Raw genomic sequence first — 101229 nt, forward strand, 5'->3', positions numbered from 1 at the left:
TTTTCTCCTCGTATTCTTTTTGAAATCTGTACAAATTATAAAGTTCCCATTTAACTTTCTCGTCTTGCGGAATCGTAAAGTTGTCTTTTCCTTCTTTGGAAGAAAAATAAACATATCCCCATTTTTCCGGTTCGTGCATATTGATGACTCCCATTGGTGACCAAACCCAATTGTATTCTGGCAGAAATTTTCCATCAGAATCTTTCTTACGTTCGTATTTGCCGTCAACAAGAGAATGTTGCCAATTTACTCTGGAAAAATTGACTCTCCAGAATTTATCTACTGGAACATTTTTGTCAAAATAAGATGTTTTGTAAGATGCCCACGGAATTGCCATTTCCAGAACCCAACCCTGATCAATATCGTTTGGATTATTTAATGTTCCGTTGATTTTTACTGCCGATTTTAATCCCGGAATATTCCAATCGTTCAAAACAACATTGTCATTTTCTCGGTAAGGTTTTGATAAAAATAGATCCCAAGCAGTGTTCAAGGCGTTTATTTCTAATTCATAATAGTTAAAAGTGTCGCTGTCGGGATCTATAAAAACTTCAAAATCGTTATTGTAAAAAATAATGGTATCACGTTGTTTCAAATTTGCCCAAACATGTGGTTCTTCAATTTTCGCTAAAATGTAAAAATTGGTTTCATCCCAAAGCATTTTAACCTTTGTTGCATATTTTGGTTTTACATTATTTTCTATGTCTTCAAAAAGTTCTGTCCATTCGACTTTGTTCCATGAGGGATCATTTTCTTCTCCATCAATTACAACTGGAACCATTGTTTTTGACGCCACATAAGTTTTAGGAATAATGGTCTTTTTCTTCGATTGTGAAAAACCCACAACCGAAAGAAAACTTAGAACCATCGTAAAACATTGAAATTTTAAACGCATATTTTTTCTATAAACTATTATCTTTTGTAAACTGAATTACCTCACTTAATTTACCAAATGCAATGGCAACAACTGTATCTGCAGCACCATAATATACCGCCAGTTTATCCTCTTTTTCATCGTGTAAAGCAGCGCATGGGAAAACCACATTTGGCACATCTCCAACCATTTCATAAAGTTCTGCAGGTCCTAATAAATAAGGTTGTGTTCTGTATTTTACTTTATCCGGCGAGTCAACATCAAGAAGTGCTGATCCCATTGCATAACGAAAACCGTTGCAGGTATTAATTACACCGTGATAAATCATTAACCAGCCTTCTTCAGTAAGAATCGGGATTGGTCCCGCTCCTACTTTGGTACATTGCCAGGCGCTGTCTTCAAAAGGCGTTGGTTTCATTACTAAACGGTGTTCTCCCCAATATTTCATATCCGGACTATAACTAATCCAGATGTCTCCAAAAGGCGTATGTCCGTTATCACTTGGGCGGCTTAACATGGCATATTTTCCGTTTATTTTTTGTGGAAATAAAACACCATTTCTGTTAAAAGGCAAAAAGGCATTTTCGCATTGAAAGAATTCTTTAAAATCAAAAGTATATCCAATACCAATTGTGGGTCCGTTGTAACCGTTACACCAAGTAATCCAGTAACGATCTTCGATAAATACCACACGCGGATCGTATTTATATGCCGATTCGATCATGTCTGTATTTCCTGCCTGCATTACAATTGGTTCGTGGTTGATATCCCAATCTATTCCGTTTTTACTAAAACCGGCAAAAATATTCATTTGAACCGCTTTGTTATCACATCTGAAAACTCCCGCAAAACCATCTCCAAAAGGAACTACAGCACTATTAAAAATACTGTTTGATGATGGAATCGCATATCTGTTGATAATTGGATTTTCAGAATATCTCCACATTACGTCGTTACTGTTTTCTGGTCTGTCTTGCCAAGGAATACTGCTCATTATTATTTTGTTTTTTTGTTTTTTGTTTTTGTCTTTTACTTCTAAAGAATTGTCTTTTTTAAACACATAGAATCATAGTTTTTGGAATCGCTTAAAAAAGGCGTTTCACTTGCATTAACAATCATAGCTATGTGTTAGAAACTAGTTTCTTTTTATATTCTTTTATACACATTTGAAACCTATGTTTCTATGTGTTTAAATAGTACTCTCAATTTTGTCCTTCTGACGGAGGAAGGATCACACTAGAAACTTAGTAATCTTCATCTTCAATCTTTATCGAGTTTCTCGCGGAGATTCCTCGTTCCTCGGAATGACAAACTATGCGTGGAACTTTCTCAATCTTTGTCAATCTTTGCCGAGTTACGTGTGTGATTCCTCGTTCCTCGGAATGACAAACTTTGGCTTGAAGCTTTGTCAATCTTTGTCAATCTTTGTAGAGTTACTCGCGGAGATTCCTCGTTCCTCGGAATGACAAACTATGCGTGGAACTTTCTCAATCTTTGTCAATCTTTGTAGAGTTTCTCGCGGAGATTCCTCGTTCCTCGGAATGACAAACTATACGTGGAACTTTCTCAATCTTTGCCGAGTTACGTGTGTGATTCCTCGTTCCTCGGAATGACAAACTATGCGTGGAACTTTCTCAATCTTTGTCAATCTTTGTAGAGTTTCTCGCGGAGATTCCTCGTTCCTCGGAATGACAAACTATGCGTGTAAAATTTTCTAATTGACTAATTTTCTAATTGACTAATCTTCTATTTTTCTAACCTTATCCAACCACGTGAACTTTAATATTGTTGTTGTCACTAAAAACACAATTAATGCTGTAATTGCTTTTGGATAATCTCTGATAATAAAAAATATCGGAAGCAAAATCATACTCGACTGCCACACAATTCCGATGGCACAATTCAGCATATCTTTCCAGAAATCATTATTTTTTTCGAAAGTTAAATCCTCTGCTTTTAATAATTTATAAACCGGACTCCAAAATCCCCAAGGTCTTACGTTTGAATAGAATGATTTTAAAACTTCGATGTCTGTTGGTTTACTTAAAAACGTTCCCAGAATACAACCTAAAATAGAAAAGCCAAATATTATTGGAAACAGATAAATTGCCTGTACTTGTGCTAAATTGTATAAAAATGAACCTTCGGATAAACTTCCTTTGGCCTGGCCTAAAGCAAATTGTAAAGAAGCAACAACCAATCCGGCGAACATTCCCCAGAAATAACCCCAGCCATTAAAGCGCCACCAAATCCATTTTAAGAAATTGGCTGCAACGTAACCTCCGTACAAAGCACTTGTAATCCAGAGCGTTAATGAATTGATTGAGTCTGCAAAAAATCCCATGAAAACTCCTAAACCAACCACCAGGAAAGACGAAATCTGACTTACTTTGATGTAATGTTCGTTTGTTGCAACAGGTTTAAAGTATTTTTTATAAATATCATTTACAATATATGCCGGTCCTGCATTTACAAAAGCGGAAAATCCGGACATGAATGCGGCTAATAATCCGGCTAATAAAATTCCTTTGATTCCAACGGGAATGTATAAATTGACCACTTTTGGCATTAATAATTCCAGATCGGCTCCGGTTAAATGTACGTTTGCATTTAATTCCGGCGCCATATTTACAAGGGCAATTACCACGATTCCGGTAATTAATAAATATCTCGGAATAAATAAAATCAAGTTGGTGAAACCACTCATGTATGCTGCTTCTTTTACCGATTTGGTAGACAGCACTCTTTGTAAATCGTAACTTGGCGTTGGACCTGCAATACTGGCAAAAAATCCTTTGAACAAGGTCATTCCGATAAAAGCGCCAAACATTTTATACCCTTCAGAATCGATCAAATGATTGAACGTTTGAAACTTATCACTCCACTGAGTTTCAAATTGCCATCCAAAGAAAACATTTTTCCACTCTTCGGTAATAACCGAATTAATCTGAATATCTGTATAATTAATAAAAGCATAACCGGCAATTAAAACTCCGGCCACAATCATGATTAAATATTGTACAACTTCTGTGGCTACAACCGAAAACATTCCGCCTTTTACGGTGTAAATTGTAGTTAGAAAAATGATTATCAAGGCATAAGAACGCTCTGAAGTCAATAGAATTAAATCGCCGTAATGAAGCGTTAAATCCCACGGAAGAATAATGGTCACAAATTTTCCGATTCCTTCAAAAAAGTAAGCAATAAAACCAATGGTCGAAATAATGGCAAAAATGGCCACAATAATATGGGATGCTTTTCCGGCTCTGTCGCTTCCAAAACGGGTTAAAATCCATTCAGATCCTGTCATTACTTTTGATCTCCTGATCCAGACGGCGAGAAACATCATAACAAAAATCTGATTCCATATTGGCCAAAGCCACATAAACATAAAACTTTTTACGCCGTATAAAAAAAGTACTCCAATCATCCAGGAAGTTCCTGAAACATCAAACATTCCTGATCCGTTGCTTAGACCTAAAAAATACCATTTGATTGTTTTCCCGCCAAGAAAATAATCATCTAATCCTTTTTTTGCTTTTCTTGAAATCCAAATTCCTATACTCACAGAGAGCAGAATATAAGCTACGATTATCGATACGTCAATTACATCCATTCAATTATTTGTTTGTTGGTTAGTTACGTTTTGTTTATTTTTTTATTCCCCAGTTTTTATTTGGTTGTGGTCCCATTATAAAATGAAGAGTTCCTCCTTTTAAAATCTGTTGATGTGTAATTGTTGTTTGATTGAATTCGGCTCCGTTTAATGTTGCCGACTGGATATAAAAGTTTTTGTCTGAAACATTTTCTGCTTCGATTACAAAAGATTTTCCTCCCTCGAGATTGATTTTTGCTTTTTTGAAAATCGGACTTCCAATTTCGTATTCTCCAGAAGCCGGATTCATTGGATAGAATCCCATTGAACTAAAGATATACCAAGCCGACATTTGTCCGCAATCTTCGTTTCCGCTTAAGCCGTTTGGTGTTGTATTGTATTGTGTATCTAAGATATGACGTACCCAATATTGTGTTCTCCAAGGCTGATTGGCATGATTGAACATGTATGCAATATGATGACTTGGTTCGTTTCCGTGTGCATATTGCCCAATTAATCCAGAAATATCTGCCGAAACATTATTTCCGGTAATCTCAGAACTTTCGGTAAATAATTGCTCTAATCGTTTGGTAAAGTTTTCGTTACTTCCGTGAAGTGTAATTAAATTATCAACATTTTGAGGTACAAACCAGCTGTGCTGCCAGGCATTTCCTTCGGTATAATCTGTGTGTTCTCTATGGTTGGAATGTTTTGGGTCGAAAGGTTCATTCCATGATTTTCCGTCTTCAGATTTTCCTCTCATAAATCCTGTTTTCGGATCAAATAAATATTGATAAGCCTGAGATCTTTTTAAGAAAAATTGATAATCGTCGTTTTTACCCAACGCTTTTGCCATTTGCGCCACACACCAATCGTCATAAGCGTATTCTAAAGTTATGGTAACCGATTCGTCTAATAAATTATACGGAATGTAACCGAATTTTTTGTAGAAATTCAATCCGCGTTCATCCTGCATCATAGTCGTTTTCATGGCTTGATACGCTTTTTCGGCATCAAAACCTTTTATTCCTTTTAAGTACGCATCGACGATTACAGGAATCGAATGATATCCTGTCATGGTATTGGTTTCATTGGCGTATAAAGTCCAGACCGGTAGTATTCTTTTTGTGTCGTAATACGATAACATTGAGTTTACAATGTCTGATGTTTTATCCGGAGCCAACAAAGTCAATAATGGATTTTCGGCTCTAAAAGTATCCCATAGTGATAAGGTCGAGTAAGCGGTATAATCTATTGTAGTAGCAATTTGATCATCCTCTTTTCTAAACTGACCGTTTTTATCACTATAGGCTACAGGGGCAACTAGGGCGTGGAACATCGCGGTATAGAAAATGGTCTTCAATGAATCTATTGGGGTTTCGACTTCTATTTTACTTAAAGCAGTATTCCATATCGTAGAAGCTGCAGATTTTGTGCTGTCGAAAGTTGATTTTTCATCGTCTAAATTGTCTTTGGCATTAGCCACACTTACAGATGAAAGTGCCACTTTTATAAACAATTCATTTGTATTATTAGCTTCAAAAAATAATTGTGCAACTGTGTTTTCTCCTTCGGCTTTATTTCCGGTAATTACTTGTTTATTCGGTAATAAAACAGATTCTGAAATGGGCTTTGAAAACTTAGCCACAAAAAATACTTTCTGATTTTTTGCCCATCCGGTACTAAAACGATAACCACTTATCGTGTATTGATCTTCTATTGTAAGTCCGGTTTTTACTGCTTTATCCCAATTTATAGCAAAACCAAGATCAATCACGACAGATTGTTTGTCGTTTTTGGTAAAGGTATATTTATGGAAGGCTGTGCGTTGTGAAGAAGTTAATTCTACATTGATTTTAGGATCCTCAAGAAAAACCTGGTAAGAGCCCGGTGTTGCTTTTTCGTTAACATGACTGTATTTTGATTTATAAGTTAATTGATCGCGTGAAGTTGTTTTTGTTGTTAAATCCAGTTTTTTGTTGGTCGGCATAAATAAAATATCTGCTAAGTCACCAATTCCGGTTCCGCTTAAATGTAAATGACTGAATCCGGCCACAATTGAATCTGAATGATGATATCCAGAACACCAATCCCAACTCGAAATACCATTGTCCGGACTTACCTGAAGCATCCCAAACGGAACTGTTGCGCCCGGATATGTATGTCCGTGACCGCCTGTACCTATAAAAGGATCAACATGGTTAACAAAAAGTGTTTTTTGATAGTTATTTTTATTTACATTTATTTTGCAACTTGCAGTCAAAATGACAAAAAGAACCATCAGGGGAAAATTCTTCATATAAAACAATCTTAATTTAACCTTAAATTTATATAAACTGGGTTTTTATTAAAACTAATTTAGACGGACGACGTATAAACTAAGATAAACATCATAAAAAGTCATAAAACACATCATTATTATGAATTTAAATTCCAGCAAATTTTATCGGCTACCATTGCATTACCATATCTTTTTTTGGCTTACTTACTTTTTATTTAACACATTTCGATGGGGAAGCTATTTCAATGATTACGTATATTCTTTCAAAACAAACTTATTAGGCTTTCCAATTCACATGACTTTGTGTTATCTGAATATTTTGATCTTTATGCCTTATTTGGTATATCGAAAAAGATATCTTCTCTATGTGCTTGCGGTTTTATCTTCGATATTTATAATGGTGTTTATAAAATTCAATCTTACCTATCTATTAATAACGCATAACGTTTGGCCGGAAGGACCTGAAGTTATCAATAAATTAACGCTCAATTATACGATAGATATGATGATGGGCGAACTTTATGTGATCACTTTTGTAACAGCAATTAAGATTACGCTAGACTTTTTGAAGGAACAAAAAAGAGTTACAGATCTTGAAAAATCTCAATTAGAAACTGAATTGCTTTTCCTGAAATCTCAAATTTCTCCGCATTTTTTCTTTAACACACTCAATAATATTTATTCGTTATCTGTAGAGAAATCAAACAAAACGCCAAAAGTTGTTCTTAAACTTTCTGAACTAATGCGCTACATGTTATATGACACAAAAAGCAAAAGACAGACTTTAGAAAATGAGATACTTTGTATACAAAACTATCTTGATTTGGAAAGAATTAGAAATGATGATCGATTAGAGATAAATATGTCTATTTCAGGCGATATTCATGATAAGGAAATAGCTCCAATAATATTATTGACCTTTATCGAGAATGCTTTTAAACATGGTGTAAACAAAAACACAGGAAAAGTAGTAATCAATATTGATTTTAAGATAAAGGAGGACTATCTTCATTTTACAATATCAAATCCAATGGCAGAAATTACGCACCATCAGGACAATTTTAACAAGTCAAGTGGCATAGGGATCGAGAACGTTAAAAAAAGATTAGAATTAGGTTATAATAAAAATGACTATAAGCTTTCTTTTAAAAATAAAAAGAATATTTTTGTCGTAAAGCTCGTAATTAAAGTCACTTAGAGCAATCTACCTTATTTTAATTTGCCCCTGAATTATTCGTACCAAATATAATAATAATATATAAATGAAGATAAGTTGCCTGATTATAGATGATGAGCCATTAGCAATCAATGTTATTAAAAATTATTTAGAGCCAATTGAAAATTTTGAGGTAATAAATACTTTTAGTAATCCTATTGAAGGTTTAAATTTTTTAAAAAATAATACTGTTGATGTCATTTTTCTTGATATTAATATGCCTGTTCTTGATGGCATTAATTTTATAAAAAGTCTTGAAAATGTACCAATTTTTATTATTACAAGTGCATACAGTCAGTTTGCAATAGAAACTTATGAATTAGATGTCTTAGATTATTTAGTAAAACCCATTGAGTTTCCCAGGTTAATGAAAACACTAAATAAGATTACTAAAAGACTTGAAAGTAAAAATAATTCTCCTCACGAAAAAAGCACAGAAAGCCCTTTTATATTCATTAAAATTGATAAAAAGCGAATGAAAAAAATTTTCTTTAATGAAATTTTGGTCATTGAAAGTCTTAAGGATTATTTAAAAATAAGTACCTTAACAGGTAAATACATAATACACAGTACCTTATCTGATTTTACCGATTTATTACCCGAAAGAAATTTTTTAAGAATACATAGATCTTATACGATTGCGATTGACAAAATTGATGCCGTTGAAGGAAACAGCATTGAGATTGAAGGCTTAAGATATGTTATTGGCAGATCTTACATCGATCATGTAAAGCAGAGAATTTTGAATTCTTCTATTTAGAAGTTTTTTAATCTAAGTAAACCTGAAAACCTTCTTACTAAGAAAAACCTTTGTCAAAGGTTTTTTTGATTTAACACACAGTTTGTCATTTCGAGGCATGAGAAATCACACCAGAAACTCCGCCAAGAATGTCGCCAATCTTTGTCAATAAACTAGTGTGATTTCTCCTTCGTCGAAATGACAAGATTGCGATGAAAATTACATTATTGAGCTACTTTGCGCCCTTCGACTTCGCTCAGGGTGACAAAAATGAGAAAAAAACTTTTCATCCCGATACAATGTTCATTAAGTTAAGCTTCTTTATTTTAAAGCCACTCCCGATAGCTATCGGGATAAAGGATTAAAAAGATTAAAAAAAATCTGCTAAATCTGCTAAATCTGCGTGAAAATTTTTTTTTTTGCTTCTTCTGTAAGAGATTATTTCACCGTAGCATTATAGATTTCCCTTAACTTAACGACATTGCCCGATAGCTATCGGGATTGTGAAATCTTTGCGGTAAATTTTTTTCGGTTAAACCTAAAATATAAAACAAAAAAAAATGCAGCCTAACCAGGGCTGCATTTTCAACGTTGGTAACTAACCAAAATAAACCACATGAAATAGTTTATTATATTTTTAAGTAACTATTTTCTAAAAGAAATATCGCTTAAATGCTTCGATAGCAGAGTAATCTGCTAATCCTAAAGCGTGATATTTTTCAGCCGTTAATCTGTTTCTATCTTCGACTCTCACCCAGAATTCCCTGCTGTCATCTCCCTGAAACATTACGCCATCTTTTTGCGATTGGTGATAGAAAATGGCATGACGTTTTTTCAGAACCTGATCAGGGCTCATTGGAACCGCCATCTCAATTTGATAGGATTCCCATTCATGCCAAGCTCCTCTATACAACCAAACCCAGCAATCATCCATAAAACTTTTGTGTTTCAACCGTTTTAAGGCTTCAAACAAACTATCCAGACAAACTTTGTGAGTTCCGTGTGGGTCTGCTAAATCTCCTGCTGCATAAATTTGATGTGGTTTTATCCTTTCGATAATATCACACATAATTTGAATATCAGCTTCTCCAAGGTTATTTTTCTTAACTGTTCCAGTTTCATAAAATGGTAAATCTAAAAAGTTAACATTAGAATCCGGTACGTCCAAATATCTTGTCGCTGCAACAGATTCGCTTCTTCTAATCACTCCTTTTAATTTTCTAACTTCTAATGAATCGATATCATTTGCTTTTTTATTCTTCAAAAAGTTGATGATATTTTCTGACTCACTTGAATTTTTATTTAATGCCCTCGAAATTTCGGCAAATTTTAGAGCTTCTTCATTCGAAACGGCAATATTTCCAGACGTTTGGTATGCAATATGCACATCATGCCCTTGCTCAACTAATCTGTCAAATGTTCCTCCCATCGAAATAACATCATCATCCGGATGCGGACTAAAAATGATTATTCTCTTTTTCTCCGGAGTCGCGCGTTCTGGTCTGTAGGTATCATCTGCATTTGGTTTTCCTCCCGGCCAACCTGTAATAGTTTGCTGCATTTTGTTAAACATTTTGATGTTTAAGTCATATGCAGTTCCTTCTTCGGTTAACAAACTTGACATTCCGTTATCGTTATAATCTTTATCTGTCAGTTTAAGAAAAGGTTTTTTGGTTAATTCGCTCAACCAGGCAACGGCTTTTAATTTTAATTCTTCTGTCCAGATTACAGATTTAACCAGCCAGGGCGTTTTTACTCTCGTTAATTCTGATGAAGCTTCGGTATCTAAAACAAATGTTGTGTTGTTGTGCTGTTGTAAATACGTAGCCGGAACGCGAGATGAAATTTCTCCTTCGATAGTATCCTTAATAATTTCAGCTTTGCTTATTCCCCATCCCAGAAGTACAATTCTTTTGGCATTTTTTACAGTGCCAATTCCCATTGTAATCGCTTTTCTGGGTACATTATCAATCCCTAAAAATGACGATGCTGCATCCTGACGTGTTAAATGATCTAGTGTAATACTTCTTGTTCCGGAATTTACGTGAGATCCTGGTTCGTTAAATCCGATATGTCCTGTTCTTCCAATACCTAAAAGCTGAAAATCTAATCCACCATAAGCTTTAATCTTCATTTCATAATCTATACAATATTGCTGCAGTTCTTCAATATTGACATTTCCATCAGGAATATTAACATTTTGTGGTAAAATATCAACATGATCAAAAAGATGCTGATGCATAAAGTACCAATAACTCTGAATATTATTTTTATCCATCGGATAATATTCATCTAAATTGAAAGTTACTACGTTTGCAAAACTCAAACCTTCTTCTGTATGAAGCCTTACTAACTCTTCGTATACTTTTATTGGAGATGAACCTGTTGCTAATCCTAAAACGCAAGGTTCATTTAATTCTTCTTTTCTTTGAATTATATTAGCTATTTCCTGAGCGACTAAAACCGAAGCTTCCTGAGATGAATCAAAAATCACATTATGAATTTTCTCAAAACGGGTTTCTTCGAACTTTCCAGCTTCTTTGAAATTTATACTTTCTTTAATCATTTGCCTATTGTTGTAATTATTTAATATAAAATTAAATATTACACTGTGCAAATAATCAAAAATTCGACTAATGACTTGTTAACTTCGCTAGAAAACATAATTGGAAACTTTAAGAAAAAAGAGCACAAATTAAATGTCCTTTATAACGTTTCAATTACATTTATTTCTGCAATCGAAACTGTAGATCCTTTCGATACTGCCTGTTTTGCGATGAAACGAATATATCTGGCCTTTTCTTTTTTAAACGTTTTTACCTGTTCGATCGGGTTGTTTTTTATATTTGAGAATTCGCCTTCCGACTGCAATATCCAATTTACATTATCAAGACTAGTGTAAAATTCATAATTAGAAATTAAATTGAGATTATTACCCACTTGCTGCGGCATATAACTAAAACCGTTAATGTTTAAAATACTTCCCAAATCGATTATTATTTCTTGCGGAAGTCTATTTGAATCGTTTCCAAAACTCCAGTCTGTATCTGGATTTCCGTCTATGATTCGGTTTGCTGATTTCAAATCTCCGCTTGACGCCGAAACTATTTTCCAGTTTTCTTTTGAAGCTCCATATTTTGCTGTTTTTACGGCGCTGCTACTATTTTCAGAAGCATCGATTGCAACGGCTTTAATTTCTACTGCTTTATTGTATTGAAATACTCCTTTATATAAAGTACTTTTTTGAGTTGGATTTTTTCCGTCAAGCGAATAATAAATAGGATAACCTTCCTCGGATTTTATGGTAACATTTCCGTTTTTATCACGTTGAATTTCTGGCATACGCACAAAAGTTGGCGCATTAAACGCCTGAATATTCGAAATAACGATACTCGCTTTTGAATCGGTAATATTAATTTTTAGTGCCGATGCTGTAACGCTGTCAATTCTAAGGATTCTTTTATAGCCAATGGTGGTTTCATTTGCAACGGTTTTCCAAATTCCATTTACTTTAACTTCAACATTAAAAGCTTTAACACGTTGCCCTAACGGAATATATTCCTGAAGTACAATGCGGTTTAAAGCCTTTGGCTTATTAAATTCAAAAACTATCGAAGCCGTTTTTATATTATCATCTGTCGCCCAATAGGTGTTTTTATTTCTGTCGACTAGATTTTTTGTTTCGAATTCAGCGCTGTTTCCTCTAACATTATCTCCCGTAATTTTTGTTCCGGCTAATAATTCTGTCTTAAAATCAGCTTTTATAGTCGAAACTAATTCTTTTAATCTGGCTTCGTCATTTTCATGAACCAAACCTCTTTTATCCACCGGAAGATTCAATAACAAAGTGGCATTACGTCCAATCGATTCATAATAAATATCGACCATTTCATCCAGAGAACGTACTTTATCATCTTCAACAGCATGATAAAACCATCCGGGTCTAATAGATACATCCGCTTCTCCCGGAACCCACTTTTCGCCATCTTCATGACCTGACATAAATTCTGTGTAATGCACTTTTCCGGCAAGTTCATCTTTCTGGCGCAAAAGACTCCAATTTGTTTTTCCGGCACGTCCCTCTTCATTCCCAATCCATCTTGCTTCTGACGGTCCAACTCCCCAAACTAAGGTTTTTGGGGCCATTTTATATATTAATTTATAGGTTTCGTCCCAGTTATAATATTCAAGCGTATTTATTTTTCGGGTTTCATTTGCACCACCATAATAGCCGTCTCCACCATTTGCACCATCAAACCACATTTCGAAAACATCTCCATAATTCGTCAGTAATTCTTTGAGCTGATTTCTAAAATAAGCAACATATTCAGGTTTGCCATAATCTGCGCGGCTTCTGTCCCAGGGCGAAAGGTATAATCCTAGTTTTAAACCGTATTCTTTGCAAGCGGCAGCCAGTTCTTTTACAAGATCTCCTTTACCATTTTTCCAAGGAGAATTTTTTACCGAACGTTCTGTATAGGCAGATGGCCATAAACAAAATCCGTCATGATGTTTGGCTACCAAAATAATTCCTTTCATACCGGATTCCTTAACCACTCTTGCCCATTGGCGCACATCAAGATTTGAAGGATTAAATAATTCCGGAGATTCATCGCCATACCCCCATTCTTTATTGGTAAATGTATTTAATGAAAAGTGTACAAAAGCATAAAACTCCATTTCCTGCCAGTCAATTTGTTTTTGTGTTGGCAAAGGACCAAATGGCTCAGGAGATTTTACTTTTTCCTGACCTCTAACAGGTGCTATCATACATAAAAAACAGAATAATAGAAAAGCTTTTTTCATTGCGCTGTGATTAATAACTTATTATTAAAATAGTACTAACACAATATTAATCTAAATTATAATCTGAACTATAAAATTTCGACCAACAACAATTTTAGAAGAGGTTTGGTCTGATAAAAATATGCCATTGATTGCCAAACTTTTTTTTCCTATTTTATCATGTTTGGAATGTCATCAACACCTCTTTAACAACTGGTCTGGTTTAAGTCTATTTTTTCCCGATTTAAGACATTATAAAATAAAAATCCGAAGGTTGTTTTTTATTTTACTTAACCCGTTGGGTGTAATTAAAAAAACATATGTTTCGACGCGGATTTGACGAATTCGTTATCACGAAGACACAGATTTACACGGATCTTTTTTAAATTCTATATAAAAATCTGCGAAAATCTGCATTTTTGCAAAGCAAATCTGTTTTATCTGCGTTCTAATTTATATCGTTTGTATTTTTAACTTAATTGCACCCAACTGGTTTTACTTACTGTATTACGATAAATCTCTGATTATGTGCAAATATTGCATTGTATAATTGCAAATTACTTATTATTAATGCATCGACATTTTGTTTTCTATGGCGCTTATTAATTTAATGCAGTTTTTTTGTCTTTTTAAGTAATGCAAAACCATAAATACTTATTAAAAAAGCTGTGGTAAGATTATCTTTATTGATAATAACCAAACTTGTTTGTTATTAGTTTACAAACAAGTTTGGTGTTTTTACTTGCTTATAGAGGTTGTTGTGGAATGATATTCCTCTACACCTCTATCAAATTTCAATTTTACTTAGTATAGGCTACCGCAACTTGACTACTGCTTCCTAAACCTTCAATTCCAAGCGCTACAACATCACCGGCTTTAAGATAAATTGGCTCAGGTTTAATTCCCAAACCAACACCTGGAGGCGTTCCTGTACTGATAACATCACCAGGAAGCAACGTCATGAACTGGCTTAAGTAATGTACTAAAAATGGAATTTTGAAAACTAAATTTAGCGTATTACTGTTCTGATATTTTTTACCATTTACAGTAAGCCACATTGATAAATTATCAACATCTTTCACTTCATCTTTAGTAGCCAAAAAGGGTCCGAGTGGTGCAAATGTGTCGCTTCCTTTTCCTTTTGCCCATTGACCGCCACGTTCTAGTTGAAAGGCTCTTTCGCTATAATCGTTAAGCAAAGCGTATCCTGCAACATAATCCAATGCTTCAGACTCTTCTACATAACTTGCTTTTTTACCAATAACAAATGCCAATTCTACTTCCCAATCGGTTTTTTCACTGTTTTTTGGAATTATCAAATTATCATTTGGCCCACATAAAGAAGTAGTTGATTTAAAAAAGATAATGGGCTCTGTAGGAATTGGCGCATTGGTTTCTAAACAATGATCTACATAATTTAATCCAATACATATTATTTTTGAAGGCCTCGTTATTGGAGAACCCAAACGAATTGAAGCGTCAACTTCGGGCAATACAGGATTACTTTCTAATGCTTTTTTTAATTTTTCTAATCCATTTTCTTCAAAAAAGGCCTCATTGTAATCCGTTACTATTGAAGATACATCAAATCTTTTTTCTCCTATTAAGATACCTGGTTTTTCTTTACCAACTTCTCCAAATCGTATTAGTTTCATTTTATCACTTTTATTATATTATACTTCGTCTAATTTATTCTAAAATTATGGTGTTTCGTCAAACACAATACTATACTCGCTTATTATGCAATGACATAAATAGTTGCACTTCTTGCACCGTGCGCTCCTATTACCAAAGACTGTTCTATATCGGCAGTTTTTGATGGCCCCGCTATAAATACACCAAAACCTTCTTTTGAAACATCAATTTTTTCGTATGCCTGATGTAAATTGTCTACAATATTTTTTTTCTCAATTACCAAAATCAAATGCTGACATATAAAAGGAACGAGCCTGTTTATCATCTGGCTTTCATAAATCCATACAGCACCATTTTCTGCCACTCCAACTGTACCTTTAACATACCCTTTTTCAACTTTTTCTAACTCAAATGCCGACAAAAAAGCTGCTTTTTCATCAACATCTCCAAGTGTTTCTATAGTATTTACTACAAATTTTCCGTTTAATCTATCCGAAATTAACTGCTCTTTCAGTACCGTTAAATCTGAAATTAATTCCACTTTTCCGCCAATACTTTCCAATACCGTTTTAAACTGGGTATATGAATCTTCATAACGAATCGTCGAGGCAATATCAATGACAGGAAGTTCAGCCAATTCTGGCTGATTCATCGCTATGGCTTTTAATATATTTTCTCTTGCACTCATACACTATTGCTGTCAAATGTTTATTTTTAGTTTTTTCTGTTTTTTAAATACCAATCACGAAATGAATCTTTTGGAGCTTCTGGCATTTCTCTTTGTTTATACCATGTATTTAATTTATTATTGATTATAAAAGGAAATACGTGCATAATGCCTCTTGCTGTTTTCCCCATCAAACGATAAATTTTGGGACTAGAGAATACAAAACTCATTCCCAACATGCTTATTTTTTTACTTGTAGCCACATATCCCTCAGCAACGATTACTTGTCTCCATTTCCATAATTGTTCATGAATATTGATTTTCACAGGACACACATTAGTACAACTACCACATAAAGTGGATGCAAAAGGTAAATCTGCATTAGCTTTCATATCCAAATTTGGATTTAATATAGATCCTATTGGGCCTGCTACAGCAGTATGATAACTGTGTCCACCACTTCTACGATATACTGGGCAAGTGTTAAAACAAGCAGCACAACGAATACATTTTAATGAATTTCTAAAATCTTCTCTTCCTAATTGTTTACTACGTCCATTATCTACAATTACCAGATGCATCTCCTGATTGGATCTTGGTTTATTAAAATGACTCGAGTAGGTCGTAATAGGCTGACCTGTGGCACTTCTGGCTAATAATCTCAAAAAAACAGACAGATGCGCTGCTTTTGGAATCAATTTTTCAAACCCCATGCAAGCAATGTGTACAGGTGCTGTGTGAGCTCCCATATCAGCATTGCCTTCATTGGTACACACAACAAAACCTCCTGTCTCGGCAATGGCAAAATTGACTCCGGTAATTGCTAATTGTGATTCTACAAACTTATTGCGCAAATGTTGTCTGGCTGCTTCAGTTAAATACTGTGGATCATTATTTCCTTTTTCAGTTTGCAAATGCTCATGAAAAGTAGCACTTACATCTTCCTTTTTTAAATGAATTGCAGGCAGAACAATATGACTTGGAGGTTCTTTTCGAAATTGAACAATACGCTCACCAAGATCAGTATCAACTACTTCTATGCCTCTATGCTGCAAAAATTCATTCAACTGACATTCTTCGGTTAGCATACTTTTGCTCTTCACAATTTTCTGAATACCGTGTTTCTGAATAATTTTATGAACGATCTCATTGTGTTCTTGAGCATCCGAAGCCCAATGTACTTTTATACCATTTGCTGTGGCTTTTTCTTCAAATTCTTTTAAATAATTGGATAGGTTCGAAAGCGTGTTGTTTTTAATCTGTGAACCCCATTCTCTTAATTGCTCCCATTCCGGTAAACCATGAGCTGCCTTATCCCGTTTTTCACGAACAAACCATAAGGTTTCATCGTGCCAATTGGTTCTGGGCTCGTCAGCTATAAACTTTTCCGCTAAATCAGCGTGTTTTACCGCCATAGTTTTAAATTTTTAATCTTTAATTAAAGACTATTTTTTTATAATACACTATTCAATATCTCAGCAATATGAATGGTTTTTACTTTACTTCCCTTCCTTCTTAATATACCTTCCAGATGCATTAGACAACTGGTATCTCCTCCGGTAATATAATCGACGTCGTTATCTTCATGTTCTTTTATTCTGTCTTTTCCCATTTTAACACTTACAGCTTCCTCAGAAACACAAAATGTTCCACCAAAACCACAACATTCATCATTTCTTTTTGGTTTTCTCAATTCAATACCTTTTACCATCTTTAACAATTGCTCAGGTTTAGAAAATTCAGGCAGCATCTTTTCGGTCATTGAAGAAAGATTTAATCCTCTTTGTCCGTGACAGCTGTTATGCCATCCTACTTTATAAGGAAAAGAGGCATTAATATTTTCTACCTTTAAAACATCGGTCAAAAACTCCGTAAGTTCATAAATAGTATTCCGCAGCAAGAATGCTTCATCTGGATGTTTGTCACTGTGCAAATGTTCTTTTACATGCAAAACACAACTTCCGGAAGGGGCAACTATATAATTAAACCCTGAAAAATTTTTCATAAAATTCAGATCACAACCTTTACTCATACTAGCAAAACCGCTATTAGCCATAGGTTGACCGCAACAGGTTTGCTGCAACGGAAAACTTACATCACAACCCAGCTTTTCTAATAATTGCAGCGTAGCAATGCCTACATTGGGATAAAACTGATCGATATAACATGGTATGAATAAGGCAACCTTCATTTGTAAATTAATTATTTAATTTAATAAATCCTCCATCAATTGGATAATCGGAACCGGTTATAAAACCAGCTTCTTCACTGCATAAATATAAGGCCAAAGCTGCAATTTCATCTGGTTTTCCCATTCGTCCAATAGGTTGTGACTGCGATAATTTCTCGAACATTTCTGCTTCTTTTCCGGCATAATTTTTCGAAATAAAACCATCAACAAAAGGCGTATGAACTCTTGCAGGTGAAATAGAGTTACAACGAATATTTTCTTTTATATAATCTTTTGCAACAGATAAAGTCATTGCCATAACTGCTCCTTTTGCAGTTGAATACGCAAATCGATCCGGAATTCCGACCCACGCCGCAATTGAAGCCATGTTGATAATGACACCGCCATTGGAAAGTCGAAATTGCGGAATTGCAGCAAATAAACAGTTGTAAACTCCTTTTACATTGACATCCATCACGCGATCAAAATCAGATGCCGGCGTAGTATCTACTTTACCAACATGCGCTATTCCGGCGTTATTGATTAAAATATGAATGTTACCTATCTTTTCAAATGTTAGCAATACTTCTTCCTGATTGGCGACATTACAAGCGTGAGAAAATACTTTTCCGCCATTTGCCTTTATTTCATCAACCGCAGATTTGGCACTTTCTTCTGTTAATTCAATAATATGTACTTCAGCTCCCTGTTTTGCAAATAAAACCGAAATAGCTTTTCCAATTCCACTGCCACCACCTGTAACTACTGCTTTTTTGTTTTGTAATGAAAACATATATTTAGATTTTTAGACTTTTAGATCTTTAGATTATTAGACTTTTAGAGTTACTATTTACAACTCATAACCCGTTGGTTGTAATTATTTTAACACATAGAAACATAGTCCCGAAGCGTCGGGATGAACTCAAAAAAGGCGTTTCACTTACATTAACACATCTCGATGCTTCGGGACTATGTGTGAGAAACAAGTTTCTTTTTAATTTACTTTTTTCACAAACATAAAATCTATGTTTCTATGTGTTTCATTTATTTTTATGCATTCCGCCCAACAGGTAATTCATAATTTATAACTCATAATTACTACAATGACACTCCTCGTTTCCACGGAATAAAATCGTCCTGGTTTAATAACACCGCTTTGGGAATAATTTCGCCACTGGCTGCTTTAATACAATATTCCAAAATATCTTCACCCATTTCTTCGATGGTTTTTTCGCCACTAATTATGGGCCCACAATCAATATCAATAATATCACTCATCTTTTTTGCCAGAACAGAATTTGTAGCCACCTTAATAACAGGACAAACAGGATTACCTGTTGGAGTTCCCAATCCTGTGGTAAACAAAATTAATGTTGCTCCGGAGGCCGCTTTACCCGTTGTTGCCTCTACATCATTTCCGGGTGTGCAAACCAAACTCAAACCTGGTTTTGTTGCCGGTTCTGTATAATCTAATACATCAACGACTGGAGCTGTTCCACCTTTTTTTGCTGCTCCGGCACTTTTTATTGCATCCGTTATTAATCCGTCTTTGATGTTTCCAGGCGATGGATTCATGTGAAATCCCGAACCCACCTTATGTGCTAATGCATCATATGACTGCATCAAATCAATGAATTTTTTTGCTGCTGTTTCTGATGTACAGCGGTCAATCAAATTTTGCTCTGCTCCGCATAATTCAGGAAACTCGGCCAATAAAACCTTAGCACCCAAAGCCACTAATAAATCTGATGTATAGCCTACGGCAGGATTTGCAGAAACCCCACTAAAACCATCACTCCCACCACATTTTACGCCAACACACAATTCGCTTAACGGAGCCAAAACTCTTTCTTGTTTGTTTATTTCAATTAATCCTTCAAATGTTTTTTTTATAGCATCTGCAACCAATTGTTCTTCACTTTTAGATTGCTGTTGTTCAAAAATAAAGAGCGGTTTATCAAAAGACGGGTTTTGTTTTTTGACATCATTTGTAAAATCCTGCACTTGTAAATGCTGGCATCCCAAACTCAGTAGTGTTATACCTGCCACATTGGGATGATTTGCATAAGAAGCCAGTAAAGCACTTAAAGTTGATGCATCCTGGCGCGTTCCTCCGCAACCTCCCTGATGATTTAGAAATTTTATTCCATCTACGTTTTTAAAAACACGATTGACACTATTATTGGGCGTTAGCTCCATATTGACCGAATCAATATTTTCTCCATTTTGATAAGCCTCCAATAATTGATGGGTATATTGTGTATATTTATCACTAACCGAATATCCTAATTCGTTATGCAAGGCTTCTTTAATTACATCTAAATTTCGGTTTTCGCAAAATACAGTTGGTACAAATAACCAGTAATTGGCGGTACCAAAACGACCATCATTTCTTTTATATCCTTTAAAAGTCCTGTCTTTATACTTTGAAATATCTGGTGCCTGCCAGACGAAATTAACATCACGATATCCATAAGGTTCTGCTGCGTGTTTGAGATTATCTGTTGTCATAAGACTTCCTTTGGCGATATCACATTGCACTTTTCCAACCAAAACACCATACATAATTATCTCAGCCCCTTCGCTTAAATCACTTGTGTAAAATTTATGCTTTGCCTTAATTGTGTCTTGAAGGATATAAGTCTGTTCTTCAAAAGTCACGCTTTGTCCTTTTACCAAATCGGTTAAAGCTACCAGAACATTGTCTTCCGGATGCATTTTTATCACTAATCTTTTAACTTCGTTTTCTAACATTATAATATAGAATTTATGCTTTATTTGTTTTATATCCGTTAAATGCAAATAATAGTATTACTGAAAAACAAATTAGCGGAACTACATAACCATTTTGAATATTTCCTGTAACATCTGAAATGAATCCTAAAACCGGAGGAAGTAAAGCTCCTCCAACTATTGACATTACTATCAATGAAGATCCAATTTTGGTATTATGTCCAAGTCCATCAATCCCCATTGAAAAAATAGTAGGAAACATGATACTCATAAAAAATGCAATCGCTATTAACGTGTAAACCACTAGTATTCCTGTGCCGATCATGGCTGTTATTGATAGCAGAATAGTGATGATCGAATAAATAATTAATAATTTCCCTGGCTTTATATATTGCATAAAAAATGTTCCTGCAAAGCGTCCTAACATAAATGTTAATCCGAAAAAGCCCAGATATTTTGCAGCAGTACCTTCATCCAAACCTGCTGAAGTAGTTGCCATTTTGATAAAAAAACTAGCCACACAAACCTGTGCGCCCACATAAAAAAATTGTGCCAAAATTCCCCATCTTAAACGTTTTGATTTCAATGCTCCGGCAAAACTTGCACCATCTGCCCCTTCTTTATCTTCGTCTTTTACATCTGGCATATTGGTAAAATAAAAAACTACCGCCACTGCCAAAATAATCAGTCCCAAAATAAGGTAAGGCATTTTTACACTTGCTGCTTCTTCTAAAACATAAGCATGCAATTCTGCAGGTGCCATTACATCCATTTGAGTTTGAGTTAAATTTTTTCCGGATAAAATCATGGGTCCAATATATGCAGGAGCAATAAAAGCAGCCAGTCCATTAAATGATTGAGAAAAATTTAATCTTTTGGTTGCCGTTTCAGATGGTCCCAATATTGTTACATACGGGTTTGCCGCCGTTTCCAGAAAAGTAAGTCCGCAGGCTATAATAAACAAAGCACCTAAAAAATAAATATATTGCAATGAATTGGCGGCAGGCACAAACAAAATTGAGCCAATACCAAACAAAATTAATCCTATCATAATACCCGATTTATAACCGTATTTTCTCATGATATAACCCGCTGGCAAAGCCATGATAAAATAGGCTATAAAGACTGACGAATCAATTAAAGAAGATTCTAAATCTGTAAGATTAAATGCTTTTCTTAAATGAGGAATAAGTATTGGATCTAAATTGTGTACAAATCCCCAGAAAAAAAACAAACTGGTTACCAATATAAAAGGAAACAGCAATTTTTTACTCTCTTTAGAACTCACTTTCTTCTCAATGTTCAACTGAGTTATTAATGCCATATCTTTTTTGTTAAATTAATGGATTTTTATTAATGTAAAAATACAATGTATGCTTTATGCTAATTAATTCAATATTGTCATTGTTTAATTGATAATTATCTTTTTTTTATCTAAAAACTCTTCCAATAATAATTATCAAAGATTTATTTCGTTGACGAACTTCAATAACATAAATTCTATTGAATGGTTTTCTTCTGATAAAACAAGATTTTAGCAGAAATAAAGATTTTAACTATACAATTATAATGAACGGTCTAAATGAGTATAACCTCCATCTACATAGATTAACTGACCTGTGGTGTGACTTGATTTATCTGACAATAAAAAAACGGTCATATTTGCAATTTCTTCTGCAGTTGTCATTCTGTTTTCAAACGGAATTTTAGCAGTGATTTCTTTTAATTTTTCTTCTGGATTTTCAAGTGTTTTAATCCAGGTATCATATAAGGGCGTATAGCATTCGGCCACAATAACCGAATTTACCCGAATCCCATATTTTAATAATTCGACCGCCCACTCTCGGGTTAATGCATTTCGCCCGCCATTTGACGCCGCATAAGCTGACGTTTTTCCCTGTCCTGTATCGGCAATTTTTGAACCTATATTTACAATTGCTCCTTTTGTTTTTTTCAATTCCGGCAAAGCATATTGCGCCATCAAATAATAGTGTACCAGATTTTTATGAATCGACGCCATAAACTTTTCGTAATCTCCGCTTTCTAACCCTACACCATCATTTACACCGGCATTATTAATTAAGCCATCAATGCGTCCACATAATGCAATTACCTGATCAACGGCGCTTTTACAAGCTTCCGGATTCGTTAATTCGGCCACGAAAGACAACGCTTTCCCGCCTTCGGCTTCTATTTCTTTAATCGCAATTTGGTTGTCGGCATCTGCTCTTCCTATAATTACAGGAATTGCTCCCTCAGCAGCCAAAACTTTACAGATCCCAAGTCCTATTCCTTTTGCTCCACCGGTTACGATAATTATTTTATCATTAAGATTAAGATTCATTTTGTTCTCTAAATTAAGTTCGACAGTTTTTTATTTATAAAATTCAGGTGATTTTATTCTAAACGATAAAAATCAATTGCATTTTTTCTCCAGAATTTATCTTGTTCCTCCTTCGGAAATTCCGAAAAATAGTGCTCTGCAATGTCACATGATTCGGCATAAGACGCAGCAAGTAAACTTACCGGCCAATCACTGCCAAACATTAGACGATCCATTCCAAATACCTCAGTAACCACATTTAGGCAATAGATAAAGTCTGTTTCTCTCCAATTATTCCAGTCAGCTTCTGTTACCAAACTTGAAACTTTACACATCACATTAGGAAATTTTGCAATCGCTTTAATTCCTGTTTCCCAATTGCTGAATTCCTTATTTTTGAAATCTGGTTTTGCCAAATGATCAATAACAAATCTTTGTTCGGGAAATTTGGCAACCAGTTTTACCACATTTTCCAGATGTTTTGGAAAAATCAAAAGGTCATAGGTAAAATTGTATTTTCCTAATTTGGAAATTCCATTTTGAAAACTTTCCAACAACATGAAATCAATATCTGCTTCTGCCTGAACGATATGTCTGAATCCTTTTAGTTTTTCATATTTGCAAAAATATTCTAAACGCTCTTCAATATTTTCAGCACATAAATCGACCCAGCCTACCACGCCTTTGATAAAATCATTGTTTTTTGCCAATTCCAAAAGAAAATGTGTTTCTTCTTCACTCTGATCTGCCTGAACAGCCACAAAACCATCAAATTGATTATCTGTCAATAAAGATTCTAAATCAGAAGGCAAAAAATCTCTTTTTATTACCTCCATTTCTTCCTTGATCCAAGCTTCTTTTACAGGGTGAAATTTCCAAAAATGTTGGTGGCTATCTATTCTCATGTACGTCAAATATTTTTTCCATCAGCATCCATTTTTCGCCTTCTTTTGCCCAAGGCAATGCTTTTTGATATTTCCACATCAATTCTTCCCATTTCTGAACCACGGGATTATTTGCATCATTCTTTTCTTTTTTCTCAAAAGTAAAAGTTTCGTTGGCCTCAATAATCATAAACAGTCTGTTGCCAACACAATAAATATCGAGGTTTTCAATCCCTGAATTAACGATGCTTTCTGTGATTTCCGGCCAAATTTTTTCATGATATTTCTTGTATTCGGTTATTAAAGAGGAGTCTTCATTCAAATCTAATGCAAGGCAATATTTTTGAGTTATCATATTATTTTATTTAAAATCTGAGACTTAAAAAACTGAAAACATTGGTTTGGAGATTGAACAACTTTTTAGATCCAAATCAATAGAAACAGGTTATTTATTAAAACGTTTTAAATTTCCGGAAGCCGTATTTTTGATACAATTTCAAAAAAATAAATTTATTACATTCTAAAATTTAATTTTAGCTCAAAATTATCATTAATTAAGCATTTATTATCTTAACAAATTATTCGTTAAAAAAACACGAAATAAACACAAAATTTAAGGATAATTTATCAAATAAGCATCGGGGAAATGCCGCTAATTTTTAAAAATAAAATTCAGTGTGGAATATTGTCCGGTAGAAAAAAAATTAAACAGCAAAGAAAAGTAGTCTGAAAATCCTAAACTAAAGCTTTTTTTCGATATTCTTTAGGAGTTGTTCCAATTAATTTTTTGAACAGTTTATTGAAGTTTGAAGCTGTTTTATATCCGCATTGATAAGCAATTTCCGAAATACCCAAATCAGTTTCTATCAGATATTTACATGCGTTTGCCACTCTTATTTCGTTCAAATATTCTACAAACGGTTTTTTAGTTTTAGCTTTGAACATTCGACAAAAAGAAGTAGGTGTAAGATTGGCGATTTTAGAAATTTCATCAAGGGATATTTCTTCTTTATAATTTGATTTCACATATTGAAAAACCTCTGAAAGCCGGTCATTTTTATTATCATCGCTGACAGAAACATAAGAGTTATCATTGATATATCTAAGATCTTTGCTTTTTGATAAAAGAAACAAAATTTCAATCAGTCCCATGATAACTTCAAAGCCTTTCTTTTTCAGTAATTTTTTCATTTTTTTAGCCACCAGCGCATTTGTAGGTCCTGCGATGGATACTCCTTTTATGGCCTGAGAAAAAAACTTTTTGACTTCCTGAGCCTCCGGTAATTCATAAAAAGAATTCCCAAAAAGATCTCTGCTAAAATAAATCACAATAGCTTTGGCTTTCAAACTATTAATTCCTTTATAAAAAATTTCATCGTTGAGCCAGACATGTGGAATATCGTCTCCAAGAAAAACCATGTCTCCAGATTCAAATGCTTCTACAGAGTTTCCAATGATGCGTTTTCCGTGACTTTCTAAGATATAAACCAACTCAAATTCCGGATGTGAATGAAAAGACGACTGAAAAAAAGACTCTTCACGTGAAAATACAGAAAGAGATGTATTGGTATATGAAGCTATTTTTGTTTTTACAATTTTCATTTCCGGGAATAATGATAATTAAATTAAGGATAAAATTGAATTAATTACTTAAAAAAATAGATATAATTTGAGATTTCATAAAAACAAAAATAACAAAAAAACCTTACTACAAATCTAAATCGTTTTACCAAAACAAAATTTAAAAATAATATCCAAAATCAATTAAATTAAGATAGTTGACTTTCTCAATTAAATTGGCATATAGATTTTACTGATTAGCTAATTATAAACGTTTTTTATATATTATAATTCACTTCAATTGTCAGATTGGGCAATCCGCGGCTCCGGGAGAAGTTCCGCAAAATACATCTATAAAAATCCATTATGTGACTTTCATATTGGTTTTTTTGTATATTTTTTTACTCAATATTTTCTTAATAAAAGAATAGTAAGTCTGATATTTATAATTTAGCTATCGTTAAAAAATTAAGATATCTATAAACAAACCAAATGAAAAAAAACTCATTTTATTCTTTATTACCTTTATTAATATCGCATTTTCTCAAATTAGAAAAGTATATTTAAAAGACTCGAAATTTAACATTGGAAAGGAAAATACTTATATTTATGAACGGTTCTGTCGCATCTGTCAGAATCGAATATAAGAATTTAAATCATTCATAAAAACAACTTACACCTTAATCTATTAATCCTCAATATTAAGTCGATAATAGACTACTTTTACGTTACCGGTAAAATAAAGGATATGAAAATAAAGAGTCAGGATATTCTAAGAATAGATCATGCTATGCCTACCGCAGTATATAAGGAACAATTTCATATCGTTCATCACCCTGACAAATATCCTGTTACGGATGTGCCTCATCGTCATAATTACTATGAAATACTATGGTTTCCCAAAGCAGAGGGAATGCATTATATAGACGATGGCTCCTTTGAAATGACTGGAAATGATCTTTATTTGATTTCTGAAGGACAAGTGCATTATTATCAGAATGTAGGCGAAATCACAGGATATATGCTGATGTTTAAAGATGTTTTTTGGGAAGATGCACTGCAAAGCATTCGCAATTTTAAAACCTCGCTTTTTAACCACTTGCTTATCAATGTACATTTGAAATTATGTGATGAAGCAGCCTCTGATATTACCGATTTACTGAATACGATCGTAAAAGAATATAAACGCCCTGATTATATGGGCAAAGCCGAATTAATGACTTCTTATCTAAAGATATTGTTGATTCGCATCAGTAATTTTCAGCAAGATGTTGCGATGCCTTCCTCGCATACAAACAGCAATGATTATGTTTTATTTCAGCGTTTTATTGATCTTTTAGAACAGCATTTTGCAAACCATCATGAAGTTACTTTTTATGCAAATGAACTTCATATCAGCAGCCGTAAATTGGCAGACATTTGCCGTTTATACAATAGCCGCACACCCAAAGAACTTATAGACAACCGCATACTTATTGCAGCCAAGCGTCAGCTGCAATTTGATTCTACCCTGATAAAAGAAATCTCGGCTTCGCTAAATTTTTCAGATCAATATCAGTTTAGTAAATTTTTTAAAAAACTTGCAGGCATTTCCCCTGTCGAATATCGAGTACAATTTGCAAAAATTGACATCTAAAACGCCTATTTTACCATTTCTTAAACTTCCTATTCTCCTCAACTTTGCTATATAAAAAATAGCTAAAGATGAAGACAATAAATTATACTGTAAAATTACCGGTTTCCAAAAAAATCTAAATAAAAGATACTATGGAAACTCAAACTTCAGGTAATCCCGAAACTGCCTTTGCAAGTATTGCAAAAGACAGATACAAAATTCTTATTCATTCTCAAGGGCACACTATTATATGCGACGAAGCCGAAGAATCAGGTGGGCAGGATTTAGGAATGAATCCCTTTTCACTTTTACTTTCCTCATTAGCGGGCAGCACAGTTGCTACAATAAGAAGATATGCAGACAATCGCAATTGGCATCTTGATGGCGCAGAAGTCAAAATTGCTTTCAAAAAAGTAGTCCATAGTGAAACCGTTACACTTTCGAAAGAAATTACACTGCATGGAAAACTATCCCGGGAACAAAAAACAAAACTACTTCTAATAGCTTCACAATGTACTGTACATCAAATATTAACAAATGATGTATTCATTGACACCTCATTATCGGAATAATACATTTTTTAAAATTTTAATATCTATATCATGGATAATCAAACATACTTAACTGGAGGAAATGCAGATTATATTGGTCTTCTCTATGAAAAATACAAAGAAGGAGCATCAAATGTTGACTCCGGATGGCAAAAATTCTTTCAGGGTCTTGATCTTGGAATATCTATTAAAGTAAAAGATAATCCTTCGTCATTTTCAGAAGAAGATTTGTCTTCGACACTTGCAAACGAACTGAAGGTTATTAATTTAATAGATGCCTATAGAAGACGCGGGCATTTATTTGCCAAAACAAATCCCGTGCGAGAACGCAGACAGCATTTTCCAGGCATCGGCATACAGGATTTTGGACTTGAAAACCATAATCTTGATGAATCATTTATTTCAGGAAATGAAGTTGGTCTTCCCAATGGTACTTTAAGAGCTATTATTGCTGTATTGGAACAAACCTATTGTCAGTCAATTGGCGTTGAATACAAATACATTAGAGACCCTGAAAAACTAACATGGCTGCAAACCAAAATGGAAAACAGCAGAAATAAAACGGAATTCAGTCCTGATGAAAAAAAACAAATTCTTAGAAAATTAAATCAGGCTGTGGTGTTTGAAAATTTCCTGCATACCAAATTTGTAGGTCAGAAACGTTTTTCCCTTGAAGGAACAGAAAGCCTTATCCCCGCTCTTGATCTTATGATAGAAAAAAGTGCCGGGCTTGGCGCAGAAGAAATTATAATTGGCATGGGACACAGAGGCCGATTAAACGTTTTATCAAATGTAATCCGTAAAGGTTACGACGAAATATTTAACGAATTTCTAGGAAAAAGCTATGATCCTGACGGTCGTTTTTCCGGTGATGTAAAATATCATTTGGGTTACAGTAATAATATTACAACGACAACCGGAAAAAAAATAGAACTTAACCTTTGCCCTAATCCTTCTCATCTCGAAACTGTTGATGCTGTGGTTCAGGGTCAGGTTCGCGCAAAGATTGATCATAAATATAAAGGTGACAGCAAAAAAATCATTCCGTTAACCATACATGGTGATGCTGCACTTGCAGGACAAGGAATCGTTTATGAATTACAGCAAATGTCATTGCTTGAAGGGTATAAAACTGGTGGAACAATACATTTGGTACTCAACAATCAGGTTGGCTTTACTACGGATTACAAAGACGCCCGATCCAGTACGTATTGTACTGATTTGGCCAAAATCGTTTTGGCACCGGTTTTCCATGTAAATGGAGATGATGCCGAAGCTGTTGCTCACGTGTTTTTGATCGCATTGGAATACAGACAGACTTTTGGTGAAGATGTTTTTATTGATATTCTTTCGTACAGAAAATATGGTCACAACGAAGGTGATGAACCAAAATTCACACAACCATTATTGTACAAAGCGATTGATACACACCCAAATCCGAGAGATGTTTATATTGAAAAACTCTTATCCGAAAAAAATATAACAGCAACTTATCCGGCTGAAATTGAAAATCTTTTTAAAGAAGAACTTCAAACATTATTGGATGAATCAAAAGCAATGGAAGGTTTCTCTGAACCAAAATCATTATTTACCGGAGCTTGGGAAGGATTGAACTATGCTAATAATGATCCTGATTCTAACACTGCTACTGCCATATCAGAAGAAGAATTATTAGATATCGCTGCCAAAATTACAATATTGCCGGCACAGGGAAAATTTCTTAAAAAAGTAGAAAAATTATTCGATTCCAGAAGAAAAACAGTAGAAAACAAAACCTTTGACTGGGCTATGGGTGAACTTCTTGCTTATGGTTCGCTGCTGAAAGAAAATTTTAATGTCCGAATCAGTGGTGAAGATGTCGAACGCGGTACCTTTTCGCACCGACATGCTGTTCTTGCAATGGAGGAATCCGGTGAAGAATATGTACCGCTGACCAATTTAGGTTCCGGCGGAAGATTTGAAATTTATAATTCTCTGCTTTCAGAATATGCTGTTCTTGGTTTTGAGTACGGATATGCAATGGCAGATCCAAAAGCTCTCGTCGTTTGGGAAGCACAGTTTGGAGATTTTGTAAATACAGCTCAGGTTATAATCGATCAATATATTGCAAGTGCCGAAACCAAATGGCGCGTTCCAAATGGTTTAGTATTGCTGTTGCCACACGGTCTTGAAGGTCAAGGGCCTGAGCATTCTTCTGCAAGGATTGAACGCTTTCTGGAACTTTGTGCTGATGAAAATATCCAGGTAGTAAACTGTACAACTCCTGCAAATCTATTTCATGCCATCCGTCGTCAACAACACCGCAATTTTAGAAAACCTTTGGTGGTTTTTACGCCAAAAAGCCTTCTACGTCACCCAAAATGTGTTTCTGCAATCGAAGCTTTTACAAAAGGTCATTTCATGGAAATGATTGACGATTCATTTGTCAAACCTGAAAATGTAAAAAAAGTATTGTTTTGTAGTGGGAAAATCTACTATGATTTGCTGGAAAAACAACAGGAAGATGACAGAAATGATGTTGCTATAGTACGAATAGAACAGCTTTATCCAACTCCGTTAACTCAAATCGAAAAACTGCAATCAAAATATCCTAATAGTACCGAATTTATCTGGGTTCAGGAAGAAGCAGAAAACATGGGCGCATGGCCTTATCTCTACCGAAAATTGCGTAAAAGCAGTTTAAAACTAGATCTTATATCACGAAAAGAAAGCAGCAGCACAGCAACCGGATATGCAAAAATGCACGAAAAACAACAATTAGCGATTGTTGAAGCTGCTTTTTCAATGAATCAAATATATAATTAATTTAATACAAACATGTTAACAGATATCATCAGCAAAAACCTCAAAGTCATTTTCTGCGGGATTAATCCCGGATTAAAATCCGCTTGGGATGGACATCACTTTTCAGGAAAGAGTAATCGTTTTTGGAAAGTTTTGCACCAATCCGGTTTTACTCCAAATCAAATTGAAGCCACAAACGATACTTCTATATTAGAGTTTGGATATGGACTAACTACAGCCGTCGACCGCGCAACAGCTAGAGCTGACCAATTGTCAAAAGAAGAATTTGCTAATTCAATTGAAGTTTTTAGAAATAAAATGACCGAATTTCAGCCAAAATACATTGCCTTTTTAGGTAAAGCAGCTTACATGGCTTTTTCAGGAAAAAAGAAAGTTTTGTGGGGAAAACAAGAGGAAGATTTTTGTGGAGCAAAGGTTTGGATATTGCCCAATCCGAGTGGTTTGAATCGTGGCTTTACGATTGATCAGCTTGTCAGTGCCTATTCTGAATTGTATTTGTTTATTTCACGAAATACCAATTAAAAAAAACCATAAAAAAGTTTAACGAAGACAAAAAAGAGGAAAATTAAAAAAAGGTTGCCACGAATTGCACGAATTAACACGAATTAATTTTTAAAATTTGTGTTCGATAGAGACTAAAAATTAGTGATCATTTGTGAAATTCGTGGCAGAAAAAATAAGAAATAATGACAATTCAAAAAAAAATAAACAGCAAAAAGGTAATCCCGATAATGGCTATTGCAGCCGGAATCATGATCGCCAATTTATATTATAATCAGCCAATTCTTAAAGATATGGCATTGGCAGCACATGTAAGTGATGCCAAAATTGGAAAAATAGCAATGCTCACACAGTTAGGCTACGGCTTGGGAATGTTTTTCGTAATACCGTTGGGCGATAAACTTCGCAGAAAAAATTTAATTTTAGGTATTTCAGGCATTTTGTGTCTTGCTTTAATTCTAATGTCCCTCAGTAGTTCTTACATCGTGCTTTGCATACTCAGTTTTTTAATAGGTATTTTATCAACACCTGTACAAATCATTCTTCCTATGACTGCAACTTTAAGTACAGAAAACAGAGGAAAAACGGTGGGTAAAGTTTTTGCCGGAATATTGGTCGGAATGCTGGGCGCGAGAATATTCAGTGGTTTGATTGCCGATGCTTTTGGATGGCGTTATGTTTTTGGATTTTCAGCAGTATTTGTGTTGATTGCTATGCTATTACTCAAAATTTTTCTTCCGGATATCTCTTCGTCATTTAAAGGAAATTATGTAAGCTTATTAAAATCAACGCTGTCGATGATTCCAAAATATGCATTGTTACGTCAAACGGCATTATTAGGCGGTTTTACTTTTGGAATTTTCTGCTCGTTCTAGACAACATTGACTTTCTATCTGACTGGTGCCCCTTTTCATTATAGCCCGGGAACAATAGGTCTTTTTGGTTTAGTTGCAATTGTGGGGGCTTTGATTGCACCTTATTTTGGTAAAATCGCTGATAATGGCGGTGCTTTTAAATCTCTCGTCTTAACCGTTGGACTGATTAGCTTCAGCATTCTTTTAATTAAGATTTTTCCATATTCACCATATATTTTGGCCTTTAGCATACTGCTATTGGATATTGGCGTACAAGCTACTCAAATTACCAATTTTGCAAAGATATACAGTCTGCGTCAAGATGAACATAACCGAATCAATACCGTTTACATGACGACTTATTTTGTTGGCGGAGCAGTTGGAACCTTCTTTGGCCTTTTGTGCTGGCGACTTGGCGGTTGGGAATTGGCAACTTCACAGCTATTGCTTTGGGGAATAATTGCAATGAGTATCGTATTAATATCTGAATATACAAACAATAAAAAATTAAAATCTCAAAATAAATAACCCCAATAATTTAACCTTTTAACATTCAATAATAATAATAATAATAATAATAATAATAATAATAATAACCCGTTGGGTGAAATGTCTAAATGTTTTAATTAAACAAATAGAAACATAGAATTTATAATTGTGAAAAAGTAAAATAAAAAGAAACTCGTTTCTCACACGTAGTCCCGAAGCGCAATGTCATTAAGTTAAGCTTTTTTTAGATAATTAAGACTGAAAAAAAAATCGCGCAAAGTCGCAAAGCCGCCAAGTTTACATACATTTTCTTTGCGACTCTGCGACTTTGCGAGATTTATTCGGCAATATTCCCTTAACTTAATGACATTGCCCGAAGCGTCGGGATGTGTTAATGCTAGTGAAACGCCTTTTTTAAGTTCATCCCGACGCTTCGGGACTATGTTTCTATGTGTTAAAAACAATTACACCCAACGGGTTAATAATAATAATAATAAAGAATATCATGTCTAAAGCTGCAAAATTTATAGTTATAATTAATGATAATATTTCCCGAATGGAAGATAAAGCAATCCTTTTCTATTCGAATTTATTTGGGGAATTGGGCGAAAAGTATGTATCAGAAAATCTTTCGAGTGCGAGTTTTAAAAAAATACAAAATGATTTTTTAATTGAAATTTTAGCCATAGGCGAAGATAAAAATCCTTTATCTTTTTTGAAAGTAGATTCAAGAAGGCTTTCTAATCAAAATCTGGGGGCAAACAAAGCAATTCGTGTGAGCGATCTTGTTTATTTTGGTTCAGAAGATTTAACTTTACTTTTGAATCGCGCTGAAGAAGTAGCGGTTCAAAGAAAACACGATTTGATATGGATTGAAGCATTTGAAATAGATTATACTTTAATAGAAACATTGCAGTTCAATCACTATCAGAAATTCGATTTTGAACAAGAAACTGCCAACAATATATATCCAAACCGAATTTATTTTAGAAAACAGGTTAATCAAACGAATTCATAAATTGTTTTGTACTTATTCTAATGATAAAATCTATTTTTTAATTGTCGTTTTATTAAAATATTAAAATTAATAACCTTGAAATTACAATCCTCTTATTATCTTAATCAAGATGTACTTTTTCTAGCGAAAGATTTGCTGGGAAAAGTACTTTTTACTCAAATAGACGGGCAAATAACTGCGGGCGTGATCGTAGAAACAGAAGCATATTATGGCGAAATGGACAAAGCCTCGCATGCTTACGGAGGACGACGCACCAACCGAACCGAAATAATGTATAGTCAAGGCGGCGTTTCGTATGTCTATTTATGCTACGGAATTCATCATTTGTTCAATATTGTGACTTCTGTAAAAGGAGAACCTCATGCTGTATTAATCAGGGCAATTGAACCTATGATTGGGAAAGAAATCATGGAAGAAAGACGCAACATGCCGGTAACTAAAAGTGCTATTTCAGCTGGTCCGGGTTCGGCTGCCAAAGCTTTGGGAATTGATAATTACTTTAATGGAAAAGAGTTGGATGCAGAAGAAATTTGGCTGGAAGATCATGGCATAAAATATAAAGATGATGAAATTGTAGCCTCACCCAGAGTTGGTGTCGCATACGCACAGGAAGATGCTTTCTTGCCTTGGCGATTCTTTGTGAAAGGCAATAAATATGTTAGTAAACCTAATAAATTTTAAAAATTATATTATAAAATACAACAATTTACTTCCAATATTACTTACTAAAAAAGGCTTATTATCTTGCTGATAATAAGCCTTTTTCTTTAGAATTATTTTAATTCCGTTATATTTTCAATAGAAAAAAATCACATCATTGCAGGATCTAAAACCTTCTTATTCTTATTATAATAATAAAGCTTCGCTACTGCCGGAATAAAAATAAGCAGTAATGCCAGCCCAATCAATACAACAGCAAACAGCGTAAATATAGCTCTGTTTGTTAACAATTGGCTCTGCAAATTAACTGCCTGCGACAAAGCCGAGTTTGCTAAAGAAGAAGCTTGATCTGCTGTAAATCCTTTGGAACTGAAGTTTGCTTTAGTTGCATTTAACCATTCTGTGGTATTTGGATTTTCTGAAGTAACATAACCCAGAAATCCTTCTTTAAAATATTGATTGAAATACAATTGCAAATTATAAAACCCTGCAAACGAATTTAAAGTCGCCGTAAAACGTGTATAAGCCGCAATGATCAAACCACTGCTTCCTGTATGCCCCGGAGCCGAAGAAAGCACATAAATCATTATTGGAACAAACAATAGTCCGGATGCAGCGCCTTGCATAAATACGGGAACAATTAAATCTGTGAAAGATAAATTTGGTGTCAGCAAAAACGACATCCATAAATTAAATAAACCCAACAATGCAAATCCCGGTGCGAAAAAGACTGTAACGGAAACCTTTTTAACCACGATTAATCGGATAGAAAGTATGAGGAAAAGTACCATTCCAATCATATTGCAGGCAGCAAGAATAATCACCTGAAATGTACTCCACTTAAGCACACCTCCCGCATAATTGTAAATGAGGTTCATACTGTCCTTTCCACCGTAATAAATTGCCAAAAGGCAAAGTCCGATAAGAAAATTGCGCGATCTGAATACGCCAAGATTTACAACGGGTCTTTTTGCAATATGCTGTCTGTATAAAAACAACGCAACGCCAATAACAGCAATAAAACTGCTCCAACATATTCGGGGATCAGTAAACCAGTAATATTTGGAACCGTACAAAATCGTATAAGCTACCGCAAGGGCTGTAACTCCAAACACGATCATTCCGGCAAAGTCAATTTGATACAATGGATAACGTCTAAATTCTGCCTTGCGTTTTAGCATCACTAAAACGACAACCAGCATTAACAACTGAAAAAATATAAGACAATAATAGGTAAATTTCCAATCTGATGATTCAACAATTACTCCGGATACCATCGCAATCAGAACGGTATTGCTAAGCATAGTTCCATAAAACACAGCTGACCCAATTGATCTGGCGCGTTCAGGATGCAAACGTGAAAAAATAAGCGTCAAAGTACAAACGATTACATTGCCCGCAAAAATACCCTGCAAAAATCGGATACATAAAAACAGGAAAATATCCTGAGCATGCATGCAAAGAACGTTAAGTACAATCGCAATCATGATATTAAACAGCAAATAACTTCTGGTTTCAAAATATCTCAAAAAGCGAAACTGAACGGGTAAAATAGTAATAATACCGGCGTATGTTGCCATGACAGCAAACCAAATATCTTCGGGCTGTGCGCCTAAATAAGACACCATATAATTTTGAGTCAGCACGAACATACCCAACTGAACCAAGGCAGACAAAAGCAGTAAAAATAATCCAATACGAGACACCCACTCCCAGCCTGCAACCCAGTCTTTAAAATAAATAGATTTCATGATTACGATCTTTTTTTAACGGCCACAGTTACATTCATTCCTGCAACAACCCGCTCCGCTTGTTTGTCCAAAAACTCAATTTTTACAGGCACTCGCTGAATAATCTTAACAAAGTTTCCTGTTGAATTATCTGGCGGTAAAAGTGAAAAACGAGATCCTGTAGAACCTGCAATTGCAACAATTTTTCCTTTAAATACTTTCCCATCTATAGCATCTACACGAATTTCGGCAGGTTGTCCCAGATACATATCTTCGACTTGTGTCTCTTTGTAGTTTGCCATAATCCATTTTTCTTTTTCATTGATAATGCTTACCAATGGCTGCCCTAGCTGAATTTGTTGCCCTTCTAATATATTTTTACGTCCCAATCTTCCCGAATAAGGAGCAGTAATTACGGTATAAGATAAATTAAGTCTTGCCAGTTTCAACCCTGCTGCTTTTCTTTTGATATCGGCTTCTAATAAAGCAAAATGAGTTTTTAATTCCGTTATTCGGACCTCGCTTGTTTTTAGCACATTTTGCGAAGCACTATAATCACTTTTTGCTACATCATAATGTGTTTTTACCTGTTCAAACTCCGCTCCCGTTACCGCTTCTTCTTTTACCAGATTCTCATAACGTTTAATGTCTTGTTGTTGCTCTACATATCTGGCGTGAGATGCTTTAATCTGATCCCGATTAACTCCTGTACCCGTTTGAGCAGAGTTAATACTTGCTTTCAATACGATTAATTGTGCCTGAGCATCTTCAAAAGTTGCTTCTGCTGCTTCAAGTTGGGCGACATATTCTCTGTCGTCTAATATTACCAACGTATCTCCCTGTTTAACAAGCTGATGTTCATTAAATCGCACATATCGAATATATCCTGCAGCTCTTGCTGAAACAGGATTAATATACGATTCTACTTGTGCATCATTCGTTTCTTCATATTCTGAACTGTACTTCAAATAATGGAAAAAATATACCGTACCTATCACGATCAAAACTGCTGCAATTGCTGTAATAGCAATATTTCCAGGATGGAGCTTATGATTCTTTGTTTTCATTTTTTTTATTGTTAGTTTATAAATTGCCGCTTGTAAATAAAATGTGGTAATAGATAGCCAATGCATCCGTTTGTGCTTTAACCACATTCAGCCTGGATTCCTGATACAGGTTATCTGCGTCCAGCAAATCTGTTAATAATGAAAGCTGATTCAGATATTTTGTATTTACAATCCCATAATTTACTCTTGCTTGCTCAACAGATCTTTCATTTACTGAAATTCTATGAAGTGCCTCGGCATATTTGATGTAATAAGATTTAATTTCTATACGCACATTATCTGTATAAGCCTCCTGTTGTATTTCTGATTCTTTTATACGAAGTTTTCCTGCCGCCATCTTATTTTTATTCTGATAAATGGAAGAAATACTGTATTGCATTTTTAATCCAACAAAACCAATTGAATAGGCTTGATTTACAGGTGGAAAAAACAAATAATTAGGATAATTCATTCCGTAATTGCCGTAAAAACTAAGACTTGGCATATTATTGCTCTTCACACCACTGAGTTTTGCGCGCTGTACTTCAACGTTTTCAGCAGCTTTTTGAACTGCAAAAGAAGTAACTGCGGCACTCTCAATAAGATTTTTTAAGGAACTGATATCCGGTTTTGGCATTCCGGCCGAATCACTTGGCACAATCATGACAGAATCCGGAACATTAATTAGATTATCCAGTTTTTGATTGGTAATTGCAACATCATTTTCGTTTTGCTGTAGCGAAAGCTCAACATTAGACAATGCCACTTCTGCGCGAAGAACATCGCTTTTGGTAACCTTTTGGTTTTTATAAAGTGAATTAATGTTTTTTAACCTGAGTTGCGCCCTTTTTAGCTGATCCTGAATAAACTTTTGCTGTTCCTGAAGCCTTACCAAATCAAGATACTGATCAGCGGTTTGCAAAGCAATGTTTCCTGATGTTTCTCGTGTATTTAACTTTGCAATCTTAAAACGCGAAGTCTGTTCTTTTTGTATCGATCGCAGTTTTCCGCCACTGTAAATAGTAAACAAAACATCAATGCCTAAAGCAGCACTGTTTGGTGTTGGTTTTCTGGGTCCACTTGTGGAATGATTCAATCCATCGGTAAACAATGTCAGATCAGAAAAACGCTGATAAGAACTTCCTACATTAATAAAAGGCAATGCAGCTGTAAAAGCATCTTTATGATCTTCGTCAGCAGCCATTTCCTCAATATTTGCTGTCTGTACCCATTTGTTCTGGCTCTTGGCAAACTCGATTGTTTCTGCTATCGAAAGCTTATAATTCTCTCTCTGAATATCTTGAGCATTCACACGAATGGGATAAAGCAAAAAGATTATCAACGCCAAAAGAATACTAAATAAAAATTTCGTTTTTTCGTTCAAAACGAACGCTGTCATATCGAGCGATAGACAATAATTTTCTGAATTTTTCATAACTCAAACTCTTTAAAGTTTTAATTAGACAAAATTCCCGTAAATCGAGGGGTAATAATGGGCTAAATACCGTCAATATTCGTCGAAATGGCGTATTTATAAATAATTAGCTTGAAGCTTAATCAAGTTTTTTACGGTATTCAATTGGAGATAAATTAGTATTTGCTTTGAAAAACTTACCAAATACAGACTGATCTGAAAAATTAAGGATCTCACTAATTTGCGATACCGTAAGCGTATTATTCTGAAGTAAAACTTTAGCTTCTAAAGCAATAGCATCATCAATCCATTTTCCTGCAGGTCTTCCTGTAATTTTTTTAATGGCTGCCGATAAAGATTTCGGAGTTAAATAAAGATGACTGGCATAAAACTCCAGCTGATGTTCCTGCATATAATTTGCATTTAATAATTGTCTGAATTTTGCAAATAAAGGATGAACATTTAAAGAAGAAGAAACCTCTGAAGCAAGTTCGCGGTAATAAGAATCAATTTCATAAACAAGAGAAAAAATGTAATTCCGCACGAGCTCATCTTCATAATGACTTCCGGCAAGTTTTGTCAATTGAATCAGTTCAAAGATTTTGTTGATTTTAGTAAAATAAGATTCTTTCAGCGGTAAAACGTGAAGTCCGTTATTTCCGAAAAAGTCATATTTGAAAAGAAAAAAAAGATCAGCATACCGTTCCAGCAGAAAAGTATCTTTAAAAAAAATAACTTCCATTTTGAGATGATCACTGCTTTTGGTAAAATATCGAATAACGGTTGGCCCTAAGGTAACTATAGAAGGTCCGTTTACTTCCCAAGTTGATAAACCTGCCGTAAGTTTTACAGCTCCTTCTTTTATATAAGCAATGGCATAACTTTCGGCACGATAAGGCTCTTCATAATATGGAAGACTTCCCGATCCTACAAATAGGTAATCCTTCGTACTCTCAGGTACTGAAAAAAGTTTACTGTGTCTCGAAAGTGAAAAAGTTTTCATGCGATCTGATTAATATTATCTTGTAAGACAAACATTTAAAGCTGGTTTTCTGTCTTAAATATATCTCATAAGACTATTTATAAGTCGACTGTGCAACTCCTCTATAAATGTAGTGAAGTTTGCTAAGTTAAGTATTGGCTTTGTAAAATTCTCATTCATTCCTACGAATGTGATCCAGATCACGTAACTAATTTTTCCAGTGAGCGTTCCTTTGTATGGTTGTTTTTAAATACAATATAACTAAGTATCAAAGAAGGTAATTTCAACTTGAATGCTGAAATAAATTTGCCATTGATATTAAAAAAAAGCCAAATGGATATTATAGAAATTAATAAGGTTTTGTCCAATCAAGTTCGAATAGATATTCTTAAATGGTTAAAAAAACCTGAAGAAAATTTTCCAGCTCCCTTGACATTTCACGATTTTGGTATTTCTGTTGGACTTATACACAAAAAAACAGGTTTATCACAATCGACAGTATCAGAATATTTGAATATGCTACTGCGAACTAAACTTTTAATCTGTACCAGAAATGGGAAATGGACTTACTACAAAAGAAATGAAAGTGAGATTTTAAAATACTTGACGACATTATCAGATGAACTTTAATTTTATGCCTTAAAAAAGTCGGAGGAATACTTTTTTTGCCACAAAAGTTAAGTTTTTTTTTTAGCAATACTCAACAATCTAAAGTTTTGTGGCAAAAAAGAACTTTAAGAAGCTTAGGTTCGAAACTTTATTAAGCTAAAACTTCTTTCAATAATTTATTTTACAAAATGTAAAAAAGGAACTCATGCTGCTATTTCTGTCCCTTATGCATAAAAAGTGCGCCTTCATGCCTTTTTTTTAATTTAACCATTTTCATCGTAGTAATTTTATGAATAAATAAAATCCTAGCCAGATCTATTAAACATTGGTAGTTTACAACTGCTTATAAAAATTTAAAACAATATAGATCACAAAATAAACCTATTCCCCAAAAAAATAACTACATGAAAACAAAAAAACTTTTTACATTTTCGGATACGGTAACAAAAGAGAATATCAAAGAAGTAATGCAGCAGGCAATTGCGCTTGAACTTGCTACTATTCCAACGTATTTATCTACCTATTATTCGATAAACAGAGCACAGGATCAGGACGCACTGTACGCTAAAATTCATGCTCAGCTTTCTCAATCAGGCAAAACTCCAGCAGAAATTGATGAATTGGCACAAGAACTGAAAGTAGACGTATTGGTTTATTCCAATAAAGCAGCAGCTTTAATCATGAGTGTTGTTATCGAAGAAATGTTACACCTTGCTCTCGCATGCAATGTCAAACAAGCTGTTTGTCAAACCGCACCGGATCTTATGGCAATTGGAAAAATATTATCATTTCCAACACAATTAGACGGACATATTCCAGAGTTTCAAATTAATGCTGCAAAATTATCATTAAATCAATTGACTACTTTCCTGCAGATAGAAAGCCCTGAACCGTTTGAAGATCCTCACAAAAACAAACAATTATTAAGTACCGTTAAATATCATACTATTGGTAAATTGTACGAATTAATTATTGCCTGCGTAAAAGAAGATTTCCCCGGCCCATATGATTACAGACCACAATTGCTTCCTCCGGATGATTCAGGACGTGCGAGACCATTCTATTCTCAAAATTCCATGAATACTGTACATTATGACAGAGAGCACAATCCTCAGTTCGCAAATGGTGATGACAGTGGCGGACTTGTGGGAGTATATGATGCTAATTCGGCAGTTGAAGCTTTACATCGTATTATTGAACAGGGAGAAGGAAAAAGTAATGACGAACAACATGTCTTAAAATGGGGCGAAAATAAAATGCCCGTACCAATGGAAATTATTGATGGAAAAGCTGTTTTTTGGAAGGGTGATTATGATGATACAGGAAAAGAACTTGCCCATTTTGCCAAATTTCTGGAAGTCTACACTTTTGGTGGTCACTATCAGGAAAAGTTTCGTAACATTCAGGGCTTAGACGATTTCTTCAGCTATTTTGTATATAATACTGATGCTAATCCTAAAACAGCTGATTATAGTGCTTCAGGTAATCAGGCGCTGGCATTGTGTTCAGAATTGGGTAATGCCGTTTTTGCTTATATTCTTTTAATGATTGAAGCCTGTTATTACAAAGACGAAAGTACCCAATACGATTTATTCATGTACGGTATTCATAAATCGATGATCTGGCTTTTGAGCGAAGTTGGAAACAAAATCAATAAATACACTTATACTAAAGGCAATGCAATCTACCAAGGTGCCCTGACATTTGAACCTTTTTCGTTTGAGCAAAGTTCCCTAAGACCCAAAGCACAAATTATGAATATAGTCGATCGATTGGCTAATGCAGATAAAAATTGGAAATGGGCAATAGATCCCAAAAACGACAATTATTTTCCGTCTCTGCCAGATGTAGGACTAGATTATAGCATTGCAGCCGATGTGCCTAAAGTACCAAGTACACCTTATACTCACCATTCTTAAAAAATATATTATGTCAGAATTAGTAAATAGAGAGCTTCATGTATGTATGGGGCTTAATTCATGCAAAAATGCAGGATATTCAGGAAATAATGATTGTGCAGGAAAGGGAGATTGTTCAACAGCAGTTGGTCATCCTTGCCACACTTTAAACGAGTGCAAAGGACAAGGAGGCTGCGGTATTTTTGGAACTACCGAAGAATTTTGTCATCCGGGTCAAAACGAATGCCGCTATCAAGGTAGCTGTGGTGTACCCATTTTATCTTCTCGTTTTATGGCTCAGGGTCCCAATAAAGGACTTAGCGTTTGGCAATTAGCCAGAATACGTTTCGAAGAAAAAAGAAAAGAAAATGGTGAGGAATTTGGCGAAGCTCCTGAACAATACGGACCAAATGAGGCCTACGTAAACACCCTTCGCGGTACAATAAATCAGGATTATGCTTCTTGCGGACAAAGTGGCTCAAGATCTTGCTCTTACATAAACAATCCTGCCGAAAGAAAGGCTGCTGCTGATCTAAGAGTTTCGAAAATGGAACAGGAAAGTGCAGAAAAACTACCGGAGAGTCTTTCTAATTGCAAACCAAAAAAGTAATGGCCACCAGACTCGGATTACCCAATTTAGGACTGGGTTTAGGACTTAGAAGCCAGCATTTTGAGCATATTCTGAAAAAGAATCCTGCCGTAGATTGGTTTGAGGTAATTTCTGAGAATTTTATGGACTCGCATGGACGGCCAAGATACATCTTACATCAAATAGCAGAACGCTATCCCGTGGTCATGCACGGGGTATCGTTGTCTATTGGAAGTACTGATCCGCTAAATTTGGATTACCTCAAGAGTTTAAAACAATTGGCAACCGAGGTGCAACCAGCCTGGATTAGCGACCATTTGTGCTGGACAGGAGTTTTAACAACCAATTCGCACGATTTACTCCCGCTTCCGCTAAATGACGAATCATTAAAACACGTCTGTAATCGAATCATTCAGGTGCAGGACTATTTAGAACGACCACTAATTATCGAGAATCCAAGCACTTATGCATCCTTTAATAATTCTACCCTTCCGGAATGGGAATTTTTACGAATAATGACTGAAGAAACAGGCTGCGGATTACTTCTGGACGTAAACAATGTTTATGTGTCTTCTTTCAATAATGATTTTGATCCCGTAGAATATATCAAAGGAATTCCGCATGATAAGATTGTACAAATGCACTTGGCTGGTCATCAAAATTGTGGCAATTATATTATTGATACACACGATAGAGAAGTGAACTCCCAGGTATGGAAATTGTTTCAACTGGCGTATCAACTGGCAAATGAAGCATCTGTTTTATTAGAATGGGATGGTAATATTCCGTCCTTCGATGTGTATCATTCCGAATTACTTAAATCAAAACAATATATGGATGCAACATTTATTGGAGTTGAAAATGAAGTCCGGTTTATGGATAAAGAACAGGTTTCAAACCCATTGAATCTTTTTGAAATGAATAAATTTTTATAAGCACAAAAAATGCAGAAAACGGTCAAAATACCATTAAAAAATTTCCAACAATGGATGCAGCAACTTTTACTGGATCCTTACCAGCAAACGGGATTTAATCCCGGTGATTTACTTTCGGATCAATTAAATGCTGCTTCAATTGAAGATGTGATTTGTCATTCTGAAAAACTTACTGCACAGGAACATTTGGGTATTTACCAAAGAAGTTATATCGCACGTTTGCGAAATTGTATGTCACAGCAATTTAGTGCTTTAGAATATGCCTTAGGCGAAACTATTTTTTGCGCTTTCGCCGATGATTATCTCGCTTCGAAACCATCGCAGAACTATAACTTAGCGTATTTAGGAGCCGATTTTGCAGACTATCTTGAAAACAACAGACCCGACGCTCCCGAAAACATCAAAGAAGATTGGATTGATTTCATGATTGAACTCGCCCGATTTGAATATGCCATCGGCGTTATTTTCGAAATGAAAGCCGAAGAAGATTACCAATTAGCCACGATCGATACGCATGAAAACAAGCTAAAACTTGTACCTATATGTGCGTTGTTTAAGTTTAGTTTTCCTGTTCGAAAATATTATTCCGAATTTAAAAATGAAAAACAACCCAATTTGCCTTCTGAAAGCGAAAGTTATTGTGTAGTCCTGCGACACCAATTTAAATTAGCTATTTATGATTTGCATAAAGAACAATTTGAGTTTTTGAGCTATTTGAAAGAACAAAACAATATTGCTGAAGCCAAAGAACTGATTAAAGTTCAATATAAAGAAAACACGCTTTTATCTGAGGACGTTTGGAACAGTTGGAAAGAATCCTGGATAGCGGCTAATTTTTTTCAAGTTTAAGCAAACATATTCAAAATCAGATATTTTACAATATAAAAACAGGTAGAATTACGCTTAAAAATCAAGATTTTAGTGAGTTAATTTATAAATAATTTCATTCCCAAAAACAAAAACCCAATAACTAAACTAACCAATCATGGAAAACTATTTACACGGCTTACTCGACGAAGACAACGACGCTATTATCCAACAATACTTAAAGTACATTGACGAGGGAATCCCGCGTACGGATAAACCAAAAGACGTATTAATCATTGGTGCCGGAATGGCCGGGATGGTAGCCGCAGCTCTGTTAAAAGAGGCCGGACATAATGTTACAATAGTCGAATCAAACACGCGTGTTGGCGGCAGGATCAAGACTTTCAGGAATTCTGAAAACAAAAAATATTTTGAAGACGACACTGTTTATGGCGAAGCGGGTGCGATGCGTATCCCGACCATACACAAAATGGTGCTCAAATACATTGATAAACTCGGACTCAAAACCGAACCTTTTTATTATCTATCTGTCGATAAGGAACAAGCAATCGCATATCAGGCAGACCCAACTAAAAAGGAGCCGGATACTACTAGAAATTCCCTTTTTTATGTTAACCGCAAGCGTGTTGTACAGAATGAATATATCAAAAAAGATGTTAATGTAAACGAACTACTGGGCTTTGATCTTGGCGAAAGCGAAAACAAGCGTGCCAGCGATTTAATGGACATTCTCATTAAACCGCTTAAGGCTTTTATTGCAGAAGATCCAAAGAAAAACTGGCCTTTGCTGATCGAGCGCTATGGAGAATATTCGATGCGTCGTTTCTTAAAAGAACATTCGATGTATTCAGAAAATGCTATCGAGATGATTGGAGTTATGCAAAATCTGGAGTCCAGAATGGCCTATGATTTTATCCAGAGTTTTATTGAGCAAAATATCATAAAGGATTCTACCACTTTTATGGAAATTGTGGGCGGAAGCGACTTGCTGCCAAATGCATTCTTTAAAGCTCATAGTCTCGAAGAAAATACCTATTTTGATTGCAGAATGACCAAAATGATGCTCGTTAACAACAAGGTAAAAATAGAAGTAGATATTGAAGTACAGCGTGACTTTCAGTTTTATGAAGACGCAGGATTCAAAGCATTAAAAACACCTGTAGGTGATCTGGAATTTGATGAAATAATTGTCACCATACCTTTTTCCGCATTAAGACATGTGTACGTAACACCTCAATTCGATCAGCGCAAACGAAAAGCAATCCGGGAACTACACTACGATTCTGCTACTAAAATATTGTTGGAATTTCGTGAAAAATGGTGGCAGGAAGCACCTTATAATATTGTGGGCGGCGGTACGATTACTGATTTTTCGAACCGTTTTACCTATTATCCGAGTAATGATTTGGGAGCTAAAGGGCATGGTGTCGTGCTGGCATCTTATTGCTGGTCTGATGAAGCAAGCCGCTGGGATTCTATGGATGACGACGACAGGTATTTTTATGCACTTAAAAACTTGGCAATCATGCACTCTGATGACGAGAAAGAACAGCAGCGCATTATTGGCCTTGCAGTAATTACCTCGAGCATCAAGGACTATAAAAACAAAGGCGGGAAATTAATTGGTGCTGCAACACAAAGCTGGATGCGCGACCCGTATGCTTATGGTGAAGCGGCAATATTTAATCCGGGACAGTTACAATTATTACAGCGTCATATTATCTCAACCGAATGGAAGGGAAAAGCACATTTTGCCGGAGAACATACTTCTCTGAAACATGCCTGGATTGAAGGCGCAATTGAGTCCGGAATCCGTACGGCACTCGAAGTCAACGAAAATACCGGTAACCTGAATAATCCAATTTAAGATGTCACAGAAAAAAATCTCCGTTGCAAAATACCTGCAAATACGCCTGGAACAATTAGGACTTACCCATTTATTTGGAATTGCTGGCAATTATACCGCGCCGTTTTTGAATACGATTCACGAAGACAAAAATGCAAAAATTAAAATCGTTAACGACACGAATGAAATAAACGCCGGACATTGTACTGATGCCTACGCACGTCAAAACGGTTTCGCTGCAGTAGCGGTAACCTATGGTGTGGGAGCATTTACTCTGCTCAATTCGGTTGCAGGTTCTTATGTAGAGCATTGTCCCGTGCTTGTCATTAATGGAGCTCCAACCAATAAAGACCAGCAAAGAAGCCTCGTTCAGGGCATGCTGGCATCACATATGACAGGTGATATGTACAGTAACATCAATGTGTACCGAAACGTTACTGTTGCGGCAGAACAAGTTACAGGTTCGTCAGATGCTCCTTATAAAATTGATGCAGTGCTAAATGCCTGTATTTTATATGGAAGACCGGTTTATCTTGAAGTTTTTGAAGATGTATGGCGAATGGAATGCAATCCGCCTGCCACTCCATTGGTGGAAAGAGAATCATCTAAATGTCAAACAAGTGCACGCAAAGCTGCTCAAAAAGTTGCGGCAATGGCACGAGGAAAAGAAATTATTTTTTGGGGCGGCATTGAGATCCAGCGCTACGGTATTCAAAAGGAATTTCTGGATCTGATCGAAACTACCAATACAGAATTTGTGACCTCTATACTCGGGAAATCAATCGTATCCGAAAACCATCCGAAGTTCAAAGGTGTTTTTAATGGCAAGGCATCGCCAAAAGATGTCAAGGAACAATTCGAAAAAGCCCAGTTAAAAATTGGCCTTGGCGTATGGACCACCGGCAAAAACCTGGGTGGTTTTGATGTCTGGAAAGAAGATACTGTACTTGCCAATCACAGTGGTGTAAGGATTGGTGCTTCTTATATAGCCAATGTATCGCTAAGAGATTTTATGATATTCCTGAAAGAAGAACTTACCAAAGTTACTTTTAGTGCTTACGAAATGTATGATGCAAAGAAGCTGCCTGAATCATTTTTCCTGGCTGATAACCGAATGCTGAAAAAAGGGAAACCAGCGCTTACTTATGATACATTTTTCAAGCGAATTAATAATTTTATAGACGAAAAGCATATAGTGGTTGCCGATGCGGGTTTTCCTTTATTGGGTGCACAGGGTATCCGTATTGCAGAACCTAACGGATTCGTAGCACAGGCATCATGGCTTTCGATAGGCTATTCTGTTCCTGCTGCAACCGGAATAAAATGTGCCAGACCTGATAAAAGGGCGGTAGTATTTGTTGGGGACGGTGCTTTTCAGGAAACATGTCAAGCCATATCTACACAGAATAAACTGAAACACGACACCATTGTTTTTGTTTTGGATAATGGTATTTATGGTATTGAACAAATGCTTGTTAATCCAAATCCGTTTCGTGGTGCAGACAAGGTAGAATATAGCGTTCCCGATTTAAACGACGTTTATGATTACAACGAAATGCACCGTTGGAAATATGCGAAACTCGTTGATGTATTTGGAGGTAAAGGTTTTGAAGTCAGCAGTCTAGACGAACTCGAGGAGGTTTTGAAACAACTTGAAACCATTAAGGAAAATACCATTGTACACGTAAACATACCTAAGACGTCTATTCCTGAAGCAATTGCTTATAAGACAGAAGAGCCCGGAGAGGATGAATTTCTGGATAAAAACTGGAGTTTATGTTAAGTTTAAAATGGGTTAATTTTTAAAACATTCCATCAGAATAAACAAAAAAACCATCTCAGTTCTAATTCCTGAGATGGTTTTTTTAATGAATATGTATTTTGGAATTGCCTTCAATCTTGCCACAAAAAGCTAAGGCAGTTTGTTCTGCATATAACAATAGAAAGAATTTATTTTTCCGTTTTCGATTTTAAAAACATCCCAACACCTTCTGCTACCATAAAGAATTAGCAAATTTTGAAGCTAAAAAATTAGAATTGCAAAATCCTTATAACGAAAACTACAGCATCAAATCTTCCTTGTCAAAAAAAAGGAAAAAGAGGAATATTTACCCCTTTTTCCATTTATACGAATATGGGATTAGATTAAATCAAACCTGTCCAAATTCATGATTTTATTCCACACAGCAACAAAGTCATTTACAAATTTATCCTGTGCATCAGTACTTGCATATACCTCTGCTACTGCTCTTAGCTCAGAATTAGAACCAAAAACAAGATCTGCACGAGTTCCAATCCATTTAGGCTGACCTGTAGTGCGATCATTTCCTGCATATAATTCTTTATCATTTGATACCGCTTGCCATTGGGTATTCATATCGAGAAGATTTACAAAAAAATCGTTTGTAAGCTGACCCGGACGATGTGTAAAAACACCATTTTTTGTGCCATCAGAATTAATATCCAATACACGTAATCCGCCTAAAAGTACTGTAAGTTCCGGTGCAGTAAGCGTTAGTAAATTTGCTTTATCAATAAGGAGTTCTTCGGTCGATACTGTAGATTTTGTTCTGCGATAATTTCTAAAACCATCAGCTTTAGGTTCTAAATATTCAAATGATTCAACATCAGTTTGTTCCTGAGATGCATCCATACGTCCTGGAGTAAAATCTACTTTTACTGAATTTCCTGCTGCTTTCTCTACTGCCACCGAGCCTGCCAGAACTATTAGGTCAGCCAATGAAACTTTTTTTCCATCATTTTGTTCATTATTAAATTCTGTTTGAATTCCTTCCAGTTTATCTAAAACCTGTTTAAGCTGTGCAGGATTATTTATATGCCAGTCTTTTTGTGGTGACAGCCTTATACGTGCCCCATTTGCACCGCCACGTTTGTCAGATCCACGAAACGTAGAAGCTGAAGCCCATGCTGTTGCCACCAATTGAGATGTGCTTAACCCTGTACTTGCTATTTTTTCTTTTAGTTTAATTATATCGTTCTCCTCTATCAATTTATGATTTACTTCCGGGATTGGATCCTGCCATAATAATTCTTCCTCAGGTACATCCGGTCCTAAATAACGAGCACGAGGTCCCATGTCACGATGCGTCAATTTGAACCATGCACGTGCAAAAGCATCAGCAAACTGATCAGGATTTTCCAGGAAACGACGCGATATTTTTTCGTATTCAGGATCTAATCTCAGCGATAAATCAGTGGTAAGCATTGTAGGTAAATGTTTTCTTGTATTGTCAAAAGCATCTGGAATAATTGCCTCGGCATCTTTAGCTACCCATTGATGTGCACCGGCAGGGCTTTTAGAAAGTTCCCATTCAAAACCAAATAAATTTTCAAAGAAGTTATTGCTCCACTGTGTTGGTGTTGTTGTCCAGATTACTTCCAGTCCGCTTGTAATTGCATCTGCACCTTTACCGGAACCAAAGCTGTTTTTCCAGCCAAAGCCCTGAAGTTCTAAGTCTGCAGCTTCAGGCTCGTTTCCTACATGGTCAGACGGCGCTGCTCCGTGAGTTTTACCAAAGGTATGTCCTCCAGCAATTAAAGCAACTGTTTCTTCGTCGTTCATCGCCATTCGTCCAAATGTATCTCTAATGTCTTTGGCAGCAGCAACAGGATCTGGATTCCCGTCAGGACCTTCAGGATTTACATATATAAGTCCCATTTGTACTGCTGCAAGAGGCTTTTCTAAATTCCTGCTGTGAATAGCACCATCTGCATCATCATCTGATGATACAACACCATGCTCTTTCGGCACACCCTCAGAACCATCTTTATAACGCTCATCTCCGCCTAGCCATGTGGTTTCAGATCCCCAATAAATGGACTCATCCGGTTCCCACACATCAACTCGCCCTCCGGCAAAACCAAATGTTTTAAACCCCATAGACTCTAAGGCAACATTGCCTGTTAATATCATAAGGTCGGCCCAGGAAATTTTTTGCCCGTATTTTTGTTTTATAGGCCACAATAATCTTCTTGCCTTATCAAGGCTAACATTGTCAGGCCAGCTATTAAGCGGTGCAAAACGCTGTTGTCCTGCGCCGGCACCACCACGACCGTCATAGACTCTGTATGTTCCTGCGCTATGCCATGCCATTCGAATAAAAAGACCACCGTAATGCCCAAAATCGGCAGGCCACCAATCTTGTGAGTCAGTCATGAGTGCATGTAAATCTTTTTTTACAGCTTCGAGATCTAAGCTCTTAAAGGCTTCTGCATAATCAAAATCCTTATTCATAGGATTTGATAATACAGAATTTTGTCTAAGAATATTTACTCTTAGTTGCTTTGGCCACCAGTCACCTATTTGTGTACCTGTCGCAGCTTCTTTATCCTTACTGCCATTATGAAATGGGCACTTGCTGATGTCATTTGATTGATTCTCCATAGTTTTAATTTTTATACCAATTTACGAACTAAATGAAAAGTATGCTATTGAGGTTAATAATAAATTATTTTACTTTGATAGACAAAAACTATTAAAACAAAAATCTGTTGGTTTTGGCGCCTAAATATTTCCAATTATCACTAGAAATAAAACAACCCAACATAATTATTAAGAAAACCTAACCGCTTAAAAAAAACTACCATTCTTGTAGAAATTTTATAATACTAAAGAACAATTATATAAAACCTCAAAGAGATTTTTTTTTACTTTTACAGAAATGGAGACCTTTAGCTTAAAATAAACTTTTTCTTCAAAAAAATTGATCCACTAAAAACAGTACATAAAGTCTGTACTTCCTTGTTTAATTATGTTTGATTCGTTGCTGATATTTAACAACAAAAGAACTTGGAAGTACAATTTTTCCGAACTCTTATTTCGAGCAAAATAATTTTGTACTTACCTCGTTTTAGCATATCACAGAAAGTATCCTAAATATCAGCTCATCAATATTTCAAACTATTTTTACAATTCTTTCTTTCTTTCAAAATTGTGGAAATAGCTTAAAGGAATTTTTTGATTCAGAAGAAGACACGGTATTAGTAGGCTATTCTGCATAAAACTCATCTATTTGTATGGGATTTTATGACCCGCTTGATTTCATTCACAATAATAGGTATTTAAAAAGGTATTCATTTTCTTTGTGATTGTTTCATACGAAACCAATTTACTTACAATGGCAAATATCCCTATCAGACATATTAATGAAAGCCAACAAGAACCAAACTTATTTGGCAGTTTCAGTATTCGGGATGTTCAGGAAATGCTTGATGGTAAAGACATGATTCAGGAATTACATCGCCATGACTTTTTCTTTGTACTTGTTTTAAAAAAAGGAAACGGTTTACACGAGATTGATTTTGTCCGCTGCGATGTTGGTGACCATATGATTTTTTTAATGCGCCCCGGTCAAGTGCATTCCCTTACATTAAAGCTGGGAAGTACTGGTTATTTAGTTCAATTTAAGACTGATTTCTTTTATTCTCAAAATTCATTATCACAACAACTTTTGCGGAAAGTAAGCCATATCAATTTTTGTAACCTTGATCTGAATGGCTTTGAAAAATTGGAATCTATATTGACATATATTCTAAAGGAATTTACAGATAAACAGGAAAGATATCAGGAAGTCATTGCCTCAAATTTGAGTATATTCTTTATCGAGTTAATCAGGCATCGTCAAAACAAAGCAAATTCTGCAAATGTTTCTAATGCTTATTCTCAGGAACAGTTAGAGAAATTTTTAGAACTTTTAGAAAATCATATTGCCGACCATAAACAAGTTTCGGAATATGCAGATTTATTAAATATTTCCACTTATCAACTGAATGCAGTAACCAAAACGTCTTTAAATAAAACACCTTCTGAACTGATTAATGAAAGTATCATTCTGGAATCAAAAAGACAATTACTGGCAACTTCAAACCAGGTAAATCAAATAGCATATCATCTTGGTTATGAAGATGTATCGTACTTTATCCGGTTCTTTAAAAAACATACAGGATCTTCACCTGAAGCTTTTCGTCAAAACTCAAAATAAGTCCCACCCAATTTCATTTTTGTCCTATTCCCGAAGTTTGTCATGTAATTACTTTTGTTTAATAATTATTCAAAAAACATAATCATCGTGAAAACAAAAATGAAATTAATCGCTTCGTTGAAGATATGGGTGGTCATCTATCCGTCTATAACATTGTTCCTGTTTCTTTTGGGAGAATCATCTGCGGTTCTGCCACTATACGTAAAAACCTTTTTCCTGACAGTAATCCTGGTACCTTGGGTTGTATTCGTAGGAGTTCCATTTGTTGACTTAATTCTTCGTTTACTTTCTACAGAAATCGATAAAAAATAATGTCCACAAATAACGGCAAGACTTTTTTAATGTAATGTCACGATGTGATTTCATCACCCGAAGCGGATTTGCATTACTAACTTTTGCCATATCATATCCTTTAATACCCTACACTAAAATGAAAAATAATAAACAATATGACGTAATAGTTGTCGGAGGCAGCTACTCAGGTCTTGCAGCTGCAATGGCGTTAGGGAGAGCGCTACTTAGCGTTCTTGTTATCGACAGTGGCAAACCATGCAACGTCCAAACACCCCATTCACACAATTTTCTCACGCAGGATGGAAAAACACCAAAAGAAATTTCAACCCTGGCAAAAAAGCAAGTTCAGAATTACAGTACTGTAGCTTTTTTTAATGGTATTGCAACTTCTGGAAATAAAACAGCTGAAGGTTTCGAAATTCAGGTAGAATCCGGAGAAACATTTCAAGCGAGCAAAATAATTTTTGCAACAGGAATTAAAGATATTTTGCCGGCTATAAATGGTTTTTCTGATTGCTGGGGAATATCAGTTCTTCATTGTCCCTATTGTCACGGATATGAAGTAAGAAATGAAAAAACGGGGATTTTTGGCAATGGCGAACACGGGTTTGAATTGGTCAGTCTGATTTCGAACTGGACAGAAGATTTGACCTTATATACAAATGGAACATCAACATTGACCATCGACCAAAGACATAAGCTTAATAACCATAATATAAAAATTGAGGAAAGAGAAATTGAAAAGCTGGATCATCAAAATGGTTATATCCAAAATATTATTTTCAAGGACGGTTCGAAATCTAAAATAACGGCACTTTACTCCCGAAATTCATTCAAACAACATTCCAATATTCCGGAATCACTTGGTTGCGAATTGACAATCGAAGGATATTTAAAAGTCAATTTGTCTCAGGAAACGACGATTGAAGATGTCTATGCGTGCGGAGACAGTACCACTAAAATACGATCAGTAGCAAATTCAGTAGCAATGGGTACAACTGCCGGAATGATGGCAAGCAAAAAGATGATCTTTCAAAAATTTTAAAATTATAACGATGCAAATTAACACCTCCAAAATCATGTGGGATGATCGATATAAAGATGAATCCTATGCGTATGGTAAAAAACCGAATCTGTTTTTTGCAGAGCAAATCGAAAAACTGAATCCAGGTTCGATATTAATGCCTGCGGATGGCGAAGGCCGTAATGGCGTTTACGCTGCAAAACTAGGATGGCAGGTTACTTCTTTTGATTTGAGTGAAGAAGGAAAATCGAAAACACTTTCATTGGCAAATGAGCAGAATGTAATTGTTGATTATTTTGTTGGGGATTTCGAACACCTTCAATTTGAAAATAGCACTTACGACGCAATCGGACTAATTTACGCACATTTTCCTGCGGATAAAAAATCAATGTTTCATAGGAAATTAAATAATTATCTGAAGCCCGGCGGCATTGTGATTTTCGAAGCATTCGGAAAAAAACATTTAGCCTACAATTCACAAAACCCCAAAGTCGGCGGTCCTACTGCCAGTGATATGCTATTTTCAATGTCTGAAGTAATTGCCGATTTTAATAATTATGACATCATGCTTCTGGAAGAACAAGAAGTCAGTCTGGACGAAGGAATTTATCACATCGGAAAAGGTTCTGTTATCCGATTTGTGGGTCGGAAACGAAGCTAGATATGTCAAAAAGCAATAAAAGATCATATCCAAAACAATAGCAAAAAAATAAAAAAGGTTTAGCTATAATTTTAAAATCATCTTTATCAAAGCCGAAGAATTTCTTTGGCTTTTCGATTTTACACATATAACAAACTACAAATGAGTAATTTACATATTAAAAACATTCAAAATTGTCCTATTCAACTTCATTTTTGTCCTATTAGATGACCTAACATGATATATACCTTTGCTAAAGAAATAATAACAAAATTTAATTCAACAAAAATGAAAATTATCATTATAGGTGCCACTGGCACAATGGGAACTTATCTATCAGCTGCTCTTGAAAATGAACATGAAGTGGTACGAGTCGGTTCAGACAGCGGAGACTTTCACGTAAACATTACATCGACAGAATCCATCGAGCTTTTTTTTAAACAGGTAGGTAAATTCGACGCACTTATTTCAACTGCCGGACCAACTTATGTAGGGCCTTGGTCAAAAATGGACGATGTAGCATTTAGAAAGGGCGTAGAAGGAAAAATGATGGGACAGATTAACTTGGTACTAATTGGCCAAAACTATATCAATCCTAAAGGTTCGTTTACCCTTATCACAGGTGCATTAACAAATGAACCTCAAAAAAACTTTGCCAATGCATCGGCAGCAAACGGAGCGGTTGAAGGATTTGTGCGCGGAGCAGCAATTGAATTAGAAAACGGCATCCGGATTAACGCGGTCAGCCCAACAGTTATAGAAAATTCACCACAGTATTTTCCTTATTTCCCCGGCGAAATTCCAACAACTATGCGACAATTAGAATTCATGTTCCGAAAAAGTGTTTTTGGCACTGTGACTGGACATGTGATAACCCCTTAAATTTTATTCTCGAAAGCGACCAATGACCTGTGGTTTATAAAAATAAATTTCAATAAAAAAATTTGACAAATGCAGTATAGGCAAGGATTGAGACGATTAAGTTCAAATCCTGCTCTCCCAATTAAAAAGTCCTAATAAAAATTAGGGCTTTTTTTCATGGCTAAAATTCAATGCTAAAAATTCCAAATTAAAATGGATCAGGAGCAAAAGTTAAGTATTGGCAAAAAGCTTCAATCTTTTTGCCAATACTCATGTATTTATTTTATAAGTACACTTTTATATTTAGCGATGTCTTTTAAAACAATACCTGTACCTCTAACCACGGCTCTTAAAGGATCTTCTGCAATAAATACAGGTAATTCTGTCTTTAGTGATATTCTTTTATCAAGCCCACGCAATAGTGCTCCTCCTCCTGCGAGATACAATCCCGCATTATAAATGTCGGCAGCAAGTTCCGGCGGCGTCAATGAAAGCGTAACCATAATCGCATCTTCAATTCTCTGTATTGATTTATCCAAAGCTCTTGCAACCTCCCTATAGGTAACTGTAACTTCTTTAGGTTTACCGGTTAGCAAATCCCTTCCACGAACTGTTATATCACTGGGAGCATCCTCAAGTTCTTCCATTGCAGCACCAACATCAATTTTTATTGCCTCTGCAGAAGCATCTCCAATATACAAATTATGATGCGTTCTCATATAATACAAGATATCATTTGTAAAAACATCTCCGGCAATTTTTATAGATTTGTCACAAATTATACCTCCAAGGGCAATAACGGCAATTTCAGTAGTTCCGCCTCCAATATCTACTATAATGTTTCCTTGAGGAAGCATAACATCCAACCCCATTCCAATAGCAGCTGCCATAGGCTCATGAATTAAAAACACTTCTTTCCCATTTACGCGTTCGCAAGACTCCTTTACTGCTCTCATTTCTACTTCTGTTATACCACTAGGAATACATACAACCATTCTTAGTGCAGGAGTAAAAAAGCTTTTCTTCAGTTCCGGTATATTTTTTATAAACCAACTGATCATTTTCTCTGAGGCATCAAAATCTGCAATCACTCCATCTTTTAATGGTCGGATTGTTTTAATATTTTCATGTGTTTTACCCTGCATTAAACTCGCTTCTTTACCTACAGCAATAATTTTCCCATTTCTAATATCCCGCGCCACAATTGACGGACTGTCTACTACGATTTTTCCGTCATAAATTATCAAAGTATTAGCAGTTCCTAAATCCATAGCTATTTCCACTATCATAAAATCAAATAAGCCCATAATATAGTTTTGTTTAACAACGCTATTATTACAGCTTTATTCTCCAAAAACAGGAAAATTTCAATACGCTTCTTCCCTCTGCCAAATATTGTGGTACAAAAAGTAACCATCGCCAACCAGATGTATTATTTTGCTCTGCTTATTTCAGAAAGCTTTGTGTATTCTTCAATGAATTCATATCCGTTTCTTCCCGCTTATTACTATCAAAAAAGATAATTTATGGAAGAAACTGAGGAACATTTTCTTATGATCGAATATATTCGAGAGCCTTAAGTGCTGATTCTTGTAAAATTATTTCTTCTGCAAAAGATGTTTTTCAGCAATTCGTTTTGCAACTAATATAACTTTCAAATTGTAAAATTTGCATAAATCTTGTTGCAATTTATAATTTGAAACCATGAACAGCCTGTAAACACTCAGATTTCGTATAATAGAAATTAAATTTGTTAGTAGACGTACACTAAAAAGTGTTGATTTTTTAACCAATTAATTATTCATTTATGAAAAGTATTTCACTCTTAATCCTATCGATTGCATTTTCAGGCGTATTATCGACACCTTGTAATGCACAGAATACCACTTGGCCAGATCGGACAAATTTACCGGTACAACCTTATCAAAAACCAACTAAAATTGCACCAAGTCTTAAGGAATCAGTAACTCCAGAATGGCCAAAATTAATTTCGGCACCAAAAGGAGCTCCAAACGTATTATTGGTCATGACTGATGATGTTGGTTTTGGGGCATCGTCTGCTTTTGGAGGACCAATACCTACACCTACTTACGAAAAGCTTGCTTCACGCGGAATAAAATACAATCGTTTTCATACCACTGCGCTTTGTTCTCCGTCTCGTGCCGCTTTAATTACTGGGCGAAACCAACATCAGGTTGCTACAGGTATAATAATGGAACTATCAACTCCGTACGAAGGTTATAATAGCGAAGTTCCCAAAAACTGTGGATCAATTGGTGAAATTCTAACTATGAATGGTTATGGAACGAGTTGGTTTGGTAAAAATCACAATGTTCCAAATGCTCAGACCTCTCCGGCGGGTCCATTTGATCTCTGGCCAACCGGATTAGGGTTTGAAAAATTCTACGGATTTCTAGGAGCAGATTGTGATCAGTTTGCACCTCCGCTTTATGACAATATTGAGCCGGCATCTCCTTTTATAGGCAATCCTGATTATATTCTTGATGAAGATTTGGCAAATCAAGCTATTAAATGGATTCATCAGCAAAGAGCAGCATCAGCTACTAAACCTTTCTTTGTGTATTATACGCCCGGAACCGCGCACGCACCACATCAGGCACCTAAAGAATGGATTGCTAAGTATAAAGGCAAATTTGATATGGGATGGAATAAACTTCGCGAAATGACATTTGCAAGACAAAAAGAAATGGGTGTTATTCCTCAGGATGCTGTTTTAAACCCAACCCCGGACGACTATAAAAAATGGGACGATCTTACGCCGGAATTGAAAAAAGTTTGTGCCCGTGAAATGGAATGCTATGCTGCAGCTTTATCTTTTGCTGATTATCAAATTGGACGTTTGATTAAAACAATTGAAGATATGGGTGAATTAGACAATACTCTTATCATCTATATTCAAGGAGACAACGGTTCAAGCGCCGAAGATCCAAGCGGAATTGGAATGACGAGCGAAATTGGTATTGTTGCCAATGGAAATGTCGATGATCCTAAATTCATGTACGATCATATTGATGAACTTGGCGGGCCTAAAATGGAAAATCATTTCTCTCACGGTTGGGCTCATGCTATGAATACACCTTACCAATGGGATAAAAAAATCGCTTCACATTTAGGAGGCTCACGCACTTCCATGGTCGTTTCATGGCCTGACAGGATCAAAGATGTTGGTAGTATGCGAAGCCAATTTACCCACATTATCGATGTAACACCAACAATTCTTGAAGCAGTAAAAATTCCGCAGCCTAAAACAATTAATGGTTTTAAACAAGAACCTATTACAGGAACAAGTTTCGTTTATACTTGGGATAATCCTAAAGCACCGGAAAGACATACAACTCAATATTTTGAAGTAATAGCAAATCGTGGTATTTACCATAATGGTTGGTTAGCCAATACAACTCCTATAAGACTCCCGTGGGTAAGTATGGGAAAATCATCTGAAGATCCTGTTAAAGATTATAAATGGGAATTATATGATCTAACGAAAGATTACTCCCAATCTAAAAATCTTGCAGCTCAGAATCCGGCAAAGCTGAAAGAACTTCAGGACGTTTTTATGGCCGAAGCCAAAAAAAATAAAGTATTTCCGCTTGATGATCGTTATGTAGAACGTTTACTTCCGCAAAACCGGGAACAGCCAAATGTAGGACGTAAATCATTTACGTATTATCCCGGAACAATTAGGATTCCTGCTGAGTTAGCACCTAATTTAAAAAATGGATCTTTTTCTATTACTGCAAGTTTAGATATTCCGAAAAGCGCAAATTCTGATGGAATTATTCTTACTCAGGGTGGTTATTTTGGCGGATTGGCCCTAACCTTATTAGACGGAAAACCAACTTTTCTATATGCCAGATCCAATTATCCAACTGAAAAATGGAAAATTCAATCTTCAGGAAAATTATCTCCCGGTAAAAATACAGTTGTGGCAGATTTCAAATATAATGGTCCCGGGATGGGTAAAGGAGCTACTGTAACAATTTCAGTAAACGGAAAAAATGTTGCAACGGGAGATATTACCGCAACAGTTCCTGTAGCATTTACAGATGAAGGTTTTAATATCGGAGAAGATACCGGAACTCCCGTAACTCTTGATTATAAAGTACCATTTAAGCTTGAGGGAGTCATTGAAAAAGTGGTAGTTGATCTCAAATAAACGACATCTTTTTTCTTCAATCGATTTTCAACCGAATAAAATTGAATTACTTACTATTCGTAATTACATGCCTTAAATCCTTATATAATTACGTATCATTTTTTTAACAAAAAAACTCCAAAATCAGATAGCTTTGGAGTTTTTTTTAAAAATTAGTTGGCAAATAAAGAGCACGAACAATAAATACGATGTAACGGATTTATTAATTTATAATATTATAACAAAGACATGTTTTTTTATGATCTCCTTGATGCTTAAACCGGGATATAAATAGTGAATTTTACTCCTTCCATCGGGATACTTGATGCTGTAATGAATCCATTGTGGTTTTCAACAATTTTCTTAACAATTGCAAGACCAATTCCTGTTCCTTCATAAAGATCCCGTCCATGCAACCTTTGGAAAACGCCAAAGATCTTTTCACTATGCTGTGGTTCAAAACCTATTCCGTTATCCTCAAAAGTAATGTAACAGTATTTTTGCTGAGGAGACAATTTTTCGTTTTGTAATGTTGCACCGTCAGCAATGAGACTTTTAATGGTGATTTGCAACGGCATATCTTTTTTTGCAAATTTAATGGCATTGCTCACTAAATTTTCCAACAGTTGTACAAACTGAAACGGAATAATATCGATATTTCCGTTAAAGTCAGTTTCAATCACAACTTTCTTTTCCTGAATATTTTCGCGTAAAGCTTCCTTCACATCAGCAAAAACAAGATTTAAATCGGTGCTTTCAAATTTTCTGTCTATAATATTGGTCCGTGAAAATGTCAGCAAACTACTTATTAATTCTCTCATTCGAGTTGTCGAATACAAAATTCGTTCAAATTTCAGTTTTCCATCTGCCGACAAATTAGGATATTCATTACTCAAAATAACATTTACGAAAGTTTGAATTTTTCGTAAAGGCTCCTGGAGATCATGGCTGGAAATATACGTAAAAGCATCCAGCTCCATGTTTTTGTTTTTCAGCTCAGCAGCATGTTTTTCGATCGCTGCATATTGTGCAGCTAACGTTTTATTTGTTTTTAAGATGATTTCGTTTAGGGCATTTGTTTCCTCTTCTTTAAGCCGCAGTTCTAGATTTTTCTTATACAATTCCGTAAAGACCGACACTTTTGCCTGCAAAATTTCTTTTGACAGAGGCTTTATCATGTAATCTACTGCTCCGGATTGATATCCTTTAAAAATATATTCCGTTGTATTCATATTGGCAGTCAAAAATATGATTGGAACATGTTTAAGTTTGTCGCTTTGACGAATCATTTCTGCTGTTTCAAAACCATCCATCAAAGGCATTTGAACATCCATTAAAATAATAGCAAAATCTTGACTTTTTAAAAGAATTCTAAGCGCATCTTTACCCGAAGATGCCTCAACAAATTGATACCCTTTATTTGCTAAAATAACCTGCAATGACAATAAATTTTCTTTTTTGTCATCAACAAGTAATATCTTAATGGGATGTTCTGCTATTTTATTTTCCATCGAATATCAAATTATTATTTAAGCCAAACACGCATTAACGATGACAATTGCTCAACATTTACCGGTTTTGTAATGTAGTCAGACGCACCGGATTCGATACAGCGCTGTCTGTCACCTTTCATCGCTTTTGCCGTAACGGCTATAATTGTAAGGTCTTTATGTCTGGCATCACTTCTTATGTTTTTCATCGTTTCATAACCGTCCATTTCCGGCATCATGATATCCATTAAAACAATATCTATTTCCTCATCTACATTCAGCAAATTAATCGCTTCCTGTCCGCTTTCTGCACTAATTACCTCTAGACCATAACGTTCTAAAGCTGTTGTAAGCGCAAATAAATTTCGCACATCATCATCGACAAGCAGTACTTTTTTGCCCGGCAAAACCTCTTCCTGCAAATAAAAAGATTCTATTCGTTCTTTCATTTCTTCCGGAAGTTCCTTGTGAACCCTGTGCATAAAAAGAGCGGTTTGATCGACCAGTTCATCTAATGAATTTGCCGATTTTGTAATAATACTATGTGCAAATCTATTTAATCTGGCATGCTGTTTCTTGGTTACATCTCCCGCAGAATGGATAATAAGTGCCGTTTCCTGACCCGCAATATTATTCTCCAAATCACTTAAAAGATCCAGTCCGTCAGCATCCGGCAATACTAAATCTAAAATAATACAATCAAATGAATTTTCACGCAATAATGCAACAGCTTCCGTGGCTTTTTTTGCACTAAACAGTTTTATATCTTCTCCTTTTACAGCTTCGATTATTCTTTGAAGATCAAATTCATTATCATCAACAATTAAGAGGTTTTTAGCCTTTTTATTTTTGAAATCGTGAATATCATTAAAAAGATAGGTAAGGGAATCATTTTTAACCGGTTTTAGCAGAAAATTTCTTGCGCCGCGTTTCAAGCCTTTATTTCTTTCGTCTTCTCCTGAAATAATATAAACCGGAATATGGCGCAAATTGAAGTCCGTTTTCAATCTGTCTAATATTTTCCAGCCGCTTGTATCAGGCATATTAAGGTCCATTGTAATTGCATGAGGATGAAACTGATTGATAAAGTCGATTACATCATTTCCTTTAGTGGTAACAATCGCTTTTATACCATGCATATGCGCCTGATCCAGCATTATTTTTGCAAAAATCAAATTATCCTCGGCAATCAGCAATACTTTATCTTCCGGTTTGATGTCGGTTCTGTCATCGCCAACCTCATCTACAAAGAATAAATCAATATCTGAACGATTTAATCCATTTGAAGGCAATGATTTCAAACGACTTTTTGCTGCCGGTTTCACATCTGTTTCACCTGTAATTTCGATATCTTCTGCATCAGCAATAAAAATATATTTCAGAGGCAGGAACAAGGTAAATTTACTTCCAACATTGGTTTCACTTTCCAATTCAATACTTCCACCCAATAAATCAGATAAACCACGGCTGATTGATAATCCCAAACCAGTTCCGCCATATTTTCTGCTCGTTGAACCTTCGGCTTGTTGAAACGCTTCAAATATGATGTTTTGTTTTTCTTTGGAAATTCCAATTCCCGAATCTGAAATCTCGAAAGCAACAACGGCTTCTGCCATTTCAAGATTCGCGTTCTTTGTTTTCCAATTGTTATTTGCTTTATAAATTTTAAACGAAACTTCGCCTTTTTCGGTAAACTTAAAGGAGTTCGATAGCAGGTTTTTAAGAATTTGATTGAGTCGTTGTGAATCTGTTTCCATTAATTCCGGCAGACTTTGATCCATTTCAATTTTGAAACGAAGGTGTTTTGCCGCCGAAATTGGATTGAAAGTAGACTCTACAAATCGGCTGATTTCAGCAAAACTAATCGGATTGTATTCTACAGAAATATAACCGGATTCAATTTTAGAAAGATCCAGAATATCATTAATCAACTGAATAAGGTCATCGCCGCAAGAATTGATTGTCTTGGCAAACTGTATCTGCTGTTCTGATAAATTTCCATCGCGATTTGCAATTAATTCATTCGCCAAAATCTGCAAACTATTCAACGGTGTTCGAAGCTCGTGCGACATATTTGCCAGGAACTCCGACTTATATTTTGATGTTAAAGTCAGCTGATCAGCTTTTTCTTCTAATGCTTTTCTGGCTACCTCAACCTCTTGGTTTTTAAGTTCTACTTCTTCTTTTTGGTTTGCCAATAAAAAGGCTTTTTCTTCCAGTTCTTCATTCGTATTTTTTAATACTTCCTGCTGACTTTTAAGTTCTCCTGCCAGCGATTGTGACTGTACTAATAATTCCTCCGTTCTTGAATTGGACTCGATCGTATTCAATACAATTCCAATACTTTCCGTTAATCCTTCAAGGAAATCTAAATGCGTTTGGCTAAAAGTATCTAATGATGCTAATTCAATTACGGCTTTTAATTGTCCTTCAAAAAGTACGGGTAGAATAATGACATCTTTTGGTTTGGCATCACCGAGACCGGAATTAATTTTGATATAATCTTTCGGTACATTGCTTAGAATAATTCTTTCTTTTTCTATCGCAACCTGACCAATTAATCCTTCTCCCATTGCATATTGCGTTGGTGAATTTTTACGTTTAATGTATGCGTATGAAGCAATTAGGTTTAGTTTTGAATCCAAAAACTGCTCATCTTCCTGAAGAATATAAAACAATCCGTGTTGTGCTGTAACTACCGTGGCAAGTTCTGAAAGAATTTTTTTTGTAACCGAATTAAGTTCTTTCTGTCCTTGAAGCATTTGGGTAAATTTAGCTAAATTCGATTTCAGCCAATCCTGTTCCTGGTTTCTTAGCGTTGTTGCTTTCAGGTTTGAAATCATTTGGTTGATTGTATCTTTTAGAGCTTCCACTTCTCCTTTAGCCTCAACACCAATAGTTCGGGTTAAATCTCCTTGTGTAACCGCAGAGGCCACTTCCGAAATTGCGCGTACCTGAGTGGTCAAATTCGCCGCAAGCTGGTTTACGTTTTCAGTTAAATTTTTCCAGGTTCCGGAAGCTCCGGGTACATTTGCCTGACCTCCAAGTTTTCCTTCTGCCCCAACCTCGCGCGCCACAGTCGTTACCTGATCAGAGAAAGTTGCCAGCGTATCAATCATTTCATTGATAGTATCTGTTAATTGTGCAACCTCGCCTTTGGCATCAATGGATAATTTTTGTTTCAAATTTCCTTTTGCAACAGAGGTTACAACTTTAGCAATTCCACGTACTTGCGATGTTAAATTCGACGCCATCAAGTTAACTGAATCTGTTAAATCTTTCCACGTTCCCGCAACACCTTTTACTTCAGACTGACCTCCCAGTTTTCCTTCAGTACCTACCTCACGCGCCACACGGGTCACCTCAGATGCGAAGGAGTTCAGCTGTTCTACCATTGTATTAAAAGTGTTTTTCAAATCAAGAATTTCCCCTTTTACGTCTACCGTAATTGGTTTCGAAAGATCTCCATTTGCAACCGCTTTTGTAACCTCGGCAATATTACGAACCTGATCTGTTAAGTTCGATGCCATCTGATTCACCGAATCCGTTAAATCTTTCCACGTTCCTGCAACTCCCGGTACAAACGCCTGACCTCCAAGTTTTCCGTCAGTTCCTACCTCACGCGCCACACGGGTTACCTCGGATGCAAAGGCACGAAGCTGATCCACCATTGTATTTACCGTTTCTTTTAACTGGAGAATTTCTCCACGAACGTCAGCGGTAATTTTTTTCGACATATCTCCGTTTGCCACCGCAATTGTTACCTCGGCAATATTACGAACCTGCGTCGTTAAGTTACCCGCCATTTGATTCACGGAATCTGTTAAATCTTTCCAGGTTCCCGCAACTCCCGGTACATTTGCCTGGCCTCCAAGTTTTCCTTCGGTACCCACTTCTCGCGCCACACGAGTTACCTCAGAGGCAAATTCACGAAGTTGATCCACCATTGTATTTAAGGTTTCCTTTAATTGAAGAATTTCACCGCGAACGTCGACTGTAATTTTTCTGGACATATCGCCATTCGCTACGGCAATCGCCACATCAGCAATATTACGTACCTGAGCAGTTAAGTTTCCTGCCATCTGATTCACCGAATCTGTTAAATCTTTCCAGGTTCCGGCAACTCCCGGCACGTTTGCCTGACCTCCAAGTTTTCCTTCAGTACCAACCTCTCGCGAAACCCTTGTTACCTCCGAAGCAAAACCTCGAAGTTGATCCACCATCGTATTAATTGTATTTTTAAGTTCAAGGATTTCTCCTTTAACGTCTACCGTAATTTGAAGCGATAAATCGCCTTTTGCTACTGCTGTAGTTACTTCGGCAATATTACGAACCTGACCTGTCAGGTTTGACGCCATCTGATTTACAGAATCTGTCAAATCTTTCCAGGTTCCACCAACGCCTTCTACTTGCGCCTGGCCTCCTAATTTTCCTTCGGTTCCAACCTCACGCGCTACACGAGTTACCTCGGATGCAAATGAGTTCAACTGACCTACCATTGTATTAATAGTATTTTTAAGCTCCAGAATCTCTCCTTTTGTATCTACCGTAATCTGACGTGATAAATCGCCTTTTGCTACGGCTGTGGTAACCTCCGCGATATTACGTACCTGACCTGTTAAGTTCGATGCCATCTGATTAACCGAATCTGTTAAATCTTTCCAGGTTCCGCCTACTCCTTTTACTTTTGCCTGACCTCCCAATTTTCCTTCTGTACCAACCTCAAGTGCCACACGCGTCACCTCAGATGAAAAAGAGTTCAGCTGATCCACCATCGTATTAATGGTTTTCTTTAGTTCGAGAATTTCCCCTTCGGCTACAGCCGTAATTTTTTTTGATAAATCCCCATTTGCCACCGCAGTTGTAACTTCAGCAATATTACGAACCTGTCCCGTTAAATTGGACGCCATCTGATTTACCGAATCGGTTAAATCTTTCCATGTTCCACCAACACCTTTTACTTTGGCCTGACCTCCCAATTTTCCCTCTGAACCTACCTCACGCGCCACACGGGTTACCTCGGCACCAAAGGAGTTCAGCTGATCTACCATCGTGTTAATGGTGTTTTTGAGCTCGAGGATTTCTCCTGCAACGTTTACTGTAATTTTTTTAGATAAATCTCCTTTAGCTACCGCTGTCGTTACCTCGGCAATATTTCTTACTTGTCCAGTCAGGTTCGAAGCCATCTGATTTACCGAATCCGTTAAGTCTTTCCAAACTCCACCCACTCCTCGTACTCTTGCCTGACCACCCAATTTCCCTTCAGATCCAACCTCAACCGCCACACGTGTAACTTCAGAAGAAAAGGAATTCAGCTGATCCACCATTGTATTAATGGTGTTTTTCAGCTCGAGAATTTCTCCTTTTACGTCAACAGTAATTTTCTTTGATAAATCTCCCTTTGCTACCGCCGTCGTTACATCGGCAATATTTCTTACTTGTCCGGTAAGGTTCGACGCCATTTGATTTACCGAATCCGTTAAATCTTTCCAGGTTCCTCCAACTCCTTTTACCTGCGCCTGACCTCCTAGTTTTCCTTCGGTTCCTACCTCACGCGCCACACGAGTTACTTCGGATGAGAACGAGTTCAACTGGTCCACCATTGTATTAATAGTATTTTTCAGCTCCAGAATTTCTCCTTTTACGTCAACGGTAATTTTCTTGGATAAATCTCCTTTTGCTACCGCTGTGGTTACATCGGCAATATTTCGTACCTGACCGGTTAAGTTACTCGCCATTTTATTTACGGAGTCCGTCAAATCTTTCCAAACTCCTCCAACACCTCTTACTTTCGCCTGACCTCCTAGTTTTCCTTCGGTTCCTACCTCACGCGCCACACGCGTAACCTCCATTGAAAACAAATTCAACTGTTTTACCATCCCATTTACCTCTTTGGCTATTCTTAAAAATTCTCCCTGGAGCGGATTACCTTCAATAGAAAGTGGCATTTCCTGAGATAAATTTCCTTTTGCCACCGATGTAATTACGTGCGCAATTTCAATCGTAGGATGCACCAGATCAGAAATAAGCGTATTTACGGAATCAACACAAGAACTCCAGGAGCCTCTTGCACCATCCAAAGCTACCCTATTGGTCAATTTTCCTTGTTTACCAATACTTTTTCCTACCTTCTGAAATTCAAAAACCATTCTTTCATTAAGATCTATGATTTCGTTTAAAGTATCGCAAATCGATCTTTTTATTCCGTTTTGATCGGTCGGGAAACGCTGTGTGAAATTACCATTTTTGACCTTCAGCAAAATCTTTAAAAACTCGGCATCGGTAAAAACAGATTCTTCTTCAACAGCTTTTTTTGTTTTGCTTTTTAGTGGTTTTTCACCGGAAACAATTGGAAGAGCCATTACCAATTCTGTCTTTTCCTTCTTATTTTCTTTTACTTTTTTCATATTCTCAATTCTTTATAGAATGATTAAAAAATTTTGATACATCTTTAAATATTTTCATCAAGCAATATTTTCCTTAAATGAAATTGTACAAAAGCATCCATAGAATCTGATCTTTTTGTATTTTCTGTATAATTCAGCGGTTTAATAATGTAACCTGATATTCCCAATTTTTCAGCCTCTGACCTGTCATCTCCTTCTGAAGAAGTGGTCATTATAAAAACCTTTAAATCTTTGAGATTTTTATCTTCCCGAATCACTTTCAAAAATTCGATTCCGTTCATTCTTGGCATGTTAATATCCAAAAGAATAACATCAGGAATCAATCCTAATGCATTATCCCGCAGCATTTTTAAAGCTTCAATACCATTGTAAGCCGAATGAAGTACATATTCGCTTTCTAATTTCTTCAAAGACCGTTCTACACTTATAATATCGAGTTCATCGTCTTCAATTAATAAAATAGTTGGTTTTTTCATAACTTAATTATTTCTCCAGGTAAAAATAAACTCGGCACCTTTTCCTAGTTCGGATTTTACTGCAATACTTTCCTGCTGATCGTCAATTATTTTTTTTACAATCGCCAAACCAACTCCGGTACTTTCCTGTTCATTTTGTTCCCGAAGGGTCTGGAATATTTCAAATATTTTTTGATGGTATTCTCGTGCAATTCCAATTCCGTTGTCTTTAACCGAAAACTCGTATAGGTTGGGGAATATCTTACAGCTGATCTTAATTTTTCCGCCTTCCTGTGTGGTGTATTTTACGGCGTTGCTGATCAAATTGGCAAAAACCTGTTCGAGTTTAATTCGCTCCGTGTACAAATCCGGCAGATCATCAATTTGCAAACTAATATTTCTGGTAATTATGGAATCTGTAATTTCATGAACTAATGCATTTGTATTAATTCTTTGTGGCGGTGCCTTAATGTTTAACCTCGCATAATCCAGTAAACCGTTAATAAGTGCTTCCATGCGTTTGGTTTTCTGCGGAATGATTTCAAGGTATTTTCTCAGCTTTGGCGAAAGCTCATTGTAATGATCTTCTTCGATCCAGCTTACAACATTATGAATTCCACGAATTGGCGCTTTGAGATCATGCGAAACTACATAGGCAAATTTATTCAGTTCGGCATTTCTGTTTTTTAGCTCGTGAATATTTTTATCTAATTTTGATGACATGCTATTTAAGGAAGTTGCGAGCTGAGTCAATTCGTCATTTCGGGTATCTTCTACAATTGTAAAATTTCCTTTCGAAATATTTTCTGCAAGCCTCACCATAGAATTGATTCTTCTGTTGGTGACATACATGATAAAAATCGTACTTAGAACCCCAACGATAACAGTGAGAGTAAGGAAAATAAAGGAAAATGTATGGGCATATTTCAAAGACCCGAGTAACATATCTGTATGATATTTTCGCTTTTTATATTCTATTTTATCGAACCTTGAGAATTTGCCAGCAATGGCGTCGTTCATCTTTTTTCCAACATGTTTTTTTAGTGAACTTTCAAAAAGCTTTCTATAAGCTACCGGTTTTTGTGTTCGTGCCTGGATCAATTCTTCCGAATATTTGACCCAACTGGTTTGAAGCAAATTGATCGAATCTAATATCGCGCGCTGTTTGTTAGTATTGCCAAGTCGCAGTTCCTGCTCTTTAATGAGAATAGGAACTATCTTGATTCCTTGAAAATAAGAGTGGAGAAAAGTACGATCGTCAGTCAGGAGATAACCGCGAAAAGCACTCTGCATTTCGATAATTGTCTTATGTGTTTTATTGGAATTTCGAATGATTTCTTCAGATTTGGCAAGGAATTCCGAATTGCGCTGTACTTTCTTTGACAGCATATAATTAGTATATGAGTCCGCAACGGACAGCAAAATTATCAGGGTAAAAGCTAAAAGAATTTGAGTAGATAACTTCATTGCCAAAAATTAAAACCTAGATATTTAATACCTTCTGATTCTCAATAAAAACATTAAAAACACGACTAAACAAACATTCAATTCATTGATTAACTGATAAGTAAACCATTTCAATCTAAAAAAAAGCACTACTCAACCGTATATTTCCTAAGAATAACTTTTAGCTCGTTAAAATTATTAGGTTTAGAAATAAAGTCAAACGCTCCTCTGTCTTTGGCTTCTCTTTTTATTTCATCTAACTCGGAAGTAGAAAAAATAATAACGGGAATATTTTTTAAAAAATCCTTCTTTTTTAATTCTCTCAGCAATTCCATACCCGACATAATTGGCATATTCAGGTCAAGAAAAATAATATCCGGTTGGATTTCTTTTTCAATTAATTTTCTCAGTGCCTCCAAGGGATTATTAATTGATGTATAAAGTGCTGTAGAAATAGCTTCTAATGCCTCCATAAACAATTCGCAGTCATCTGAGTCATCATCAATTTGAAGAATATTTTTATAAGGCATCTTACTTTTAATTAATATAGTTCCAGTATTATGAATTTACTATTAAATTTTATTTCAAAATTAATTTTTCTGATAAATTAATGTGTTTATTTTTTCAAATATACTATTTTTTTGGTATCAGAAAAAAAATGCAAAAATTAACAAAAAATATTAGATTTCACCTTAGTAAATTTATAAAATTAGTATATAATAAAATAATTTTAATAAATATTTTTAATTATTAATTATTGGATTTTGGGATTTCTATTGCTTAGAAAACCTGTCAAATGTTTAGTTTTGTAAAAACACCAAATATTTTGTAATTCAATAAAGAGTAAGCATGCAAATTTATTAAAAAGAGTCATCTTCTTAATCTATAAATGCTTCACAAAAGCAAAGCATCCATATGTTTTTTCGGTAAAGTTTTTTTCGGATTTAGTTTCTAATTGTGCCGATCGTGACACATAATTCGTTTTTCTTATTTGTTGTGCTTGTTTTGAGGTTATTAACCTAAAATCGTTTGTCACTTTATAATACGAATGCAGTATCCGTTCTCACCAAAAGATTTTGAGAAACTCTACGATCGGTTTGCTTTAATCGAGCTATTATGTTAAAAACGTTTAATATTGTAAAACTAATTTTCCAGTAGCTTTCTTCCAATCAAGCCATGACACTATTAATTCCTGTTGAAGTTCATTATATACTAATTCTAAATTTTGCAATTGAATCTCTTTATCATTTAGTTCATTAAACGATATTTGATCAAACTTATACCGTTCTTGGTAAACCATTACAATCTCCTGAGTCAGCTTGGTATTTTCATGCACCGTTTTTAACTGTTGCAAGACATTATTATAAGCAGTCGTAGCATTCAGCGCATTGTATTTGTTTTTATTAATGTCTTCTATTATTCGGTTATTATTTTGCTCTTGCTCCAATTTTAACTGACCTATTCTTTTTGCTGTATTCTCACCAAAGAAAAGAGGCAATTTTAATGATACTCCAATATAACTATTTCCGTACCAACTATCTTGCTGAAAAGGATTCATACTTGCTGTAAACTGATCTGCTCCTAAATAACCATTGATATTAATCATTGGGCTGTGTTTTGCTTTTTCCAGTTTCTTTTTATTTTCTAACACTTCATTTTGTGTTTTCAAAATTTCAATTTGAGGTAATGTATGAATTAAATTTTCATCCAGATCGGTAATATTTTCATCCATACTATACTTTTCTAATATTATTGAAGCAGCACGTAAAGATTCATTTCCGGTTATATATAAAAGGTATTGTTTTAAAACCAAAACGTTATTTACAGCATTATGATATTTTTGAACGGCATTATTGTGCGTTACTTTAGCATCGTTTACATCAACTTTTAGAACTCTGCTATTACTGTATTTTTGGCTTATCGTATTCCTACTTAAAGCCGTGCGGGTAGTGTCACCAATAGCTTCTTTTACTTGCTCTTGTGCTACCAATGTATTAAAATATACCTTTGAAACTTCGTAAACAAGCTCGATCCTGGCCTCTTTTTCGTTTAAACCCGCTAGTTTTTCCTGTAACTTATACTCTGTAATTAATTTTGAAATAGAGATATCCAACAAAGGCTGTTGCAGCAAAACACCTGTATTTTGAGTATAATTTGCTCCCAATTTTATCGGTATCATACCATCTGAATACTTTCCGGAATTAAATGCGCTGGCAGGTAAAACGCTTGTAGCAATAATTGGATTATATTGATAATTGTAATTCAAGGAAACTCTGGGCAAATATTTAGCATTTAACTCTTTTGTTTTTAACCGATTTATTTTAGATTCTGTTTCCAACGAAGCCAGTAATTTTCTGTTTTTTTGGGCTTCTTCAATTGCTTTATTTAATGTCCATACGGGGCTTTGCGCATTCATTTTGCAAAGACATAACAACATAAGGCATCCTATAAAACATATATTCATTAATTTTTTTTTCATCACAACATTTTTTTAGCCTCTAAATACGGAAGCAGGTTCTACATTTTTTATTCTTCTAATGGCAAACACAGCTCCAAAAAGCGAAATAGAAAATGTGATAATTAGAATTGAAAAGAGTATAATTGGGCTAAAATCTATCAATATTCCTGTTTGATACATTCCGTTTTTAAACCCCATTAAGAAAATGAGAGCAACCAAAAATCCAACAATAGCAAATAACGTAGCCTGGGTAAGAATCAATTTTCTAACGTATGAATCGGTAGCGCCTATTGCTTTTAAAGTTCCATAGTCCTTAATCCTGTCAAGCGCCGACGAATACATTGTAAGTCCAATAATAAAGAAACCTGCGATAATCGCAAACCCTACCAAAGACCCTGTGCTGGCGCCTAAACCTGTAGAAGCCAAAACACTCTTTATAGTCGATGAGCTTAAAGATGACGTACGCCAGGCTCTGATTCCGTAAATAGAATTATTGATATGATCGACGACACGATCTACATCCTCCCCGTCTTTTACATTTACCATTAGGGCACTTATATTAGTCGAAGGTATATTGCCATAATATCTTGCTCTATCTATTGTGGTGTACATTAAACAACCGCCCCAACCTCTTATTCCTTTAGTTTGCAGCGTTATGACAGCTCTTTTTCCATTAATCTCAAAAAAGGTTCCGGCATCCGACGAGCCTCCAAAATTGCTTCGGTCAAAATAATCGGCAGATACACCTGCTTCCTGTAACAAATCCGGAAGTTTTCCCTGTATTATTTTAGTACTATCCGGACCCGCTTTAAAACTGGGATATTCGCTCCCGATAATGTTTACAATAGCACTTGTTCCATTGGGGAATTTTGCTTTTCCAGTTGTTACAACTATAGGGAATGCTTCTTTAACGCCTGCCAAACTCTTGATTTCTTTTTCTTTTCTGGTGTCAATCAAACTAAGCTGATTTGCATCTGTAGTTTTATTATCAACAACCCAAATATCTGTTGTGGTATTTTTTACCAATACACTCATTAATCCCGTCAAAAAATTGAATGTTCCTATTTGCTGACCAATAAGGAAAGTGCTTATTACTATTCCAACAACCACTCCTATGCTTTTAGTTTTATCAAAGCGAATAAACTTCCAGGCTGTTTTTATAATAGCTTTCATATTGAGGTTTGAACAACACATTCAATTCGGGAATTAATTAAGTAGTCTGTTTGGTTTGCGAGGAGTATTTTTATTTCACGAACTCTCCTGTCCTCCTGATCACCCGCTTTTTCAGAAAAAAGGGATTTGCGTTTGAGTGCCGATGAGGCAAAAATGACAACTCCCGAACCGATCGTTTTATTGGAACCAATTTGACGAATAATTGCTTTTTGTCCTTCTTTAATTTTATCTGCAAACAACTCATCAATTTCACAAGTAGCAACCAATTTACTTTTCGGAATAAAATCTGCAAAGGCTTTATTTGGTGATAATGCTGCGCCTTTCGTCGCATTCATTGTCATAATTTGTCCATCGCTTAGTGCTTTTACCAAATAGTGCTGTAATTCCTTATTGGATACTTTCAATTCTTCTTTAATTTCCTGAAGCCGGGAGTTTGCCATCATCACCCTGCTTTGTAATTGCGCTACATTGGCTCGGGAAATCTTTGTTTCTGTTTCAATATTATCAACATTCTGTCTTGTTTCTGCACCATTTTTGTGTAAATTTTTCAATCGTTGCAGCTCAATTTCTTTATTTGCCAGATTTATTTCCTGCTCTTTTAAGTTTAATTGAGTTACTTTTATTTCGATTTTTTGCGTTTCTATTCTACTCTCAATCTGGGCTTTTTTGGCATCCTGAACAGTGTGATCCAATTCAATAATTAAATCACCTTTGGTAATTATATCATTTTCTTTCTTATGAATATCTACAACAATGCCTCCTGTTTCTGTTGCCAATGCCGACAGTTTTTCACTTGGTTCTATTCGTCCGAGTCCCACAATTTCTGACGAAGTAACTTCTTTATGAACAGGTTCCTGATCTGATTTAATTTCTTCTTTCTTACTACAAGAACTAAGAAACAAGGCTATTAGATAAAATAAAATATATTTCATATGTAAGTAATATTTGTTTTTGTTGGAAGATGGTATCGCCAGATCTTCATAGGTGTTTACGACAAATGCTGTCATGGCGATTTCATTCTTTATAATTTGATTAATGATTCTCTATAGTGTCAATTTCGTTCTCTATTGCTTCTCCATTATCTACATAAATAATTCTATCAGCAAACTGTTTGAGTCGCATATCATGTGTAACGACAATTACACTCTTGCCATCTTTAGCAAGTGCTTTCAATTCATCCATTACCACACCAACACTCTTAACATCTAATGCTGCTGTTGGTTCGTCACAAAGCATAATTGGCGGATTTGTCACCAATGCCCGTGCAATAGAAACTCTTTGCTGCTGACCTCCGCTTAGCATTTTTGGCAAGTTTTTCATTCTGTCCTTCATACCTACTAATTCCAGGGCTTTTTCGGCTTTTTTCTTTGCGTCAACATCGCTAAAATTCATAAGTTGCAGCGGAATCATTACGTTTTCTAAGGAATTAAGGGGAGCCAAAAGATTAAAACTTTGAAACACAAATCCAATTTTGTTCAATCTCAAAGTCGATAATTGTTTAGCCGAAAGCGTATTTACTTGTTGTCCATCTATAAAAACATCCCCTTTTGTTGGGTAAATAACACAGCCTAATAATGATAACAATGTAGTTTTCCCCGAACCAGAAGGACCAATTATTAATGTAAGTTCTCCAGTTTTAAATTGAACACTCGTAGGTTTTAAGGCAGTAATCAATGTGTCACCGGTTTGATACTCCTTGCAAACACCTCGTACTTCTGCAATAACTCTATTTTTCGAAATTATCTCTTCCATGATTTAATGTTTTTGTTAGTATTTACAGTTTTCAGTCGCAGTATTCAGTATTCAGTCGCAGTGTTCAGTCGCAGTGGCAGTGTTCAGTCACTGTTGAGTCGCAGTCACAGTTTTCAGTCGCAGTTTTCAGTTTTCAGTTCAAACAAACCGAGCACTGGGACTGAAAAACTGCCACTGAATACTGAGACTGAATACTGAGACTGAGACTGAGACTGAGAACTGAAAACTAATAAAGCTCTATTGCAATCGTAGAATCATTTTTTAAAACATAAATAGAACAATCACTAAACGTTGGTGCTCCGCCATCCGGCTTAAAATTAGTACTGTTTCCTACTGGCTCTTTAGGCATTCCAAACCAATTACTGTTTAATTTTCCATTACTGTCTAAATCTTGAAAAACTGTAATGGCATAAGTACCTCTTGGCAAATCAACCTGGAATTTCATTGTTTCCTGATTTGCCTTTTGAACTTTAGTAAAATAGGCTGTTTTAAGAAAATTTTGCTTTTTATCGTAAACATTCAGCACAACTGTACCTTTCCCTTTTTGGACATTGGTCACATCAATATTCATTTTTACTTGTTGCGCATTAGCAAAATACGACACTCCTAATACCAGAACACTTAGAATTAATTTTTTCATTTTTCTTTTTAAATTTATTGTTGTTGAATTTATTTTCTTTTGCATTTTTTTCACAATTATTTTCCAAAACGGTAGGTTAACATTATTTTGGCGTAAGGGATTTCTTTTGTCTTGTAGTCGGTAATACTATTGTTATTTGAATCATACAAGGTGTATTTATTTGCAAATGCTAAACCTCCTTGTAACTGAAGCCAAAAACCATCAAAAAGCCGTTGACTAATTTGTAAGCCTCCATGAACAGCCGAGAACTGGGCATAGTCAATGGCTGTGCCTTCATAATTATTGTAGTTTTGCAAATTGTGAAGCGTCCAGTCTATCGATCCCGCTATACCTATTTGTGTATTATTGCCGAGATTCCTAAAAACATTCACTCTTGGCCAGTAAAGCTGAGCAAACCACTTGCCGTTATTACTTTTATAATCTACAGATATAGCGGGCGTTATCAGGATCTTACCAAAAGAATACATGATATGAGGACCAATCCCAATTTCAAGATTTGATTTTTTGCCAAATTTTCTTGAAACTCCAAAAATGCCATCATATACCATGTCGTCCATCGAGAACGAACTTTTAAAATCGGAAGCAATAGTAGGAATGAAAATTCCAAAAGCAGTCCATCTTTTTCCAATAGGGCGCCGTACTACAATGGTGGGTTTGATTTCTTGTATTTTTGTGATGTAATTCGGACTATTCTCGATATTTTTATCGAATGTAAAGTTTAAAACACGATAGTTTATTATTCCAAGAATACGAGTTTTACCAATTTTAAAAGAGGGTATTGGCAACCAAAAATCGTATGTATTATAGCTGAATTTATTTCCATAATAAGGATCTGCAGTTGATACGTTCTCAAAACTGCTTTTTCCGTTTACAGTAACGCCAACCCCCGCGCCATCTGTTATTAATTGGGCATAAAATTTATTTGGAAGACAAATAAACAAGGTTAGCAAAACTAATGATAGTACTTTTTTCAAAATAACATTTATTAAATTTAAACACACGAGCTGCCTTAGCCCTCTAAGATTTTCTTAAGGCAAAGGTGTGATTAAAACAATAATTGCTGCTAGGATTTAGTGTGCCGTTACTCGGACAAATCGTGCATGAGTGAATTTCGGTACTGTGAAGGAGTTATGCCCGTTATTTTTTTAAAAAGGCGTCCAAAGTAAGACGGATCTTCATAATTCAATTCAAAAGCAATTTCGGAAATATCCTTAGTCAGATCTTGCAAAAGTATCTGACTTTGCAAAATACTAACGTTATTAATCCATTCTTTTGGCGCTATTCCTGTAGTTTGCTTAATGCATCTATTGAGATAGTTTACAGAAATTTTTAATTTATCGGCATAAAAGGATACGGATTTATCCTGACTGTGGTATTTATAAACCAACTCTTTAAAGGAAAAAGTAATTTCATTACCACGGTGAACCGCTTTATTAAGCTCTCTATTCGAAAAAATGATTTTTTGAAAAGCCGCCTGCATGAGCGAATAACAAATTTCAATATTGGAATTTTCGTCCCGAAATTCTTCTCCCAATAAACAAAACAAAGAATTAAGCCATATACTTGTCTCTTTTGGCAGTTTAATAACTGAGTTTGTGGCAAAAATTTGTATTAGTTCCTGTTTAGACAGAATATGATTCAGGACACTTTCTTCAAACAAAATAAAATGACCGGTTATAACCAGATCAATTTCTTTCATTGCCGTAATATGTCCTTGTTTAACAAACAAAACATCATCGGTTGTTAATGATATTATCTCATTATCTACTTGTTGTATGGCATTGCCATTAGTAACATGAACGATAAAATTATAATCGGGTCTAAAAAGCGGCGTCGGAATTTGAATGTATTCTGTTGTAGTATTCAGGTCATATATCTGCAAGGGAGTTTTTAAGAAATCAAAATCTAAAGAAGCATCCGACATAAATTGTTTTGGAAATTCCTCCGATGATATAATTTTGATAGTCTTACTCATGTTGCAAACTTAAGTATTTAATTGTAAACGGTAATATCTCCTCATTGAAGTGCTTTGCATTTTGCTACATATAATGTGGCACACCAAAAAGTTAATTTCGCTTTCAGAAATTAGTTTTGCAGTATTAAGTACTACTAAATACATGCGAGATACAAATTCATAGAGTATACTTTTATGTGCCTTTATAATTATCTCTTTTAATCAGGTACTTCGTTTTCAATTTACTAATGCCTGTAGTATTCTCTTCTTTTTTTGGCAAACGAGATAAGTAATACATCATTTGTAGCACATAATGCTTCAAATTTACTATTCTGATTATTGGTGTAAAACTACATTTACCATTTTTAGATTTTATTGATTTCGCACAAATAAACTTTCAAAATTATCATTCAAAATAAAAAAAGACGATCTGTAACAATCAAGATTTAAACAACTTTACCATAAAACTAAAACCACAATAATGAAAAAACAAATTAGAAAATATGCCTTTTTACTGTTAATCGTTTTTGGAAACGGATATGCCCAAACCAAAAAACATATGGATGCAAAAAAACCAATCGAAGAACGGATCTCGCTTTTGATGAAAGAAATGACATTAGAAGAAAAAGTAGGACAAATGAATCAATATAATGGTTTTTGGGATGTTACAGGACCAGCTCCAAAAGGCGGGTCTGCTGAATTAAAATACGAGCACTTACGAAAAGGATGGGTTGGGTCAATGCTTACCGTTCGAGGCGTTAAAGAAGTTCGTGCAGTCCAGAAAATCGCGGTCGAAGAAACCCGTTTAGGAATTCCGTTGATAATTGGTTTTGATGTTATTCACGGTTATAAAACGTTAAGTCCAATTCCGTTGGCAGAAGCAGCAAGTTGGGATTTGGACGCCATTAAAAAATCGGCAGCAATTGCAGCAGATGAAGCTTCGGCATCCGGCATTAACTGGACTTTTGCACCAAATGTCGATATAACAAATGATGCACGCTGGGGACGCGTAATGGAAGGAGCCGGCGAAGATCCGTATTTGGGAAGTAAAGTAGGCTACGCAAGAATAAAAGGATTTCAGGGAGAAACGATTGCAGATTTAGCCAAAGTAAATACAATTGCAGCTTGTACAAAACACTTTGCGGCGTACGGTTTTGTTGAAGCAGGATTGGAATATAATAGCGTAGACATGAGCAATTCTAAATTATACAATTCGGTTTTACCGCCTTTTGAAGCCACGGTACAAGCGGGAGTTCGCACGTTTATGAATTCATTTAATACCTTAAACGGTATTCCGGCAACGGGAAATGCATTTTTGCAAAGAGATATTTTAAAAGGAAAATGGAAGTTTGACGGATTTGTAGTTTCGGATTATGCTTCTGTTCGCGAAATGATTGCGCACGGTTATGCAAAAGACGAAGCCGATGCAACGGCAAAAGCGATAATTGCAGGTTCTGATATGGATATGGAATCGTATTTGTATGTGGCTAAATTAGTGGCTTTGGTAAAAGAAGGAAAAGTAAAAGAAACTTTAATAGATGATGCCGTTCGCAGAATCCTTCGCGTGAAATTTGAATTGGGTTTGTTTGATGATCCCTACAGATATTGCGACGAAAAGCGCGAAAAAGAAGTTGTTGGAAGCAAAGCCAATAATGACGGAGTTTTGGACATGGCGAAGAAATCTATCGTTTTATTAAAGAATGCTTATCCGCCGGGGAGGAATGAGAATTTGCTTCCGCTAAAAAAATCCGGACAAAAAATTGCTTTGATTGGTGCTTTGGCAAATGATAAAAACAGTCCGCTTGGAAGCTGGAGAATTGCAGCCGATGATAATACTGCCGTTTCGGTTTTAGAAGGAATGCAGCAATACAAAGACAATCAGCTGACTTTTGAAAAAGGGGCAGATTTGCTTTCGCAGAAAGCTACTTTTTTAACCGAAACCGTTTTCAATACAACTGACAAAAGCGGTTTTGAAGCTGCTAAGATAGCCGCAAAAAATGCTGATGTTGTCGTGATGGTTTTAGGTGAATATGGATTTCAAAGTGGAGAAGCAAGAAGCAGAACCGATTTAAATTTACCGGGAATTCAACAGGAATTACTGGAAGAAATCTACAAAGTAAATCCTAATATCGTTTTGGTTTTAAATAACGGACGCCCGTTGACTATTCCGTGGGCTGCACAAAATATTCCGGCTATTGTAGAAGCCTGGCATTTAGGAACTCAGGCAGGAAATGCAATCGCTCAGGTTTTGTACGGAGATTATAATCCGAGTGGTAAATTGCCAATATCTTTTCCTAGAAACGTGGGACAAGTACCAATTTATTACAACAAATACAGCACAGGACGACCAATCGATAGTGATAAAAATGTTTTTTGGTCACATTATATGGATGTAGAGAAAACACCTCAATTCCCATTTGGTTTTGGACTGAGTTATACAAAATTCGATTATAAAAATCTTCAAATTAATAAAACTGCTTTTTCTAAAGGAGAAAAAATTGAAGTGAGCGTTGACATTACAAACTCAGGTAATTTTGACGGAAAAGAAGTCGTGCAGCTTTATATTCACGATGAATTTGCAAGCATTGTTCGCCCAATAAAAGAATTAAAAGGTTTTGAGTTAATAAACCTGAAAAAAGGAGAAACTAAAACTGTGCATTTTACTTTAACAGATGCAGCACTTGGTTTTTATGACAACGAAGGCAAATTTTTAGTAGAACCGGGCATGTTTAATATCATGGTGGGCTGGAATTCTAATGAAGGACTCACTGGTAAATTTGAATTAAAATAAAGTATTTCTGAAAAAATTTAAACACATAGAAACATAGATTTTATGTGTAAAAAAGAAGGGAAAAAAGAAACAAGTTTCTTTCACATAGTCTCAAAGCACAATGTCATTAAGTTAAGAAATTTTTTAATGCAGATTAACTCTTTCAGAATCCGCAATCTTGTCATCTCGACGAAGGAGAGATCACACAAGAAACTCAACAAAGATTGGCGAATATCTGAACGGAAATACTAGTGTGATCTCTCCTTCGTCGAGATGACAAACTTTGTGGTTACTTCTGTGTCTATTTACTAATTCCTTAACTTAATGACATTGACACATAGATCTGTGAATTAATGTAAAGTGAAACGCCTTTTTTTAAGTTCATCCCGACGCTTCGGGCAATGTCATTAAGTTAAGCTTTTTCAAATTATAATTTTCTCGCAAAATGTAGTTTTGAATTGCCTCCAGCTTTAGCTGGAGTTTATATAAAATCAATCTATGAGGCTTTAGCCAAAAATGTGTGATTTGGCTAAAGCCATTTTATTGTGCGTATTAGTCACCTCCAGCTGAAGCTGGAGGCTAGTCAAAAAAGCTTAACTTAATGAAATTGCGCTTCGGGACTATGTTTCTATGTGTTAAAAAAAATACACACAGCAGTTTAGTATATTTTTAAAACAACCTAATAACCTGAGTACGATTAGTTAATAATTGGGCTTAGGTTTTTGGCAATATGATAAAATTTACACTTAAAAAGTTTATTTCATATTTAGTTTTATTAATATTGTTTTTATTACACTTAAAATAAAAGGAAATTTTCGGCGCAAATTGATCAATAATGCTATTATAATGAAAAATATCAAATATATTATTGTATACTATTTTGTATTTACAAATTGCCTGTTATCTCAAGGTAAATTTGACAACTACCAATTTAGAAGCATACAGGAAACTACTTCAAAAAGAGCTATAACTTCTATTATTCAGGATAAAAATGGTTTTATCTGGATAGGCACAAATGGCGCGGGTTTGTATCGATACGATGGAGTAAATTATTTTGGATATGAGTACAATAAAAAACCCAGTTCTGTAAACAGCAACTTTATTTATGCAACTTTTCTTGATTCTAATAATAACTTATGGGTTGGTACTGATGACGGTTTGTGTTTGTACAACAGGGATTTAGATAATTTTACTAAAATTAATATCGAAGATGTAATTACAAAAGGTTATGATGAACCCATTACCGTAAAAACAATTATTCAGGATAATAATGGCAATTTAATCTTAGGAACTTATGGTTTTGGATTATTCAAACTCAATATAAAGACTCTGAAAGTTTCTTTGATTCAGTCCAAAGTGCTCAAAAAATTTAATTTTCTGATAAAATCTTCCGTAAAAAATAAGCACAGAATCATTTATTTAGGAACCAGTTATGGTCTATTAGAACTCGATTTAAACGGAAAAATCAAACAGGTTTATAAAGACAAATTTAACAGAGAACCTTTATTAGATGACATCGAAAATCTTGTTATAGATAAATATGGATATATCTGGCTGGGAACAACTGAAAATGGACTGATAAAAATCAAACCTGAAACAGATAATTATCAATTTGAAAATTACTCTGTTACCAAAAACAAAATCTTATCTATTATAGAAAGCAGTCAGGATTACATCATTTGTGGTACAGAAAATGACGGATTACTGGTTGTAAATTACAAAGGACAGGTATTGCAAAAATATCTACACAGTAAGTACAATGACTTTAGTTTAAAATCTAACTCGGTTTGGTCCTTGTATGAAGACAAAGAAAAACGGCTTTGGTTAGGTTATTTTAATAAAGGACTTGGTGTATTTGATAAACCCAATAACAAATTTAATTCGCTTGAATCGCTTGTAAATAATGACAATTCTTTACAGACCAGTTATGTAACTTCGGTCATAAAAGATAAAAAGGGCAATTTATTAATCAGTAATGAAGGCGGCGGACTCGATATTTATAATCTTACTGATAAGAGTTATATTCACGTAAACAAAAACAATCAAAACTATTATTCCGGTTTAGATGCTGCTGATATTCAGACTATATTTATAGACAGTAAACAAAATATCTGGATAGGAAGCTGGGATCGCGGAATCTATTTTTTGAAAAATGGCACTACCCGATTTGTAAACTACAATACAACAAACACAGGATTAAAATCGAACCGGATTTTTAGTTTTTCAGAAGATTCAAAAGGCCGAATCTGGATTGGAACTTTTATAAAAGGATTGCATTATTTTGACTATAAAAGCAACACATTTGTTCATTGTGACTCAAAACCATTCGTAGAAAACGCTTTAGACAACGCTTTTATCCGTAAAGTTTTTGTTGACTCTGATGATGTTTTATGGGTTGGAACAATTTTGGGATTATATCAGGTTAGTTTTAAAGACGAACCTGGTTTTAAAGTCACAAAAATGCGCGATGCCATGTTTAACGATAAAACGAAGTACAACAGTATTCAGTCTATTTTATCCATCTATGAGTCTAACGATAAAACAATATGGATAGGAACTGACGGCGAAGGATTATTTAACTACAATAAAAAAGACAAAACATTTTCAAACTACAATAACTTTCCCGGTTTTAAAGAAAAATCTGTTCGTGCCATAATTTCTGATAACAATGGTTCTTTGTGGATAAGCGGTGGCTCAGGATTGACAAAACTTGATTTTAAAAATAAAAAAAGCACCAATTTTAATAAAGACGATGGTCTTGTTGATAATGATTTTAATAATAATGCGGTCTTTAAAGATGGCAACGGAGAGTTGTATTTTGGCAGTTACGAAGGCGTAAATTATTTTAATCCGAACGAGATAAAAAAAGCAGAAAAAGCGCCAAAGCTGTATTTCAGCGATTTCAAATTATTCAATCGATCCGTTAAGCCAAATGAAGATTCTTCGCCGTTAACCAAAGTAATTGCTCAAACTAAAGAAATTATTCTCGATCATACACAGTCTGTTTTTACGATTGAATATGTGGGAATCAATTATAATTATTCTAAGAAAAACCAATACGCTTATTACCTTGAGGGTTTCGAAAAAGACTGGAATTATGTGGGCAATAACAGGACAGCAACTTACACCAATCTGGCGCCGGGCAATTATGTTTTCAAAGTAAAATCGGCTAATGCAGATGGTTCGTGGAGTAATGATCAATTAGAACTAAAAATAAAAATTCTGCCTCCGTGGTGGAAAACCCTTTGGGCTTATTTAATCTACTCCTCTATCTTAGTTTTCCTGATTATATATTTCAATAAAATTTATCAAAATCGTTTTAAAGCGGGACAAGCCATAATTCTCGAAAAGGAAAAAAGTATTCAATTAGAGAAATTAAACAATAAGAAATTACAGTTTTTTACGAATATTTCTCATGAGTTCAGGACACCGTTAACGCTGATTATTAATCCGCTGGAAGATATTTTAAGAAGTAAAAATTTATCTCCTGAAATACATCATAAATTAAAAATCGTACACAAAAGTTCGGATAGGCTTTCGAGACTAATCAATGAGCTTATGGATTTTAATAAATTAGAGTTTAATAAAATTTCCCTTCAAGCCAAGAAAATTGAAGTCGTAGCCTTTACGCAGGGAATTATTGGCTATTTTGATGAGGAAGCTTCTGCCCGAAATATTACTATTAATTTTGAGTCATCGGTTGATGAGCTCGAAGACTGGTTAGACCCAAAAATGCTGGAAAAAATAGTGTTTAATATTATTTCAAATGCATTTAAATTTACTCCGGATAATGGTTCTATTACCATTTCTATAGACAAATCAGATCTGGATAATTCTTTATTAATTAACGGAAATAAAGTTCCTTCTTTTTCAATAACAATTACAGATACCGGTTCTGGAATTCACAAAAAAGATTTAAAAAGAATATTTGACAGGTTTTATCAGGTCAACAATATAAATAAGGATTATTACGGCAGTACAGGAATTGGTTTAGAGGTTGTTAAAGAATTTATTGAGTTGCATAAAGGAAAAATTAATGTTGAAAGTCAGGTAGGACAAGGCACAAAATTCACGGTAACATTTCCGTTAGGGAAATCTTTTTATAAGAAAAGCGAAGTAGTTAACACGTCTTTTAAAATAGAAAAAAATAAAAATCAATTTCTATCAGAATCTTTTAATAATCAATCTGATGAAGATGAAATTGCGTATCAAAACGTAGAAAATACTTCTCCGGAAACTGCAAAACCATACACGATTTTGATTGTTGAAGATAATCCTGAATTACGAAATTACCTGAAACAGGAATTAAGCAAATTATACAAGGTTCTTGTTGCAGAAAATGGTCAAAAAGGTTACGAAATTGCGGTTCAGAAATTGCCTGATTTAATCATTACAGATGTTATTATGCCCGTAATGGATGGGTTGCAATTGTGCAAAAACATCAAAGGAGATCTAAAAACAAGTCATATACCGCTATTAATGCTTTCGGCAAAAGCCATGGTAAAAGACCGACTGGAAGGTATAGATTCCGGTGCTGATATGTATTTGAGTAAACCATTTGAACTGGATATTTTAAAATCGAGTCTGGCACAGCTTATTACAAGCAGACAAATCATGTTTAAGAAATTCTATAGCGGAATAACAAAAGACGGCAAAGAAAAAACGACGTCGCTGGATAATGATTTCATTCAAAAAATCCTGCATTTTATAAATGAAAACATCAGCGAACCTGAATTGAGTGTAGAGTTATTATCTTCTAAAATTTTCCTGAGCAGAAGTCAATTGTATCGAAAAATAAAAACGTTAACAGGCGTTTCTGTCAATGAGTTTATTAGAAATGTTCGACTGGAAAAAGCAAAACAATTGATCGAAAAAGGAAATAACAACATCAATGAAATTAGCTATAAAGTAGGCTTTACTTCTCCCTCCTATTTTACCAAATGTTATAAAATTAAATACGGAAATTTACCAACGCAGGAAAAAAGAGCCAAAGAATAAATAATCTCCCACAGGTAAAATGTAATTAAAAGAGCTTCGAATTAAAAAATCGAAGCTCTTTTTTTTTGTAAGTCAATTTTTTCAATAATTGCTCTTTTTTATTTCATCCAAAATTCAGATATAAAAAATAATTTACTCTTTTTTTAAACATAAAATATTTTTAAAGCAAAAAACTTAGCAAATACCTGACAAGTGGTTCAAATGACATAGTACGCTCTTTTCGGGCTAATAGTGCATTTACAGCATTTTTTGCATCAAATGTTTTACAATATGCTTCATCTGTTCTATAATAGCACACCTCTACATTTTACTTTCGTTAAGAAATATTTAAGAAATAATCCTGCTTGTCATTACCTCAATAATTCATTTGGCAAAAGATGATATTCTTCCATATTTTGAAATAAAAACTAACTAATTATCAAACTTAACGACCAAATTTTATGCAGAAAAAAACATTAAAAAAACTATTGTGTTTAATAGTGTGTATGTGGGGAAATTTTTTCTTCGCTCAAACTGTTAAAGGAAAAGTAACATCAGGCGGAATGGGCTTGCCAGGTGTTAGTGTAATAGTACAAGGAACAAAAAATGCAACTTCCACCGATTTTGATGGCAGTTTTGTATTAAACAATGTAGAGCCAAAAGCTATATTGACTTTCAGTTATATCGGTTATAAAAATGTTTCCATGCCGGCAGATACAAAAGCGGTGATGCAGGTAATCATGGTTAATGATCTGGAAAAACTTAATGAAGTTGTCGTTATTGGATACGGAACTTCAAAAAGAAAAGATATAAATGGTGCCGTTTCTTCTATTAAGGCTTCAGAAATTCAGGACAAACCCTTTACTTCTATCGATCAGGCTCTTGTAGGTAAAGCCGCAGGTGTAAATGTGACTCAAAATTCCGGTACACCCGGAGGTGGAATTTCTGTTCAAATCAGGGGAATTACCTCTATTAATGGTAATGAACCTTTATATGTCATTGACGGTACTCCTATTTTTGCGGATAAAAATAATGATTCCTTTTCATTTGGTGCTTTAGGAGGCGGAAACGGACAAACTAAAAACTCTGCATTATCAGGTTTGAATATTTCGGATATTGAAACTATCGATATTTTGAAAGATGCTTCGGCAACAGCCATCTACGGTGCAAATGGTGCAAACGGTGTTGTTTTGATTACGACCAAAAAAGGAAAAAAAGGAAAATCAACTTTTTCATATGAAACCTATTTAGCCACTCAGGAAGTTACAAATCATGTTGACGTTTTAAATTTACCGCAATATGCAGCGTATCAAACGAAAATTTTCAAACTAAATGGCGAACCTGTTCCCTATCAATATCAAAAACCTGATTTATTAGGCAAGGGAACGGACTGGCAGGATGAACTTTTTAGAACCGCAACGATGTACAATCATCAGTTATCATTCTCCGGTGAAAAAGACGGAACCCGATATTATTCTTCTTTAAATTATTTTGATCAGGAAGGAATTGTTCTAAATTCAGATTTCAACAGAATGTCTTTGCGATTAAACGTGGATTCAAATGTAAAATCGTGGTTAAAAATTGGTAACAATATGTCTTTAAGCAGATCTACCCAAAAAGTGGTAAGAAACGATGACAGAGGTGGTTTAGTGATGAATACGCTAAGACAATCTCCGGAATTGCCTGTGAGATATGCTGATGGTTCTTTTGCAGGTCCTGCGAGCGGCATAGGTTCATCTGCAAATGAGGCAACGAACCCAATTGCTCTGGCAGAATACAACAATGCACAAACAGAAAGATATAAAATCAACGGAAATCTATTTGCTGATTTCACGCTGATCAAAGGATTGGTTTTCAGATCTGAATTAGGATATGACTTAAATTTTGCAAAAAGCAGCTCTTTTGCACCTGCATACACTTTAGGAAATGTATCTGAGCTTTTAAATAAATCATTCAAACAGCAGGATCAAAGTTTTTATTGGAGTCTTAAAAATTATCTGACTTATAATAAAACCATTAACGAAAAACACAATTTTACCTTTTTGTTAGGTCAGGAAGCGCAAGAAAGTCAATACGAATATTTGAGCGGATACAGAAGCGGGGATTTTTTAAGCAAAGATTTTACCAACTTAAATATAGGTGATATTGATACGGCAGTAAACGGAAATGGTTCCGGACGATGGTCGATGACTTCTTATATTTCGAGATTAAACTATAGTTTTTCTGATCGATATTCATTTTCAGCTTCTTTAAGAGCAGATGCTTCGTCAAACTTTGGACCTAACAATAAATGGGGTTATTTCCCGTCCTTTGCTGCAGGTTGGACAGTTAGTAACGAAAAGTTTTTTGAGCCTTTATCAAATAGTGTAAATTATTTAAAATTCAGAGCAGGTTACGGTTCCGTAGGAAATCAAAATATTCCGCCCAACAGATACCAGACCATTCTATCATTGACTTCATCTCCATTTGGTGGTGTATCTCCAACAATTGATAATTTAGGGAATCCTGATATTAAATGGGAATCACTGAAATCTTTCAACGTAGGTTTCGAATTAGGAATGCTTAATAACAGGGTTAAATTAGATTTTGACTATTATGTAAAAAAATCTTCCAATTTCCTAACCAAACAAATCAATGATGAATCAAACCAAAGTGCGCTTAATTATTATTTGAATACAGGTGAAATTGAAACAAAAGGTGTAGAATTTACCTTGAATACCAGAAATATTATTACCGAGAATTTCACTTGGGACAGTACCATTATTTTATCAAAATACAATAATGAACTTACTAGTTTTCAAGGAGCAGGCAAATCTTTATTAGGAAAAGTACAATTTGATTTATATAACGTTACCAGAACTACAGAAGGACAGCCAGTTGGTCAGTTTTATGGATATGTGACTGATGGATTGTTTAAAAATGCTGCCGAATTAGCGGCGGGACCAGTTCAGGAAACCGGAACGGGAGTTGGAGATATTCGTTTTAAAGATCTTAATGGTGATGGAAAAATTGACGCTAAAGATCAAACGGCTTTAGGAAGTGCAATTCCTGATTTTACGTATTCCTTTACGAATAATTTTAAATACAAAAACCTTAGTCTGTCTGTTGTTTTAACCGGAAGTCAGGGTAACGAAATCTACAATTTTACACGTCATTATACGGATGGCATTTATCCCGGATTTGGTGACCGATATGCAAACGTGAGTACTCAGGCTTTAAATGCTTTTGAAGCGGGCGTTAACGAAAATACAGATGTTCCAAGAATTACACTGAATGATCCAAACGGAAATGGCAGAATTTCGAACAGATTTGTAGAAGACGGTTCTTATTTAAGAATTCAGAATGTTTCTTTGAGTTATGATCTGCCAAGTTCAATATTCAAAGAATCAATCATCTCTAAAGTTAGATTGTATGTAAATGTTCAAAATTTATACACCTGGACAAACTATTCCGGTTTTGATCCTGCCATGGGAAATCTGGACCAAAATGTTACGTTGAGCGGTATTGATTTAGGACGATATCCGGTACCAAGAATAACTTCTTTAGGTTTGAATTTAGAATTCTAAAATTTCAATAAAACAAAACCAATTTAATGATACATCGTCATTAATCTAAAAATAATAGTTATGAAAAAATTCTTAAAACTTTTACTGATGGTAATGCTGATACCATTGCTGTTTTTATTTTCGTGTTCAGATGATTTTTTGAATGCACCATCTGAAAATCAATTGACCCCTGCAGATTTACCGAAAGGCGTTACCGCTTTTGACGGAATCGCTGAGAGTTTATATTTTAAACCCTGGTTTACCTTCAATGATAAATTCCTGATTGCCGTGGGAGATATGTACGCCGGAAACGCCTTTACATTTGATGGTGCTTATGCGCAATTTAAAGATGCTCAGGTAACCTCACAGAATCCAATCCTGACAGAAGGTTATGTTTCGCTATTTTCCGTTATCGATCAATCAAACAATTTGATGAGTTTAGTCGAAGAAAGAAAAAGCGAATTACCGGAAGCATCTTATAAAAATGCTATTGCTATTTCAAGGTTTATGAGAGCAAATGCTTATTTCTATCTCGTAAGGACTTTTGGTGCTGTACCAATTATTAGTAAAGCAGGTTCTGCAGCACAGCCAAAAAGAAATCTGGTCGAAGATGTCTATAAATTTATAAAACAAGATTTAGAATATGCCGTTGAAAATTTGCCTGCAACTTCAGCAAAGAAAGGATATGTTACCAATGTCGCAGCAATGGGTATTCTTGCCAAAGTACATTTAACTTTAAAAGAATATACACAATGTGCCGATTTAACCCAGAAAATCATGGGGAAACAATACTCTTTAATTCAGGATTACGGAAACATGTTTAACAGCCCTGAAAATAATAATAGTCCGGAGAGTATGTTTGCTTTACAATGGAAAGCTATTGCTACAGAATGGGGAACTCAAAACACAAATCAGGCTTATATTGTTCCCGGCGGTACAGGAATTACCGGCGGCGGTGACGGATGGGGAGTTCACCTGCCTTCGATCTCCTTGCAAGCCGGATTTGAACCAAAGGATATCAGAAAAAAGTACACCATAATGACGGATGGTGATTTTTATCCTGAATTGTTAAAAAACCAAGGCGGTTTTACCTATAAAAAAATCCTTTCTTCGACAGGAGCAAATTTCAGAAAATACATTGTAGGTTCTGCAGCGGAGAGAAACGATGTGTTTTTTATGAAAACTTCACAAAACACGATTATATTAAGATATTCTGATGTTTTATTAATGCATGCCGAAGCAATTTTGGCAGGAGCCGGTTCTACGACAAATGCTTCTGCCCTGAGCGCCTTTAACGAAGTAAGAACCAGAGCAGGATTACCCATTAAAACAGTACTTACAAGAGATGATTTGTTTAAGGAAAGAAGAATTGAATTCGCGCTTGAAGGACAATATTTCTTTGATCTAAAACGTCGCGGTCTGGCAGAAGCAACAGCAATTATCTCGAATCAGGAAGTTGGTTTTTATTCTGATGATGCGAGAACCCAATTGATTTCTGTAAAGATAACTCCGGGAAGCAATTATTTTGAATTGCCGTTACCGCAGTCAGCTATTGATACAAATCCGTCATTATTAGAGCCTCCGGTTCCTTTTAACTTTAATTAATTTTCATACTTATGATCCATAAAATAAAATATACAATTATAATTCTTTTGACATTTGCTTCTTTTACAGCCTGTCAAAATGATGACGCAGTTACTGCAAATGTCGATGCAATGGTTGCTGAACCCGGAGATTTACTAAATCAGGCTTTTCCGCTAAATAAAGTCAGAGTCGAAGGACAGGGTTTAGAGGGATTAAAAAAGATTACACTGGACAATAAAATTGACATCAGTTTCAATCCAAACTATAACTCTGATAAAGCGTTTATTTTCACTATTCCTTTTGATGAAAAACTAGGAAGTAGATTTGGAGTACAGCCTATTACCTTTATAACAGCAACCGGATCAGTTACCAAGAATATTGAAATTTTACAGCCTGTTCCTACTATTTCAAAAACAATTCCGGCTGTAGCAACTCCGGGCTTTCCTCTTGAAATTCAAGGTACCTGGTTTTATAATGTTTCTTCGATAACTCTTGGAGGCAAAGTACTCAGCTATTCTGTAAATTCATCTTCTTCAATTATCATCGGTTTACCTGCAGATGCTGTTTCAGGATCAGAATTAGTAATTACTACACCGGGAGGTTCAGCAAAAAAGACAATAGAATTTGCTACGGTAATTCTTGTATCTGATTTTGACGGAGCCGGTGTCAGACGTGATTGGAGTGCTTATGGTGATATGGATAGTTTTAATGCAAACACGACTGGCGGACCAACAGGCAATTATGCAGCATTAGCTTGGGCGGGTTCAACTGCAAATGGATATAACGGAAGCAGCGCCGGCGGAGGATCCGGTTTCTTAAGCACAGCAAATAATGACGCGACGAAAGCCTTTATAGATATTGATGTAAGTGCAAATGTTGTTGGTGCTCAGTTTGCTATTCAATTAAATACTATTGATGGAGTAAATTACGGCTACAATTTCAAAGTAACTGATATAAATTGGACTACGAAAACAATATCAATAGCTGATTTTAAAGATAATTACGGTTTCGGTTCAAATTCAGCCGCTACATTGGATCCTTCTAAAATTAATGAAATTAAAGTTGGAATTGCTCAGGGAGATACGCCAAATCCAAGCGTAATAAAATACGATAATATTAAAATTCGTTACCAATAATTAATGGTATTGTATTTTAAGTTTAGAAAGAGGCTGTGACCAAAAACAGTCTCTTTATACTACGTGCAGATACATATATTGAACACGAATTTCACGAATTTGCACAAACCTTAAACGGGTGATTTAGTTTGTGAAATTAATTACACAAACTAATTAGTGTCAATTAGTGAAATTCGTGTTTCTTTTTTACTTGTGCCCAAATCTTAGCTCTTATAAACTATAAATACCCTAAAATAAAAACAGTATGAAAAATAAAATTTTACTTGTGCTCACAAGCTTTGTCTTTTTTCTAAACTCTTGTTCAAAAGATGATAATGTGGTCGCCAATACTTTAGAATCACCAGTTGCAAATGCACCAAAAGATGTAAACGATGCGGGTTTTAGAGCAAAATGGAATTATGTTTCCAATGCCAAAAGCTATCTTTTGGATGTTTCTACCAGCGAAAATTTCTCAACTTTCGTTCCTAATTACAACGCAAAAGAAGTTACTGATTTAAACGAAGTTGTCGTGGGTTTAAATGGAGGAACACCCTATTTTTACAGAGTCAGAGCAAAAAATGCGACACAAACATCAGACTATTCAAATGTTATTTATGTTGTAACCACAGGTTCCAGTACTATTCCTGAAGATCCTACTTTTTTGAAAGTAAAAGCAAATAAACTAGCCAATCCGTTTTTTGTAGGTATGGCAGTAAAAGCTTCGCAATTAACCAATGGAAGTCCTTATGATATTATTTTGAAAAATGAATTTAGCAGTATTTCTGCCGAATACGAAATGAAAATGGACCCAATTTCTACCGCAAGCGGTGTTTACAACTGGACCGCAGCGGATAAAATTGTGGCGTACGGAAATACAAATGGCATCAATGTTCACGGTCATGCCTTAGTATGGCATAATGCAGTGCCAAAATGGTTACAGGATTTTGCAGGCACTGATGCTGAATTTGCCGCAGAAGTAAAAAAATACATCACAGATGTGGTTACTCATTATGCAGGAAAAGTAAAATCATGGGATGTGGTTAATGAAGCAGCAGACGATAATGGCGGTAACATGAGAAATACCATTTTTCTTAAACGAATGGGACCAAACTATATAAAAGATTGTTTTCAATGGGCTCGAAATGCAGCAAATGCAGCAGGTGACACTAAATTATTACTGTTTTATAATGACTATGCAACTTCGACTAATATTGCAAAACAAGACAAAGTTTTTAGCATAATAGATGATCTAAAAGCAAGTTCGCTGATTGATGGTATTGGTTTTCAAATGCATAACACATATTTAAGCCCAACCAAAGCTCAAATAGAAACGGATCTTAACAGAGCAGTCGCAAAAGGTTTGAAAATTCATGTTTCGGAATTAGATATTCAGGTAAATCAATCGAATGACATTTCTACTTTTACAAATGAAAGAAGGCTTGCTCAAAAAGAAAAATATAAAGAGATCGTGCAGCTGTATAATGCGCTTCCTGCCGCCAATAAATATGCTCTAACAGTGTGGGGAATGAAGGATAATGAATCGTGGATTCCGTATAGTACAGAATTAAACCATGTTGGAAATGACTGGCCTTTATTGTACGATTCAAATTTTGCGATCAAAAGTTCACATACAGGATTTCTTGAAGGTTTAGATTAAGCATAAAATACCATTTTGCATAAATATATTTAAACACGAATTACACCAATTGTCACTAATTTTTAAAGGTTTAAACCTAGTTTATGAAATTAATTTCACAAACGAATTAGTGCTAAATCCGTGTAATTCGTGTTTTGTATTATAAATCTATTAGGAAACACGAATTCCACTAATTGTCACTAATTTTTAAAAGTCTAAATCTGGTTTGCGAAATTAATTTCACAAACGAATTAGTGCTAAATCCGTGTAATTCGTGTTTTGTATTATAAATCAATTAGGAAACACGAATTCCACTAATTGTCACTAATTTTTAAAGGTTTAAACCTCGTTTGCGAAATTAATTTCACAAACAAATTAGTGACAATCCGTGTAATTCGTGTTTTGTATTATAAATCAATTAGGAAACACGAATTACACTAATTGTCACTAATTTTTAAAGGTTTAAGCCTGGTTTGCAAAATTAATTTCACAAACGAATTAGTGACAATTCGTGCAATTCGTGTTGATATTTAAATAGGTCTTTTGTAAACCGTTACATCATCAACCCACATCATTACAGTTGTAAATAAGTTGATTTTATTAGGATCTATAAAATTAGAGTCTTTTGATCCAACATTTACATTTAAAGTAATCGCATGCTTTCCGAAATTATTCAAATTAAGATTCGATACACTACTATTAGTATAGGTTGAAACCGTTACATTGTCTACCTTTATCGTTACGGTTACTACATTATCCTTCATTTTCCAAAAGGATTCATACAAATGCCATCCGCTATTTCCGTTTATATCAAAATTATTTGGGTAGTTTCTCTCAGCTGAATTTCCTAATAAGTTATTTCCGGCAGAAGTTCCATAAAAAATATTTGAAGTAAAACGGCTTGCATTTGGTGCAAAAGAATATCCTTCCATAATATCGATTTCTCCCTGCGTTGGCCAGGCATTTCCCTGTACCGACCAAAAAGCCGGCCACGCACCGTAAGTTTCCGTAAAAGACTTATACGTTCCGCCATCCATTGCTATTAATTTAATATTAGCCGAAAGCATATATTCCGTATTATTTTCTGGTTTGTATTGGTAATTAGAAGTAATAAAACCAGATTGATATTTGTACGTGCTTAATTTTGTTGTCTTGATTTCTAAACATTGCTTTCCATCTCGCCATTGTGTGGTTGGCACTGAACTGTAATAGTCGCAATACCACGAATTATAATCCGCACGTTGTTCTTTTGTCCATTGTGACAGACTTGAGCCTACATCGAATGTATCTTCAAATTGTTTGACCCACGGCGCGCCGGCAACCTTGTTTGTACTGCCATTGCTAATTGCGGATGTGTTTGCCAATTGGTCTTCTGCTGCAGAAGGATTATCCGAGCAGGATGCAAATCCTAAAACACACGTTAGTGTTAAGGAGAACAGACTAAATTTTTTCATAGTTTTTTGTGGTTAAATTTATAATTAGTAAAGTATTAATTCGGATTTATGATCATTCAAACTGTTTTCATTGTACAAAAGTGTTACTTACAAACAGATACTATTTCTAAAACTTCGTCTTCAAAAATTAGTGGTCAATAGCGGCTAACATCTTATAAAACAGCAAAAATCATTTTAATAAAAGTAGGTTTATATAGATAAAAAAAGTATCCCATTTGATGCAAAACATATCATAAATGATGTATGTGAGCATAAAATATTCAGAAAATTTTAAAATAGGAAGAAGACACGACAAATTGATATGATCTAAGCAGATGCTAAACTCATTGAATCCATTAGTAAAGAATTGTCTTTTATTGAAGTCTGGTACGTCTGGCAGCAGAAAAGACTGGTTTAATTTTTGTGAATACAAAAACTTCCAATGAAGTTGGTGGTAATGAGGCTTGTTCCGCCGGAAAAGTGACAATACAAATGAAAGAGCTGTAAAAAAACTACCCTAATATTAAAAATAATATCAACGAAGATATTGTAGGTTTTTATCATAAATTCGAAATCATACATCCTTTTCAAGATAGAAATGGTCGTGTTGGAGATTAATTGTTTTCGAGGAATATCCTGCAAACAATATTGTGCCATTCAGTATTGATGAACAGCTAAATTTTTTTTTTTAAAGAGTTTACATGAATTTAATATATAAAGGAATATTTGATAGATAACTGTCTGACGGCTCAGGATAATTACAAATCTATTCTCAATTATTTCAAGATAAGATATAAGTAAAAAATAAAATGTTCTAATTTATTAAATTGTTTAATTGCCGCCAAACTTTTACAAAGCGGTGGTTATAACTCAATGTCATTAAGTTAAGCTTTTTTATACAATTATGACTAAAAAAAATCGCGCAAAGTCGCAAAGCCGCCAAGTTTACATACATTTTCTTTGCTCCCGAAGCCTCGGACTGCGACTTTGCGCGAGATCTATTCGGCAAATTCCCGATCCCGAAACGTCGGGACGGGATAGATATTTCCTTAGCTTAATGACATTGAGCTGAAGCTGGAGGCTAGTCAAAAAACTTAACTTAATGACATTGAGCTCGGGTCTCCTCTGTCGAAATAACAAAATCTTTGCAATTTTGCTCTTTTACGAGAGATTTATTTGCTTCACTATCAAGGATGTTTTCCTTAACTTAATGACATGGAGCTATAACTCTTTGACCGAAATAATTTATGAATTGAATTATACCAAATTAAGCTATTTCTGTATAAAATATTATGACCTTTTTCATAGAAACAATCCAAAGATTTGGGGATATTATTTAATATAGATCAACTTCTATGAATGAAGGACTGATTTATTTTCTCACCTTTTTCCATTCTTACTTTTTAATAAAAAAAAAGTGGGTATCGTTTGATACCCACACTATATATTCTTTTTGTAAACTAAACTGCTTACTTGTTATTAAATGATGTTATAAATTCTGAACGTCTGTTTAACTGATGTTCTTTATCCGAACATTTTACACCATCTACACATTTGTTTAAAATCTCTGTTTCACCATAACCTTTACCTGTAACCCTGTTTGCTTTTATTCCTTTTTTAAGAAAGTAATCCATGGTACATTTTGCTCTTCTTTCAGAAAGTTTAAGATTATAATTATTATCACCCTGGCTGTCTGTATGTGATCTTATATCTACAGTTGAAGTAGGATAGTTTTTTAGAAACTTTACAATTTTATTTAATTCTTCTTGAGATTTCTTTTTTATTCTTGTCCCATTCAGATCAAAATAAATTGGTTTTAGATTAAGATCTTTTGTTAGGTCATGTCCGTTAACTACCGCATTCCCATTTTCGTCAACCAATTGGATTGCATTAGGATCTACTGTAAGTCGTTTATCAATTAGTATATTCTTATCTCCTTTTTTTACTGTGATATGATCATTTTCAAATAGATACCCTTGTTTTTCATACACAAAAGTATAATCACCCTGAGGTACTTTTACTATGTACTCTCCTGCTTCATCTGTAAAGAACTCATCAACTAATTTATTATTTTTGTCGTACACCTTAATTTTAACATTAGGCAAAGCCGCTCCTGTTTTATTATCGTATATTTTTCCTGCTACTGCAATTTCATTTACAATTTCCTTAATTGGCTCTAATTCTCTTACACTATAAATTTGATCGTCATTGCCTCTGTTTGAACTAAAGAAGCCTTTTTTTGTTTGAGAATCAATAACAAATCCAAAATCATCACTACCGGAATTCACAGGTTCTCCCACATTTACAATAGTATAATTGTTATCACTATTTTTGATTGCAGCAAATACATCCAAACCACCTAAACCTGATTGTCCATCTGATGCAAAATAAAATTCACCGGATTTAGTTATAAAAGGGAAAGTTTCTCTACCAATAGTGTTAATAGAGGCTCCCATGTTTTTAGGTTCTCCAAAAGAGCCATCCGTTTTTATTTCGACTTCATATAAATCTGTCTGCCCTAATGATCCGGGTCTGTCTGAAGCAAAAATTAAACTTTTTCCATCTGGTCTTAATGCCGGATGGGCATTTGAGTATGAGTCGTTATTAATAGACAAATCTTCTATTTTATCCCAAGTATCATTTACAAGTGTAGCTCTGTATATTCTCAGGCGATTTGTTTTAGTATCATCAGATCCCAATTTATTTCCTAAAAAATTGCTTCTTGTAAAATACATCTGCTTTCCGTCATTTGTTATTACCGGAGTTGACTGATGGTAAACTGAATTTACTTTTCCTGGGAGTTTTTTAGGATTAACTAAGTCACCATCATCTGTAATTGTAGCTTCGTAAAGCTTATAATATGGCTTTCCTGTCCAGGCATCTTTGTACTTCTTAACTACGTTTGTATCACGTGCAGAAGTAAAAATCACTTGTTTTTCTTTATAATATGCCGTTCCGTAATCTGGCATTTTAGAATTTGCAGTTACCAGTTTAATCGAATATCTGTTTGATTGTTTTTTTATATCGCTTAGATAATCTGTGCTTTCATTTATTGGTCCCTTGGCTAATTTACTGTTAAGCTGTTTTATAATTTTAGAAGCTTCATCGTAACGACCATCAGATTTTAACGATTGTGAATATCTAAACAACTGATCATTAGTAAAACTATAATTATCTTTTAGTTTTTCTACCTGACTATATGCTTTTAAAGCATTTTTATAATCTCCGTTAAAATAATAAGAATCTCCCAATTTTGCATATACTGCTGATGAATTGTACTCTTTTTCTATTAAAACATCGTATAAATTACCTGAGCTAAGAGAAGCGTACGCTTGCTGGTCGTATTCTTTTTCTGCTTTATTTATTAATTTGTTCTGCGAATAAGAATTATGCAGTCCAAATAAAACGATCCAAAGTAAAAAATATTTTTTCATATGTATTTTTGTAATCATTAATTAAAAGAATCTTGGATTTATCATACGCTTTGCTGTCTTATCAAAAATATCAAACCTTAGAAAAAGTTCATGTGAACCTGAATTATATTTCCCTAAATGTGTTGTCTCATAATCATAAGCATAACCAACCTGAATACCATCCGAGATTTGAAAACCAGCCAAACCACTCACACTTGCATTTATACGATAAGCAGCACCTATGGTAAATCGGTCATTAATTAAGAAGTTTGCAGAAAGATCCACTGCTATTGGAGCTCCAACTACCAGTTTTGTCAAAACAGCAGGCTTGAATCTTAAGTAAGGATTAATGTCAAAAACATAACCAGCCATAGCATAAATATGAGACTTATTTGTATAAATCGATGAGGCTACATCATCATAAAAATTAGTTTTCAATAATTTAGGAATAGACAAACCTACATACCAATCATAGCTGTGTACATATATACCAGCCCCTACATTTGGTGAAAACTGAGATTCTTTTCCTGTTAGATAATTATCATTACCATCTTTTGTAAGTACCTTACCATAATCTACAGAAAAATTGTCAAATCCTCCCGAAATACCAAAAGAGATTTTTGTATCGTTCCCTGCCAGGATGGTGTAAGCATAACTTACCATTAATCCGGTATTATCTGTTGGACCAATCTTATCATTGACTACATTTAACCCAATACCATTTCCATGATAGCCTAACGGGCTTTGTAAAGAAAAGTTCATTGTTTTTGGTGCTCCGTCCAGACCAACCCACTGTGTTCTGTATAAGCCCATTGCACTTACTATTTCTCTTGATCCTGTATATGCCGGATTAAAAGTCATTGTATTGTACATATATTGTGTGTATTGAGATTCTTGCTGAGCCGAAGCCTCAAAAATCCCCAAGAGCACAATTGTTATTATGTAAAAAAACTTTTTCATGCGTTCTAAATATTTTTATATTTTATATTATTATTGATTATTGATATACAGGTATCCGGATTTTTCAACTCCTTTTACTCCGTTATTGTATTTCAATATGTAGAAATAGGTTCCCGTTGGAAGTTTTTCTCCTCTTTTTACAGTTACACGTCCATCGGAATATCCTCTAAACATTACATCATTCTCGTTATATGATTTAGCATCATATACTTTTACGCCCCAACGGTTGTATATTTCAACTTCATTATCAGGATATTTATGAATTCCCTCGATAAGGAAACTATCGTTAAGACCATCTCCGTTTGGTGAAATCGCATTATAAACAATAACACCTGTTGGATCGACTATCTTTTTCTTAACAATTGCCAATGCAAACATCCCATACCCGCTAACTGGTGATGTTACCAATTTTGTATAATTAGCCTCTTTACTTGCATCTGAATCGCGTTCACCTGTAACTCCTCCTTCGTAGACCCATTTAAAGAATCTTTCATCCCAACGCACGATAGCTACTTCTTTATCTTCTTCCGGTTCAAGAAAAGCTGCCGGTGTAGTTTTTGAATCCAAAGTAAGCGTTAAAACAATCTTTTCAGTTCCCTGGTCCTGTATTACATTCCAATATTCTACATCATCAATAGCCTCAATAATGACATCTCTTCTACTAATATCACGCATTGGAAAACCTCTTGAATTATAAAAATACTGTGCTGTATAGGCTTTGTCCTCATTAGAATTGGAAGCATCATGATAAGATGGTCTAAAATAAAGACCGGTACCTACCGGAAACTCAAATTTACTATTCCCTTTTTTCTGAACTTTACCGTCAACAAAACTAAAATCACTGGCATACTCATGGGTAGCATTTTCATTAAATACAACCAAACTTGATTCACCAGCCTGAACAATCCCGGTTAAAAACTCAGCCTTTCCATCAAAAGCGAAAACGGCATCGTTCATTCCGAAAGCAAAAGAAACCGGTTCAGAGTCGTTATCAAAAATCACATCCTGAAAAGAGGTAATTATATTTGATTTACTACTAAGCGTTTGTTGCATACTTCCTATAAAAAAGGTTTTCCCCTTACTTGAACCACTATGATTGACTTTACCATAGTTATTCCAGTTTTTTAGGATATAAAGGTCTCCATCGTTTTTAAAACTTCCTGAAGCCTGATTTGTATAATCTTCAAAAGCATGCATATTTGCACCTTCTTTTACCTCTATTATTCCGTTATTAATAAAACTCAAACGAGTGGAAAGAGTGTCACCTTTCACAATCAGAGTGTCACCTTTCACAGTCATAATATCTTCATTAACAATTACTTCCTGCGCCTGTCCTTTTTGACAAGCTAATAAAACAAACATAAGGCCTAAAATACCTCCAGGATATTTAGCTAACGAAAACCTCGTCACTTTATATGAGTCATTTTTTTTCATACACTTATTTATATTATTACACAAATTACATTTTAAATTATTGCACAAAATTAGAACCTTACTGAAGTCGTATTGCCTCTTAAAAGTTATTAGTGTGTCACAATAAGGCGAAATGTAAATTGTAATTATGAACTGAAATCACATAAAAAAGAGGAGGTGCTAACCTCCTCTTAAAAAAAACTTAAATAATTTGTTATCTACTGAAAGTTCATTATAAAAAAATATATGCAAATACTTTGTAATCCAACACCTTTTACAGCTAATAACACACTGAAAAACAGTGTGTTAATTAATAAAAAAGTAGCTCAATAAAAACAATCTTAAAAACTAATTTATCAAAAAGTGTAAAGTCCAGATTTATAAGTGAAGCAGATAATTTCATATTTCTGAAACAAAAAAATGGAGAGATTTCACCTCTCCATTTTATTATTTATCATTCAAAGAACAAATATTTACTAGAATCTAGAAAGTACTTGCCATTTTACTGATGGGGTAACCGTTTCTAATATTAGTTGAAAAGTATTTGACTGACCTATAAGAACACTAACCTCTGTGTCATCAATTGTCGCTCCGTTTGGCGCAGTCACATATACTCTTGCATCATCATTAGTATCTACTCTCTTGAAAGAGAATACTTTACCGATCGAAGAAGCGTCTAATCCTACTGTAGGAAGTGATATTGATATTTTTCCTGTTTTACCAGCAGCATCTATTAATACGACATTCTCAGTTACAGCAATAACTCCGTTATCAGAAATTCTTGTAATTTTCAAGATATTAGGTGTCTGCCAAACAGCTGCTCCTTTAGTATTTGCAGCCAAAACCTGACCTTCAACACCACCCTTAATTTCGATGCTTACGTCAGAGAACAATGCGTTAGCACCACCTTCTACTTTAATAACACTATCTGTATCAGAAGAAAAAGTTCCAACATTCTTCGCAGCATTTGCAGCATTGATCTTAACCCAGTCAGCTGAACCTTGAGCCCATGCGTCATCACGTCCTTTAACTGTATTTGCTGATCCAACATAAGCATAGATATTACCCTGTGCATCTTTTATAATAGCATCAAGTGTAGTAATTGATCCTGATGCTCCCGGATTACCTGGTGTTCCAGGTTCTCCAACAACTCCCGGAATTCCTGCTGCTCCGTTTAGACCGTTGATCTTAACCCAGTCAGCTGAACCTTGAGCCCATGCGTCATCACGTCCTTTAACTGTATTTGCTGATCCAACATAAGCATAGATATTACCTTGTGCATCTTTTATAATAGCATCAAGTGTAGTAATTGATCCTGATGCTCCAGGATTCCCTGGTGTTCCAGGCGTACCGTTAACTCCCGGAATTCCTGCTGCTCCGTTTAGACCATTGATCTTAACCCAGTCAGCTGAACCTTGAGCCCATGCGTCATCACGTCCTTTAACTGTATTTGCTGATCCAACATAAGCATAGATATTACCCTGTGCATCTTTTATAATAGCATCAAGTGTAGTAATTGATCCTGATGCTCCCGGATTACCTGGTGTTCCAGGCGTACCGTTAACTCCCGGAATTCCTGCTGCTCCGTTTAGACCGTTGATCTTAACCCAGTCAGTTGAACCTTGAGCCCATGCATCATCACGTCCTTTAACTGTATTTGCTGATCCAACATAAGCATAGATATTACCCTGTGCATCTTTTATAATGGCATCAAGTGTAGTAATTGATCCTGATGCTCCCGGATTACCCGGTGTCCCAGGCGTACCGTTAACTCCCGGAATTCCGTCGATACCAGTTTT

The 101229-nt window shown here is 35.1% G+C and carries 68 protein-coding genes and 1 pseudogene (1 of these 69 cut by a window edge); 29 read left to right on the top strand and 40 right to left on the bottom strand.

Annotation, left to right across the window (positions count from 1 at the left end):
- The 4 genes from EAH81_RS20010 to EAH81_RS20025 form a co-directional block, all read right to left on the bottom strand.
- Positions 1-895 carry the 5' portion of a carbohydrate-binding family 9-like protein gene (locus EAH81_RS20010; protein ID WP_140510517.1) on the bottom strand. 176 nt of this gene lie to the left of the window's left edge, so 895 of the gene's 1071 nt are visible here — the first part of the coding sequence; it begins with the start codon at positions 893-895; its stop codon lies beyond the left edge, outside the window.
- Positions 896-902: 7 nt separating this feature from the next.
- A complete protein-coding gene (locus EAH81_RS20015; protein ID WP_140510519.1) occupies positions 903-1868 on the bottom strand; it encodes a glycoside hydrolase family 130 protein in 966 nt (321 codons plus the stop codon).
- A gap of 744 nt (positions 1869-2612) precedes the next feature.
- Positions 2613-4490: a sodium:solute symporter family protein gene (locus EAH81_RS20020; RefSeq protein ID WP_140510521.1), complete on the bottom strand. Its 1878-nt coding sequence runs from the start codon at positions 4488-4490 to the stop codon at positions 2613-2615.
- A gap of 34 nt (positions 4491-4524) precedes the next feature.
- The gene (locus EAH81_RS20025; RefSeq protein WP_140510523.1) at positions 4525-6768 is read right to left on the bottom strand and encodes a GH92 family glycosyl hydrolase; all 2244 of its coding nucleotides are present in this window, start codon (positions 6766-6768) and stop codon (positions 4525-4527) included.
- Between the two features lie 121 nt (positions 6769-6889).
- On the opposite strand from EAH81_RS20025, the gene EAH81_RS20030 reads away from it, so the two are divergent.
- Together EAH81_RS20030 and EAH81_RS20035 are read left to right on the top strand one after the other, a co-directional pair.
- Positions 6890-7948: a sensor histidine kinase gene (locus EAH81_RS20030; RefSeq protein ID WP_140510525.1), complete on the top strand. Its 1059-nt coding sequence runs from the start codon at positions 6890-6892 to the stop codon at positions 7946-7948.
- Positions 7949-8012: 64 nt separating this feature from the next.
- Positions 8013-8726: a LytR/AlgR family response regulator transcription factor gene (locus tag EAH81_RS20035; protein WP_140510527.1), complete on the top strand. Its 714-nt coding sequence runs from the start codon at positions 8013-8015 to the stop codon at positions 8724-8726.
- A gap of 631 nt (positions 8727-9357) precedes the next feature.
- Here the strand turns inward: EAH81_RS20035 and nagB are convergent.
- From nagB to EAH81_RS20100, 13 genes are all read right to left on the bottom strand, one after another.
- A complete protein-coding gene (nagB, locus tag EAH81_RS20040) occupies positions 9358-11271 on the bottom strand; it encodes a glucosamine-6-phosphate deaminase (RefSeq protein WP_140510529.1) in 1914 nt (637 codons plus the stop codon).
- A gap of 140 nt (positions 11272-11411) precedes the next feature.
- Positions 11412-13511 carry an alpha-L-fucosidase gene (locus tag EAH81_RS20045; RefSeq protein WP_140510532.1) on the bottom strand — a complete coding sequence of 700 codons (2100 nt, stop codon included), beginning with the start codon at positions 13509-13511 and terminating at the stop codon, positions 11412-11414.
- A gap of 779 nt (positions 13512-14290) precedes the next feature.
- Positions 14291-15145, bottom strand: a complete 855-nt coding sequence (locus tag EAH81_RS20050; RefSeq protein ID WP_140510534.1) for a fumarylacetoacetate hydrolase family protein — start codon at positions 15143-15145, stop codon at positions 14291-14293.
- A gap of 83 nt (positions 15146-15228) precedes the next feature.
- On the bottom strand, positions 15229-15777 hold the full coding sequence (locus tag EAH81_RS20055) for a lactate utilization protein C (RefSeq protein ID WP_206669094.1): 549 nt from the start codon (positions 15775-15777) through the stop codon (positions 15229-15231).
- Between the two features lie 62 nt (positions 15778-15839).
- Positions 15840-17207, bottom strand: coding sequence for a lactate utilization protein B (locus EAH81_RS20060; RefSeq protein ID WP_140510539.1), 1368 nt, complete (start codon positions 17205-17207; stop codon positions 15840-15842).
- 38 nt (positions 17208-17245) lie between these two features.
- The gene (locus EAH81_RS20065; RefSeq protein WP_140510542.1) at positions 17246-17983 is read right to left on the bottom strand and encodes a (Fe-S)-binding protein; all 738 of its coding nucleotides are present in this window, start codon (positions 17981-17983) and stop codon (positions 17246-17248) included.
- Between the two features lie 7 nt (positions 17984-17990).
- Positions 17991-18755 (bottom strand): SDR family NAD(P)-dependent oxidoreductase, encoded by a 765-nt coding sequence (locus tag EAH81_RS20070; protein WP_089350448.1) that lies wholly within the window; start codon positions 18753-18755, stop codon positions 17991-17993.
- A 305-nt stretch (positions 18756-19060) separates the two neighbouring features.
- Positions 19061-20716, bottom strand: coding sequence for a UxaA family hydrolase (locus tag EAH81_RS20075; protein ID WP_140510544.1), 1656 nt, complete (start codon positions 20714-20716; stop codon positions 19061-19063).
- Between the two features lie 13 nt (positions 20717-20729).
- Positions 20730-22019, bottom strand: coding sequence for an L-fucose:H+ symporter permease (fucP, locus tag EAH81_RS20080; RefSeq protein WP_140510554.1), 1290 nt, complete (start codon positions 22017-22019; stop codon positions 20730-20732).
- A 240-nt stretch (positions 22020-22259) separates the two neighbouring features.
- The gene (locus tag EAH81_RS20085; RefSeq protein WP_140510556.1) at positions 22260-23039 is read right to left on the bottom strand and encodes an SDR family oxidoreductase; all 780 of its coding nucleotides are present in this window, start codon (positions 23037-23039) and stop codon (positions 22260-22262) included.
- Positions 23040-23092: 53 nt separating this feature from the next.
- Positions 23093-23923, bottom strand: coding sequence for an amidohydrolase family protein (locus EAH81_RS20090; protein ID WP_140510558.1), 831 nt, complete (start codon positions 23921-23923; stop codon positions 23093-23095).
- Positions 23910-24257, bottom strand: coding sequence for an L-rhamnose mutarotase (locus tag EAH81_RS20095; protein WP_140510560.1), 348 nt, complete (start codon positions 24255-24257; stop codon positions 23910-23912). The genes EAH81_RS20090 and EAH81_RS20095 overlap by 14 nt, the downstream gene beginning before the upstream one ends.
- 380 nt (positions 24258-24637) lie before the next feature.
- Positions 24638-25504, bottom strand: coding sequence for an AraC family transcriptional regulator (locus EAH81_RS20100; protein WP_140510562.1), 867 nt, complete (start codon positions 25502-25504; stop codon positions 24638-24640).
- Between the two features lie 706 nt (positions 25505-26210).
- Here EAH81_RS20100 and EAH81_RS20105 point away from each other — a divergent pair.
- The 8 genes from EAH81_RS20105 to EAH81_RS20135 all read left to right on the top strand — a co-directional run bounded on the left by EAH81_RS20105 (position 26211) and on the right by EAH81_RS20135 (position 33976).
- Positions 26211-27098: an AraC family transcriptional regulator gene (locus EAH81_RS20105; RefSeq protein ID WP_140510564.1), complete on the top strand. Its 888-nt coding sequence runs from the start codon at positions 26211-26213 to the stop codon at positions 27096-27098.
- A 131-nt stretch (positions 27099-27229) separates the two neighbouring features.
- On the top strand, positions 27230-27649 hold the full coding sequence (locus EAH81_RS20110) for an OsmC family protein (protein WP_140510566.1): 420 nt from the start codon (positions 27230-27232) through the stop codon (positions 27647-27649).
- A gap of 30 nt (positions 27650-27679) precedes the next feature.
- Positions 27680-30433, top strand: coding sequence for a 2-oxoglutarate dehydrogenase E1 component (locus tag EAH81_RS20115; protein ID WP_140510568.1), 2754 nt, complete (start codon positions 27680-27682; stop codon positions 30431-30433).
- A gap of 12 nt (positions 30434-30445) precedes the next feature.
- The gene (gene mug / locus EAH81_RS20120) at positions 30446-30955 is read left to right on the top strand and encodes a G/U mismatch-specific DNA glycosylase (protein WP_140510570.1); all 510 of its coding nucleotides are present in this window, start codon (positions 30446-30448) and stop codon (positions 30953-30955) included.
- A gap of 164 nt (positions 30956-31119) precedes the next feature.
- Positions 31120-31809 carry an MFS transporter gene (locus EAH81_RS27905; RefSeq protein WP_241676603.1) on the top strand — a complete coding sequence of 230 codons (690 nt, stop codon included), beginning with the start codon at positions 31120-31122 and terminating at the stop codon, positions 31807-31809.
- Positions 31810-31815: 6 nt separating this feature from the next.
- Positions 31816-32316: an MFS transporter gene (locus EAH81_RS27910; RefSeq protein WP_241676604.1), complete on the top strand. Its 501-nt coding sequence runs from the start codon at positions 31816-31818 to the stop codon at positions 32314-32316.
- A 466-nt stretch (positions 32317-32782) separates the two neighbouring features.
- The gene (locus EAH81_RS20130) at positions 32783-33295 is read left to right on the top strand and encodes a hypothetical protein (protein ID WP_140510572.1); all 513 of its coding nucleotides are present in this window, start codon (positions 32783-32785) and stop codon (positions 33293-33295) included.
- A 75-nt stretch (positions 33296-33370) separates the two neighbouring features.
- Entirely contained in the window at positions 33371-33976 is a 606-nt protein-coding gene (locus EAH81_RS20135) for a DNA-3-methyladenine glycosylase (RefSeq protein WP_140510574.1), read from the top strand.
- A 128-nt stretch (positions 33977-34104) separates the two neighbouring features.
- On the opposite strand, the gene EAH81_RS20140 is transcribed toward EAH81_RS20135, so the two are convergent.
- The 4 genes from EAH81_RS20140 to EAH81_RS20155 form a co-directional block, all read right to left on the bottom strand.
- Positions 34105-35706, bottom strand: coding sequence for an MFS transporter (locus EAH81_RS20140; RefSeq protein WP_140510576.1), 1602 nt, complete (start codon positions 35704-35706; stop codon positions 34105-34107).
- 2 nt (positions 35707-35708) lie between these two features.
- Positions 35709-36752 (bottom strand): HlyD family secretion protein, encoded by a 1044-nt coding sequence (locus EAH81_RS20145; protein ID WP_140510578.1) that lies wholly within the window; start codon positions 36750-36752, stop codon positions 35709-35711.
- A 16-nt stretch (positions 36753-36768) separates the two neighbouring features.
- Positions 36769-38166, bottom strand: a complete 1398-nt coding sequence (locus tag EAH81_RS20150) for a TolC family protein (RefSeq protein ID WP_206669095.1) — start codon at positions 38164-38166, stop codon at positions 36769-36771.
- 118 nt (positions 38167-38284) lie between these two features.
- Positions 38285-39148: a helix-turn-helix domain-containing protein gene (locus tag EAH81_RS20155; protein ID WP_140510580.1), complete on the bottom strand. Its 864-nt coding sequence runs from the start codon at positions 39146-39148 to the stop codon at positions 38285-38287.
- Positions 39149-39460: 312 nt separating this feature from the next.
- On the opposite strand from EAH81_RS20155, the gene EAH81_RS20160 reads away from it, so the two are divergent.
- From EAH81_RS20160 to EAH81_RS20190, 7 genes are all read left to right on the top strand, one after another.
- On the top strand, positions 39461-39757 hold the full coding sequence (locus EAH81_RS20160; protein ID WP_140510582.1) for an ArsR/SmtB family transcription factor: 297 nt from the start codon (positions 39461-39463) through the stop codon (positions 39755-39757).
- Between the two features lie 383 nt (positions 39758-40140).
- Positions 40141-41655 (top strand): ferritin-like domain-containing protein, encoded by a 1515-nt coding sequence (locus EAH81_RS20165; protein ID WP_140510584.1) that lies wholly within the window; start codon positions 40141-40143, stop codon positions 41653-41655.
- Positions 41656-41665: 10 nt separating this feature from the next.
- Complete coding sequence (locus EAH81_RS20170) at positions 41666-42244, top strand: hypothetical protein (protein ID WP_140510586.1); 579 nt, start codon at positions 41666-41668, stop codon at positions 42242-42244.
- Positions 42244-43158: a DUF692 domain-containing protein gene (locus EAH81_RS20175; RefSeq protein ID WP_140510588.1), complete on the top strand. Its 915-nt coding sequence runs from the start codon at positions 42244-42246 to the stop codon at positions 43156-43158. Before EAH81_RS20170 ends, EAH81_RS20175 begins: the two co-directional genes overlap by 1 nt.
- Before the next feature lie 9 nt (positions 43159-43167).
- Positions 43168-44007: a DNA-binding domain-containing protein gene (locus EAH81_RS20180; RefSeq protein ID WP_140510590.1), complete on the top strand. Its 840-nt coding sequence runs from the start codon at positions 43168-43170 to the stop codon at positions 44005-44007.
- Between the two features lie 136 nt (positions 44008-44143).
- Complete coding sequence (locus tag EAH81_RS20185; RefSeq protein WP_140510592.1) at positions 44144-45853, top strand: flavin monoamine oxidase family protein; 1710 nt, start codon at positions 44144-44146, stop codon at positions 45851-45853.
- 1 nt (position 45854) lies between these two features.
- On the top strand, positions 45855-47615 hold the full coding sequence (locus EAH81_RS20190; protein ID WP_140510594.1) for an alpha-keto acid decarboxylase family protein: 1761 nt from the start codon (positions 45855-45857) through the stop codon (positions 47613-47615).
- A 357-nt stretch (positions 47616-47972) separates the two neighbouring features.
- On the opposite strand, the gene katG is transcribed toward EAH81_RS20190, so the two are convergent.
- Positions 47973-50237 carry a catalase/peroxidase HPI gene (gene katG, locus EAH81_RS20195; RefSeq protein ID WP_140510597.1) on the bottom strand — a complete coding sequence of 755 codons (2265 nt, stop codon included), beginning with the start codon at positions 50235-50237 and terminating at the stop codon, positions 47973-47975.
- 733 nt (positions 50238-50970) lie between these two features.
- On the opposite strand from katG, the gene EAH81_RS20200 reads away from it, so the two are divergent.
- The 5 genes from EAH81_RS20200 (at position 50971) to EAH81_RS20220 (ending at position 54674) form a co-directional block, all read left to right on the top strand.
- Positions 50971-51834 (top strand): AraC family transcriptional regulator, encoded by an 864-nt coding sequence (locus tag EAH81_RS20200; RefSeq protein WP_140510599.1) that lies wholly within the window; start codon positions 50971-50973, stop codon positions 51832-51834.
- Positions 51835-51921: 87 nt separating this feature from the next.
- Complete coding sequence (locus EAH81_RS20205) at positions 51922-52146, top strand: hypothetical protein (protein WP_140510601.1); 225 nt, start codon at positions 51922-51924, stop codon at positions 52144-52146.
- A 118-nt stretch (positions 52147-52264) separates the two neighbouring features.
- Positions 52265-53173 (top strand): NAD(P)/FAD-dependent oxidoreductase, encoded by a 909-nt coding sequence (locus tag EAH81_RS20210; RefSeq protein ID WP_140510603.1) that lies wholly within the window; start codon positions 52265-52267, stop codon positions 53171-53173.
- A gap of 10 nt (positions 53174-53183) precedes the next feature.
- Positions 53184-53813, top strand: coding sequence for a class I SAM-dependent methyltransferase (locus tag EAH81_RS20215; protein WP_206669096.1), 630 nt, complete (start codon positions 53184-53186; stop codon positions 53811-53813).
- Positions 53814-54080: 267 nt separating this feature from the next.
- Positions 54081-54674 carry a short chain dehydrogenase gene (locus EAH81_RS20220; RefSeq protein ID WP_140510655.1) on the top strand — a complete coding sequence of 198 codons (594 nt, stop codon included), beginning with the start codon at positions 54081-54083 and terminating at the stop codon, positions 54672-54674.
- 257 nt (positions 54675-54931) lie between these two features.
- Here the strand turns inward: EAH81_RS20220 and EAH81_RS20225 are convergent, their stop codons facing one another.
- Positions 54932-55960 (bottom strand): rod shape-determining protein, encoded by a 1029-nt coding sequence (locus tag EAH81_RS20225; RefSeq protein WP_140510605.1) that lies wholly within the window; start codon positions 55958-55960, stop codon positions 54932-54934.
- Positions 55961-56460: 500 nt separating this feature from the next.
- Between EAH81_RS20225 and EAH81_RS20230 the strand changes: the two genes are divergently transcribed.
- Positions 56461-58830: an arylsulfatase gene (locus EAH81_RS20230; protein WP_140510607.1), complete on the top strand. Its 2370-nt coding sequence runs from the start codon at positions 56461-56463 to the stop codon at positions 58828-58830.
- Between the two features lie 254 nt (positions 58831-59084).
- On the opposite strand, the gene EAH81_RS20235 is transcribed toward EAH81_RS20230, so the two are convergent.
- The 12 genes from EAH81_RS20235 to EAH81_RS20290 form a co-directional block, all read right to left on the bottom strand.
- Entirely contained in the window at positions 59085-60320 is a 1236-nt protein-coding gene (locus EAH81_RS20235; protein WP_140510609.1) for a response regulator, read from the bottom strand.
- A gap of 14 nt (positions 60321-60334) precedes the next feature.
- Positions 60335-66706 carry a HAMP domain-containing protein gene (locus EAH81_RS20240; protein ID WP_206669097.1) on the bottom strand — a complete coding sequence of 2124 codons (6372 nt, stop codon included), beginning with the start codon at positions 66704-66706 and terminating at the stop codon, positions 60335-60337.
- 44 nt (positions 66707-66750) lie between these two features.
- Entirely contained in the window at positions 66751-67182 is a 432-nt protein-coding gene (locus EAH81_RS20245; RefSeq protein ID WP_140510611.1) for a response regulator, read from the bottom strand.
- A gap of 3 nt (positions 67183-67185) precedes the next feature.
- Positions 67186-68628, bottom strand: a complete 1443-nt coding sequence (locus EAH81_RS20250; protein WP_140510613.1) for an ATP-binding protein — start codon at positions 68626-68628, stop codon at positions 67186-67188.
- A gap of 128 nt (positions 68629-68756) precedes the next feature.
- Entirely contained in the window at positions 68757-69137 is a 381-nt protein-coding gene (locus EAH81_RS20255; protein ID WP_140510615.1) for a response regulator, read from the bottom strand.
- 599 nt (positions 69138-69736) lie between these two features.
- Positions 69737-71086: a TolC family protein gene (locus tag EAH81_RS20260; RefSeq protein ID WP_140510617.1), complete on the bottom strand. Its 1350-nt coding sequence runs from the start codon at positions 71084-71086 to the stop codon at positions 69737-69739.
- 12 nt (positions 71087-71098) lie between these two features.
- Entirely contained in the window at positions 71099-72238 is a 1140-nt protein-coding gene (locus EAH81_RS20265) for an ABC transporter permease (protein ID WP_140510619.1), read from the bottom strand.
- On the bottom strand, positions 72235-73170 hold the full coding sequence (locus EAH81_RS20270; RefSeq protein WP_161595834.1) for an HlyD family secretion protein: 936 nt from the start codon (positions 73168-73170) through the stop codon (positions 72235-72237). The genes EAH81_RS20265 and EAH81_RS20270 overlap by 4 nt, the downstream gene beginning before the upstream one ends.
- A gap of 100 nt (positions 73171-73270) precedes the next feature.
- Positions 73271-73990 (bottom strand): ABC transporter ATP-binding protein, encoded by a 720-nt coding sequence (locus EAH81_RS20275; RefSeq protein WP_140510622.1) that lies wholly within the window; start codon positions 73988-73990, stop codon positions 73271-73273.
- A 226-nt stretch (positions 73991-74216) separates the two neighbouring features.
- Positions 74217-74630 carry a DUF2141 domain-containing protein gene (locus tag EAH81_RS20280; RefSeq protein ID WP_140510624.1) on the bottom strand — a complete coding sequence of 138 codons (414 nt, stop codon included), beginning with the start codon at positions 74628-74630 and terminating at the stop codon, positions 74217-74219.
- Positions 74631-74686: 56 nt separating this feature from the next.
- The gene (locus EAH81_RS20285; protein ID WP_241676606.1) at positions 74687-75604 is read right to left on the bottom strand and encodes a DUF6268 family outer membrane beta-barrel protein; all 918 of its coding nucleotides are present in this window, start codon (positions 75602-75604) and stop codon (positions 74687-74689) included.
- A 107-nt stretch (positions 75605-75711) separates the two neighbouring features.
- Entirely contained in the window at positions 75712-76605 is an 894-nt protein-coding gene (locus EAH81_RS20290; RefSeq protein WP_140510628.1) for a helix-turn-helix domain-containing protein, read from the bottom strand.
- Between the two features lie 460 nt (positions 76606-77065).
- On the opposite strand from EAH81_RS20290, the gene bglX reads away from it, so the two are divergent.
- From bglX to EAH81_RS20320, 6 genes are all read left to right on the top strand, one after another.
- On the top strand, positions 77066-79375 hold the full coding sequence (gene bglX / locus EAH81_RS20295) for a beta-glucosidase BglX (protein WP_140510630.1): 2310 nt from the start codon (positions 77066-77068) through the stop codon (positions 79373-79375).
- A gap of 825 nt (positions 79376-80200) precedes the next feature.
- Positions 80201-84352: a two-component regulator propeller domain-containing protein gene (locus tag EAH81_RS20300; RefSeq protein WP_140510632.1), complete on the top strand. Its 4152-nt coding sequence runs from the start codon at positions 80201-80203 to the stop codon at positions 84350-84352.
- A 440-nt stretch (positions 84353-84792) separates the two neighbouring features.
- Positions 84793-87897, top strand: a complete 3105-nt coding sequence (locus EAH81_RS20305; protein WP_140510634.1) for a SusC/RagA family TonB-linked outer membrane protein — start codon at positions 84793-84795, stop codon at positions 87895-87897.
- Between the two features lie 60 nt (positions 87898-87957).
- A complete protein-coding gene (locus tag EAH81_RS20310; RefSeq protein WP_140510636.1) occupies positions 87958-89481 on the top strand; it encodes a RagB/SusD family nutrient uptake outer membrane protein in 1524 nt (507 codons plus the stop codon).
- Between the two features lie 11 nt (positions 89482-89492).
- A complete protein-coding gene (locus EAH81_RS20315; protein WP_140510639.1) occupies positions 89493-90596 on the top strand; it encodes a hypothetical protein in 1104 nt (367 codons plus the stop codon).
- Between the two features lie 244 nt (positions 90597-90840).
- On the top strand, positions 90841-92232 hold the full coding sequence (locus EAH81_RS20320; protein ID WP_140510641.1) for an endo-1,4-beta-xylanase: 1392 nt from the start codon (positions 90841-90843) through the stop codon (positions 92230-92232).
- A gap of 509 nt (positions 92233-92741) precedes the next feature.
- On the opposite strand, the gene EAH81_RS20325 is transcribed toward EAH81_RS20320, so the two are convergent.
- The 5 genes and pseudogenes from EAH81_RS20325 to EAH81_RS27515 all read right to left on the bottom strand — a co-directional run.
- Positions 92742-93665, bottom strand: coding sequence for a glycoside hydrolase (locus tag EAH81_RS20325; RefSeq protein WP_140510643.1), 924 nt, complete (start codon positions 93663-93665; stop codon positions 92742-92744).
- A gap of 1448 nt (positions 93666-95113) precedes the next feature.
- Positions 95114-97078 carry an OmpA family protein gene (locus tag EAH81_RS20335; protein WP_161595835.1) on the bottom strand — a complete coding sequence of 655 codons (1965 nt, stop codon included), beginning with the start codon at positions 97076-97078 and terminating at the stop codon, positions 95114-95116.
- A gap of 21 nt (positions 97079-97099) precedes the next feature.
- Positions 97100-98017 carry a type IX secretion system membrane protein PorP/SprF gene (locus EAH81_RS20340; RefSeq protein WP_140510647.1) on the bottom strand — a complete coding sequence of 306 codons (918 nt, stop codon included), beginning with the start codon at positions 98015-98017 and terminating at the stop codon, positions 97100-97102.
- Between the two features lie 30 nt (positions 98018-98047).
- Complete coding sequence (locus EAH81_RS20345) at positions 98048-99451, bottom strand: gliding motility-associated C-terminal domain-containing protein (RefSeq protein WP_140510649.1); 1404 nt, start codon at positions 99449-99451, stop codon at positions 98048-98050.
- Between the two features lie 455 nt (positions 99452-99906).
- Positions 99907-101229 (bottom strand): annotated as a pseudogene (locus EAH81_RS27515) (hypothetical protein); the annotation flags it as partial.

The sequence above is a fragment of the Flavobacterium pectinovorum genome (assembly GCF_006438875.1).
GTDB lineage: Bacteria > Bacteroidota > Bacteroidia > Flavobacteriales > Flavobacteriaceae > Flavobacterium > Flavobacterium pectinovorum_A.

Excerpts from the sequence above, each read along its gene's own strand:
- EAH81_RS20185 (WP_140510592.1), top strand. The coding sequence starts at position 44,144 with ATGGAAAACTATTTACACGGCTTACTCGACGAAGACAACGACGCTATT.
- EAH81_RS20335 (WP_161595835.1), bottom strand. The coding sequence starts at position 97,078 with ATGAAAAAATATTTTTTACTTTGGATCGTTTTATTTGGACTGCATAAT.
- EAH81_RS20320 (WP_140510641.1), top strand. The coding sequence starts at position 90,841 with ATGAAAAATAAAATTTTACTTGTGCTCACAAGCTTTGTCTTTTTTCTA.
- EAH81_RS20160 (WP_140510582.1), top strand. The coding sequence starts at position 39,461 with ATGGATATTATAGAAATTAATAAGGTTTTGTCCAATCAAGTTCGAATA.
- EAH81_RS20240 (WP_206669097.1), bottom strand. The coding sequence starts at position 66,706 with ATGAAAAAAGTAAAAGAAAATAAGAAGGAAAAGACAGAATTGGTAATG.
- EAH81_RS20300 (WP_140510632.1), top strand. The coding sequence starts at position 80,201 with ATGAAAAATATCAAATATATTATTGTATACTATTTTGTATTTACAAAT.
- EAH81_RS20150 (WP_206669095.1), bottom strand. The coding sequence starts at position 38,166 with ATGAAAAATTCAGAAAATTATTGTCTATCGCTCGATATGACAGCGTTC.
- EAH81_RS20045 (WP_140510532.1), bottom strand. The coding sequence starts at position 13,511 with ATGAAAAAAGCTTTTCTATTATTCTGTTTTTTATGTATGATAGCACCT.
- EAH81_RS20060 (WP_140510539.1), bottom strand. The coding sequence starts at position 17,207 with ATGGCGGTAAAACACGCTGATTTAGCGGAAAAGTTTATAGCTGACGAG.
- EAH81_RS20215 (WP_206669096.1), top strand. The coding sequence starts at position 53,184 with ATGCAAATTAACACCTCCAAAATCATGTGGGATGATCGATATAAAGAT.
- EAH81_RS20280 (WP_140510624.1), bottom strand. The coding sequence starts at position 74,630 with ATGAAAAAATTAATTCTAAGTGTTCTGGTATTAGGAGTGTCGTATTTT.
- EAH81_RS20345 (WP_140510649.1), bottom strand. The coding sequence starts at position 99,451 with ATGAAAAAAAATGACTCATATAAAGTGACGAGGTTTTCGTTAGCTAAA.
- EAH81_RS20165 (WP_140510584.1), top strand. The coding sequence starts at position 40,141 with ATGAAAACAAAAAAACTTTTTACATTTTCGGATACGGTAACAAAAGAG.
- EAH81_RS20190 (WP_140510594.1), top strand. The coding sequence starts at position 45,855 with ATGTCACAGAAAAAAATCTCCGTTGCAAAATACCTGCAAATACGCCTG.
- EAH81_RS20315 (WP_140510639.1), top strand. The coding sequence starts at position 89,493 with ATGATCCATAAAATAAAATATACAATTATAATTCTTTTGACATTTGCT.
- EAH81_RS20200 (WP_140510599.1), top strand. The coding sequence starts at position 50,971 with ATGGCAAATATCCCTATCAGACATATTAATGAAAGCCAACAAGAACCA.
- EAH81_RS20210 (WP_140510603.1), top strand. The coding sequence starts at position 52,265 with ATGAAAAATAATAAACAATATGACGTAATAGTTGTCGGAGGCAGCTAC.
- EAH81_RS20235 (WP_140510609.1), bottom strand. The coding sequence starts at position 60,320 with ATGGAAAATAAAATAGCAGAACATCCCATTAAGATATTACTTGTTGAT.
- EAH81_RS20250 (WP_140510613.1), bottom strand. The coding sequence starts at position 68,628 with ATGAAGTTATCTACTCAAATTCTTTTAGCTTTTACCCTGATAATTTTG.
- EAH81_RS20070 (WP_089350448.1), bottom strand. The coding sequence starts at position 18,755 with ATGTTTTCATTACAAAACAAAAAAGCAGTAGTTACAGGTGGTGGCAGT.
- EAH81_RS20030 (WP_140510525.1), top strand. The coding sequence starts at position 6,890 with ATGAATTTAAATTCCAGCAAATTTTATCGGCTACCATTGCATTACCAT.
- EAH81_RS20340 (WP_140510647.1), bottom strand. The coding sequence starts at position 98,017 with ATGAAAAAGTTTTTTTACATAATAACAATTGTGCTCTTGGGGATTTTT.
- EAH81_RS20065 (WP_140510542.1), bottom strand. The coding sequence starts at position 17,983 with ATGAAGGTTGCCTTATTCATACCATGTTATATCGATCAGTTTTATCCC.
- EAH81_RS20290 (WP_140510628.1), bottom strand. The coding sequence starts at position 76,605 with ATGAGTAAGACTATCAAAATTATATCATCGGAGGAATTTCCAAAACAA.
- EAH81_RS20245 (WP_140510611.1), bottom strand. The coding sequence starts at position 67,182 with ATGAAAAAACCAACTATTTTATTAATTGAAGACGATGAACTCGATATT.
- EAH81_RS20130 (WP_140510572.1), top strand. The coding sequence starts at position 32,783 with ATGTCTAAAGCTGCAAAATTTATAGTTATAATTAATGATAATATTTCC.
- EAH81_RS20090 (WP_140510558.1), bottom strand. The coding sequence starts at position 23,923 with ATGAGAATAGATAGCCACCAACATTTTTGGAAATTTCACCCTGTAAAA.
- katG (WP_140510597.1), bottom strand. The coding sequence starts at position 50,237 with ATGGAGAATCAATCAAATGACATCAGCAAGTGCCCATTTCATAATGGC.
- EAH81_RS20075 (WP_140510544.1), bottom strand. The coding sequence starts at position 20,716 with ATGTTAGAAAACGAAGTTAAAAGATTAGTGATAAAAATGCATCCGGAA.
- EAH81_RS20015 (WP_140510519.1), bottom strand. The coding sequence starts at position 1,868 with ATGAGCAGTATTCCTTGGCAAGACAGACCAGAAAACAGTAACGACGTA.
- EAH81_RS20155 (WP_140510580.1), bottom strand. The coding sequence starts at position 39,148 with ATGAAAACTTTTTCACTTTCGAGACACAGTAAACTTTTTTCAGTACCT.
- EAH81_RS27905 (WP_241676603.1), top strand. The coding sequence starts at position 31,120 with ATGACAATTCAAAAAAAAATAAACAGCAAAAAGGTAATCCCGATAATG.
- mug (WP_140510570.1), top strand. The coding sequence starts at position 30,446 with ATGTTAACAGATATCATCAGCAAAAACCTCAAAGTCATTTTCTGCGGG.
- EAH81_RS20170 (WP_140510586.1), top strand. The coding sequence starts at position 41,666 with ATGTCAGAATTAGTAAATAGAGAGCTTCATGTATGTATGGGGCTTAAT.
- EAH81_RS20305 (WP_140510634.1), top strand. The coding sequence starts at position 84,793 with ATGCAGAAAAAAACATTAAAAAAACTATTGTGTTTAATAGTGTGTATG.
- EAH81_RS20265 (WP_140510619.1), bottom strand. The coding sequence starts at position 72,238 with ATGAAAGCTATTATAAAAACAGCCTGGAAGTTTATTCGCTTTGATAAA.
- EAH81_RS20275 (WP_140510622.1), bottom strand. The coding sequence starts at position 73,990 with ATGGAAGAGATAATTTCGAAAAATAGAGTTATTGCAGAAGTACGAGGT.
- bglX (WP_140510630.1), top strand. The coding sequence starts at position 77,066 with ATGAAAAAACAAATTAGAAAATATGCCTTTTTACTGTTAATCGTTTTT.
- EAH81_RS20145 (WP_140510578.1), bottom strand. The coding sequence starts at position 36,752 with ATGAAAACAAAGAATCATAAGCTCCATCCTGGAAATATTGCTATTACA.
- EAH81_RS20050 (WP_140510534.1), bottom strand. The coding sequence starts at position 15,145 with ATGAAACTAATACGATTTGGAGAAGTTGGTAAAGAAAAACCAGGTATC.
- EAH81_RS20055 (WP_206669094.1), bottom strand. The coding sequence starts at position 15,777 with ATGAATCAGCCAGAATTGGCTGAACTTCCTGTCATTGATATTGCCTCG.
- EAH81_RS20270 (WP_161595834.1), bottom strand. The coding sequence starts at position 73,170 with ATGAAATATATTTTATTTTATCTAATAGCCTTGTTTCTTAGTTCTTGT.
- nagB (WP_140510529.1), bottom strand. The coding sequence starts at position 11,271 with ATGATTAAAGAAAGTATAAATTTCAAAGAAGCTGGAAAGTTCGAAGAA.
- EAH81_RS20260 (WP_140510617.1), bottom strand. The coding sequence starts at position 71,086 with ATGAAAAAAAAATTAATGAATATATGTTTTATAGGATGCCTTATGTTG.
- EAH81_RS20095 (WP_140510560.1), bottom strand. The coding sequence starts at position 24,257 with ATGATAACTCAAAAATATTGCCTTGCATTAGATTTGAATGAAGACTCC.
- EAH81_RS20140 (WP_140510576.1), bottom strand. The coding sequence starts at position 35,706 with ATGAAATCTATTTATTTTAAAGACTGGGTTGCAGGCTGGGAGTGGGTG.
- EAH81_RS20220 (WP_140510655.1), top strand. The coding sequence starts at position 54,081 with ATGAAAATTATCATTATAGGTGCCACTGGCACAATGGGAACTTATCTA.
- EAH81_RS20115 (WP_140510568.1), top strand. The coding sequence starts at position 27,680 with ATGGATAATCAAACATACTTAACTGGAGGAAATGCAGATTATATTGGT.
- EAH81_RS20110 (WP_140510566.1), top strand. The coding sequence starts at position 27,230 with ATGGAAACTCAAACTTCAGGTAATCCCGAAACTGCCTTTGCAAGTATT.
- EAH81_RS20175 (WP_140510588.1), top strand. The coding sequence starts at position 42,244 with ATGGCCACCAGACTCGGATTACCCAATTTAGGACTGGGTTTAGGACTT.
- EAH81_RS20230 (WP_140510607.1), top strand. The coding sequence starts at position 56,461 with ATGAAAAGTATTTCACTCTTAATCCTATCGATTGCATTTTCAGGCGTA.
- EAH81_RS20325 (WP_140510643.1), bottom strand. The coding sequence starts at position 93,665 with ATGAAAAAATTTAGTCTGTTCTCCTTAACACTAACGTGTGTTTTAGGA.
- EAH81_RS20035 (WP_140510527.1), top strand. The coding sequence starts at position 8,013 with ATGAAGATAAGTTGCCTGATTATAGATGATGAGCCATTAGCAATCAAT.
- EAH81_RS20255 (WP_140510615.1), bottom strand. The coding sequence starts at position 69,137 with ATGCCTTATAAAAATATTCTTCAAATTGATGATGACTCAGATGACTGC.
- EAH81_RS20025 (WP_140510523.1), bottom strand. The coding sequence starts at position 6,768 with ATGAAGAATTTTCCCCTGATGGTTCTTTTTGTCATTTTGACTGCAAGT.
- EAH81_RS20105 (WP_140510564.1), top strand. The coding sequence starts at position 26,211 with ATGAAAATAAAGAGTCAGGATATTCTAAGAATAGATCATGCTATGCCT.
- EAH81_RS20100 (WP_140510562.1), bottom strand. The coding sequence starts at position 25,504 with ATGAAAATTGTAAAAACAAAAATAGCTTCATATACCAATACATCTCTT.
- EAH81_RS20180 (WP_140510590.1), top strand. The coding sequence starts at position 43,168 with ATGCAGAAAACGGTCAAAATACCATTAAAAAATTTCCAACAATGGATG.
- EAH81_RS20225 (WP_140510605.1), bottom strand. The coding sequence starts at position 55,960 with ATGGGCTTATTTGATTTTATGATAGTGGAAATAGCTATGGATTTAGGA.
- EAH81_RS20020 (WP_140510521.1), bottom strand. The coding sequence starts at position 4,490 with ATGGATGTAATTGACGTATCGATAATCGTAGCTTATATTCTGCTCTCT.
- fucP (WP_140510554.1), bottom strand. The coding sequence starts at position 22,019 with ATGGCATTAATAACTCAGTTGAACATTGAGAAGAAAGTGAGTTCTAAA.
- EAH81_RS20310 (WP_140510636.1), top strand. The coding sequence starts at position 87,958 with ATGAAAAAATTCTTAAAACTTTTACTGATGGTAATGCTGATACCATTG.
- EAH81_RS20085 (WP_140510556.1), bottom strand. The coding sequence starts at position 23,039 with ATGAATCTTAATCTTAATGATAAAATAATTATCGTAACCGGTGGAGCA.